Here is an 89,531-nt window from a genome sequence, read left to right as displayed (position 1 = left end):
CGATAAATTTGTTGGAACACTTGGAGCTTCGGTATCTGTTGCTTCTTTGGTAGTCACTCTTACTGTATTACTAAATCCGGAAGTATTTCCTGAAGCATCTTTGGCCTTTACTCTAAACTCATAAGTAGTATTTGCAGTCAACCCGGTAACATCATAAGAAGTACCGCTAACAGTGGTGATCTTAACAGCTCCCTGGTAAACATCATACCCCGTTACTCCAACATTATCTGTAGAAGCTCCCCATGATAAAGACAATGAGGTTTCCTCGATATTTGAAGCCGATAAATTTGTTGGAACACTTGGAGCTTCGGTATCTGTAACACTTTCTTTAGGGTACTTTCCAGAAATCGAAAATAATCCTAAAGAAGAATAATCAGAATAACCTGTAGATAGGTTTCCTTCTCCCACCCCATCTATTTCGATATAATATTTACCACTTTGTAAAGTAGTGTTTATAGATGCTTTTAAGCCTTGAGGGTCAGAGAATGTAACTTCTTCTCCATTACTATTTAATAACCTTGCTTTAATATTTAAATTTGGATGGTATGGATTTGGATCAAAAGAAAAATTTACCTCTCCTCCCGAGGTTTGAAAAGAGAATACATCTTTATCAGATGTTTTTTCAATGATTCCTTCGTTATCTGCTTTAGCCACATTTCCATTAGTATCAGATACTAATTCTGTAGCATTATTTATAGTGTTTCCATGATCATCTTTTTTATACCCGAAACCATTTCTAGAATTTGAAATAATTGCTAAATCATTCTCTGTATTATTGGCATTATTATATTCTCCTTTACTCCAATGACCTAATGTTTTATTAGCACTCCAACCCATAATCGGACTCCACTGTCCATGTCCCGAATAATATGTGGTTCCAGATTTTGTTCCATCGTGTCCTAATCCCAAAGTATGCCCTACTTCATGGGATCCTGTTTCTCCGGCTGTTCTTGTTCCCAGGTTAAACACCCAACATGGGTCGTCAGAATTCCAACTAAAAGAATTTAGATACGCTACTCCTCCTGATCCGGGAGCTGCATCATTTGTAGGCGTAAATATTGCCATCATTCTTTGGTTTTTTGGAGTAGCATCAAATACATCTCTTCTGGTAGTCACGTTTATATTAAAAGGATTAAAATCATCTACCATAATTCTCCATACTGCAAGAATTTTTTCATCGCTAAATCCTGCAGGTTGAGCATTAATAGTTCTACCCCCAGCCCAACGAGTTCCAGACACTACTTCTCCATCAAAATCAAGATAGATAACATGAGATGCTCCGGGAAGACTCTCTAATTGTATTTGTGCTTTTTGTGGGATAATTACACCAGAATCATCATTAACACTAGCTTTTTCTTGTTCGAAATCTACACATAGTATACTATGAATATTTTGATTACTCGCTAGTACTTCTCCATGATCATTGGTCGAGATCTTAAATGCTTTTTTCTGATCATAAAAGATCATCTCTCCCGATATTTTTTCGTCGTTTTTAGTAAAACTAAAAACAGGAGCTGTTGTAGCAGAAGATTTAGCATTATTAATCAAAACGTTACCGGTTACAAAATATCCATCTCCGGTATTCTTTTTAACATTAACCTTAAGGTTATATGATTCTTTATCAGATAGTTTAATAGTAAAACTGCTATTTCCTGACTTATTCGAAAATACTAATTCTGAGAAGCTGTTTACAGTTCCTATAACAACGTCTTTCTTATCTTGCGCAAAAGAAGAAAAAGAAAGAATCAATAAAAAGATTATTATATGCATCTTTTTAAATATGCCAGAAAACATCTTCTCATTAAAGTTTAAGTTTTGCATGATCATGAGGTTTAGGTAAGTGAATTTGTGTTTGTGTTAGTTTAAATAAAAGAAATCATCGCAAAAGTAACTTGTGTGCCTTCTAAAATTTAGCCCTAACTAGAATTCATTAGGATCTAATTAGAATTCGTTAGGTTATAGAAAATAATTGATCATAAAATTTACTATTCCTTTTGCAGATGGATATTCTGATGCGAAAAAAGGATTCAAAAATACTAATGCGGTAAGTTTTATGATACTCAAGAAATAAAATACATAAGAAGCCTAAACGAGTAAACAAATTTCAATACCTATTCTATTTGGTGATCACTTTACTATCATTTTGACATAAATATCCTATTTTTGAGTTCTTATTAAAAAACATACAATGCGACTATTTTTCTTTTTAGGGATTACATTACTTTGTTTTGGATGTCAAAATGAAAAACCCGCCAATATACAAGGAAAAGAAACCGTTCCTAAGCTTGATAGTCTTTCTAAAGAAAAAATTAAATTAAATCTTCTAAAGCTTTCTCCAGAAGCCGAAAGAAGTCTTGAAATTTTTGAAGATTTTCAAAACCTGAGAAGTTTTATAACTGTATTACGTAATGAAAATGCTTTCTACGTAAACAAACATGTCGATAGTATAGATTTACTTGTGAGTACATTTAAAGAAAATCTTTCTGAAGACTTAAACGTAAATACTATTAACTCTAGAATTAGTGTTCTATCTACCGAAACAGGTTTACTAAAACTACTTTCTGAAAAGAGGAATAAAGATGCCGATATGGTTATGGAAGCTAATACAAGATTAATTAAAGCCTATAATAGTTTGATCATACAATTAAATGAATTATCATTGGCAATCCCGGAAAATATTGAAAAAGAGCTTCTAAGAGAACTTGAAGGTCCAGGAACTAATTAAATATTAAACGTATGCAAAAATCAATCTTATCTATATTACTATTTGTTTGTAGTTTTTGTTTTGCACAACAAAATACTGAAATTAATACTGCTCTTGAGCAATGGCACAAAGCTGCGGCTGATGCTAATTTCGAGGCTTATTTTGGTCTTATGACCAAAGATGCTATTTTTATAGGGACTGACGCAACAGAAAATTGGAACAATACAGAGTTTAAGGCCTTTGCCAAACCCTATTTTGATAAAGGAAAAGCCTGGAGTTTTTCTACTCTCGAAAGAAATATTTTTGCGCAAAAGGAAAGTGATATTGCCTGGTTTGATGAGCTATTAGATACTCAGATGGGGATTTGTCGTGGTAGTGGTGTCCTTCAAAAAACAGCCAATGGCTGGAAAATAAAGCACTATGTATTATCTATTGCTATTCCTAACGAAAATGTAACCGAAATCACTAAACTCAAAGAAGGATTTGATACTGCCTTAATGCAAAAACTAAGAGCTACTAAAAATTAAATTAATGATTTTTTGAATGCTGACAGGGTAGAAAAGCAATGTTTAGCTCCGTTTTCAAGAAGTTTTGTCCTGTTCTTATCTCCTATTCCTACAAAATCAAGAGATAAATTTTGGGCCGTTTTTAAATCCCAAACACCATCGCCTATTGATACGATTCGATCAAAATTTTCTTTACCATAATACTCCTTTGATCTTTCTATAGCTTCCAAAACAAAACCTTCTCTCGATTCGTGTGTTTTTGAAGTCGCTAATAGTTTTTCGTCATACCAGATATCGCATTGATCTAATTTGATCATTGCAGGCATAGGTAATGCTCCTGTGGCAAAGCAAAAAGGAATGTCACTATCTTTAAAAAACCGAATTAATGATTTGGCACCATCGATTTCCTTTACAGGATCAAACATTCTCATTTGATTAACCAAATCGATTTCGAAATCATTTAATAATTCTTTGGGAAAGGTTTTCTTAAAATTACGCTCGTAGTTATATCTCAATGCATAACTATCGGTATGATGTTTATAGCCATCATAATCGGTATCGATATTAGAAATTCCTAGTGCTAATAACGAGTTTGTAACCGAAATCAAATACATTGGCACACTATCTGTAAGTGTTCCATCGATATCGAATATGAATAATGTATTCTTCAGATTATTATTCTATAATGTTAGAGCGTATATTTTACCGATAGAATAAAATTTCTTCCTGCACCAGCAATACCAGAAGAATAAGGACGATATCGCTGATCGGTAATATTTTCTATTGATAATATTCCTTTTATATTTTTTGTTACTTGATATTGTGTTCTAAGGTTGAATGTATACCAGGATGGAGCATATGGATTTCCATCTTGATCTTTGGCATACAAAAAGTCATTGTTTTGTTGAGAAGGAGCCAGGTCTTCATAACTAAACTCTCCATTATACACTGCAAAAGCGTCAATTTTAAATTTAGGCAACATATAACTTACCTGAGTAGTTCCGAATTGAGGAGAAACGTGTCTTGAAGGAGCAGTAGTACCATCATCAGATTCCTCTTCTCCTCCAACAAAAGTATACTTAGATGTTAGTTTAAAATTTTCAAGAAACTTATATTCTAATCCAGCTTCAAAACCGTATACCCTGGCATTTGCTGCATTTTGAATAGCTTGTACGTTACTTAGTTCCCCTCCAAACAAAATTTCTGTTTGCCCATTTAGATTATAGTCTCTTCGTATTAAGGCATCTTCAAGGTAAGTATAATACGTCGATAAATCTACAGATAAGTTTTTATCAAGATTTAGTCTCACTCCTATCTCACCATTATATGCATATTCAGATTTTATCTCTGGATTAGGCACTACAACAGAACCTGGTTCTGAATCAAAAATCTTACCTACATCATCAATATTAGGCGCTCTAAAGGCTGTAGAGAAATTCAGTTTCCATTGTATCCAATCATTAGGAAACCAACTTAATCCCGCAGTACCCGTCAAGGCCTCGGTATCGATATTTGCTTCTGTAAATGGAAAATCAAAAAACTTATCATCAAATTCTGAATATAGGATGATTCTATTATATCGTAATCCTCCTTGAAACCTTAGTTTTTCGCTTAACTTATGTTTTATACTAAGGTATGCTGCTATTGATTGCCAAGTAGATCCATCGGGATATCTAGAAGGTGCATCTTCAATAATATTAGTAGTAGTATTACGTTCAGATCCATCAGAATACACTTGATTTAGCACATATTCTAATCCATAATATAGCGTAGTCTTATCACTAAATTTTCTTTCAAAATCCCAGTTTAATGAATAAGCATCTACCTGTTCCTGAGTTCTTTCTAAAATATCACTGCCAAAATTACGATCGTTTCTACTTTCTTCAAAATATTGATACGCCGCAGTGATTTTCATTTTATCATATAGCTTGCTTTTTGATTTATGTGATACTTGTAAGTTGCCCATAAACCAGAGTTGCGGCCCATAAAACCACTCGGCCGATCTTAAATTTCCATCTCTTTTTCTAATCAATCGATCATAACGCGGATAATCAGATGTCTCTGTGTAGATAAGATTGGCATTAAAATCCCATTTTTCATTAGGCATAAAACGAATTTTCTGTAGTAAATTAATCTGATCATACCCTGTAAACACTTGTTTTTCAGGATCAGCATTTTGTATCACAACATCTTGTCCGTTTATGGTTTCTACATATTCATTTCTCAAATAATCATTGGGGCCATGACTTCCCATTTTTAAATCATCAAAATCTGTGTAGCTTACACTAGTTAAAAATGCCCACTTCTCTAATCCTATATTAAAATCAACATGTCCTGTTTTTTCATTACTGGCACTGGCATATCGAATAAGCGCATTACCACTAAGTGTATTCTTACTATTTACAGCAAACTTAGGTTGTGCCGTATAAAAATTCATTACTCCACCCACTGCATCACTTCCATACACAACAGAGCCTGGTCCTAGTATAACTTCGGTTCTATTAACAGTAAAAGGGTCAACCGATATTACATTTTGCACATTTCCTCCTCTAAAAATTGCAGTATTCATTCTTACTCCATCTACAGTGAGCAACAATCGATTGGTAGAAAATCCTCGAATAATGGGGCTTCCTCCTCCCAATTGGCTTTTTTGAATAAAGACCTGACCACTATTTTGTAAAAGATCGGCAGATGTTTGTGGCATAGACAACTCAATATCATTAGAAGAAATACTTACAATTTTTTGTGTAACTTCTTTTTGTTCCTGCTCCCATTTTGATACCGAAATTACGACTTCAGAAAGCTGGTTTTCATCTGGTTTTAAGTATATAGAACGGGATTTTGGTATTTTAGACTTTACCATACTTATCCCTAAATGCGAGATATGAGTAAAATATAGGATTTCGGCATCAGAAAATGCAGAAATATCAGCCACTCCATTAAAATCAGTTATCGCACTCTTAGATTTAATCTTATTGTAAACAGCTACATTAGGAATAGGCTGGTTATTTGCCGTACTGAATATTGTAATTTTTTGAGCATTACCAGACAATGCAAAAAATATAGTCAATAAAAGAAATATAAATAACCGCATTGTCTTAATTAAAAATTTCGTTTAAAACTGAAAGTGATTTTGGCTTCTTAAAACCGTGCAAATGTAGTTCAAAATATACTAATAGCATAGCTAGAATATCACTTCGTGTGTTCTTCGACAGTTTAATATCCATACTTGCCTCAAATGTTGTGCCTAAAAATTGTTTGAATAATTTTACCTGATCTCCGCTTACACAATATACATTACTACTGATAGATTGAAAAACACCATCCTGCATGTTAAAATAGTCTGATGCTTCATAAGAGGTATCTGGATAAAAGCCAAGATATTGGGTAAGCTTGGTTAAAAATGTAATATGAAAATTACCAATAGTGTCATGTGTATCCAACCACATTAAAGCAGTTTCAATATATTCGAACAGATCTATATTTGTTTCTTCTTCTTGTATAGAATTCTTAAGTACTTCAGAAATAAAAAACACCAGTGTACCCTTTACAAAATCTGTATGTAACGATTTATAAATCGTTTTGATTTTGGCTTCTTTTATTCTCTCTAAAGAGCCTTTATCCTTATGAAAAGCCTGTATTTCTAATATAGTAAGTGGTTGAAACAAGGATGCTTTGATTTTTCCTCGTTTAGATTTTAAAACTCCTTTTAGTAAATAAGAGCGTAATCCACTTGTTTTTGTAAACAATGAAACAATAAGATCTGCTTCACTATATCGTAAGGAATGTAATACTATTGCTGGTGAGTTGATTATCATTGTAAATCGAAAATAAATAAAAAAGCAATTTTATTCTTTATGCTTAGGTGGGTATTTAACCAATGATTTTTCAATAATTTTTTGAAAGAAATTGGTACGTACATCTGGAGAGGCATTAGGATAAAACCTTCTCTCAGCAATCGCCTGCCATACCAGTTCATCTTTTTTTACATCGACAAAATCAATAGTAAGTTCAAGAAAAGTTTCTGGTCCACCGATAGGAATAGATCCTCCTACACCGATACTAACACCACCGCTGCCACTACCAACCCCAACCCCAATACTATTACGTGATCGTGTTTTACTCATAATTGCTTTAAAGTTCATATAAATATCTGGAGTTTCAGATTTGGTAAACCCTTTACTTTTCATAACGGTTTCTGTTACCATCAATAATCGTTTTTGATCCAAATCATTAAGCCCAGAATTCATTTCAGGATAAAAAGCATAGGTCTTGTATATTGAAAAATCCTGTTGCTCATCAAAATCATAAATCGTATGTGTAGTTCCACATGAGATTAATAGTACTAAAAAAAAGAAAAGACCTGCACGCTTCATAAGAATCAATTTAACTATAAAAATACGTAACAAAATGATATTGCCCTTACACTTGATTCGCGGATATCATAATTTTAGGAAATGAAGAATGCATAATCGGGGTAATTCTCATTTAATCAACAACAAAGCCGTTTAGAGATATCTCTAAACGGCTTTTGTATATAAAATAAATCTTATTTATATCACGCCTTGCGCTAGCATAGCATCAGCTACTTTTACAAAACCGGCAATATTAGCTCCTTTTACATAGTCTACATATCCATTACCATCACTACCATATTCTAGACAAGCAGAATGGATATCTTCCATAATTTGTTTTAGCTTATTATCTACTTCTTCGCGAGTCCAGTTATAACGCAATGAGTTTTGAGTCATTTCTAATCCTGATGTTGCTACACCACCTGCATTAGAAGCTTTACCTGGAGCAAAGAAAATTTTAGCTTTATGAAAAGCTGTAATTGCTTCTGGTGTACTTGGCATATTAGCACCTTCACTAACACAAATACATCCATTGTCTATTAGAGTTTGTGCATCATCTCCATTTAATTCATTTTGAGTAGCACATGGTAAAGCTATATCACATTTTACTCCCCATGGGGTTTGTCCCTTATGAAACTCTGCAGAAGGATACTTATCTACATACTCATTGATACGTCCTCGTTTTACATTCTTAAGTTCCATTACAAAAGCTAGTTTTTCTGCATCAATCCCGTCTTTGTCATAAATATATCCAGAAGAATCTGATAACGTTACTACTTTTGCTCCCAGTTGTGTTGCTTTTTCTGCAGCATATTGTGCTACATTTCCAGAACCAGAAACTGTTACTATTTTTCCTTCAAAAGAACCTCCTTGGGTTTCGAGCATATTCTTTGCAAAATAAACTGTTCCATATCCAGTTGCTTCAGGACGAATTAGAGATCCTCCCCAGCTAAGTCCTTTTCCGGTAAGAACACCCGTAAATTCATTACGCAATTTGCGGTACATCCCAAACAGGAACCCTATTTCACGACCTCCTACTCCTATATCTCCTGCAGGAACATCTGTATGAGGCCCGATATGTCTAAAAAGCTCACTCATAAAACTATGACAAAAACGCATAATTTCATCATCAGATTTTCCTTTAGGATCAAAATCAGATCCTCCTTTACCACCTCCCATAGGAAGTGTAGTTAAACTATTTTTGAAAACTTGTTCAAAAGCCAAAAATTTCAGAATACTTATATTTACAGAAGGGTGAAAACGTAATCCCCCTTTATATGGTCCTATTGCAGAATTCATTTGAATACGATACCCTCTATTCACATGAATTTCTCCTTTATCATCTACCCAGGGTACACGAAACATAATCGCTCTCTCTGGCTCAACCATTCTTAACAGGATGTTTTTCCCGTTATAAATTTCTTTTGTAGCGATGTAAGGGATTACAGTTTCGGCAACTTCCTGTACCGCTTGTAAAAACTCAGGTTCGTGTGCGTTACGAGCCCTTACCTCTTCCATGAATGCATCTATCTTTGCTTGCATATGTTAATTGAATTAATAGATTCTTATCTATAGGTTGAAATATCACGCCAAATATATGATATTCTTAAAAAAACGAGTTTATTTTTTTAATTTAATAATTAGGTTATCCAATAGCTTGTTCGAGATCTGCAATAAGGTCATTAATATCTTCTATTCCAACACTTAATCTAATTAAAGAATCGACTACTCCTGTTTTCTCACGTTCTTCTTTTGGTATTGACGCATGTGTCATACTTGCCGGATGTCCTGCAAGACTTTCTACACCACCAAGAGATTCTGCTAAAGTGAAAAATTTTAGGTTCTCTACAATCTTAATTGCACTGTCATAATCGCTTCCTTTGGTAACAAAAGAAATCATACCTCCAAAACCATCCATCTGCGTTTTGGCAACTTCATGATTAGGATGATCTTCAAAACCAGGCCAGTATACTTTTTCTATTTTAGGGTGGTTCTTCAAATATTTTGCAATGGCTTCACCATTTTCGCAGTGTCGTTGCATACGTATGTGTAAGGTCTTGATCCCTCTTAAGACCAGAAAACTATCTTGTGGTCCACAAACAGCACCACTTGCATTTTGAATAAAGTAAAGTCGCTCTGCTAATTTTTCGTCTTTTACGATCAATGCTCCCATAACCACATCACTATGTCCTCCTAAATATTTGGTAGCACTATGCATTACAATATCGGCACCAAGATCCAAAGGTCTTTGTAAGTACGGAGTAGCAAAAGTGTTATCTACAGCCAATAAAAGATTATGCTTTTTTGATATTGCAGCTATGGCTTTAATATCAATTATATTCATCATAGGGTTAGTTGGTGTTTCGACCCATATTAATTTGGTGTTCTCGTTTACATAATCTTCTACTTTATCTGCATTTTCCATTCCTATAAAGTGAAACTTAATTCCAAAATCTTCAAAGATTTTAGTAAACAAACGATACGTTCCTCCATATAGATCATTGGTAGAAATCACCTCATCACCAGGTTTCAATAATTTGATCACTGCATCTATAGCAGCAAGTCCCGATCCAAAAGCAAGTCCAAATTTTCCGTTTTCGATACTGGCAAAAGAATCTTCTAATGCTTTTCTTGTTGGATTATGCGTTCTGCTATATTCAAAACCTTTATGTCCTCCCGGAGTGGTTTGAGCGTATGTAGATGTCTGATATATCGGAGGCATAACGGCACCATAAGCCGGATCGTGTTTTTGTCCTCCGTGAATAGTTTTAGTGTTAAATTTCATCTATTTATTAGTTTTTAACAAGAATAAATTAACTTGGTCGTTTTATGTTCAAAAACGGGACAAATGTATGATTTAATTCGTTCTAATCATATTTCGTCGAATACCTTTAGTAGATGATTAACACAAAAACTAACACAAAGTCAAAATTCATTCTTTTGCTCATTATTTTTTGGGGATTATATAGCTGTAACAATACAGAATCTTTCACTTTTGAAAAACAAAATTTTACCGTAGACACTCTTCTTGATTGCAAAAATGTTGATTGTGCTTCTTTAGAGATCAACTTACTAAAAATTGTTGATGATAATCCCATTGCCGCCACTATTAATAAAGAAATAGAAAATGCTGCTTGTTCTATTTTGAATATTGGTGAAAACGCATCAGAAGCAACTCTGAAAGAAGCAATCTCTCAATTTAATAGTTCGTATCAAAATATTAGTGAAGAATTCCCTGAAGAAATCATCCCTTATGAAGCTTCTATTGATTGTGAGCTTAGTTTTAGATGTCAAAGTTTACTTTCTGTCCTAATGGATTCTTATATATTTACAGGTGGTGCTCATGGAAATAGTACCGTTTCTTATCTCAACATTGATACAAAGACAGGAAAGCAATTTTCGAATAGAGCATTATTTAAGAATTATGATGAGTTTGAAGATTATGTAGAAATAATCTTTAGAACCCAACATAAAATCCCAGAAAGTGAATCGATTAATAGTACAGGTTTCTTTTTTGAAAATGATACTTTCAGTTTACCTTCGACCATAGGGTTTACAGATAAAGAGGTTGTCCTCTATTACAATCAATATGAAATCAACTCCTATGCAGAGGGACCCATAGAATTAAAACTGAACAAGGAAGAAGTTGCTTCGTTTTTTGTCGTAGAAATTTTATAAGATGTGCAATTCTGTTTTTAAGTGAAAACACTGTTTTGAAAATATCTTTTTTTTAATATCTAAAGACGATTATATAGCTTTTCTAAGTGCCAGGATATATCCTAAATGAATCCCTTCATGATAGTTATTGAAATTCATTGCATCTTCAACAGATTTTAATACAAATCCTGTACTAGTTTCGTAATCATTGTAATTTTTAAAGATATCATCATTTAGATCCTTTTCTGTTTTATCTAATGTTGTAAACAAAAGCTTCTTTATTTCTGATACCTCTTCTACGGTAGCTGGTCGTTCTGTCTTTGTTCCTTTTCTATACAGATCTACCATTTCGTCATCAATCATCATTGGTAATCCACTCAATTTATACACTAATAGTTGTTGGGTTACCACAACGTGTGCAATGTTCCAGATCAAGTTGTTTTTAAACCCTTCAGGCACTTCATTTAATTGGTCTAAAGAATAACTATCTAACATTTTTTCTAACATTTTTCGATTAACACGAGTAATTGTTATTGGATCTTGCATGGTATTTATCTATTTTATTTTTTGTTTTTCAAAAGGTCATACTTCGACTGTGCTTGGCACCAGTATAGAATTTGTCAAAGATCATATCGTTTAGTAACAACATGATCATTGTGATTCATTTCATAATTTTTAGCCAAAAATATGAGTTTTAATTGTGAAATGAATTTCCTTTGTGATGATTTTGACACTTAAAATAATTAACCGTGAAAAAAATATATCATTTGTCTACTTGCGATACTTGTAAACGTATTTTAAATGAATTAAATCCATCTTCAGATTTCATTTTGCAAGACATTAAAAACGAAGCTATTACCTCAGATCAAATTGAAGAGATGTATGGCTTAGCCGGGAGCTATGAGGCTTTGTTTAGTAAAAGAGCACGATTATACAAAGAACGGGATCTTAAGAATCAGAATTTATCTGAAGAAGATTATAAAAAATTGATTTTAGAGCATTATACCTTTTTAAAACGACCGGTAATTATTGTTGATGACAACATCTTTGTCGGGAACAGTAAAAAAGTGGTCGAACAGGCCAATATCGCCATTAATGGATAAAAGAACTGCTGCATTACTGGCTGCATTTGGCGCCAGCTTGATATATGGTATAAATCATACTGTGGCCAAAGGGGTTATGCCTACCTATATCAAACCATTTGGCTTTATTTTATTACGTGTAGTTGGTGCCGCACTATTATTTTGGCTTGCATCTATATGGGCTCCAAGACAAAAAATAGAGCGCAGTGACTGGCCAAGGGTAGTTGCTTGTACTGTGTTTGGAATGGCAATCAATATGCTTATGTTCTTTAAAGGATTGCAATTATCAACACCTATCAATAGTTCTGTAATGATCACCATTTCTCCTATTTTGGTGTTTATTTTATCTGCTTTTTTTATAAAAGAAAAAATTACCATTTTAAGAACTATTGGTATTTTTCTAGGTTTTTCGGGAGCGCTGGGTCTTATTCTTTTTGGTTCAGAAATACGTCAAGATGCCCCAAACATACCATTAGGAAATGCTTTATTCATTATCAATGCAGCTTCATACGCAGTTTATTTAATATTGGTAAAACCTTTAACAGCCAAGTATCATTCTATTACTTTAATGAAATGGTTTTTCCTATTAGGTGTTATTATTAATTTTCCGCTTACCATTTCAGAATTTAGTGAAGTAACATGGAGTTCATTGCCTTATGAGGTAATCTGGAAAATGATTTTTGTTGTGGTAGCAACTACATTTCTTACCTATTTGCTAAATATATTTGCTCTAAGACATTTAAGAGCTTCTACAATTGCTGCATTCATTTATTTACAACCCTTATTAGCAATTAGTTTTGCCATGCTAATGGGTGCAGATACGCTAAATACAGTTAAGATAATATCTGCGATATTGGTTTTTCTAGGTGTGTATCTGGTTACCAAACCTCCTAAAAAAGTAATCTCCTAAGCTTGTTCTAAATCTACCGGAGTTTTAGCAAATTTTCTTGTATCTTCTTTGGTAAGTACTTTAAAATCTTTTGGTCGTTCTACAGTATCCATTAGTTGATGTATTTCTTCTGGAAGTGCAATTAACTTTCGAGTATTTAAATCCATCCAGGCACCCATCATTTCGCATTGTGCAAAATTTCGCCCTTTATAATCATAGTATTTATGTCTAAATTCAAAAAACTTTCCATCTTCACTTAATCCTGAAACTTCTAAAGAAACTTTTACTGGTCTACCATAAAATACTTCTTTAAAGTAATAAATGTGCTCGTAAAATACGACAGGACCAATATTAAACTTTCCTAAAAGACGTTGATCAAAACCCTTCTCTGTTAAAAAAGACATTCGAGTGTGTGCTGCAAATTCTATATATGCTTTATTCGCCAGGTGACGATTTGCATCAATATCATTCCATCTAATTTCAAAATCTTTTAAGTACATATCGTTTTTTTTTGAGTGGTAAAAATACAAAATAACTTATTATGCACGCATAACAGAGTGTTATTAAATATGTATATTTGATAACACACATAAAACAAAAAGTATCCAGATCATATACTATTTTTCAGGATTTTAATGAAACAGGTTATGAAAATCTATATGGTCTTTTTACTTTAAAAAAACTCATCATGTATATTAAACGAAATATTGGTTGGGGGCTTATCCTTCGCTATGCCTGGAAAAATATTATTTTTTTCACTATATACACTACCCTTATTTTTTCATTGTATCATTTTTTAGATTGGAAATTTATTGATATTCCTTTTCAACCTCTTACTGTAATTGGTATAGCGGTAGCATTCTATATCGGTTTTAAAAACAGCCAAAGTTATGATCGGTTTTGGGAGGCTCGTAAGATTTGGGGCGGGATCGTAAACTATTCCCGAACCTGGGCCAACCAGGTATTATGCCTGGTACATGACGATCAAAGAACTAAGGAAATTTTGATTTACAGACATATAGCCTGGATCAATGCTTTAAGAATTCAGCTTAGACAACCAACTTCTTTTAGCTTAAAAGAGAACATAGCTGTTGAAAGCCTTTTTAAAAAACACGGAGAACAAAAACCTGCGTGTGATGCCTCAAAAATTTTTGTGTCTGATCAGGAATATCAGGATTTACTGAAACGGAAGAATCCCGCCACTCATTTAGTTAAAAATCAAGGACTTCATATTAAACAGCTTCTGGATCAAGGTAAAATCACAGAGTTTGATAAACAGCTTTTTCATAATATACTAGAAGAGCTATACAATCTTCAAGGTAAATGTGAACGCATAAAAAATACTCCTTTTCCGAGGCAATATGCCTATTTTAGCACATTGTTTACCTGGATATTTATTCTATTATTACCTTTTGGATTACTTAATGTTTTTGAAAATAAACTAAATGCAATGACTAATGGGATAGAGCAATGGTTTGTTTTTTTAATGATACCACTATCTATTTTAGTAAGTTGGGTTTTCTTTACTATGGAAAAAATTGGAAGCAATAGTGAAGACCCTTTTGAAGGAAGAATTAATGATGTACCTATGACTGCGTTATGTAAAACTATTGAAATTGACCTACGTGATATGCTTGATGAAAAAAATCTTCCAGAGAAAGAACAACCAAAGGATAACATATTATACTAATGCCATTACTTGAATCTAAGTATACCCCGCCTTTTTTATTCAGAAATGATTATATCTCTACTATATACCCTAATCTATTACGTAAAGTAACAGGAGTATCACAAAAAAGAGAACGTGTAGAACTTGATGACGGGGATTTTATCGATCTTGACTGGAGTTACAGTACAACACCAAACTCAAAAAAACTGACCGTTATTATTCATGGGTTAGAGGGCAATGGACAACGCCAATATATACTGGGATTAGCCAGACACCTAAATCATAATAATTGGGATTCTGTAGCGATAAATCTTAGAAACTGTAGTGGAGAAGTAAATCGTCTTTATAGATCCTATAATGCAGGATCCAGTGAGGATTTGGATCGTATTATTAGGCATATTCTTATGACTCATACCTATGCAAATATATCAATATGTGGATTTAGTTTAGGAGGTAATATTATGCTAAAATACCTGGGAGAAGGTCGTTCATTAGCTCCAGAGATAAAAACCGCTGCAGCTATTTCGGTTCCTTGTGATCTTTATGATTCGCTATCAGAAATAAATAAACCAAAAAATTACATCTATCAACAACGGTTTATTAATCACCTCAAAGCCAAACTATATGATCGACAAGTTCAATTTTCTAATCTCCTAAGTATATCAGATATTAAAGCCTGTACATCTCTTATGGATATTGATGAGCTATATACCAGTAAAGCTCATGGGTATGAAAATGCGATGGATTATTATTCTAAGTGTAGTTCTAAACAATTTCTGAAAAATATACAAATCCCTACATTAATCCTTAATGCCAAAAATGATTCTTTTCTTGGAGATCTTTGTTACCCTTTTGATGAAGCTAAACAAAATCCTAATTTATTTCTCGAAACCCCAGAATATGGTGGTCATGTAGGTTTTTATCTTCCTAATAAAGTATATTATAATGAATTGCGAACATTGGTTTTTTTTGATCAACCAAATTAACATGGATAAAAGAAAGACTTTTCTTGCAACATAGTTGCATTAAAGTAATCTTAATGTTTTGTACAGCAATTTTATTCTCTTCATCGAAAAACTTTTTTTTATCAAAAAGATTTGATCACCTTTGAACTTGATCTTTCGATTTTTGAAAGGAATTTAACTAACTTAAACACAACTCAACATGAAACCAAATCAAAAACCTTCCTCATCTTAGTATTAGCAAATTAAGATTTAAAAATTTATAATCTTAGTATATACTACTAGTTTTTCTCTACTTCAAAGAATGTCGAGAAAAGAATCAATCCTATAAAAAACTTTCTATTATTCTATAATAATATTATAGAGTAGTACCAATTAATTATCCTTATGGATCTATGAACTTATGATCCATTAAGTTTAGTAAATCAATTTTTTAACATAAACACAAACAAAAAAAATGAAAAAATCACTTATCATTTTAACCGCACTCATTTGCTATATTGGGCATTCCCAATATAATTCAAGCGCCCCCTGGATGGAGGATTTAAATCAAAGTAAGAGTTCTTCAGGAGTCAACACTCCCGTAAAATTTCAAAAGATTACTACTGCATTTAACTCCTATTGGGCAGATAAAAATCATAAGAAAAAAGGTAGTGGATACAAGCCTTTTAAGCGATGGCAGGAATATTGGAAGAATTCTTTATTACCAGATGGTACCGTACCAACTCCTGAGCACTTATGGAGAGCCTGGGAAGAAAAGAACAGTATGACTTCTTCTACAAATGCAGCCGCAAGCTGGGTTCCTATGGGGCCATTTAATCATGAAGTAACAGGTTCATGGTCTCCAGGACAAGGACGTGTAAATGTTGCTATTATAGATCCTAATAATCCTAATACATTTTATATTGGAGCTCCAGCAGGAGGAATATGGAAATCTACAGACAAAGGTGCAAACTGGACCTCTTTGTCAGACGATCTCCCACAAATTGGGGTTTCTGGTATAGCTATAGATCCTAATAATTCGAATATTATTTATATTTCTACCGGAGATGATGATGCCAATGATTCATACAGTATTGGGGTTCTTAAATCTACCGATGGAGGAAATACCTGGGCAAAAACAGGCCTGGAATTTTCAAATTCACAAACTACAAGTAATGATATTTATATCGATCCCAATAATTCGAATACATTATGGGTAGCAACTAGCCAGGGAGTTTATAAGACTACTAACGCAGGAGTTGCCTGGACTAAAACATTGAATGGAGACGTAAAGGATATTAAACTCAAACCAGGCGATTCTAATGTAATTTATGCAGCTACAAAAGATTCTTTTTATAAATCAACAAATGGAGGAACCAGCTTTACAAAAATGCAAAGCGGACTACCATCAAGTTCAGGAAGGTTTGTCATCGAAGTTACCCCTGCCAATCCTAACTATGTGTATGTTTTAAGTGCCAAAACCAGAAATGCTAATTATGCTTTTCAAGGTTTATACCGCTCAACTAATAGTGGAGATAGTTTTACAAAAACTCAAGAAACTACTAATATCTTTGAATCAAGTCAGGCTTGGTATGATTTAGCACTAACTGTTTCGGATACAAATGCCAATACTGTTTTTGTAGGATGTCTTAATGTATGGAAATCTACTGATGGGGGAAATAACTTCTCGGTAATCAATGGTTGGGCAAACCCTCAACAAGCCACATACACTCATGCAGATATTCACTTTTTACGTTATTATAACGGAAAATTAATGTGTGGTAGTGATGGAGGAGTATACTTATCAGAAAATAATGGTGGGAGCTTTACAGATTTAACCAAAGGACTACAGATAGGTCAGTTTTATAGAATATCGGTAGCAGCAAATAGTAGCTCTAATAATGTTGTAGGAGGACTTCAGGACAATGGAGGATATGCACGTAACGGAAACACTTGGAATAACTATTTTGGTGCCGATGGGATGGATTGTGCAGTAAGTGGTACAAATCCCAATACATATTATGGATTTATACAAGGTGGAGGATCTCTTTATAAAACTACCAATAGGGGAACAACACAAACTCATGTAACCCGAGGACCTGAAGCAGGAAATTGGGTTACTCCCCTTGTTTCTGATAAAGATGGGAATATTTACGCAGGATATTCCAGCTTTTATAAACTAAATAATAATTCTTTTCAAAAACTTACTACCTTCAATTTTGGTGGTAAGCTGGATCATATCGAAGTAGACCCGTCTAATACAAATAATATTTATGTTTCTCGTGAAAATAATTTGTATAAAAGTACTAACAAAGGAGTAAACTGGACAAAAATCCATACTTCTGCTACAAATATTACTTCTATAGAAGTACATAATGATAATACTAATATCATTTACATATCTACCAGTGGTTATTCTTCATCAGGAGCTTCTAATGGAGTTTTTAAATCTACTGATCAAGGGTCAAATTTTTCTAACATATCAGGTAATTTGCCAAGTGAGGCTAAAAATGTTGTCCGACACCAAAAAGGAACCGAAACTATTTATGTAGGTACTTATTTAGGAGTGTATTATAAGCAAGGAAATAACAATTGGGAAAATTATTCTCAAAATTTACCTAATGTCTCTGTACGAGACTTAGAAGTTAACTATAAAGATGAAGTATTATTAGCTGGTACTTACGGAAGAGGTGTTTGGAAAGTCCCTCTTGTAGGATCAACAGGTGGTGATACTCAAGCCCCTTCTGCTCCTTCAAATTTAACTGCATCCAATGTAACACAAAATACAATTGATCTTTCTTGGACTGCTTCTACGGATAATGTTGGAGTTACCGGGTATGATGTGTATCAAGGCAATACTGTTATTGGTACAGTAACCACTACTACATATCAAGCTACAGGGTTAACTGCAAATACAGCATATTCTTTTAAAATAAAAGCTAAAGATGCTGCTGGAAACCAATCCAATTTTAGTAATACCGTAACCGCTACGACTACAGATGGTGGTAATCCAACAAACTATTGTGCTTCTAATGGTCAAAGTGTAAATGATGAATACATCAGCAATGTAAAATTAGGAACCATCAATAAAACATCAACTGGAGCAAGTGGTGGATACAGTGATTTTACTGCAGAATCTACTAATCTATCTAAAGGAAATTCTAATACCATTACTATTACTCCTACATGGACAGGGCGTAAATATAATGAAGGATACTCTGTATGGATCGATTATAACCAGGATGGAGATTTTGCAGATACAGGAGAACAAGTATGGACTAATGCTGCTTCACAAACAACACCAGTAAGTGGTAACTTTACTGTACCTGCAACAGCGAAAGACGGAAACACCAGAATGAGAGTATCTATGAGATACAATACTATTCCTGGTTCTTGTGAATCCTTTGATTATGGTGAAGTAGAAGATTACACCGTAGCTATAGGTGGTGGATCAACAGGTGGTGATACTCAAGCCCCTTCTGCTCCAACTGGTTTAGCAGCTTCTAATGTGGCACAAACAACGCTTACCCTATCCTGGAATGCTGCTACCGATAATGTAGGAGTAACAGGATATGATGTATATCAAGGATCTACTAATCTTGGATCAGTAACTGCAACTACAAGAAACATTACTGGATTAACTGCTAGTACAACATACCAGTTTACGGTAAAAGCTAAAGATGCTGCCGGAAATGTTTCTGGTTCTAGTAATACAGTTAATGTGACTACAACAGGAGGAAGTTCTGACCCTTGTGCAGGTGTGGCTGAATATAATAGTTCAGTAAATTATCAGGTGGGTGATCGTGTAACGTATCAAGGGTATCTTTATGAGCGTACTAACTCTGGATGGAATAATCTTGGAGCATGTGGTGCATTCTTTGCCGCTCCACCTTTTAATACGCAATTAAATAATATCAACAGTAACGATATTACAACAACAGATTTGAAAAATTCTGAATTTGTGATCTCTCCTGTTCCTGCAAAAGGCTTTATTACGATTCAAATGAACAATGCTAAGGATTTAGACTATAGAATCATTAATCATATTGGTCAGATAGTAAAAAATGGTAAAGTGTCTGAAAGCAAGGTAGAATTAAATGGTTTACCAGATGGTATGTATTTCTTTTCGGTGATATCAAATGATAAAACACTAACTAAGAAGTTTATCATCAAGCAATAATATAAATTCAATATTTTTAAAAACCCCCGAAACAAAATGTTTCGGGGGTTTCTATTTACAGCGATTGCAAATTTATAAATTTACAATTCACCTAATATACAGCAGCTTTTAAAACTATGAATTCAAAATAAAAAATGTATAATCCTATACTTTTCTTTTCTAAGAAAAACATCACAATACTATTATTAATTTAAACCCTTTATACATTTCGTTTTGAAATAATAAAAGCTATATAAATTACCAAATAACAACAAGTTGAGACAACCAAAATGAATTAATATCAAATAAAAGAAAGATTTTTCTTGCAACACAGTTGCATTACAATAATCTTAATGTTTTATATAGTAATTTTCTTTCTCTTCATCGAAAAACTTTTTTTTATTGCGAATAATTTAAGAAATTCGAACGTTTTCTTTGAATTCTTCAAAAAAACAAAAATAACACTAACTCAAACTCAATAACAATGAAAAAAAGCTACAAAAGCCTTATTTCGTTGAGGGGCTTTAATGGGCTAGTTTCACCAAAATTAAATATAGGTATTGTATCTGCAATGCTATTTTTATCTGGTGGACTTTTCGCTCAGAATCCTTCACAAAAGGCAAAAATCGCTCAACAAAGTAATCTGGTAAAATTAAATCAACTACAGACCGATTTAGCAAGTCAAGCTACATTACAAAAGAAAGAAGCTATAGCAGCTGCCCAAAGAAACGGATGGCAAGTTAAAATGACAAATGCCGACGGAAGTTTTTCTGAACTACAAAAATTAGCAGAAGATGGTACTCCTATCTATTATACTACATTTAATGTAGATGCTGCAAAATCTACTCGAGCAAATCATTTAAACTCAGGAGGTTCTTTAGGCCTAAATCTAGATGGGCAAAATATGACTGCACATGTCTGGGATGGTGGACCGACAAGACCTACTCATCAGGAATTTGATGGTACAGGAGGAAATAACAGGGTCACTATTAGTGATGGTGTTACAACACTTAATGGTAATAGTTTTCATGCCCAGCATGTTACAGGAACAATAGTTGCGTCTGGAGTACAAGCCAATGCAAAAGGAATGGCACCTCAGTCAAAAGCTAAAACATATGATTGGAATAATGACGCTTCAGAAGCAACAACAGCTGCTGCAAATGGAATGTTATTATCTAATCATTCTTATGGTTTTAGAGCCAGTGCAGTTCCTGATCAATATTTTGGAGCCTATATAGATGAATCCAGAAAATGGGATGAAATCATGTTTAATGCTCCATTCTACCTTATGGTAGTTGCCGCAGGAAATGATGGGCTTGACAACAATTCTAACGCTCAACCACTTGATGGAAATTCTTCTTATGATAAATTAACAGGGCACTCTACTTCAAAAAATAATCTTGTAGTTGCTAATGGTCAAGATGCCAATGTAAATAATGATGGGACACTTAATAGCATGACCATCAATTCTCAAAGTAGTGAAGGTCCAACCGATGATTATAGAATTAAACCAGACATTACTGGTAATGGTACTGGTGTATATTCTACTTATGATAATAGTGATACTGCCTACAATAGTATCTCTGGTACTTCGATGGCAGCACCTAATGTAACAGGTACACTTTTATTATTACAACAATATTACAATAGCAATAATGGAAACTTTATGAAAGCTGCAACCTTAAAAGGGTTAGCACTTCATACTGCTGATGATGTTGGCCCTTCTGGCCCTGATGCCGTACATGGATGGGGATTATTGAATGCCAAAGTTGCTGCAGAAGCCATTACTAATAAAGGAACTGCTTCAAAAATAGAAGAACTAACACTTACAAGTGGTCAAACGTATACTATAACTGTTGACTCAGATGGTAGTAGCCCTTTAATGGCTTCTATTTCCTGGACAGATAGAGCAGGAACAGCTGTAACTGCAACAAATTCTAATACACCTGTATTAGTAAATGATTTAGATATTAGAGTTACAAAAGGCTCTACTACATCTAGCCCATACAAGCTTACCAGTATTACTACAAATAGCACAGGAGACAATAATGTGGATCCATTTGAAAGAGTGGACATAGCTAATGCTTCAGGAACCTATACTATTACGGTTACTCATAAAGGAACATTAACAGGAGGGAGTCAAAACTTTTCTCTTATTGTTACTGGGTTAACAGGAACTACTACGCCTTGTACTGCTTCAGTACCTACAGGAGTATCTTCTTCTGGTGTTGGAGCTACTACAGCAACCATTAACTGGACTGCTGTTCCTTCTGCAACATACGATGTAAGATATCGTCAAAATGGAGCTTCTTCATGGACAACAGTAGAAGCTAGCGGAACATCTTATGAAATTACTGGATTATCGGCTTCAACGCAATACGAAGCTCAGGTAAGAAGTAAATGTGCAGATGGAACTACTTCTAATTATAGTGCTTCTGTAAACTTTACAACTACAGATGTACAACTTAACTACTGTGACTCTAATGGTCAAAGTGTAGCCGATGAATACATCAGTAATGTGAAATTAGGAACTATCGATAAAACATCAACAGGAGCAAGTGGTGGATACAGTGATTTTACTGCTGAATCTACTAACCTTTCTAAAGGAAATGCCAATACCATTACCATTACTCCTACTTGGACCGGAACCAAATATAATGAAGGATACAGTGTATGGATCGATTATAATCAAGATGGAGATTTTGCCGATACAGGAGAACAAGTATGGACTAATGCTGCTTCACAAACAACACCAGTAAGTGGTAGCTTTACTGTACCTTCTAGTGCAAAAGACGGAAGTACAAGAATGAGAGTATCTATGAGATACAATACCATTCCTGGTCCTTGTGAATCATTTAATTATGGTGAAGTAGAAGACTACACAGTAGTGATCGGGGGATCAACCGGTGGCGATACTCAAGCTCCTTCTGCTCCAACTGGATTAGCAGCTTCTAATGTGGCACAAACAACCCTTACCCTGTCATGGAATGCTGCTACCGATAATGTTGGTGTAACTGGATATGATGTGTATCAAGGATCTACTAATCTTGGGTCGGTAACTGCAACTACAAGAAATATTACAGGATTAACCGCTAATACAGCATACCAGTTTACGGTAAAAGCTAAAGATGCGGCTGGAAACGAATCTGCAGCTAGTAACACGCTTAATGTAACTACTGCAGGAGCATCTGCTACCTATGATGTAAAACTACGTATTACGTTTGATAACTACCCTGAAGAAACAAGCTGGGAGATTAAAGATAGTAACAACCAGGTAGTACATTCCGGAGGAACATATCCTTCTCAACCTGATGGTTCTACTCTTAATATAACCAAAACTCTGGATGCAGGATGTTATACCTTAGTATTTAAAGATTCCTATGGTGATGGTATTTGCTGTAGCTATGGTAATGGTTCTTATGAACTAACCAATAGTGCATCTGGTGCAGTACTGGCTTCTGGGGGATCATTTACTTCTGAAGATACTAAAAACTTCTGTGTAGGTAATGCACAATTAAATAATATCAACAGTAACGACATTACAACAACAGATTTGAAAAATTCTGAATTTGTAATTTCTCCTGTTCCTGCTAAAGACTTTATCACGATTCGAATGAACAATGCTAAGGATTCAAACTATAGAATCATTAATCATATTGGTCAAATGGTAAGAAATGGTAAAGTATCTGAAAACAAGGTAGAATTAAGCGGTTTACCAGACGGAATGTATTTCTTTTCGGTGATATCAAATGATAAAACGCTAACCAAGAAGTTTATCATCAAGCAATAATATATAGATTTAATTTTTTTAAAGACCTCGAAACATTATGTTTCGGGGTCTTCTGTTTGCAACCATCATAAAATTTATCATATCAGTAGCTTTTAAGACTACGAATTCAAAATAAAGAACACTTAATTATACCCTTTTCTTTTACAAGAAAAATACCTTAATACTATGCATACACAGTAATTTAGCATAAAAAAACATGTTTTATTAAGATTAATCTATATATTCGCCCCTCAAAATAACTTCACACTCATTTTTACACATCATTTTTGATATTTAGGCTGTACTCTAAAGTATAATTTAGCAGAGAATTTTATCTGTTCACTAGTAATTATATTAAGGGAAATTGTCGGATTGATCCGTCTTGTACCGATATAATTCGAATGTGTTGGGGGACACAATAGAAGTATAATTACTGAACTCCCTCTCTGTAAAAGGAGAGGGTTTTTTATTTTAAAAAAAACCTATATCACAGACTGATTTTAGTATTTAATTATAATACTAAGCAAACTCAATTTCTTCATCAATAAAACCTAACTAACTCATTATAAATTATAAAAAAATCCAGAAACATGTTTTGAGTCATCTTAAACATATTTCTGGACATATAAAGATTGATTTGCAACCTCTTTTTAAGTAGTTTTCTAAATTATAAATCTACACATGAATCACACCTCTATCACATTTAACTTCTCAAAAACAAATACTTACAACATAAAATATATAGTAATTGTTGGGTATATCTGATTTATTAAAATTATATTTATAGTATATTAACCATACACAAACTCAAACTCTGTCATAATGAAAGATTATAACAAAAATGCTTTCCCTCAACTGGCATTTCGTTTAGCTTTTTTCCATCTATTGCTACAAGGAAAAAAGAAAAAGGGGAAACTATCAAGAAAACAACTAATTCTTAGATTTAACAGTTCTCTAATCATCAAAAATTATCAAGGGAATTTCTCTAGACTATCTTGCTATACATGTAGGTAACACATATTTGGGTATCAAAATTTTTTCTACCTCCTCCTAAGAATTAATTACACTTTTTTCTACACTCTCAACAAATGCTTATGAAGAATGCTTCATCATTCATTCTATATTTTTTATAGAAAATATTAAAAACTAACTCTTAAACACACAAACAATGAAAACAAACACTAATTCTTTAAAATCCTATATCTCATGGATATGCACTATTTTCTTTCTATGTAATATGCTTATGTTACATGCGCAAGAAAAATATTATCGTGTAATTTTTGATACCGATAAAGAACAATTAGAATCTCTACAAGCAAAAGGATTAGAGGTCGACCACTTTCATTATGAAAATGGAAAAGTTATTGCTGAAATTTCTCAAAGCGACCTTAAATTATTACGAAAAAATAACGTTAAATACAAAATCAAAATTCGTAATCTCTCGAAAAGAATTCCCAAAATAAATAAGCGAATAGATAGAAAAAATGCACGTAAGGCGAAAAATAGTATTCAGCAACAAGTACCCTCTCCTAGTAACTTTTCATTAGGAAGTATGGGAGGTTTTCATACGCATGATGAGGCTATAGCTGCATTAGATAAAATGCGGCAACTGTATCCTCAACTCATCACGGCCAAATCTTCTATAGGTACAACAGTACAAGGTAGGTCAATTTATATGGTTAAAATAAGTGACAATGCAGATACCGATGAAAACGAAGATGAAATGCTATATACATCTATACATCATGCCAGAGAACCAATAGGACTCTCACAGAATCTCTTTTATATGTGGTACCTATTAGAAAATTATAATTCTGATCCCGAAATCAAAATATTGGTAGACAATACCGAATTATATTTTATTCCTATTATTAATCCTGATGGATATATCCACAATCAGCAAACCAACCCTAACGGAGGAGGATATTGGAGAAAAAACAGACGAAACAATGGGGGATCATATGGTGTTGATTTAAATCGTAACTATGGTTATCAATGGGCAGCTCCTGGAGGGTCTTCTTCTACTCCCAGCAGTGACTCGTATCATGGTACTTCTAAATTTTCTGAACCTGAAACCCAGGCAATGAGAGATTTTACAAATCAACACAATTTTGTAGCTGCGCTTAATTATCACTCGTTTAGTAATCTGTTGATTCATCCATGGGGATATAAGGCGAACACATTTACTCCTGACCAAAGTACGTTTGTAAAAATATGTACATACATGACAGAAGAAAATTCATATACATATGGTACTCCTAATCAAACCGTAGGATATACAGCGGGAGGAAGTTCTGATGATTGGATGTATGGAGAACAAAGTTCTAAACCCAAGGTTTTTGCTATGACTCCCGAAGTAGGATCTTCTAACGATGGATTCTGGCCAGCTTCCAGTAGAATTATTCCTTTATGTAATGAGGTATACCCATTTAACATCAAGATCATGAGAATGGCAACCAAATATGCAAAAGTAACGCCAGATAACGCAAATCAAACAATTACAAATACATCAGGAACCGTAGGATATTCTATTAAACGTTTTAGCCTTAAACAAGCCAACTGGACAGTTAGTTTATCCTCAAATTCTTCACATATAAGTTCTTTAGGACAACCAAAACAATATGGTAGTATCGAACTTTTAGGGACCGCTAATGGAGCTATTGATTTTCAGTTAAAATCAACCACTCCAACAGGAACTCAAATTCCTATTACGCTTACTATAAATAATGGTACCTGGGAATACACTACAGATGTTACCATAACGTATAATGGTGATTCTACTTCTTGTACAGCAACAGTACCTACCGGAATATCTTCTTCGGCTGTGGGATCAAACACTGCTACTATAGGATGGACTGCTGTAGCCAGTGCAACCTATGACCTTCGTTACAGACAAACAGGAACAAACAACTGGACAACTTCTGCCGAAAACGGAACTTCTAAAGTAATTTCTGGATTAAACCCATCTACTACTTACGAAGTACAGGTAAGAAGTAAATGTGCCGATGGAACTACTTCTAATTATAGTGCTTCTGTAAACTTTACAACTACAGATGGTGGTAATCCAACAAACTATTGTGCCTCTAATGGTCAAAGTGTAGCCGATGAATACATCAGTAATGTGAAATTAGGAACCATCGATAAAACATCAACAGGAGCAAGTGGTGGATACAGCGATTTTACTGCTGAATCTACTAACCTTTCTAAAGGAAACCCTAACACCATTACCATTACTCCTACTTGGACCGGAACCAAATATAATGAAGGATACAGCGTATGGATCGATTACAATCAAGATGGAGATTTTGCCGATACAGGAGAACAAGTATGGACCAACGCAGCTTCACAAACAACACCAGTAAGTGGTAGCTTTACTGTACCTTCTAGTGCAAAAGACGGAAGTACAAGAATGAGAGTATCTATGAGATACAATACCATTCCTGGTCCTTGTGAATCATTTAATTATGGTGAAGTAGAAGACTACACAGTAGTGATCGGTGGATCAACAGGTGGCGATACTCAAGCCCCTTCTGCTCCGACTGGATTAGCAGCTTCTAATGTGGCACAAACAACACTTACCCTATCATGGAATGCTGCTACCGATAATGTAGGTGTAACAGGATATGATGTCTATCAAGGATCTACTAATCTTGGATCGGTAACTGCAACTACAAGAAATATTACAGGACTAACCGCTAATACAGCATACCAGTTTACGGTAAAAGCTAAAGATGCGGCTGGAAACGAATCTGCAGCTAGTAACACGCTTAATGTAACTACTGCAGGAGCACCTGCAACCTATGATGTAAAACTGCGTATTACGTTTGATAACTACCCTGAAGAAACCAGCTGGGAGATTAAAGATAGCAACAACCAGGTAGTACATTCTGGAGGAACATATCCTTATCAGCCTGATGGTTCTACTCTTAATATAACCAAAACGCTGGATGCAGGATGTTATACTTTAGTATTTAAAGATTCGTACGGTGATGGTATTTGCTGTAGTTATGGTAACGGTTCTTATGAACTAACCAATAGCGATTCTGGTGCAGTACTGGCTTCTGGGGGATCATTTACTTCTGAAGATACTAAAAACTTCTGTGTAGGTAATGCCACATTGCATAACTTTAATACAGATGTGAAAACAGATTTAGAAGGCTCCGACATTGTTATTCACCCAATTCCTGCAGAAGATTTTATCATCATCAAAATGAATAATTTTAATGGATCTACATACAGAATCGTTAATAAAGCAGGTCAAACTGTAAGACACGGTAAAATGTCTGCAAATAAAATAGAACTCAACAATTTACCATCTGGTATGTATTATGTATCGGTTAAATCAGACACTAAAACCATAACCAAAAAGCTTATTTTAAAATAAATCAAATGTAGTGTACAAAACCACCTTTGACAAGGTGGTTTTTTTTTACTATTTAAAATTACAACTTGCATGGTTAATTATATACCCCAAAAATGACATAAGGAAAATTTTATCTCAAAAAAGATTTGCACATATTAATAGAATCTGTATCTTAGATATATACTTCGTAAATACTCTTTTTCACCACGTCATAATTAGAGAGAAATAATAACATAAAGAACATGTTGCTTTTTTATGTTTTAAAGATGATTCTGTAGGTTATACAGAAAGATTAAAAAAATCAAACCCTGATTAAAATAATGAGTTGTTACTCCTGTTTTTCGGCTCGACTTTGTAAACGTTTCGTCAAAATTAGTAGTATTATGGAATAAGAAAGGACTTGTTTCCTTTCTTTTCCATATCAGAAAACAAATTGATTACAAGATTAAGTTTTTGTCTAAATCATACAGATATTACCTCATCTTCATCTAATAATTCTTCTTGTCGCAATCGAAGTAAGATCTGAGCGACGGCAACTGTATCTTTCTCACAATAAATGATGATACGATCAATATCCTGTTCTTCATAAAAAACTTGTCGCACCTGACTTCCGTCAATATCATCTTTTGGTGATGGAATGCCTAAAATATTGGTAAGTAACTTTAGAGATGTATAGTGTTTATAATCTCCAAATTTCCATAAATCCAAAGTATCTAAATGAGGTACTTCCCATGGTTTTTTACCAAATAAATTCAACTTCTGTGGCAATCCGATATTATGGATGATCATTCTACGGGCGATATAAGGAAAATCAAACTCTTTTCCATTATGGGCGCAAAGTAAGTGGTGTGGTCTTCCAAAATGGGTTTCGATTAGGTTTTTAAAATCTACCAGTAGTTGTTTTTCTTCTCCATAAAAGGATTTGGTTCTAAAGGACCTTGTTTCGCCTTTGAATGCAAAATACCCAACAGATATACATACTATTTTACCAAACTCTGCCCATATTCCTGCTCTTTCATAGAACTCTTCGGGAGAGAATTCTTCTTTACGTTGATATTTGGTTTTATCGGCCCATAGGTATTTCGTTTCTTCACTAAGGTTTTCAAAATGTTCATGCTCTGGAACAGTTTCTATATCCAGAAACAAGATATGTTCTAGATTGAGTTTATGAAGCATTCTTAAGCATTTTATAAGCTTCTTCAATAAAGACAAAGAAATCTTCTGTAAATGATTCTCCGGGCACAAACTGACCACGATTATGTCCTAATCGTACAATCATAATATTATCCTCTGGAATACAAATTACATATTGTCCTAAAATACCTCGCATAGCAAAAATTCTCTTATCCAGATGATCAGACAACCAAAAACCATATCCATACATTTGCCCGTCTTCAAATCTTGGTTTTGTTGCCAATTCTGTAAATTCTACTGGTAATATTTGTTCGCCTGCAAACATTCCTTTGTTTTTAAACAACATTCCAAAACGAGCAAAATCTCTGGCATTACTAGCGATACAGCAATATGCTTTTTCCATACCGCTCTCTTCACTATCGAGTTGCCATATGGCCTCATGTTCCATCCCCAAAGGCTTCCAAAAACTCTCACTTAAATAGGTTGCGAGCTTTTTACCGGTAGCTTTTTCAATAACCATACCCAATAATTGAGTATTACCGCTTAAGTATTCAAACTTTTGTCCTGGTTCCTCAACGATATCCAGTCCTAACATTACGTCCCTGATATTAGGGTCATAATAGGCTCTAGCCGTAATAGAAAACGGGCTGGTATAATGCTCGGTCCAGTTTAAGCCAGAGGACATAGAAGAAAGATCTCCTACGGTGGTTTTTGCTGCAAGACCTTGAGAAAACTCAGGAAGAAAATCTCCAACTGGTTGATCCAGGTTTTTAATATAACCCTCCATAATTGCTTTTCCCAGCATACCAGTCACCATACTTTTTGCCATAGAAAAAGAATTGGTTTTAGAATCGATCCCAAATCCTTCGGCATAGTTTTCATACCAAATACTATCATTCTTAATAATCATAAAAGCAACAGTCCCTAATTCTTTATTAATGGTATTAAGTCTATCTGTGCTTTGCGTCTTATTATATTCTGGATGAGTAGCCCAGGCGAAGGTAGCATTTCCTTTTTCTATAGTACGATTATCAAAATACGAATAATCATCAATATAAGCAGTAGTATGACCTGTCATATAAACCACCCGAACTCCTTTTAAGATATAATCGTAATCAAAAATATACAGTAGTGCTACACAGAGTACAATAATAATAAGTAAACTTTTAAAGAAAAATTTGAGTATCCGTTTTATCATTTCTATGTAAGTTTTGAGTTAATATGATAGTATTACAAACAAATAACTTGTTTAGCTAATGTATGAAAATTAATTACAGATAAATAAGCGGTTTCAAAATTTGATGACTCCTTATATTTATCATCACTGTTATGATAAAAAAACAATAATAAGATATCTCAGTTTCATTTTTTGAAACTAGAAAATTTTAATGTGAATAATTTAGTACCTGTTTATGAAATTAAAATAACGATTGTTGTTTTACGGGGTTTTCATGATCAAGCAACCATTTTTTTCTCCATAGTCCGCCTGCATATCCGGTAAGTGCTCCATCGCTACCAATAACCCGATGGCAAGGTACAATGATCCACAATGGATTTTTACCATTGGCACTTGCTGCAGCCCGTATCGTTTTTGGATCTCCAAGTCTCTTAGCAATATCAAGGTAGGATACAGTTTTCCCGAAAGGAATTTTGAGTAATTCGGCCCAAACTTTTTTCTGAAAATCAGTTCCCGAAGGATTTAAAGTAAGCTCAAAATCGGTACGTTGACCATCAAAATATTCTTTGAGTTGTAATACTACTTGTTGTAAATGTAAAGGAATAGTTTTTGAAGGAATATTAGTAGACTCTTTGGTAACAGAAACGCTTGCAATACCATCTTCGTTTCCTGATATAGTGGCGATTCCTAAAGGAGTTTCTACATATACCTCATCCATTATTCTTCTTTTTTATCTTCTAAAATCCCAAGTCGTCTTGCACGGTTTTCCCAATTTTTTCGAGCCAGGATTTGCATATCGGTTTCAGTATCACTTTCATCTACTATCTCCAAACCTAATAATGTTTCTATAACGTCTTCCATACTCACTAATCCACTTATAGAACCATACTCATCAACTACTAAAGCTAAATGATTTTTGGTTTGAATCAGTTCATTAAACAAATCAGGGATTGGTAAATTTCTTGTCGTAAAAAGTATAGGTCTTTTTATTTCTCCAATCTTTTTATGCCCATTTTGATTTGCCATTTCTTTAAAAATATCATCCTTTAATACCTGGCCGGTAATATTGTCTGTATTCTCTTTATAGACAGGTATTCTAGAAAAACGAAGGTTTTGATTTTCATTAAAAAACTCTTCAAGTGTTGTATCTTCTGAAGCAATTTTCATTACTGTTCTGGGAGTCATTACATCTTTAGTAAAGACCTCTTTAAAAGATAATAAGTTTTTGATAACCTTAGATTCTGATTCTTCAAAAACGCCTTCTTCGTGAGCAATATCTGCCATAGCAGAAAAATCTTCTCTACTCAAAACAGACCCATGATGGCCTTTGCCTCCTATTAATTTGGTAGTAAGGCGTAATATCCATAGGATACCTGTATATTTTAAAGGTGCTATTAAAATCACAAGTGCTTTGGATGTAAAATTTGCCAATTGTTTCCAGAAAGTTGCTCCAATTGTTTTGGGAATAATCTCTGATAATACCAGAATTAGCAGTGTCATAATTGTAGATACAATCCCTACCATATTAACACCCAGGATTTCAAATTTATACGGTAATTGCTCTGCCTGCACACCAACCAGAATCGCACCTACAGTATGGGCAATTGTATTTAATGTGAGAATTGCAATTAGAGGTTGGTCTACATCTTTTTTTAAGTTTTCTAATGTGGTAGCGTATGCTTTGCCTTCTTTTTTCTTGACATTGATAAAAGTTGGAGTTACACTAAGCAAAACAGCTTCTAGTATCGAACATAAAAACGAAAAGAAAATAGAAAGTACGGCGTAAATAATTAATAGAGTCATTGTATTTTAAGTATGGTACTAAAGTACGGAATTTGAAATGTTTTTTTAAATTAAAACTACTACATAAATATTGCTTTATACACCGAAATATTAACAGGAAGCTAAAAAAACACTTATGCAATATAGATTTTGATGTAGATCAGAGTGTCAAACGACTACCACCCTACATAACGTGGTGGTTCAATATCATTTAGATTAAGGTAAACAATGAGTTGCCCTCGGTGATGTGTAACATGATCTTGTAATAAGTTAAGAATTTGAAGTTTTGATTTTCGTCCTGCAAAAAAATCAACCTCAAATTTCAGATCATTTTCATCGGTTTCCTGGATGCGGGTATATACTTTATCAAATGCTTCTGTAAGTAAAGCTATGATTTCGGTTTTGGTCTCAGGAAGATTTTTCTTTAATTTTTCTCGATCAAATTCTTCTGAAGAGAAATATGTGGTTCCTAACCAGAGCATATTTCCACGAATGTGAAATAATTGTTCTCTAAAACTCATTTCCCTTTCGGTCGGTTTAAATCCAAATTTATCTTCTGGCATCTGTTTTGCTATTTCTAAAAGATAATCTTTAGAGTTTTTCCACTTTTCGAGAAAAGCATCTTTTGGGGTGTTTTGTTGGGCCATCGTGGTGCCAGAAATCAAAAAACCCAGTACTAAGAGTCGGTATATCATTCTGATTTATTAGTCTTTACTTCGGTCATATACACTTCTACAGCTTTAAGCTCTTCTTCTGTAAATGTTTTGATAATCGCAAAATTAGTTTTCATAACTGTAAAGGTCTCTGGATCTACAATAGGATCTGCTTCTTGTTTTAAAAATGAAATCAGATCTTTATTTTGATCTTTGTAAATCTTCATAATCTCAATAACTCCAGGGCCGATAGACTTTTTATCAATCTTATGGCAAGTATAACATTTTCCTTTCCCGTTAAATATCTTTTCCCCTAAATCATATGGAGAAAGTTTCTCTTTTTTGGTTCCTATGTTAATGTTAGAGTTTTCCTTTTTTTCAGATTGGCAGCTTGCACACAACAAAGCTATTGCCATAAAGAATAAAACTATTTTTTGCATATAAATAATGAATAGTGTTACTAATCTCTAATAAGAAATACATTGCTATTAGGCTTATTTCTTTATAACCAGAGACTACTTATATTTTTCTTTGATTTTTTCGATATCTTTTTTAAAACGTTCTAATAGATCTCTAGAGAAATTGGTAATCATTTTTTCTTCCTTTGGATCCATCCCTTCACTGGCGTCTGCAATTTTGGCTAATGCATACATCATAAATTCATATTCTTGATCAGGGCCATTATCAGAAAATACTTCGATAATCTTTTTATATAAGGTTTCGACATCATTTTGATTTTCGTTTTCATAATCAAAAGACCACTTTATTTCTTTTGCTTTGGGATGTCCTTTTAAAATATCTTCTAGTGTTTCGACCTCTTTTTTTTGTATCACCCCATCACTCATTGCAATTACATAAAGTAACTCTCCAAATGTCTGATATATCCTATCTCTGCTGACCATAAACTTATGATTTTATTAAATTCTATTGTTACACTTTAGCATCACATCAATATATAAACTTTCTTAATTAAAGGGTCTTTATATCGATTTATTGTCTTTTTATCATCACAGATTTTGGCTAGGTATACAAAATTAATTCAAAAGCTTAACCACATCTTTAGCAAAATAGCTTGCAATAATTTGTGCTCCTGCTCTTTTAAAAGCCATTATTTGTTCTAACATTACAGCATCATGATCTAACCATCCTTTTTCTGCTGCAGCTTTTAACATCGCATACTCACCGCTTACCTGGTATACAGCAACAGGTACATCTACAACATCTCTAATATCTCTTACCATATCAAGATAGCACAATCCAGGTTTTACCATTACTATATCTGCTCCTTCTTCGATATCCATAAGAGTTTCTTTGATTGCCTCGTCACGATTAGCAAAATCCATCTGGTATGTTTTTTTATCTCCAAATCCCGGAGCAGAATCCAAAGCATCTCTAAAAGGACCATAAAAAGCAGAAGCATACTTAGCACTATAGCTCATGATACCAGTGTTTTTATAGTTTTCTTTTTCGAGCAGTTCGCGCATACTTAAAATTCGCCCATCCATCATATCACTTGGTGCTACAAAATCGGCTCCTGCTTGCGCATGTGATAATGACATTTCTGCCAGAATTTTACAGGTTTCATCATTAATAATCTGCCCATCTTCTACAATACCATCATGGCCATACGAAGAATACGGATCTAGCGCTACATCTGTCATGACTAACATTTCAGGAACCGCTTCTTTAACTGTCTTTATAGCGCGTTGCATTAATCCATCAGAATTTAATGCTTCTGTCCCTTTATTGTCTTTAAGATGATCGGGTACTTTTACAAAAAGTAGTACCGATTTTAATCCCAAAGACCATAGCTCTTTAACTTCATTACCCAGTAAATCTAAGCTATACCTATAGTAATTAGGCATAGAAGGTATTTCTTCTTTTACATCTTTTCCTTCCACGATAAAAAGGGGAACCAAAAAATCATGAGGAGTTATTATGTTTTCTCTTACTAAAGAACGAATAGCATCATTTGTCCTTAGTCTTCTGTTTCTGCGAATTTGTTGCATTCTTAATTGTAAAAATTTAATCTGGTAAAGATACTCATATATCTATTACTAACCGATCATTAATAATTAGGTACCTAAAGGTAATTTTACTTAAAAATATATCAAATCATGTAACAAAATCTTAACAAAGATTACTAATATTGAAATGAATTCATTCTAAATTTTGTTCTTTATAATTATGCATAATAACTATAATATCTTAATAAAGACACTATAAAATAATTAAGTGGCAAAGTGATAAATTTGCAATACATAGAACAGGATAGAAAGAGTTTAATAATTTAACTGGCAAATTTGTAAATATGCTTACCATAAAGAATCTTAATAAAACGTATCCCAATGGGACACAAGCATTAAATAATGTTAATCTAACTTTAGAAAAAGGAATGTTTGGCCTGTTAGGACCCAATGGTGCAGGAAAATCGACATTAATGAGGACTATTGCAACATTACAACTAGCCGATTCGGGAACGATTGATTTTGATGGAATTGATGTTTTTAAACAACCGGGAGAATTAAGAAAAGTATTAGGATATTTGCCTCAGGATTTTGGCGTTTACCCAAAGGTTTCTGCAGAAATGATGCTTAATCATATTGCAAAGGTAAAAGGTATTACCAATAGCCAGGAACGCAAAGGTTATGTTGCAGATTTATTAAATAAAGTAAATCTATATAAGTTTAGAAACCGTAATCTGGGTGATTTTTCGGGAGGAATGAGACAGCGTTTCGGTATCGCTCAAGCACTTTTAGGAAATCCAAAATTAATTATTGTCGATGAGCCTACAGCAGGACTGGATCCCTTGGAGCGTAATCGTTTTCATAATCTATTAAGTGAGTTGGGTGAGAATGCGGTTGTTATTTTGAGTACACATATTGTAGACGATGTAACCAATCTATGTAAAAACATGGCAGTGTTTAATGAAGGTAAAATACTGGTGCAAGGTAATCCACAAACATTGTCTGATACTCTAAATGGAAAAGTATACAGAAAACACATCGCCAAATCTGAATTAGAGACTTTTGAAAACGAATTTACCGTGCTATCGAATTACCTAAGAGGAGGGCAATTTTATGTAAACATATATAGTGATGTAAATCCGGGAGAAGGATTTGAAGCGGTAAATAATGACTTAGAAGATTTCTACTTCTACTGTATTAACAGAAAAGAACAGGAGGCAACGATATGATAGAAATATTCTTATTCGAATTAAAGTATCGTTTAAAACGACCTGCCACCTGGATTTATGTTGCTCTTGGATTTACGATAGCCGTTTTAATGTCTGTTTTCGAAAAATCGGTAACTGCTCAATTTGTCAATAGCCCCAATACGATAGCAGAAATCATTGGGCCTATCTCGGTTATTTGTATTTTCTTTTATGCTGCGATTATGGGAGTTCCCATTTTTAGAGATAAAGATCATAAAACAGCACAAACATATTTTACGTTTCCGATTACTCAAAAATCATATGTATTAGGCCGGTTTTTGGGTAGCTATGCTATAGTTACCTTACTCAACCTCTTTATCGTAGTAGGAGTTATAATCGGCTTCGGTATTGGTATATTTTTAGATCGCCCAGACTATGGTACTTATACTAGCTTTAGTCTATCGTCTTATCTATTACCCTTTATATTTTTATTACAAATCAATGCATTTTTGATAGGATCGTTATTCTTTTGTCTAATGGCTTTTTTTAAGAAAATGCCTATTATCTATTTAGGTGGAATTTGCTTGTTTTTATTATATAGTATTTCTGGCGATTTTGTATCCAGCCTGGACAACCAATGGTTAACTCCGTATCTAGATCCTTTTGGAAACAGAGCTTTTACTTTTGTCAAAAAATACTGGTCAATTAATGAGTTGAATACAAATCAACTGCCAATATATGGTAGCTTTTTATTAAATAGAATGTTCTGGTTAGCCATAGGTTTACTATTCTTTCTTATTACCCTTTTTAGATTCGATTATAAGAAATTTTTACTTTCTGGTAAAAAAGGAAATAAAATAGAAAACGGTGAGTATACGCCTTCACTAATCACTTCTGTAACGCAAACTTTTACCAAAAAAACAGAGTGGAATAATTTATTATCCCTTAGTAAAATTGAATTTCTATCTATTTTCAAAAGTCCAATTTTTATCATACTGCTCATTATAGGAGTTATCTTTTCTATATTCAGTATTTACAATCTTAATGAAACTTATGGTACTCCCAATTTACCATTAACCCGATATGTGGTAACCTATATTAATGGAGTTATTTCTTTCTTTTCTATTATAATATTGGTCATCTATTCTGGAGAAGCTGTGCACAGGACAAGAAAAAATAAAACCTTTGTTTTTTATGATGCCTTACCCATTAGTGATTCCAGTCTATATTTTTCGAAAATAATATCGCTTATTGGGATAGCTTTTGTTCTTACAATTGCGAACATCATTATTGGTATTTTGTTCCAAACCTTTAATGGGTATTTTCAATATGACCTGGGCATGTATTTTATCTATAATTTTGCCTTGGTATTTCCTGGTTTTTTGATGACCATACTACTTTCTTTCTTTGTTCATGTACTGGTGAATAATAAGTTTTTGGGACATTTTATCGTTATCTTAATTTATTTTGGATTACCACTTCTGGTGGCACTTGCTTTTAAAAGTACGAATCCAATGTATATGTTTACTGGCACTACACCTGTTTTTCTAAGCGACCTTAATGGTTTTGGTCATTATCTTACAGGAATAACCTGGTTAAATACTTATTGGATTTTATGTACCGCTATTTTAATGATCGTAGGAAAAGTATTTTGGACTCGTGGTTTTTTTGCTACAGCCAAAGAACGATTATCATTGGCAAAACAAAGATTCACTCCCAAAACTATAGGGATATTTGCAGTTATCGTACTAGCCTTTATATCTGTTGCTGGTTATAGCTATTACAATCTTAAAGTAATTAATACTATGGTCGATGGGAATCACTCTGAAAAGATAGATGCCGATGCAGAAAAAAAATATGTAAAATATATTGGTCAGGCTCATCCGCAAGTAACTGACTTAAAAGCATATATCGATATTTTTCCAGAAGACCGTAATATAAAAGCCAAGGGAGACTTTAAAATCATAAACAATTATGATACTTCTATAGACACCTTATTACTCGAAGTACAATACCCTGGTGCGCACACCCGTCTGCAAAAAGTGATTTATAATGGCAATACTCTTACACCGGTAGTTACAGATTCTGTATACAGAATGTACTTTTATAAACTTCCTAAAGCAATGCTGCCTAATGAGAAAGCTGATCTTACTATAGAAGTAGTTTCAGAAACCAAAGGTTTTGCTAATCGTATGGAGACCGAAGTATTGTATAACGGCTCTTTTCTTAATCATGCTATATTCCCCAGGTTTCATTATGAACGAAGCCTGGTCGAAAATGGAGTGCGTATAAAACACGGGCTAGAAAAACTAGATTATCTATACCCTCCCCGAACAGACAGCCTGGCATTAAAGAAAAATCTGTTTAACGAGGATGCCAATTACATTAATTTTGAAGCTATACTTAGTACATCTGTAGATCAAACTGCTCTGGCTCCTGGTAAATTGGTAAAACAATGGCAAGAAAATAACAGAGCTTATTATCATTACGCCTTAGAATCAAAAACCGATCTGTTTTTTAATGTAGTATCCGCAAGATATGATGTAGAAAAATCTAGTTGGACTGCACCAAGTGGGAAAAAAGTGAATATTGAGATTTACCACTCTTCAAAACACAAACGCAACCTGGAGCATTTTGTCAAAGGAGTTAAGGTAGCTTTGGACTACTGCTCAACTAATTTTTATGAATATCCTAACTCGGTGATCAGGATTGTAGAATTTCCTGCACATTCGACTTTTGCACAATCTTTTGTAACGACCATCCCTTATTCTGAAGATTTTGGATTTGCTGCTAATTTTGATAAAGCCGAAGATTTTAACTATGCATTTAGAGTTACCACTCACGAGGTAGCACACCAGTGGTGGGGCCATCTTGTTGCGCCAAGTAAAACATCTGGTGCCAATATTATTTCTGAGACTTTGGCAGAATATTCCTCGCTTATGACCATGAAACATGAATATGGCGAAAACGGAATTAAAAACTTCCTTAAATATTCTTTAGATCGGTATTTACAAAGTAGAGCTTTTAGTTTTAAGCCAGAACGCTCCTTAATAAACGTAGAAACTGGGCCACATATCTGGTACGAAAAAGGATCTATGGTGATGTACGAACTTCAGGATCTTCTTGGCGAAGATAAAGTAAATGAAGCGCTTAAAGGTTTTCTTAATGAATACAAAGAGTATGAAAAAGGAGTATATCCTACTTCAGAAAATCTATATGATGCCATTTATAAAATAGCTCCGGATTCTTTAAAATATGCTGTAGAAGATGGGTTCACAAAAATAGTACTCTATGAAAATCGTGTTACGAGTGCTAAAACCAAAGCTCTGGATAATGGCACATATGAAACCACCTTTACAGTAGATTCAAAAAAAATCTACTATGACGATACCGGTAAAGAAGAACGTACCGATGACACTACGAACTACATCGAGGTCGGATTATTTGGCGAAGATAGTATTGACGAACAGGAAGTACCTCTTAAAACTCCCTATTATTTAGAGCGAAAATGGTTACAACCTGGCGAAAATACATTTACCATTGTTACCGATAAAAAACCGATAAAAGCTGGTATTGATCCTTATAATAAATTAATCGACAGAAATTCTGGAGATAACTTAAGGCCTATAGAAGAAGAGTAATCTTAATTCTATATGCCATTTAAAATCACGATCTGGAAGCGCTGTCTTGATCGTGATTTTTTTAGTAAAGACCACCTTACTACTTTATTTTTACATAAAAAAAATGATGCAGTATAAACTGCACCATTTTTGTGTTTACTCCAAGTCCTCCCTTTGACTTTACAATTTTGACGTTATAAATTTACGGTAAAACCGTAAATTATACAAATTAAATTTATCATTTTTTTAAGAAATACAGTATTATAATTAAAAGCTAACTAAGCTAACCCATATTATACAAGCTTTTAGAGTAGCACAACTAATGTTACCCTAAGGTATATTTCAATACTAAAAAAATCACAATCAAGATAATATTATCTTGATTGTGATTTTTTTAATTTGTAAATTCCTTTGTAACAAATGGTTCTTGTTTCAGTCTTCCTTTTGTTGGATGTATCAGGCAACTTTATACTCTGACATAGCGTCTTATATATAGGAACTTTATTGATCTAAATATCAAACTATGCACTATAATCAGGTAGTATCAGCTTTATTTTTATGCTTATCCATAGGTACTATGGCAACCGCTCAAACCATTACTTCTAAGGTAGTAGATAAAAAAACTAACGAGCCCATTCCATATGCAACTATACAATTATCAGAAAACCAAGGGGTGATTACCAATGAAGAAGGAAGGTTTAGTCTAAATCTAAATGGTGATCTTGCCAAAATTGATTCTATCTACATCTCTTCAATGGGGTATGAAAAAGTAGGTGTATCGGTAAAAAATGTAACCGACAGTATCATTTATATCCAGCCCAAAGCAATAGAGCTAAAAGGCGTTTTTATTTCAAATAAGAATCTAACCGTAGACGAAATTATTGATAATGTTAAAGAACGAGTAGATCAAAATTATAATTTCGGGTTATCCAAAAGACGGCTTTTTTTTAGAGAATCAGAGTTTAATACCGTAAAAAAGTTCGATGTCAAGTTTAAAAAATCTACGATCAAAGAACTTAATAAAAAGTTGATCGATAGTGTAACCTCTATTCTACCCAAAAGAGCAGAATATTATACCGAAATTTTATGTGACCTATATGGTAATTTTGATAAGAGGAAACTTCATATTATAAAAGCTGCAGAACTCTATGACAAAAATAATAGAGTATCTATGGAAGCTGTAGCTGAACGTATGGAAACTATATTTAAGAAAAATGTAAAGCCCAATTCTTACCTCAAAATAAAATCTGGTCTGTTTGGCACCAAAGTACAGGTAGATTCTCTTCTAGAAAGTAGAGAAGAAGCATCGGTTGTTAAAGATGAAATCGATAATCAAAAGAAAAAAGACGACAAGAGTGAATTTTTAAAACATCGAAAATCTGGATTAGAAAGTTTAATGTCGAGTCTTTTCTTTAACGAAGATGTGATGTCTAATTTTTTGAACAAATCAGGTAGATATAATTTCGAACTTGTCGATTATACTTATATCGATGACAATAGTGTGTATATTATTAATTTTTCGCCAAAATGGAGAGCAGATTTTAAAGGTACATTATATGTTAATACTGAAGATTTTGCTATCGTTAGAGCCGATTATGAAAATGTAAAAAATCTTAAGAGTTTTAAACTCCTGGGAGTTATGTTTCAGGATAATTTATATCGTAATAAAGTGATTTTTTCTAAAGGACAAAACAACAAATACGACTTAAAATACCTTGAAATGCGTAGAGGAAATCGCTTTGGTTTTGACCGCCCTCTAAAAGTGATAGAGAAAAATAAGCATGTAAAAGGAAGACGTAAGCAAAATGAGCTATCCCTGGCACTCGATGTGATCATGGCAAATGTAAATAAGTTCGAGATTGTTGTTTTTGACTCAAGCCCATTATCTGAAGCTGATTACAAGGCCAGCACCGAAAACAAAAGTATTAAGCCGCAATACTTATCCAGGTACAATCCAGAATTCTGGAAAGGATATAACATTATAGAACCAAATTCTGCCATAAAACAATTTACAGTTGCTCCTGATACCGATACAGAAGCAGGGCAAGAATAATATAATACTACATGTCATTCTAATCCTTTAGATTTGACCAGTTTAAATTCCAGACCTCACAGGTCTTGGAGACCTGTGAGGTCTGATCAAGACAAAATATCTATTCAATTTTACCATCTAATAAATTGATGACCCGAGAACCATATGCCATATTTTTTTCTGAGTGAGTTACCTGTATAATCGTCACCCCATCTTTATTCAATTGCGTAAAAATTTCCATAATTTCTTCTCCTTGTTTAGAGTTAAGATTCCCGGTAGGTTCATCGGCAAGGATCAGTTTTGGACTAGCAATAAGTGCTCTGGCAACACCTACCAATTGTTGTTGCCCTCCACTTAACTGTGATGGAAAAAGATCTTTCTTACCCACAATATTAAAACGATCCAACATATCAGCTACCAAAGATTTTCTTTCTGATGCATTGTGTTTTTTATATAATAATGGCATCTCAAGGTTTTCTTTTACCGTTAATTCATCGATCAAATGATACGCCTGAAATACAAATCCTATATATTGCTTATACAGATTCGCACGGTGTTTCTCTTTAAGTGAATGTACTTTTTCTTCCAGAAACGTATATTCTCCTTCATTAAAATCATCAAGCATCCCGATGATATTGAGCAAAGTAGATTTTCCTGAACCAGAAGGGCCCATAATTGAGATAAAATCTCCTTCATTCACCCAAAAATTAATGTCTTTTAATAAAAATACCTTTTGTCCTCCTGAGTGTACCCATTTTGATATATTTTTTAGTTGTAATAACATGTTTTATTTTTTTAGTTGTTTATGATATTTAAATCTGGATTAAAATAGATCTTGCTCTAGACCTCACAGGTCCCAGAGACCTGTGAGGTCTTAAACAATTCTATTCTGCTCTTAAATTATTTACAGGATTTGTTGATGCTGCTTTAATGGTTTGAAAACTTACTGTTACCAATGTAATTACAAATGCACTTATCGCCGCCACTATAAACACCCAGCTATCTATTGGGGTTCTATACGCAAAATCTTTAAGCCATTCATCTACCAAAAAGTATGCGATAGGTGAAGCAAGAATAATAGAAATAAGAACCAGTTTTGTAAATTCTGAAGAGAACAAAAAAGCTAATTCTGATACCTTGGCACCCAGTACTTTTCTAATACTTAATTCTTTGATACGTTGCTCTGCCGTAAAAGCAGCAAGACCAAACAGCCCAAGACATGCTATAAGTAATGCCATAACGGTAAATATACTAAGTATTACTCCCATTCTTTGTTCTGATACAAAGGTGTTTTCAAAATCCTGATCCATAAAACTATATTCAAACGGAACAGAAGGGTCTATTTGTGCAATATCATTTTTAACTCCATCAATCAATATTTGAAGTTCACCAGGGTTTTTAACCACCGCAGGATTAAGTTTCATCGAATAATAAGATAAGCCTGCACCATAATCCCAAACCTTATCATTTTGATGATGAATGATGACCAATGGTGCTATTTCTTGTTGTACACTATTAATATTAAAATCTTTAACTACGCCCATCACTTCAAACTCATCTTCGCTTCCTGAGGCTAAAGCTACAATTTTTCCTATAGGAGAATTTGTAGCATAAGTTTCGCGATTACCCCATCCTAGAGTCTTAACCGCTTTTTCATTTAATATTACTTTATACTTATCATTGGGCCTTGATGAATCAAAATTTCTTCCGGCAATAAATTCTACTCCCAATACATCAAGATAATCTTCTTCTGTTCTTACATTTCTAAGTTGAACCACTTCGTTATTACTTTCCAGTGTTTTATATCGATCTCCAGACCATATATTTGGTGGAAGCCCAAATGATTTCCCAACTTTTGAAAAAGCAGGATTTGATTCGAGTTTTGTCTTAAGTGCTTCAGTATCAAAACCAATTTGCTCGATATTATGAATCTGTAGGATATTATCTTTCTCAAACCCTAAGTCTAATGAAGAAGTATATGTCAATTGCTTTTGTACAAATAAGGTACAAATGACCAGGGCAATAGAAATAGTAAACTGAAAGACAACTAATCCATTTCTAATTCCTTTTCCTTTAAATTTCGTGTTTATTTTCCCTTTAAGAGTCTCTATTGGTTGAAACATCGAAAGGTAAAAAGCAGGGTAACTTCCAGAAATTAAACCTAATCCCAATACAAATAATAGTACAATAGCCAGAAATACTGGATTTCCTAAATATGAGATCAGTTCGAGCTGTACATCTGCTATGGTACTAAATATCCCCAAAGAAAGTTGCACGAATATTAAGGCAAAAACAGTACCTATCAAAACAAAAAGCGTAGATTCTATAACGAACTGTTTGATTAATGCTTTTCGTTTGGATCCCAAAACTTTTCTCACTCCTATTTCTTTTGCTCTCTTTGATGATCTTGCCGTCGAGAGATTCATGAAATTGATACTGGATAATATAAGCACTAATATGCCTATTGCCCCGAATATTTTAACAAACATTGGATTTCCGGTTGGTCCAAAGGAATGAATTGCAGGAGCTTCGGACAAGTATATTTCTCTAAGAGGTTGTAGGTATAATGTCCAGTCATGTCCTGCTGTAAACTCTTTAAATGTTTGATTAAAAATACGTTCTGTGGTCGGTGGCGCCCACTTTGGTGGGATAGCCTGAATTTTTTTGGTAAATGCTGCTATATCGGTTCCTTTTTTCACTAATCCATAGGTTGAAAATGCTGTCCAAATCCATTTCCAACCGTTTCTTTGCATCATTTCAGAATAACTTTTTAAGGAAACCAACATATCAAATTGAATATGTGATTTATAAGGAACATCGGCAAGTACTCCTTTTACCGTGTAGGTTTTCCATGAGTTATCATAGTCTTTTACTTCTACTGTTTTTCCGATTGGATTTTCTGTACCAAAATAACGTTCTGCCGTTTTTTTTGTCATCACCATGCTCATAGGTTCACTAAGTGCTGTATTAGAATCCCCTTGTAAAAATTTAAAAGAAAACACATCGAAAAAGTTTTCTTCGACAGCAAAGTATTGCTCTTCGCTATATAAACTTGCCTCTTTGTTATGATTAGATCTTACAATCTGTGTACCGGTCCTTAAAAGTCTTGTTACCTCTTCAAACTCTGGAGCATCTTCTCGTAATGCGATAGCTACATTAGGCCCTGTATTAGAGGATATTTCATTCCAATCATCCCAAATATTAGGCTGGTTAACTCTATAAATACGATCTGCCTTGTCATGAAAAGTATCATAGGTCATTTCGCTATGAATATATAATCCAATAATAAAACATGTTCCTATACCAATACTAAGTCCAAGTATATTAAGAATGGTAAATTGTTTTTGTCGAAGAGCATTTCTCCACGCTATTTTGATATAATTTTTGATCATCACTTTTGATTTATTCTGTTCTTAAACTTTTAACCGGGTTAGATACTGCCGCTTTTATAACCTGGAAACTTACGGTTGCAAAGGCTATACCCAAGGCTACTCCTCCTGTAATTACAAATAACCACCAACTCATATCTATATGATACGCAAACCCCTCTAACCATCTTTTTCCCAGATAATATGAGATGGGGCTTGCAAAAGCAATAGCTGCAACTACTAGTTTTAAAAAATCTTTAGAAAGTAAAGTCGTAATCCCAATTACAGATGCACCTAAAACTCTGCGTATACCTACTTCTTTTTTTCGTTGTTCTGTCGTAAAAGAAGCCAAGCCCAATAATCCTAAACACGCTATAAAAATGGCAATAAGAGTAAAACATATGATAACATCAGACATACGTTGTTCTTTCTCATAATTTCTTTGAAAATCCTGATCTAAAAATGAGTATTGAAATGGAGTATCAGGATTTACTTTCTCCCAAACACTTTTTACACTTGCTAATGCATTATCAAATTGACCTTCTTTGATATTAACAATAAAATAGCTAGGTTGAGTCCCATTACTAAACTTTCTTATTGCGTATGGTAAAATACTGTTATGAAAACTACGTGAATGAAAGTCTTTGATCACCCCTACAATATGTAATGATTGTGGCTGCTTATCAAACTCGTGATATACCTTTTTTCCTATTGCATTATCAACATCATATCCCAATTGTTTAATCGCAGTTTCATTTAATACTACTCCATCAAGATCAGCCTCTGGATTAGTAGATAAAAATCTACCTCTTATTAATTCATACCCCAGGGTTTTGATATAATCTTCATAGGCCTGGGCATAGTGAATTTCTATTTTATCATCTAAGGATTTACCTTCAGCATAAATAAACATATCCTGAACCAGATCAAAACCTGGATAAGTAGAAGCTGCAGAAACTGAAGCTACTTTTGGATCCTTCAACATTTCATCTTTAAACGCATTGTAATTACCAACTACTGAAGCACTTCGTAACGGCAATATGATCTGTTGGTCTTTTTTAAATCCCAGATCCTGATTTTTAATAAAATCTAATTGTTTTACTATTACAACCGCTACCAAGATTAAACAGACTGATATTGCAAATTGAAAAACGACCAATCCTTTACGAATAAATGTAGCAGAAAAACTATTAGCTAATTTTCCTTTTAATACCGTTGTTATCTTAAAAGACGATAAATAAAACGCTGGATATAGCCCCGAAAGAAGGCCTGTGAAAAGTGTAAGACCAATAACCCAAAACATAAGTTGTGAGTTTTCAAACGGCATCAGTTCTTTTTGAGAAAACTCATTAAAAATTGGTAAAAATAATACCACAATAACCATAGATAAGGCTAATGCCAACACAGACATCATCAAAGATTCTCCCAAATATTGAAATATAAGCGATTGTTTGTGTGCTCCCATTACCTTGCGAACCCCTACTTCTTTTGCTCTTTTTTCTGAACGTGCTGTAGAAAGATTCATAAAATTGATGCAAGCAATCAACAATAAAAATGCAGCTATAGAGCCAAAAATATACAAATATGTCATGTTGCCATTTGTAGAGAGTTCATTACCAATATCCGATTTTAGATAAATATCTTTTACTGGTTGCAGGAACAATTGTTTAGAAAGATTCATTTCTTTAAAATCAACTGCGGCATTGCGTTTCAAAAAAGCAGGTAGTTTTTCTTCAAAATTACCAGTATTCACTCCCTTTTTAAGCTTTATGTACGTATGAAAAATATTATTATACGCCCAGTTCGTTTGTTGACCTACCCACTCACCTATGTCTCCGTTTTGCATAGAGAGAAAGAAGTTGGCATTAATATGTGACTTATCGCCATTGTTTTTAAAAACCCCCTTAACTGTATAATTGTATTTTCCGTAAGGAATTTCAATATTGATTATCTTATTAATTGGGTTTGCATCACCATATAATTTATGAGCAATGGCTTCTGAAATGACTACAGTATTGGGTTGATTGAGTGCGGTTTCTAAATCTCCGTAAGAAAAATCATATGTAAATACTTTGAAAAAAGTAGAATCTACGTAGTATCCATTTGTTTCATAAAAACTAACATTAGCATTTTCATCTTTTAAGAGCATTTTATCTGTTGTCGGGAAATTAAGAATACGTGTTACCTGCTCAACTTCGGCAAAATCAGATGCTAAACCTTGTGCTAATGGCGCAGGGCCTGCAGCCCATTTCTCTCCTGCAGCCTCAAGAGCCACACGATATATCTGATTTACATCTTTATGATGCTTATCGTAACTGGTTTCGTTAAATACATATAGCATCAAAAGGAAGCATGTCGCCAATCCTACTGCTAACCCAAAGATGTTTATGAGTGAAAAAAACTTATTTTTGATTAAGTTTCTCCATGCTATTTTGATATAGTTTTTAATCATCACTTTTGATTTATTCTGTTCTTAAACTTTTAATAGGATTCATCGATGCTGCTCTGAAGCTTTTCCAACCAATAGTCATAAATGCAACTAATAGAGTTATACAACCTGCCAGGACAAATACCCACCACTGTATTTGTATACGGTAAGCAAAATCTTGAAGCCATGTATTCATGAGATAAAACCCAAGAGGAAATGCTATCAAAAAAGAAATACATACCAGTTTCATAAAATCAAATGAGAGCATAGTGATAATTTGAGGTATGGTAGATCCTAATACTTTACGAATTCCTATTTCCTTAAATCGTTGTTCTGCTGTAAATGTTACCAGGCCAAATAATCCCAGGCATGCCACAAAAATGGTGAGCAAAGCAAATATCCTAAGGATAGTTCCCATTTTTTGCTCTTTCAGATAGGTTTGATTATACAGCTCGTCTAGCAAAGCATAGTTAAAGGGTTCGTTTATTTTAAAACCGTTCCATATGTGTTCTGCAGTGGCAATTAACCCTTTCATATCAGAAGTTTTTGCTCTTACAATAAGCCCCGAACTAGGTTCATTAATCATGATTAGAGGATCTATAGTTTGATGTAATGATTTGAAATGAAAATCTTTTACCACCCCGATCACAGAATATTGTCTTGTACCTCCTTCATTATCTATAGACATTGTTATTGCCTGACCAATTGCATTATCGGTAAACCCCAAAATCCTGGCAGACGTTTCGTTAATAATTAAATTTGCGGTTTCTGGCCCTTCGCCTGTGGCGAAATTTCTTCCTGCAATCAATTCCATTCCCATCGTTGGGATATAGTCTTTATCGATATTATATACAATAGTTCTTCTAATCGCATCAGAGTCCTGACCTGGATAAATACTTGACATATGATTATAAGATGGCCCTGCGGGAATATGGCCAGACATTGTAACATTAGATACTCTCGGGTCTTTAAATAATTGTTCCTTAAAAACTTCTTCATTGTTCTTTAGCATCCATGAATCCCTTAATACCAGTATTTGATCTTTTTCATAACCTATATCCTTATTTTGAATAAAGGACATCTGTTGATCTACTACTATAGTTGCCAGGATAAGGCCTACCGATATCGCAAATTGAAAAATTACCAATCCACTTCTTAGTCCTTTACTGTTACCTGTATTGGTAAATTTGTTTTTAAGTGCAGCGATGGGGGCAAATGATGAAAGAAAAAAAGCAGGGTAGCCCCCGGCCAAAAAACTAATAATGATTCCTAATATTAATAAGTACATGAGTATCTGAGGACGAAGAATATAAGTTATATCTAATGCTTTTGCAGATAGGTCATTAAACAATGGTAATGAGATCATAACCAGAATTAAAGCCAAAACCATAGCTACCATAGTTGCAATAAAAGATTCTATCAAAAACTGTTTAATTAATTGACTTTTTGGTGACCCCAATACTTTTTTCACCCCTACTTCTTTAGCTCTTTTTGATGCTGCAGCTGTAGAAAGATTCATAAAATTGATACAAGCAATAATTAATATAAATATGGCTATTGCACCAAAAATATATACTGTTTTTATATCACCACCAGGCTCGAGGTTGGTTGCATCTGCAAAATCTGAGTGAAGGTGAATATCGGTCAAAGGTTGTAGAAATAATCCTATGTCATTTCCCTTTCCATGAAACTCTTCAAAAGTCATTCCCATAGATTTTTTTATCTGTGGCCCCATGTATTTATGCACAATCTTCGGTAGTTTTTCTTCTACATTTTTATAATCTATACGCTTATCAAGCATAAGATAACTATGGTAACCCGATTCTATCCATTTGTGTTCTTTTGCAGCCGCAAATCCTTGCATAGACCCAAAAGCATCAAAATGAAAGTGAGAATTTGCAGGTACATCGTTAATTACTCCTGTGACCTTATAGCGTTGATCCCATTCTTTAAACTCCAAAATTTTTCCCAGAGGGTTTTCATTTCCAAAATACTTTGATGCTAATTTTTGAGTAATAACAACGGTATTAGGTTCTTGTAGAGCTGTGGCAGGATCTCCTTTAATAAGTGGCAACGTAAATACCTGAAAAAAATTAGGATCTACATATGCAAACTTTTGATCTCTAAATGTGTTGTTTTTATAGGTAATTTGCGGTGTTCCGTTTGATTTAATACGAGTTGCCTGTAAAACCTCTGGAAACTCTTCTTGCAACGTATATGCAACGGGTCCTGGTGTAACAGCTTCTTTTATTAGTTCGCCATTCATCTTTCCTTTTAGCACTACCCGAACAATCTGATCAGCTTTTTTATAGTGGCGATCATAACTTAATTCGTCTACTACAAAAAGAAATATAACAAGTGCGGTAGCAATCCCTATAGCAAGACCCAGAATATTAATCGTAAACAAGCCTTTGTGTTTCAAAAGGGTTCTCCAGGCTACTTTGATATGGTTTTTTAACATAATGGTTGTTTCTTAATTGATTTAAAATCACATACTATTCATCTCTTAGCACATCCACAGGATTTCCGTTGGCTGCGATAAAACTTTGCCAACTTACCGTAAGCAATGTAATACCAAGTGCCATTATACCTGCAAGTACAAATATCCACCAGCTAAGATTTGTTTTTAATGCAAAATTTTCTAACCATGAATTCATAGTATACCAGGCTACAGGAATCGCAATTATAAATGCAATCCCAACCCATTTGATAAAATCAATGTTTAATAATTTTAGGATCTTAAAAATACTAGCTCCATTTACTTTTCTAATCCCTATTTCTTTTTTACGTTGTATGCAGGTATACGATGTTAATCCAAACAAGCCTAATGCCGCAATAAATATTGCCAGAAGCGTAAACATCCTGAAAGCAGCACCAAATTGTTTATCATCATTATATTGCGCTTCAAACTTTTTATCTAAAAATGTATAACCAAAAGTACGTTGTGGTAGTATTTGTTTCCATTTTTCTTCTATCTGGGCGATCGCTTTATTGTATCCCAAAGTAGAAGCAACAGTGTTATCAAATTTTACCAATAAATTATTACTGCTATTACCGTGTAAAATAACCAAAGGGTGTACTCCTTTTTTTAATCCAAAATGATGGTAATTTTCAATAACCCCAGAAATCACCCATTCTCTTCCAAAAAAGCTTACGGTTTTATTGATTGCATCATCTGGATTAAAAATTTCCATTTCGCGCATACAAGCTTCATTAATTATGATGGCATTACTTTCTCCTTTGGGGTTGTCTATAAAATTATTTCCCGCGAGAAATTGAATATCTAATACATCAAGATAATTACTGTCTGCCGTATAATTATAAAATACTTTTTTGCTCTCCTCTGTTCCATTGGGATATTTTATTCCTATAAATGATGATAAATTATCATAACCATCCCCGGGATATGTTTGAGCTCGTGCTGTACCATATACAAAAGGAAATTTTTGCAGTTCTGTTGCAAGAATTTTACATTTTCTTCTAGCTAGAGAATCTGTTATATTGTTTAAAAATTCGCCATGAAAAGAAATAGTTTGATTCAATTCTGCACCAATAGGTTGCTTTTGCATAAAATCTATTTGTTTTGTAATCACTATCGTACCGATAAGCAAAACGATAGTGGCTAGAAATTGTAAAACAATCAATCCTTTTCTAATATTTAATCCACTGGCAGAAGTACGTATTTTCCCTTTTAATGCTTTTGAAGGAGAATATCCGCTTAATAAAATAGCTGGATATAACCCTGCTAGAACTACACCGATTACAATGAAACCAATGATTGGCAATAATTGAGTAATAGTGGAAGTATGGATTACCAATTCTTTACCTGTAAAATTATTATACAGCGAAAGCATGCTTATAGTAAGTATAATTGCTATTATAATAGCAATGCCATTTAGAACAATCGATTCTGTTAATGATTGTAAAATAAGTTGTAGGCGTTGTGCACCAGCCACCTTTCGAACACCTACTTCTTTGGCTCGCTCTAATGACTTGGTTGTAGATAAATTAATATAATTAAGCCACGATAATAACAATACTATAAAAGCAATGGCTGTTAAGAATTTTATCCTGCTAATACTACCATTAGCTTCTGCTTCATAAGGTTTATTAGAATATAGGTGAATTTCTTCTAAAGGTTCTATATTATATCTTTCATCTTCATCATCTTCAAAATCACTAGCAATCACTTTACTTTTAAGAAGGGTCTTATCAGCATTTTTATCAACTTTTAAGTATGTAAAAAAATTACAATGCCCCCAGTTTAATTTTTTTTCTTCCTCTGATGCAAACCAATTTCCATAGGTATCAAAAGAAATTAGAAAATTGGTTTTCATATGAGTGTTTTCGGGAATATCTTTTAAAACCCCGGTTACTGTTAACACTACTTTTTTTCCTGCATAAAATCCTGATAATGTATTTTTTATAGGGTCTCGATCTCCAAATATTTTTTTAGCAAAAGATTCTGTAAGTACAATAGTATTAGGTTCTTTTAACGCATTTTGTTTATCTCCTTTTAAAAGCGGATAATTAAAGACCTCAAAATAGGTTTCATCTGCCAAAGATCCTCTGGATTCTTCAATGACTTTTCCGTCATATTTAAAAGTCACTTTATCAAAACGGTACAGACGTACTTGCTCTATCACTTCAGGGAATTCTTGTTTTAATGTAGGTCCGATAAGATTAGCAGTTTGTGCATCTGACGCTTCAAAAACATCGCCTTCTAGAGCATCCATATACACGCGATATACATTTTCTGACCCTTCAAAAGTATCATAGCTACGTTCATAATTCACATAAACCATGATCAAAATAAAAGAAGCAACCCCTATGGCTAATCCTAAAATATTAATAAAAGAATAGAGTTTATTCTTTAAAAGATATCTAATTGCTATTTTAAAATATAAAGTGTGCATGGTATAGTGATATTTAAGCCTAACAGGTTTTAAAAACCTGTGAGGTCTGTGATGTTTTTATTATTCTGTTCGTAAACTTTTTAAAGGCTTAATAAATACTGCTCCGATAGATTGGTAGCTTATGGTTAAAATAGCTACTACTATTGCCAGGGTTCCTGCTATCAAAAATATTCCCCAACCAATGTTAATACGATATGCAAAATCTTCTAGCCATCGACTCATCAGATACCAACCAATAGGAATGGCAATACTTATTGAAATTATAACCAGTTTTAAAAAATCTAATGTCAATAATTTATATATACTCTTAAATGGGGCTCCCAAAACCAGGCGGATGCTAATTTCCTTTTTACGTTGCTCTACCATAAAGGCAGAAAGAGCAAATAAACCAAGGCACGCTACAAGGATGGCAAACAAAGCAAAACTGACAAAGATCTTGCCTATACGTTGTACATCTTCGTGCATTTTAGAAAAATCCTGGTCTAGAAAACTATACCTAAAGGATTGGTTAGGAACATTTTGATCCCAAATCGTCGTAATTGATTTTAATACTTGATTTATATGGCTTGTTTTTAAACGTACAGAAATCATTCCTGGACTATTATTTATTGCCATTGCCAATGGCTCAATATCATTTTTTAAGGTTTCGAAATGAAAATCTTCTACTACGCCAATTATGGTCCAGGATTCTCTCCCATTAGTTATTTTCTTTCCTAAAGGATTCTCAAAACCAAAACTCTTGGCCATGATCTCATTAATGACCATAGCGTCTGTAGAATCTGAAGCTAATTCTCTCGAAAAATCTCGTCCTTTTTTTATGTGTATACCCAAGGTATTAATGTAGTCATGATCTACTTCCCATCTTTGTGCAGGAACAGCTATACCATCATTTTCTTTACCTTTTTCCTTAAAAGTATTTCCGTTTCTTTTGGTTCCTTCGATAGGTAAATAATCACTAACAGAAACTTGTTTTACTTCGGGTAATTTTAATAGTTGATCCTTAAAGTTTTGTGTCTTATTTTCTAAACTTTTTGTGCCTTGAATAACCAGAACTTGTTCTTTATCATAACCTAGTTTCTTGTTCAGAATATAATTCATCTGTTGGTATATGATTAATGTGCCGATGATAAGAACAATAGATGTTGTAAATTGAAAAACAACCAGGCTACTTCTTAGTTTACCACTTTTACTGCCGGTACTTAAACTTCCTTTCAATACATTCACTGGTCTAAAAGCAGAGAGGTAAAAAGCAGGGTACAATCCGGCCAAAATCCCAATGCATAATGCCGAAAACAGTAATACAGGTAAAAACCACCATTGTCCCCATGGTACAATCAAGGCTTTCGAGGCAATCGTATTAAAATATGGCAGTAACGCCCATGCCAATACTACCCCCAAAACAAATGAGATGATACTAAACAGGACTGACTCTGTGATGAACTGAGAAACTAAATTTTTCCTAAAAGCTCCCACAGTTTTTCGCAACCCTACTTCTTTGGCACGATTTGCAGATTTGGCTGTAGATAGGTTGATAAAGTTAACACATGCTAATAGCAAAATAAATACCGCAATGGCACCAAACAACCATACAAAACGGATATCACCATGTTTTAATCCATCACTAATATCTGTTGATTTTAAGTGTATATCGCTCACAGGTTGTAGTTTGAATTGATAGCTTTTTAGAAAATCAATTTTATCAAGCCTGTTAGATTCTCTAGCGGTAGGGATCATGTAATCTTCAACAATAGAGAACATTTTTTGTTCTAATTCTCGTATATTGGTATTATCATTCACCAAAACATAAGTGTGGTAATTCTGCGCACCCCAATTATGTTTTTCATAAGGATAAAAACCTCTCCCCACCATCGTCATCAGAAAGTTATACTTAAAATGAGTATTTTCTGGTGAATCTTTCATTACACCAGTTATTTTATAAGGTTTCTCTGTATTATTATCTAAAATCAGCGTTTTGCCAATAGCATCTCCGTTAGGGAAATATTTATCAGCTTTTGATTGAGAGATTACTATAGTTCCTGGTTGAGATAAAGCACTCTTAGTACTTCCTTGTACAAGTGGTATTTCTAAAATTTCTAATAACTCCTGATCGGCAAAAATAAATCCATTTTCAAAAATGTTTTCTGTTTCTCCTTCTATTCGAAGTTCTTTGTTTCCGGTACCAAAAAGTTCGCTTGTAAGAAATCTTCCTGATTTTTGTATTTCAGGAAAATCCTCTTTTATTGCTTTAGCAAAAGGTGCAGGATAATGAGTCCATTTAATCAGTTCACCCTTATGCATTACTTGTGTATATACCCTGTATATTTGTTTTTCATGAACATAATGCTTGTCATAGCTTAATTCATCTTTGATAAAAAGTGCAATCAATACACACGCCATTATTCCAACAGCAAAACCTCCTATTTTAATGAAAGTAAACATCTTATCTTTTAAGATACTCCTCCAGGCTATTTTTAAATGATTTTTTAGCATAACAGTTGTTTTTAAATGATGATTTATTCTGTTCGTAAGCTTTTTATAGGATTCTGTAATACAGCAGAAACTATTTTGCTGCTCACCGAAAAAAGCACTACAAATAAGGCTAGTAATCCTGCCATAATTAGATAGATGAATTTAACACCTTCATGATATGCAAAAACATGTATTATTTTATTTGCTATGAAGTAAACCGTAACAAGTCCTAATGTTGCAGCAATAGAGAATAATATCATGTACTCTCTAAGTAGTATTAGAAAAATACTTTTTGTATTGGCTCCCAGTACTTTTCGTATTGCTATCATTTTCTGTTGAGTTTTTAACGAAAAGGATACAAGACTATATAATCCAAGTATTGCCAACAGTATAGCTAATACCGAGAAAAAAATAAAAATATTGATTGTGCCTTTTAATGAGTTCAAATAACTACTATCAAGATTGTCATCTAAAAAGCTAAACTCAATAGGGCTTTCCGGAAAATTATTGTTAAAAAGCGTATTGACCAATGTCTGGGCTTCTGCCCTTTTATTTGAAGCTACTTTTATGGTTACATACGAACTCCCATAACCTTGATCCATAAAAAGGATCATTGGTGGAATTTTCTTAAATGCGGTATAATCGTTAAAATCTTTTACTACACCAATCACTTTTAAACGGCCATTATCGATTTTCTTACCCAGGGCATTATCCCAGCCAAACAATTCTAACGCAGTTTGGTTTATAATACATGCGCTTTGGATATCTGTAGCATAATCTTCAGAAAAACCTCTTCCTTCTATTAGCTTCATTTGATAGGTTTTCAAAAAATCGTAATCCACTCTGTGTGACCTAATCACAGCCTTTTCATTAGTTGTATTACCCTCCCAATCCATACTTTGTTGCCCACCACCACCAAATGGACCCGAATCTGATATAGAATAATTAAGAATATTGGGATCTTGTAATAATCGTTCTCCTATTGTTTTAAGTACCTCTCTGTCTTCTTTATTAGCAACGTCTATCAATGACACTAATAAATCTTCTTTTGCAAATCCAATATCTCGTTGCTCTATATATTTAAACTGCTCTATAATAAGTATTGAAGTAAATACCAGTGGTATCACTAATACTAACTGAAAAACAACCAGAGCTTTTCTTAAACCGGCACGGCGTTTAATAGACGAATTGCCTTGAAGAAAAGAAGAAATTTTTAAGGATGTAAGAAAGAAAACAGGATATAAACCAGCCAAAATACCTGCCAGAAGAGAACCAAGCATAGCATAGATAAAAAATGGCCAATCCTGGCTAAAAACAATAGATAAATTCTTTCCGACAATCTTATTAAACAGCGGAAGAAACAATAGCACCAAACCTATAGCGACGATAAAAGAAATAGATACCATAACTAATGACTCGGTAATAAACTGGTACCTTAAATGGCTCTTTGTACTACCCATAACCTTTTTGATTCCTATTTCTAATTCTCTCTTCATAACCTGGGCAGTAGAAGAATTTATATAATTTAACAAGCTGATTAAAGCAGTAAAAATTACAACTGCAAGAAAAAGATAGAGTGTAGTAATCTCACTTCTATTTCCTCCTCCTCCTCTTACCTTAGACGTTTTCATATAAATATCTCTAATAGGTCTAAGACTAAGTAGCTCTTGAATTCCATCTTCAAGCGTAAGGTGACTTGTTAAAAACCCTTTTATTTTTTCTGACACTTTGCCAATTTCTGCATTATTCCTTAGCTGAATATAAGTAGATGCGTTATTTACACCCCACCCCGCATCGAGTGTATTTCTTGTAATGGTTTCATATGAACTAAAAGAAAGTAGATAATCGATCTTTAAATGAGAATTATCGGGATAATCATCAAATACGCCAGTAACTACACAGTCATACTTTTTATCGATACGTATTGTTTTTCCTATAATATTACTTTCTGGAGAAAGTTTTTTGGCTAATGATGCTGAAAGTACTATACTCATAGGGTTTTCTAAAGAGGTGTTCTGATTACCTTTTATAAACTTTATGGTAAATAGTTTTAAAAAATCATTATCTGCGAACAATCCATTCTTTTCATGATACATTGCACCATTAATACCTAGATAATTTGCAGTAGTTCTTATACTGGTAGCAGTAGTAATTTCAGGAATAGAATTTTGCAATTCATCTGATAATATATAAGGTGTACTATCCCAAATATCGCTTTGAATACTACTTACATATGTTCTTTCTACCCTAAAAAGTCTATTATAATCTGTATGAAACGCATCATAACTACTCTCATAGTTTATATAAAAAAGCATAAAAATCACTGCCGATAAACCTATGGTAAGTCCACCAATATTTACCAACGAATAGACTTTGTTTCTTTTTAGGTTTCGCCAAGCGATTTTGATATAGTTTCTAAACATAACTGTTATTTTTTGATATTGATACCATCTTTAGTATTAGATGATGATTTATTCTGTACGCAAGCTTTTTATGGGATTGGCAATTGCTGCTTTAATGCTTTGATAACTCACCGTTAATATTGAAATCCCAACAGCTAGAAAAGCTGCCATGATTAATACCCACCCACTGATCTCTATTCGGTATGAAAAATCTTCTAGCCACTTACTCATAGCAAACCATCCTAACGGTAGAGATACCAGTATTGCTATACCAACAAGTTTAAGAAAATCAATAGTAAGTCTATAGGTAATCTGACTTACACTAGCTCCCATCACTTTTCTAACCCCTATCTCTTTCATTCGTTTTTCTGCATTAAATGCAGCCAGACCAAATAGCCCAAGGCAAGCAATTAGAATAGATAGAATGGTAAATATGATAAAGATTCGACCTAATCGTTGTTCTGCTTGATAGGTCGTATTGAAAGATTCATCCATGAAATAATAATCAAAAGGCTGACCTGGAGATATTCTGTTCCAGATCGTTTCAATTTGTGCTATAGTATTAGAGAAATCTCCTGCATTAAGTTTTACCGCCATTGATCCAGGACTATTATTCAGCGAAAGGCTCAACGCATTAATATCCCTTCTTAAAGATTCATAGTGAAAATCTTTAACAACCCCTACTACGGTTCTAAATATGACTTCACCTTCTTCATAATCTGATGATAATCGCATCCCAAGTGCTTCTTCTGGTGTAACTCCTAAAACAGCTACAGCCGATTCATTAAGAATCATGGCCGTAGAATCTGTACTAAATTGTCGATTAAAGTCTCGTCCTGCAATAATTTCTAAGTTTAGAGTTGATACATAATCAAAATCAACACTCCAATCATTCATATTGATTGCTTTTTCATGATCATCTTTTAGTCCCTCTCTATAAAATGTACTATTGCTTCGAAACGATGGTGTTGGTAAAAAACCGCTTACCGATGTATTTTTTACCTGGGCCAATTGCTGTACTTCTTCTTTAAAAGATGCTATCTGGTTTTCGGTAGCATACACATCATTTATAATTAAAACCTGATCTTTTGTAAATCCTAAATCCTTATTTTGAATAAATTTTAATTGTTGAAAAACAACCAGAGTACTTATAATCAAAAACACAGAAATAGCAAACTGAAAAACAACCAGAGAATTTCTTATTTTTCCTCCTCCTATACCATTTTCGGTTATGCCTTTTAATGCCTGGATAGGTTTAAATTTTGACATAAAGAATGCCGGATAACTCCCAGAAAAAAGGCTTAGTACTATTACTGAAGCTACCAAAATCAACCAGAAAAAAGGGTTGGTAAACGGTATAGAAATTTCTTTTCCTGCAAGTTCATTAAAAAAAGGAACCAAAATTGAAGCCATTGTAATGGCTAATACTAATGACATAAAAGAAATCACACCAGATTCTACCAAAAACTGCCGGATAAGCTCTGATTTATTAGAACCTAATGTTTTACGAACTCCTACTTCTTTTGCTCTCTTAAGAGAATGAGCAGTAGATAGGTTCATGAAATTAACACTTGCCAGAATAATCAAAAATAATGCGATAAAAGAAAGAATATAAACGTTTTGAATATCACCATTTGTACTTAATTCTGGATTCCGATTAGAATGTAGATGAATATCTGTTAGGGCTATAGTACTAAAATTAAGATAATTCCCTGAAGCCAAAAATTGTTCTTCTGTTATCCCCGGTGCATATTTTTGTACTCCGGGAATTACATAGTCTCTTAATGCAGATTCTAAAAAAGTATCGAAATCTTTGATATCTGCTCCCGGTCTCAACTTAATAAAAGTTGGATAATTATGATTTCCCCATTCGGTAGAGGCAGCATCTTCATTTCCGGCCATCGCAATAAAAATAGTATGGTTTCTAATAAAAGAGTTTTCTGGCATATCATCTATAACACCTACCACCGTGTATGTATCTCTATTATCTAATATCATATTTTGCCCTAAAGCTTCGTTTATCCCAAAGTGTTTTTCTGCTGCAGTTTTGGTTAAAATCAAAGTATTAGGTTCTTTTAGAGCTGTCCTGGTATTTCCTACCAACAAATCAAGGCCAAACATCTCGAAAAAAGTGGTATCTACATACGTAGCTCCTACCTCTTTTATATTTAACTCGGTATCACTTTTTCTGATAAACACACTCCCCCAATTCCTAAATCGTGTGGCCAGTTCTATCTGTGGGTAATCTCTTTTCATGGCTTCGGCCATAGGAGCTGATACTTCTGCGTATTCTTCAGCATTTCCTCCAAATTTTACATCAACATTTATCCTATAGATACGATCAGCATCTGCAAACATTTTATCAAAACTCAATTCATCGTAGATATACAACGAAATCAGTAGTCCTCCTACCATACCAATAGCAAGCCCAAATGTATTTAGGAAAGTAAAAAAAGGTTGTTTTTTTAGACTTCTCCAGGCTATTTTTAAATGATTTTTTAGCATAACTGTCGTTTTTTGATGATGATTTATTCTGTTCGCAAACTTTTTATTGGATTGGTTGTTGCGGCTTTAATAGCCTGATAGCTCACCGTTACAAGTGCTATTGCAAGAGCTAAAATCCCGGCTAAAACAAATGTCTGCCACGAGATGTTTACTCTGTAGTCAAAATCCTCTAACCAATTATTCATAAAATACCAAGAAATAGGTACCGCCAAAACGATAGAAACTAAAACTAGTTTTATGAAATCTAATGAAAGAAGTGTAGTGATACTTCTCACTGATGCTCCTAAAACTTTACGAATTCCGATCTCTTTAATTCTGTTTTCTGCCATATAACTGGCAAGACCAAATAAGCCTAAACAAGAAATAAAAATAGTGAGCAATGTAAACATACTTACTAGCTGACCTGTTCTTTTCTCACTATCAAATTTTCTAGCATATTCCTGATCGATAAATTGATATTCGAAGGGATACTCGGGGTTGTATTTCTTAAAAACGGCTTCTACATTGGCAAGATTTTCTGAGGTACTACCAGTTTTATTAAGTTTTATATGGATTACATTAAAACCTGCTTTAGCCCCTTCAATAACCATTGGCTGAATTCTTTGGAAAGGAGAATCTAATACAAAATCTTTTGCTACCCCTACAATATGCCATTCTATTCCATTATCCTTAACAATCTGACCAATAGGTTCATCAAAATTCATAAGTGCGACTGCGGATTCATTAATAATCGCTGCGGTAGAATCTGTTGGATATTTATATAAATCAAAATCACGTCCTGCAACAATTTCAATACCAAGCGTTTCTTTGATATTTTCATCTGCAGCAAACCTTTGAACAATGCGCTTATTTTCTTTATCTTTTCCTTTCCATTCAAAATTCCAGCTATTACTCCAGCCCTCTGTCACCGGTGAACTGGTTCTTGTGATAGAAGTAACAGCATCGGATGCAAGAAGCTCTTCTTTTATAAGAGAATAATTTTTTTCTGAATCACCTTGTATTACTGAGTAAATCAGGTTGTTTTTTGCATAGCCCATTTGTCTGTCTTGAACTTTTTTCAGCTGTTGTGAAACAATAATACTAGAGGTAATTAGTATAATGGCAGCAGAAAACTGAAGGATTACCAAAACTTTTCTTGGTGTAACGCCTGTATTTGACTTCATAAAAGTCCCTTTTAATACTGAAGAAGGCTTAAACCCAGAAAGAAACAATGCAGGATAGCTACCTGCCAAAAGACCCGTAAAACATATTACACCTAAAGTCGATCCCCAGAACCCAAGATTAGTCAAATCTAATGATAATGGCTTTTCTACCAATGTGCTAAAGGTTGGTAATGCAACCAAAACCAATATGAGAGCAAATACTGCTGCGATGAATGATATTAGAATAGATTCTCCCAAAAACTGACTTACAAGTGTCAATCTTCTTGCTCCAACAACTTTACGCACTCCTACTTCTTTTGCTCGTTTTTCACTGCGTGCTGTACTCAGGTTCATAAAATTGATACAGGCTATTATCAAAATAATAGCAGCTATGATACCAAACATTCGAATTATATCGATTCTACCTCCTATCTCTTCCCCATTTTCGAAATTTGAATACAACCACGAACGTGTAAATGGATATAAATAAGTGACCATTTCCGGAGAATCTTTATCATATTTTTTTCTCAAATTTTTTATCTTCTCTGAGAATAAGGTGTAATCCACCTCTTTTTTAAGCATTACATAAGTAGCTATAGAATTATTGCCCCAATATTTATCATCTGAGCCGCGTTGTTTTAAATAAGCCCAAGGCATTAAAAAATCAAATTCAAAAGCTGTATTTGAAGGTAAATCCTTTAAAATACCTGTAACCATAAAACTATCAGCATTATCTACCTTAACTGTTTTACCCACTGCTGGCTCATTACCAAATACTTTTTTGGCAAAAGATTCGGTAATAATGACAGAATTAACATCATCTAAAACGGTTTCTAAATTACCTTCTAATAGTGGAAAACTAAATATCTTTAGAAAATCAGGATCAACTATTTTACCTCTACCGTTTATTCTTTTATCACCTTTTGCAAATAAAAAATCAGAATCCCAATTTACTCTTGCAATATGTTCTACCTCTGGATAATCCTTTTGTATGGCAGATGCCATAATTTTGGGTGTAGAATTCCAAGTCCATATTTCACCATCTACAGGATATTGATTATACACCTGATAAGTACGGTCTTTATTATCATGAAATTGATCAATACCAATTTCAAAATTAATCCAGATTACAATGAGTGCGGTAACGGCCAAACCAATGGATAGTCCAACAATATTCAATACTGAAAAACTCTTATTTCTGAGTAAATTTCGCCAAGCGATTTTTAGATAGTTTTTTAACATGATTCTCGTTTTAGCTATACATTATTATTCTGTTCTTAAGCTTTTTATTGGGTTTGTCCTAGCTGCTTTAATGGCATGAAAACTAACTGTTAGTAATGCTATTGTTAAAGCCAGCAATCCTGCTATGGCAAAAACCCACCAATTTACTTCGACTCTATAAGCATATACATTAAGCCATTTATTCATTGCATACCAGGAAAAAGGTGTAGCAATAAGAATTGCAATACCTACTAATTTGATAAAATCTTTAGATAAAAGCGTTACTATACTTGTAACCTCGGCACCTAATACTTTTCGAACGCCTATTTCTTTAGTTCTTTGCATAGCACTGTAAATAGCTAAGCCTAATAAACCTAAACAAGCAATTAGAATAGCTAAAAATGAAAATATGGTGAATAGTTTCTTAAACTTAAAATCAGCTTCATATTGTGTATTAAAAGAGTCATCTAAAAAACTATATAAAAATGGACGATGAGGAACTAAAGCAGACCATTTTTCTTCAATATCTTTAATAGTTGCCTGAAGATTTTGAGATTTTATTTGTAATGAAAAATACCTACTACTACCAGGTTCTAATCGTAATGCTAAAGGGGCTATTTTTTGATGTAAGGATAAATAATTAAAATTCTTTACTACACCTATGATTGTACCTTCTTTGCCCCATTGTTCAAAACGTTTTCCTATAATCTCTAATGGATTTGCATATCCAAAACTTTTAGCCGCTGCTTCATTAATAATCATCGAAGAAATAGTATCGGTTGCAAAGTCTCTAGAATAAGCTCTACCGGCAACTACTTCGATATCATAATGAGGTATAAAATCAACATCAATTTCATATAAAAAAGGACTAAACGATTTCATCGGACCCTCTTTTGTTTCTATATCAGTTCCTGCTGCTGGGAAATGTCCTCCAGGGACTGTTCTTGAAGCTGAAACCGAGCTAATATCCGGATGATTTAAAAATTCATTTTTAATGGTTTCTATATTGCCCAATACTTGACCATCCCAATTAAAATCAATAACCAACTGTTGCTCTCTATCAAAACCCAGATTCTTATTTAGCATATAATCTAATTGAGAATATACTATTACGGTACTTGCTATTAAAGCAATAGAAAGACTAAATTGAAATACTACAAGCCCTTTTCTTAGGTTAACTCCCTGTTTTGAAGTTCTAAAAACCCCTTTAAGTACACTTGATGGTTTAAAATTAGACAGTATGAAAGCGGGGTAACTTCCTGCTAATATTCCTGTAACCAGCGCAGTTCCGAAATACAATGAAAGTGTAACACTATTAAAAATTTCTCTAACCAAAAATTGCTTTCCTGCTATAGTGTTCATCCATGGTAGACATATAATGACCAACACCAAACCTATTATTGCAGATAAAAAAACCATAAGTAATGACTCTCCTAAAAACTGATAAATCAAGCTTTTTTTATCTGCTCCTATTACTTTTCTTACTCCAACTTCTTTTGCTCTTTCTAACGAACGTGCTGTAGCAAGGTTCATAAAATTAATACAGGCAATTATAAGTATGAAAAATCCAATAATCACAAAAATGTAAATATTAGATAAATTACCTGTTATCCCTGGTTGCCGAACTGCGTCGGAATTTAAATATGTGTCTTTTAATGGTTCGAATGAAATATTATAGTAATATTCGGCTTCTTCTGAAGGTCTGTTTTTTTTCAAAAAACCAGGTATCTTAGCCTGAAATGCTGCTTGGTCAAAATTATCAGCTACTAAAAAATAGGTGTAAAAATCTACATATCCCCAGGCATCAAAAATATCTGGTCTTGTTTGATGAAATGAACTCATTGACATGAGTATATCAAAAGAAAAATGTGAATTAGAAGGTACATCTTTCATTATACCAGTAACCGTATAGGCGCCATCACTGGCTCTACCACCAAAACCTTTAATGCTTTTACCCATTGGATCCTCGTTGCCAAAGTATTTTTTTGCTACACTTTCGGTTAACACTATAGAATATGGTGCCTTCAAAGCTGTCTTTGGGTTTCCTGAAACTAAAGGCCAACTAAATACATCAAATACAGTTGGATCTACATAAAAACAATTGGCTTCTTGAAAAGAACGTTCGTTATAATTTAATAAAACATCTGACCTTCCTGAAAATTGAACTTTTTCAACAACTTCTGAAAAATCATTTTTTAAAGCTGCCCCTACTGGTGCATTTCCCCAGATCCATCTATCTTCTATATTATCTTTACCACTATGGTGAACAACTCTATATATCTTATCTGCATTTTCATGATAACTATCATAAGAAAGTTCGTTCCTTATAAACAACGTTATAAGCAAAAAGCAAGTCATTCCTATAGCGAGACCTCCTATATTTATAACAGAATATCCCTTGTTTTTTAATAGGTTTCTCCAAGCAATTTTTAAATAATTCTTTAACATAACTGTCATTTTTGATGTCAGGTTTTGATTGATCTGATGTTTAATTTATTTTATGAATCGTTGCTTCGCCTAAAATTATTCCTTTATGTATCGAAGGATTTCCATTATAAGCCACAGTTGCCTCTCCGTATGCTGTAACTTTTAAATGATCTGAGACTCTTACTCTAAAATTACTTTCGCCATATGCTGTGATCTTAGTATTTTCATTAATCATCCCTAAAGTGTTTACTTTTCCTTCTCCATACACTGTATATTTTTGATCGTTTACACTCCCCTCTTTAATTTCCAGGTAACTTTCTCCATAAATAGAAACACGTAATGAGTTTACTTTTAAGGAATTCATCGTCATTTTAGATTCTCCGTAGATTTTTAATCTAAAGTCATCTCTTTTTATTGGACTTTTACATTCAATTATTTCTTCTCCTCGTATTGAAAGTTCTCTGAGCTGGGTATATGTTATAACAGCCGTTACCATGGTTCCCTTATAGATAGGTTTCTTTCTCTCCCACCCATTTTCGTTTGTTTTTACTGTTTTGGTTGTTGTTTTAGCTCCATCCAAATACATACGAAGTGTATTTCCTGCTACCTCGATATTAATTTTTTCTTGTGGTAAACGTGCATTTTCGATCATAACACTTTCTTTTTCACCTTCAATAAAAGTTACCTGGATATGCGGACTTATAATTGCTTTATCAAAATGTTGTACAGCTATTGTTTCTGATTGGGCCTGGCATAGGTTGATACAAAAAAGTAATATTGCGATTGCTATGTGGTACAAATATTTTATCATGACTTTGATTTTAATGGTTTATTTAATGAGTATTACTCATTGACCTTAAAAGGTTTGTTTTGGCTTTCGGTTACAATTTGTCCATCAAACAGGTTAATAACTCTATGTGCATAATGCGAGTCTCTATCTGAGTGCGTTACCATAACAATGGTAGTTCCTTCCTTATTAAGTTCGGTAAGTAAGTTCATTACCTCAATACCATTTTTAGAATCAAGATTTCCTGTAGGCTCATCGGCAAGAATAAGCTTGGCATTGGTTACAACAGCTCTGGCTATAGCTACACGTTGTTGTTGCCCTCCTGATAATTGCTGTGGGAAATGCTTTTCGCGATGTGCAATCTTCATTCTTTCGAGCACTTCTTTTACTTTTTGTTCTCGTTCGCTTTTTTTCATGTTAAGATAAATCAGAGGAAGCTCTACGTTTTCAAAAACTGTAAGTTCATCAATCAAATTAAAGCTCTGAAATACAAATCCAAGGTTTCCTTTTCTAATTTTGGTACGTTGATTTTCTTTTAATCCACCTACTTCCTGGCCATTAAAGTGATAATATCCTTCATTAGGATTATCCAACATACCAATAATGTTGAGTAAAGTAGATTTTCCACAACCTGATGGCCCCATTATAGCTACAAATTCTCCTGCTTCAACTTTTAGATTTACATTATTTAATGCCAGAGTTTCGACTTCTTCGGTTCTAAAACTCTTTTTTATGTTCTCTATTTGTATCATTTTTTGATTGATTTTATTTTCTAAATGCTATTTATTTTAAAATTATTTTTTCGGCATCTCCAAAACTATCATAGTTCGAAGTAATTACTTTTTCTCCTGCTTCTAGCCCCTCGAGTAATTCATAATATCTCGAATTTTGTTTCCCTATACGTATAGCTCTTTTCCATGCTACTTCGCCCGAAGCATCTACAACAAAAATCCATTGCCCTCCTGTACTCTGGAAAAAACTTCCTCGAGGTAGTAGAAGTGCATCATTTGATGCTCCTAATTGTAGTTTTATATTATAGCTCTGTCCAGTTCGTATGGTTTCGGGTTTTTGATCTGCAAAAACCAGGTCTACTTTAAACTTCCCGTTACGTACCTCGGGATATACTTTACGAAGACGAAGTTGATATTCTTTACCATTACGATCTAACACAGCTGTTAAATCTCTTTTTACTCTGTCTATATAGTGTTCGTCTATTGTTGCTTCTATTTTATAATCTGTTAATACATTTATCTGCCCAATACGTTGTCCCTGTCTTATATTTTGACCAATTTCTGCATCCAAAAATCCTAATTGACCATCGGCAGGAGCTCTTACATTTAGATGATCCAGGCGTTCGTATACCATAGAAAGTGTTTTTTGCATACGCTCAAGATCGGTATCTAATCCCGATAAAGAAGTAGCTCGAAGAGATTTATCCTGTTCTGTTTGTAACTTAATTATCTCATATCTTTTTTTGGATAGTTCATAGTTTTCTTTTGAAATTAGATATTCTTCACGAGAAATCAATTCATCTTCAAACAATGCTTTACTTTGTTCATAATTTCGCTTTAATTTTTGTAATTCATATTTTGAGCTTACCAGATCTTTTTGACCTTCTACCTGCCTAGAATCAAAAGTTAACTTTGTAGAACGAAGATCATTTTGTTTCAATGCTAAATTACTTTCACTAGCCAAAATCTGTTCGTAAAGAGCGCTGTTTTCTAATTTTAATATAATATCTCCTTTTTTTACCATCGCTCCTTCTTCGATAAGTTTTTCGGTTACTCTACCTCCTTCATAAGCATCCATATAAATTGTACTTATTGGAGCTACTGCGCCATTAATGGTAATATAATCATCAAATTTCCCAAAAGAAACTTCTGTTATCGACAATTTTTCTTTTTCTGTTCTAAATGTAGCTGCCGAGTTTCCGAATACCATTTTCCAACCTACAAAAAACAATACTATACCTATAGCAATGTATCCATAATGTTTAGGTCTTAATCCTTTTTTCTTTTCAATTTTTATATCCATTTTATTGTGCTCTATTTATATTAAAAACAGGTAATCCGTTATAAAAATCTAATGTGCTTTCGTTTACTTTTAAACGTAATTGTACCTGTAGGTTTTCGTTTTGTGAATTGGCTAATAAGTTTTTAGACTGGTTAAGTTCTATAGCACTTATTAATCCTTTTTCATATCTCTTTTGTGCGATCTTAAAGCTTAGAACCTGTGCGTTCATTTTTTGCGAACTCTGTCGGTATTCTGTACGTAATGCATCTCCTTCCTGAACAAGCTGTTGTATTAATTTAAACAGTTCTTGTTTTTGAATGTCAAAATTATTGTCTGCTCTCATCATCTCTACCTTTTGTTGTTTTACGCGTGAACGATTTGACCATCCATTACTAATAGGAATATTAAGTGAAACTCCAACATACTTCGAGACATTGTCTTTAATCTGATTGTTAAAAGAAATTACTCTTCCTGTATTCTCGTTAACATTGGTTTCAAAATATCCTGTTTGATATCCTGCAAAAAAAGACAGAGAGGGATACAAGCCCCCTCTGGCTATGGCTAATTGCTTCTTGGCTGCTTTCGCTTTTAACTCTTGCGCTTTTATGATAGGAACAAAAGTTGTGGCTTTATTGTAAATAGAATCTCTATTTACTCGAAAAACATCCACATTATCATCGGCTTCTATAGGAGAAGATTGAATAGAAATAGTAGTGACATCTTCTAAGTTCATTTCTTGTATGAGCTTAAGTTTTGCTGCTGCTACATTATTTTCATTTTGGGTAACCAATAATTGATCGGCTAATAATGCAGATTCTGCTTCATACAAATCGGCTTTTGCTTTTTGACCAAGTTCTACTTGTCTTTTTACGAGTGTATAATTAGTATCAGATACTTCTTCTTGTTCTTTAGAAATGGTTAAAAGTCCTTCCATAAACTGAATATCATAAAAAGCAGACATCACTCTAAATGCCAGTAGGTATTTTTGATGTAATACTTCTTCATTTGCTGCTTTATGCAAAAATTTTGAAGCTTTGATCGTATTTATTTTTTGAAAACCTCTAAACAAATCAATTTCTGCATTTAACCTATAATTATTAGAGAAAAAATCAGTATTTACAATATTGTTATTATTGGGATCTACCGATCTTCCGTATCGAATGTTATAATCTGAAAATGCATTGATATTTGGCAACAAATTTCTTACTGATTGCCGATATGTTTCCTTGTTAGCATCCTGATTGTATTTAAAATCCTTGAGCTGTAAATTATGACCTACTGCATAGGCTACACAGTCATCTAATGACCATGATTCTTGAGAATACATCGTATTTGATATCAAGATCAAGAGAAGGAATAAGATTTTGTTTTTAAAATTTACCATTTATAAACTCTTAAATAACGTTTTGATGCCAAACCATAACCTAACGCCATGCCAAAAACATAAAACACTATTTATCAGTAATTTACAAAACAAAATATTAATATAGAATTTTGGAAATGTAAAATTTTTATACAAATAGTGTCAAATAATTTTACACCTCTATACGAGTACTGTCTCAAATTTGTAGTTTTACTATGTTAACTTAAATAATAAGTAATGCAGGATGGAAAAATTTTAATAATTGATGACAATAAGAGTGTCTTAAGCGCATTAGAAATTTTATTGCAGTTTGAGTACAAGCACATTAAAACGATTTCTAATCCGAATCAAATTTCTTCATTACAAAATTTAAGTGATTTTGATATTGTGGCATTAGACATGAATTTTTCTGCAGGTGTCAACACAGGAAATGAAGGTTTATTCTGGCTCAGAGAAATAAAGAAAAAAGCTCCTCATACTTCGGTAATTATGATGACCGCTTATGGTGCTGTCGATCTTGCTGTAAAGGCATTAAAAGAAGGAGCTTCTGATTTTGTATTAAAACCCTGGAATAATGAGAAGCTACTGGCAACAATAAAATCTGCTTTTTTGCTTCGTAAATCCAGAAAAGAAGTTCAAGAACTAAAACAGAAAGAAAACCACCTGAAACAAGTTATTAATCAAGATAGTAATTATATTATTGGTAATTCTAAAGCATTAACCGCTGTCTTGAATCTAGTTAGAAAAGTGGCAAAAACAGATGTTAATGTTTTGATCACAGGTGAAAATGGAACAGGAAAAGAATTAATAGCCCGAGAATTACACAGGATGTCTCCCCGAAAAAACGAAATTTTTATTGGAGTAGACATGGGTTCAATATCAGAAACATTATTTGAAAGTGAACTTTTTGGTCATACCAAAGGTGCTTTTACAGATGCCAAAGAAGATCGTGCAGGAAAGTTTGAAGCAGCAAATAACGGTTCTTTGTTTCTTGACGAAATCGGAAACTTATCGCTACAAACACAAGCCAAACTATTATCTGCAATACAAAACAGAACGGTTGTAAGAGTTGGTTCTAATAAACCCATTCCCGTAAACATACGCCTGGTTTGTGCCACCAATTGCAACCTTAATCAGATGGTAGATGAGGGTATTTTTCGTGAAGATTTATTATATAGGATAAATACGATTCATATTGAAGTACCTCCGTTAAGAGAACGAGATAATGATATCCTGATACTTGCAGACTTTTATTTAAAAAAATTCGCAACAAAATATGGTAAACCATCACTTAGAATAAATACTGCTGCCGAAGAAAAACTAATGGGATATCGCTGGCCAGGAAATGTAAGAGAGTTACAACATACCATAGAAAGAGCCGTAATTTTATGTGAAGGAAATGTATTGAAACCAACAGATTTTTTATTGAGTAATAATCCTGGAATTTCTTTAGATAAAGGCCCCGAAACTCTTGATGAAATGGAACAGCTTATGATTGCTAAAGCGCTTGATAAACATAATGGGAATTATAGTGCTGCTGCAAATCAACTTGGTATTTCGAGACAGACTTTATATAACAAAATAAAAAAATCAGAAAACTAATGGTTAGCCAGAATATCTACACACAACTAATCCTAAGAGTAGTAATGCTTTCCTTAACTGCACTGATATTAGCTTTTGTGTTTTTTAAAGAATTGTATGTCTTATCTTTTCTTGCTCTATTATTTTTTTCATTACAAACTATATTTTTAATCAAATATCTAAACTATAATAATAGAAAGATTGCTTATTTTTTTAATTCAATCAAGAATGAAGATTTCACACTTCGATTTCCTGAAAAAGGAGCCCCAAAATCGTTTAACGAATTAAATCAAAGTCTTAATAGTCTTAATGATGTAATTCGAAAAGTACACTTAAAAAACCAAACACAGGAACAGTATTACCAGGAAATACTAAAACAAGCAGAGATTGGTATTTTGACTTTTAATCATAAAGGGCATATTCTTTTTAACAATCCTAAGGTCGAAAAATTACTAAATTATACTCCCCTAAATCATATAAAACAACTCGTACAGGTTGATAAAAAATTGTATGACTTATTTAATAATATTAAACCATTCGAACGAAAACTTTTTCAACTCACCAACGAGCGAGAGACGATACAGCTATCTATTAAATCTTCGGAAATAGTATTAAATAATGAAGTTTTAAGATTAATAACTATACAAGATATTCATAACGAATTAGATGAAAAAGAAACAGATTCATGGATAAAACTCATTAGAGTTTTGACTCATGAAATTATGAATTCTGTTACTCCCATTACTTCAATATCAGAATCTATTTTGGGATATTATAAAGATAAAAGTGGGATCATACCGGTTACAGAAATTGATGAAAATAAAATCCATAATACTGCAAAAGGATTAGAAGTAATCAAAAATCAAGGAAATGATTTAATGAGTTTTGTACAATCGTATCGTAGTTTTCTAAATGTACCTGTACCCGATAAGAAAATAATTAAAGTAGAAAAATTATTAGAAAAGGTAAAAGTTTTGATGAGCCAGGAGATTGATTTTAATGTCATTTCTTTTGACATTCTAAATACCACAGAAGATCTCGAAATTTATGCAGACGAAAAGCTAATTACCCAGATATTGCTGAACCTTTGTAAAAATGCAATTCAAGCTTTAAAAGATACCGAAAAAGCAACTCTTATATTTATTGTTGGAATTACTTCTGAAGGGAAAAAATATATAACAGTTAAAGATAATGGCCCGGGCATACACCCAGATATCATGAGCCAGATATTTATCCCTTTTTATACCACAAAAAATGAAGGTACAGGTATAGGTTTAAGTCTTTCTAAACAAATTATGCATATGCACGGAGGTAGCCTAACAGTTCATTCTATACCTAATAGGGAGACTTCTTTTTCATTACTTTTTGAGTAATATTATTTATTTTACCGTATCAAGTTTTAGTGTTTTAAGTAAAGCATCAAAGTAGTAATCTTCCTGATCTGGTATGATTACTACTTTATACGCTGTATTTTTTATAATATAATGTGAGGAGGTATCGGGGTCTAATATTTTAGAATGACGATTAACGATCTTTTGAATAAAGTCATTAATAAAAAGTACTTCATCGTAACTTATCTCTCTGCGATATGTAGGTTTATCACTTTTATAAACTAGATAATCATTCCTAAAACTAAGAGATTTTTTATCCCCGGTATGGCTGTTAAACTCAAAAGTAAAATCTTTGGATGCAAATATTTTATTAATATTTTCTACCGTTGGCTCTACACTACGAGCACAACTCACAATGAAAATAACAACAAAAACCATCTTTATTCTATGCATCATCTATAAAAAGAAACAAGATAAAAGATATATTATTATCTCCCTATCTTATTTTGAAGCAAATCGTTTTATAGAACTTTCAAAATCAATATCCTCTAGATTACTAATCAACAATCCAATTCCTCCGGATTTTGATGCAACGATATATTCTGTTTGGAATTTTCTATCTTTTTTATAAGCTTTTAAATATTTAAGTTTAACTACTTTTGAAGTTGGAGTAAAGAAAAAACGACCGTGAATTCTTTTATATTTTACTTCCTGAATATTAGATTCGTCTTGCAATTGATCATTAAGTGCAGCAACAACCCTAGCAGCTCTATGCTCATCAAATTGATAAAAATCACAAGTATAGATAAATACATAGTTTTCTACGTTATTTTGATCTACAAATAGTTCGAAGTCTACTTTTTTATCTTCTATTTTTTTTAATTCATGTAAAGCAACCTTTTTAAATTTTGGTTTATTTTTTAATGAATCTAATCTGCTTTTAAATTCTTCGGGAGATGTTTTAGAATAGGCACTGGTAAGCACAATAGTATTATTTCTAAATTCGATTGTGTTTTTCGAAAACTTAGAAAACTTAGATTCTTTGGGTAAAAATTCGCATCCTACGACAAGGATTACGATTAGCAATAGTAGAATTTTTTTCATAAGGCATTTGTGTTAATTAATATAACATTTTATAGATAAGCCCTAAATGATTGTCTTGCAAGTTAATAAAAAAAAATCACATAATTGTCATTCAGCCGAATTTTTAAACACTTTAACCGGTTTTTTCTTTCTATTTTAAGTTTTAAGTAAGTATTATATGGCATTATAGACCGAGATAAAAAAGCCAATTATCACATTTTTTATATTTAGATTAGGGATAAAATTTACTGTATTAAAACTAATGTCTTCTTCTCATTGATTAAGAAAAAACGCTTTTTCTACAGTAATTTCAAGTTGTTTCGGGGGATTATACCCAATCTATTGGGTTTGTTAGTACTTCTACCAATCGCGCTTCTTCACTACCCGTTTCTGGGTGGTAATCATATCGCCACTGTACATGAGGAGGAAGACTCATCAAAATACTTTCTATTCTTCCATTGGTTTTTAACCCAAATAGAGTTCCTTTATCATGTACCAGATTAAATTCTACGTAACGTCCGCGTCTAATCTCCTGCCAATCTCTATGTGTTTTGGTATACGGCAGCTTTTTTCTTTTTTCTACAATTGGAGTATATGCCTCTAAAAAGCTATTTCCTATTTCGGTTACAAAATCATACCAATTTTGCATTGACATCGCATCATTGGCCTTACAATAATCAAAAAATAAACCTCCAACCCCTCGACCTTCTCCACGATGTGCATTATAGAAATACTCATCACATTTCTTTTTATATACAGCATAAAAATCTGGATCATGTTTATCACAAGAATCTTTACATACCTGGTGAAAATGTCTTGCATCTTCATCAAACAAATAGTATGGTGTTAAATCCTGTCCTCCTCCAAACCAGCTATCTACAATGGTTCCGTTTTTGTCATACATTTCAAAATAACGCCAATTAGCATGTACTGTTGGTACCATTGGACTTTTGGGGTGTAGTACTAATGATAAACCACAGGCAAAAAAATCAACATCATCTACGTTAAAATAGCTTTGCATGGCTTTGGGGAGTGCTCCATGAACTCCAGAAATATTTACACCTCCTTTTTCGAATACATTTCCATTTTCGATCACACGTGTTCTTCCTCCTCCACCTTCAGGGCGTTCCCAAAGATCTTCCTGAAATTTAGCTTTACCATCTATTTCTTCTAATTTTGAAGTTATAGTATCTTGTAAATCTTGTATGTATTGATAAAACGTATCTTTCATTATAATTATATAAATATTCTAACCAGATCTTAGAAATTCGGCGTAAAAGTAACCTTACTATTATGCTTCAATTTTAGAAACTTTCTCTGGTGTACTTTTTAGTTTAATTAATTCTTTTTCTTTCAAAATTCTCACCGTTTCTGTAGAAGCAGCTACCACAGATATAGGCAATGTGATAATAAATCCTACAACGGGTATAAAGAGCATCAATACAAATACAACACCATTGCCAATTGCGGTTCCTCTATTTTTTCTTACAAACTGGATACTTTCTTTGTAATTAAAATGACGTTCCATCGTATAATCCATATTACCAAAACCTACATAATAGGCTTGTATTAAAAAGATTAATATTGTTCCTACAATACCAATAACCGGAATAAAACTTAAAATAATCAACGGAATCATAAATAATAATTCTCTAAATAGATTTCGTACATTAATACGGATCCCTCTGGATAATTGTTGACTAAACGATGTATTACGGTGCGAATGATTTGTTTCTCCCAGAAGATGTGTTTCTACTTTTTCTGAAACCGGACTCATAAATGGAGCAGATAATGCCATTACAATATGTTTATATAGTATTAATCCTATCACCAGGATTAATACCCCACCAATATATGTACTAATGGTTGCAAATGTTTCTGATCCCCATTCCCAAACCCAAATCCGAGCAATTAAAGCTCCCAGATTACCTGAAAAGAAATATACTAATGCTACAAAAGATAATCCTGTGATTACGCTTATCAAAATAGGAATAACAAAAAATTTCCATAATCCCAGTTTTGAAATAAGTTTAAACGTTCCGAAATAAGCTTTGATCCCGTTAATGATATTTTTAAACATTGGTCATTGTATTTTGATTGATTTACTCTTTTATATAAGTAGTCTTTTTATCATTTTTGTTTCAATTCTGGAAAAATTTCAAGATCCAGTATCGACTTCCAAAAGATAAACCAATTTATCTTTATGATCCAGTATTTCTTTACTATCTGTTACTTTCTTAGCTTTTTTAGTGTTTTCCTTTAAAAAAATGACTATTTCTTCTTCAGAAGAAGCAGTTAACTCCAAAAAATATGTTCTACCAATTTCGTTGTTATGCAAATCCATGGCGGTATCAAGAGGTTTATTTGGAGCCAGTTTTTCATGTAAATCAGTTATTTTTTGCGCCCAGCTTACAGATTTTTCTTTGTTTTTGGTTATTCTAAAGGTAGTTCGACAAATCAATATATTCCATAATGCATGTCGAAAAGCATTAGCTTTTCCGTTTTTATGATGTGCTTTTCCATAATGCAAATCACAAATGATCATGGTTGTTCTTGTAGCTTTTAATGTTGGATAGACTAGCAAAGGATTCTGAAGCATTATCCTTGTTAGCTTAAGGATTTGCCTAAAACTCAATCGTTTTAACAGGCTCCTAATACCCATTCTTATGCTTGGTATTCTTTTACCGCATCTACAAATGCCTGGGCATTCTCTACAGGGATATTAGGTAAAATCCCATGTCCTAAATTAGCGATATAACGATCTTTACCAAAAGCATCTACCATTTGTTTAACCATTTTTTTAATTTCTGCAGGTGGGGATAATAATCTCGAAGGATCAAAATTACCTTGTAGTGTTATATTTCCTCCGGTAAGATAACGAGCATTACGTGCAGAACAAGTCCAGTCTACTCCAAGAGCTGCAGCTCCCGATTGCGCCATTTCTTGTAATGCAAACCAGCATCCTTTTCCGAAAACGATCACTTCGGTTTCTGCTTTTAATGCATCTACAATTTGTTGAATATATTTCCATGAGAATTCCTGGTAATCTACTGGTGATAACATTCCTCCCCAGCTATCAAATACCTGAACCGCGTTAACTCCTGTTGCTACCTTCGCTTTAAGATATGCAATAGTAGTATCGGTAATCTTTTGCAATAATTGGTGCGCTGCCTCTGGTTGCGTAAAACATAATTCTTTGGCCTTATCAAAGTTTTTAGATCCTTGCCCTTGTACTGCATAGCATAAAATTGTCCATGGTGAACCTGCAAAACCAATTAAAGGAACACGATTATCCAAACGTTCTTTGGTTAGTTTTATCGCGTCCATTACATATCCTAATTCTTCGTAGACATCGGGAACAATTACCTGTTCTACATCTGCCAAAGATCGAATTGGATTAGGAAGCCAGGGGCCAATCCCGTCTTTCATTTCGACCTCGATATTCATAGCCTGCGGGATTACCAAAATATCACTAAACAAGATTGCTGCATCGGGACCAATGATATCTATAGGCTGTACGGTGATCTCTGCAGCCAATTCTGGTGTTCTACAACGTGTAAAAAAATCATATTTTGCTTTTAGTGCACGAAATTCTGGTAAATATCGTCCTGCCTGGCGCATCATCCAAACTGGTGGGCGTTCTACGGTTTCTCCTTTTAGTGCTCTAAGAAATAAATCGTTTTTAAGTTGTGTCATAGCTATTGTGAATTTTCGACTTTGCAAAAATTACTTTATTATTTATTTTTAGTAAAATGTTTTACGGCTTGAACAATTACGTTCTCTACCGTAGGTTTGTTTGCAACAATGATATTATCTGTATGCTTTTTGGCTTCAGAAGCAGTCGTATTTCCTATACAAAACGAAATACTTTTTCCTATTTTATTTTCTGAAGTATAGCTTTGAATTCCGGATGGACTAAAAAACAATATTCCATCAAATGAACGAGTAAATTTATTCGATTTTAACTGTGTTTTATATACAATCTGCTCTTTTACCTCAACATTATTTTGTTTTAAAAGATCTGGTAACTCATCTCTTCTTAAGTTTCCGCAAAAAAACAAAAACGAGTCATTTTTGTACTTTTTTATAATGATTTTGGCCAAATCTGATGCATTTTGAGCAGTTTCTACCACATTTAAGCCATTTTCTTCCAAAAGCTTTTTAGTATTATCTCCTACGCAAAAACAATTTGAAATGATCATTCCTACACTTTTAATTGCTTTTACAGCATTCTTGCTTGTAAAAATTGCATTCTGGATTGTATGTTTAACTGTAATTTCTAAAAGCTCAATAGTAATGGCTTCATATTCAACAAATCCAAGACCAGTATTTAACAACAACTCTTTTTGAGCTGCAGAAAGCTTTTTGGTTGACAGTATTGTTGGTGAAGTATTCAATCTATCCTATTTCTGCTTTTATCTCTTTCATCAATTCATGTCCTCCGTTATTCAATATTTCCTGGGCGCATATCTTTCCCAGGTGATCCACATCTTCAATTTTTACTTCTTTATTCACTTCAATCTTATCGCTTCCGTCAAGACTAAACAAAGCTCCTGTAAAGTAGATAATATTCTCTTTAATTTGTGCAAGTGCTCCTATTGGTGCGGTACAACCTCCTTCTAATTCTCGCAAAAATTCGCGTTCGATATGTACACATATTTCAGATGGGCTATCATTTAAATTTGACAATGCCTTTCTGCAATACTCATCTTCTTCTTTTGCAACAACTAACATTGCTCCTTGTGCTGGTGCAGGAATCATCCAATCCAGATCAATATAATTATCGGGTTTTAGATCAATGCGTTCTAATCCAGCGGCCGCAAATATGGCACCATTCCAACTATTATTGTTAAGCTTTTGCATACGCGTATTTACATTACCACGCAGATCAACTACTGTATGTGTTGGGTATTTATGTAACCATTGTGCTTTTCTTCGTAGACTTCCGGTAGCAATTGTTCCTTCATTTTCTAAAAAACCCAAACCCTTGTGGACCAGGATATCTTGTACATTTGCACGTTTTAAAACTGCAGCTTCTACAATTCCTTTTGGTAAAATCGTCGGGACATCCTTCATTGAATGTACTGCAATATCAATATCGCCTTGTAACATGGCTATATCTAATGTTTTGGTAAAAATCCCGGTAATTCCTAATTCGTACAATGGTTTATCCAATATGATATCTCCGGTTGATTTAACAGGGATCAAGTGTGTTTTATACCCTAGTTCTTCTAAACTTTTTTGTACGGTATTTGCTTGCCAAAGTGCTAATTCACTATCTCTGGTGCCTATGCGAATCGTTTTTGCCAAAGTTATTTGTTTTGTAATTGAAATACTTTCTGAATCAACTCTATGCTTTCATCTGCCGAAGTGTTATCATCTTTAAGATGATTGGCAAAATGATTCGTGATTTTCTGAATGATTCGGCTACTAATAATATCTGCCTGTTCTTCATCAAAATCTGCATATTTTTTTCGTTGTAGATTAATTTCTGCATCTTTTAATGTAGATAATTTATTTTTAAGCGCCTTAATAGTAGGAGCAAATTTTCTAGTTTCTAACCAACTATCAAATTCTGTTTTTACTTCTTCTATAATAACTTCGGCTTGCGGGATGTATTGTTTTCTTCTTTGTAATGTATCATCTGTCATTTTTGACAAATGATCAAGGTGTACCAAAGTTACGTTAGGTAACTCAACTACATCATCTGATACATTTTTTGGAATAGACAAATCTAAAATCAACAATGGCTTTTGCGAATGAATGAGTTGTTTAGAAATGGTAGGATTCTGCGCTCCCGTAGCCACAATAAGAACATCTGTATTTGTTATCTCTGACTGAATATTAGCATAATCCTTTACAACAAGGTTAAATTTTCCTGCTATTTTTTCTGCTTTATCCTTTGTTCGGTTAATCAATGTGATATGGTCATTCTTGGTATGTTTTACCAAATTCTCACAGGTATTTCTACCTATTTTACCTGTCCCGAAAAGCACTATTTTCTTGTCTGAAATGTTTTCTACATTCTTAAGAATATATTGAACTGAGGCAAAAGAAACTGAGGTTGCTCCTGATGAAATCTCAGTCTCATTCTTGATGCGTTTGCTTGCCTGAATTACGGCATTGACAAGTCTTTCAAGAAAAGGATTAGTAACTTCTGCTTTTTTAGAAGCTTTAAAACTTTTTTTTAGCTGACTTATAATTTCAAAATCTCCTAATATCTGACTATCCAGACCTGTACCAACTTTAAATAAATGTGATACTGCTTTACTATTTTTATGTACATATGCTACTTTTTCGAACTCTTCTACGGTTCCATGAGTATGTTCGCAAAGTAACTTGATTAATTGAAATGGATGTTGAGCAAAACCATGTAATTCTGTTCGATTACAGGTAGAAGTAACAAGCAAGGCCTCAATGCCTTCTTTTTTTGCTTGTCGTAGTATTCCTTCTTTGGCTTCTTCGTTTACACTAAAATGACCTCTGATCTCTGCATCAGCCTTTTTATAACTAAGTCCAATAGTGTAAAAATTTGTTCCTTTCGCTCTTGAGTGAGACTCCATGCAGTCAATTCTATTATATTCCATAACAAAAGTATTTTAGATATGTCAGAAAAAATAACGCCAGAAGAATTTTAAGTGTCGAAAAACGTTGTTTAAGATATTTTTTGCAAAAAAATGAGTAAAAACCCTTATTTTTGTGTAGGTGCCAGAGATTCTTATATCGACAGTTTAGACTCATTCTAAATAAATAAAATTTTGTAATTATGGAAATTGAACTAAAAAATAACGCTCCAGGGATTCTAGAAGAAACTCAAATCGAAGATGGTTTTCATATCCTAAAATTTCAAAATGAAACCAGTGAAAATCAACGAGTTGTAAGAGATATCGATAGTAGTCTTATTCAGTTTCATTTCTGTATTAAGGGGGGAATTAAATTCAACTTTAATAACGGAAGCTATGCCATAAATCTTTCTGAAGAAAATTCGCTTCTTCTCTATAATCCACAACGCGATCTTCCTATGAATCTCGAAATGGAAAAAGATTCCTGGTTGATCACTATCCTTATTTCTATTAAAAAATTCCACTCTTTATTTTCTAAAGAAGCAGATTATATTCCTTTTCTTGGGGAAGGAAACCGTGATAAAAAATATTATACCGATGCCAAAATTTCTCCTTCAATGGCTGTGGTATTAAATCAAATTATGAACTATAATTTACATCAGTCGATTAAGTTATTATATTTTAAAGGAAAAGCATATGAATTATTAAGTCTCTATTTTAATAGACCGGGAGATGCAGACGTAGAGCAGTGTCCATTTTTGGTAGATGAAGAAAATGTATTAAAAATCCGGAAAGCTAAAGAAATTATTATCACTCGTATGGCAGAACCTCCTACACTTCAGGAGTTATCTAATGAGATTGGACTACCTCTTAAAAAACTTAAAGACGGATTTAAACAAATTTATGGTGAACCGGTATATACATTCTTGTTTGATTACAAAATGGAGGTAGCCCGACAACTATTAGCCTCGGGAAGCCATAATGTAAATGAAGTAGGTTTAAAAGTTGGATATAGTACTGCTAGCCATTTTATAGCTGCATTTAAAAAGAAATTTGGCACTACTCCAAAAAAATATGTGATGAGCTTAAACTAAAACTCATTTAGTCGAATGATTCTCCTCTAGGAATACCAACTCCTTTTTGTAAGGATACTATTGAATCATACATTCCCTGATCATCATCAGAAGCATCTGCTAAAACAGATACAAAATCAAACTGCTCTAACAACTCCAGAATAAAGGGTAGTTTATCTTTTTCGACATCTACAATTATACGTTTCATCTTTGCTTTTTTTAATCACCTAAAAATACTAAAATAAAACTATCCAACTTTCGGTTTGCCAGAATTTAACGTATTTTAAGTTCTGTTTAGTTTTTAATAGGATTATACACTAATTCTACAATACCACTATCAAAAAGTCTTATCACTTTTAGTATCATTCCTCTTTATAGTTTGTATTTTTGTGTATGCAAAAAGAAAATTATGAGTAAAGGAGTTCTCCTTGTTAATCTTGGATCACCAGATAGTACTGATCCAAAGGATGTAAAAAAATACCTTGGTGAATTTTTGATGGATCCCAGAGTAATTGATGTTCCGTTATGGGCGCGAACATTACTGGTAAAAGGGATTATCTTAAATACCCGACCAAAAAAATCGGCAGAAGCTTATAAAAAAATCTGGTGGGACGAAGGTTCTCCGCTAATCGTACTATCAGAAAGATTACAGAAAAAAGTAGCAGATCGTACTTCGATCCCTATTGGTTTAGCCATGCGTTATGGCTCGATGAATATCAAAAAAGGATTGCAGGAATTACATGACAAAGGTGTAAATGAAGTCATGATTATCCCGCTTTACCCTCAATTTGCTATGGCAACTACAGAAACCATTTTAGTACTTGCCGAAAAATTGCAAAAAGAGTACTTCCCTAATATGAAGCTTATCGATGTTCCTGCTTTTTATAATAAACCAGAATATATTAATGTCCTTTCAAAAAGTATAACCGAAAAACTAGAAGGTATTGAATATGAACACCTTTTATTTAGTTACCATGGAGTACCCGAGAGACATATTCGAAAAAGTGACATTAGCAATGGAAATTGTAAAATGGATGGCAAATGTTGCTTTAAAAAAGGATCAGAACAACATAAGTTTTGCTATCGTCATCAATGTGAAATGACAACTGTACAAGTAGCAAAAAAACTTGGGCTTAAAAATGGAACTTACTCTACCTCTTATCAATCCCGCTTAGGCTTTGATCCTTGGTTAAAGCCTTATACCGATCGTACTATAGAACGTATGGGAAAAGAAGGAATAAAAAAAATGGCTATCGTAACTCCGGCATTTGTATCAGATTGCCTGGAAACCTTAGAAGAAATAGCCATGGAAGGAGAAGAAATTTTTCACGAAGTTGGTGGTAAAGAATTCACAACTATTCCTTGTCTTAATGATCGTGATGATTGGGCAGATCTACTTGCAAATTGGGTAAACGAATGGGTCGCTGTTAAAACCCAAACAGCATAATGGCAAAAATAACTTCTGAAGCTCTCGGGATAGAGCCTGTTGGGAAATTGCTAATAAAGCAAGCAGTCCCGGCATCTATAGGAATATTAGTGATGTCACTTAATATCTTAATAGATTCGATCTTTGTTGGTAACTGGATCGGTTCTATTGCTATTGCAGCTATTAATGTGGTACTACCTGTATCCTTTTTTATTGCTGCATTAGGAATGTCTATAGGTGTAGGAGGTTCTAGTATAATTTCTAGAGCATTAGGTGCTAATAATAAAGAAAAAGCACTCAAAACCTTCGGAAACCAGATTACTCTTTCTCTGCTTTTTATGGTTTCTTTGGTGGTCTTAGGTTTGGTCTTTGTCGATGATATTATTCCAAAATTTGGTGGCAAAGGAGATATTTTTGAGCCAGCAAAAATTTACTACACTATTATTTTATATGGTGTACCCATCCTTGGTTTTGCCATGATGGGTAATACAGTGATCAGAGCAGAAGGAAAGCCCAAATTTGCTATGACGGCTATGATCATCCCAACAGTCAGTAATCTGTTTATGGATTATCTTTTTATTAACGTAATGGATATGGGAATGCACGGTGCTGCATGGGCAACAACAGGCTCGTATCTTGCCTGTTTTTTATATATATTTTGGTTTTTCAGTTCTAAAAACTCTGAATTAAAAATTAGTTTTCGTCATCTTGGCCTGCAGAAAGAGATCGTTTCAGAAATTGCTTCACTTGGTGGAGTAACTCTAGCCAGGCAAGCCGTGGTAAGTATTACTTATTTATTAATGAATAATATTTTATTCGATCTCGGGCAAGAAGGTCTGGTAGCAGTATATGCTATCATTGGTCGGATGTTAATGTTTGCCTTATTCCCTGTATTTGGAGTTACACAAGGATTCTTACCCATTGCAGGGTATAATTACGGCGCAAAACGTTATCCTCGTGTTCGAGAATCTATTAATACCGCTATCAAATATGCTGCAATTTTGGCTACCTTAGTTTTTATAGGATTAATGATTTTTCCGGCAGAAATAACAACTTTATTTCTGAGTAACAATCCTAATCTGGCTCCTAAAGAATTAGCTCTAAATCAATATGTATTATCTCATACTGCAGAACCTATGCGCTGGGTATTTGCAGCGACTCCTATTATTGCACTTCAGCTTATTGGAGCTGCCTATTTTCAAGCTGTAGGAAAAGCAATTCCTGCTTTATTACTTACCTTATCAAGACAAGGTTTCTTTTTTATTCCTCTTATTTTAATTCTTCCTAAATTTTATGGAGAATTAGGAGTTTGGATTTCTTTCCCGATTGCAGATATCCTGGCAACTCTGGTTACCGGGTATTTTCTGAACCGGGAAGTGAGAACTAAACTTATTACAGAAAGTAGTTAGTTATTTTTACTTTTTAGTTGTAGCCGCTTTGCTAATAATTTTCCATACTCCGTCAATCTTTTTCAGAAGAAAAACATCTATATATCGTACATCTTTACCTTCTATCAAAATTTCTGCTTTTGCCATAGCAATATCATTTTCTCTATCTACAGATAGTATTTTACCTGTTCTACCATTAAATTTTCCTTGCTCTCTTTTTTCAAACCATGAAGCATATTCTTGAATAGGTACAATCCATAGTTTTTTCTCCTTGTGAGTAAGGAACAAATTCGCTTCATCATAAAAAGCTTCTTTAATTGTTTCGGGTTTATTATATGAAGTTCCTTCTAGGTATTTATTAATCGAAGAGCGTATATTATCATCTTCTGATTGCGCAATGGTGATGTTACAGCTAATTAAAAATAGGGTTATCCAAAAATAGGTTTTCATGTGTTTTTGTTTATTTATATTAAGGTTATTGATTATTTTTTATTCTTAAGATTTTCCCATTAGGTTCATCGGTTAGCAGATAGAGTTTTCCTTCTGGGCTTTGTGCTATTTTTCTAGATCGTATTCTATCGTCGGTAAATAATTCTTCGGCACTTTTTATGGTTTTATTTTCAATTCTAAATCTCCACAAACTTCCTCTACTCAATCCAGGAACGAGCAAATCATTTTTCCATTCGGGAAATTCATCTCCTGTATAAAATAGGAGTCCAGTAGGCGCAACAGTGTGCTGCCAATACCAAATGGGATCTGTAAATACAGCTCCTTCAATTTTAGGAGGATAATAGTCTTTACTTCTATAACCTCCTGTAGTTATAATCGGCCATCCATAATTAGCTCCAGATTTTAGCATATTAACCTCATCTCCCTGTCGGGTACCATGCTCACTAAACCATATCTCCCCTGTTTCTGGATGTGTTGTTATCCCCTGTGCAGCTCTAATCCCAATGGCATAAACTCCAGGAACCGCAATTGCACCAAAATCAGGATTATCATCGGGTATACTTCCATCGGGGTTTATTCGATAGATTTTCCCTCGTTTATCGGTTATATCTTGAGCAATAGGCATTTCGGGTTCATCAATTTCTTTATACAATCGTTCTCCTATAGTGATATATAATTTACCATCGGGCCCAAAAGTCATCCCTCCCCCGTAATGAAAATATTCTCTTGTAAAAGGTCCGGCTTCGAGCAATGTTTTTATACTAGTTAAAGAATCTTTTTTTAGTACTGCACGCACTACTTTTGTGGTACTTCCTTCTCCTTTCCTTTTTGCTGCATAGGATAGATATACGTATTTATTGTTGCCGAAATCAGGATCCAGTAATACTTCAAAAATACCAGAATTATCTCCTCCTGTAATGACTCTAATACTATCAGTAAGGTCGCGTGGAAACCCTTTAATCATTCTTTTTTCTTTTGAAATAAGGTTCACTTTAACCAAGTCTCCATCTTTTTCAGATACCAGAACTTCATCTTCTGATAAAAAAGCAATACTCCAGGGATGCTTAAGGCTATCTATTACGATTTCTTTTGTTGGACGTGTTTTTGTTTGTAAAACTTCTGAAGGTTTTTCAATTTTAGTGCATACTGTCACCATCAAAAACAGTACGAATATTGATGTATTCATGAATATCATTTTGAATTTTTCTGAACGCAAAATCCAAAAGACTTTATCAAAACTCTTTAAAAAACACGATCTTTAAAACGAAAAATCAATTAAGCAGCACTATATTGAGTTCTATATTGTGAAGGGGTAAGCTTAGTTTCGGCCTTAAAAGCAAGATTAAAAGATGTAACATTACCAAAACCGCAATCATAAGCTACAGTAGCAATTTTTTCTAATGCATACTCAGAATCTACCAGCAATTTTTTGGCTTTTGTTATTCGAAAATGATTTACAAACTCAGAGAAATTCTTTTGCTCATTCTCGTTGATCACCTGAGATAGTTCTCTAGAAGAAACCGATAATTTTTCTGCTATAGTTTTTAACGAAATACTACTATCCAAATAAGTTTTCTCATTTTCAAATAGTTCCTTTACACGATGAAGCAATTCTTTAGAAGTTTCCCGATCAATTTTAGAATTGCTATATTTTTCTAAGGCAAAAACATGTCTTTTTAAAAGCAGATAAGAAAACATATATATTAAAAATGAAAAAGAAATAGCACCTAAAATATAAAAAGGGATCAACCTCAGAAAAATACCGAGATACAGTACCCAGGTCAAACTAACTCCAACCACAATGTTTCTATACCATTTTAAAAGTTGAGGATTTACGTCGTTTGTGATTCTTAAAATAGTTTTCCAGCAAATAGATAGATAGATTCCAAAATGAAGGAGGACCAAAGAATATGCAACATATGATAGTATATCTCCATTATTAGGAATAAAAGGACTACATAAAACAAATAATCCAAAAGGTATTAAATGAATATAATGTTGGTTCGAAAATGTTTGTTGTTTCTCAAAAAGAGTTTTTCCATAAAACCAAAGAAAAGGGCCTACTGCCAATATTGTCGAAATAGCCAAATTCCTTAATCTGGGGTCAACATCTATGTAATTATGAAAAACGGATTTCCCTATCCGTATCGTTAATCCTAACAATACCAAAGCCAAAAATACATTTGCTTTTCTATTTCCTTTTTTAAGCGTAAACAGATAAAAACATAAGAAAAGTGCCTGAATAACTCCCAGACAACTCAAGACAAGTATAAAACCTTCTATAACCATGCTTCAAAATTAGAAATGATCTTAATAGCTAAGGTTAAAATTACGTGAAAATCTTTTGGAATAATTTTTAATTCCTGACTTTAGTATCCCATCAAATCTATTTTGTCTATAATTTCTCTGAAAATGCAAAGCTTTTAAATTAAATCTCAGCTAACTATGTATTCACAATTCGGTAGAGTTATTCTCATACTCTTTTTTGCTTTCTCAAGTATTTTCACATCCAACTCTCAAACGTATAATCAGGAACTCTATGATGCTCTAGAATATAGACTTATCGGACCATTTCGAGGCGGGCGAAGTGCTGCCGTAACCGGAGTTCCAGGAAAGCCTAATTTATTTTATTTTGGGGCCACTGGTGGAGGAATATGGAAAACTACAGACGGTGGACGTACCTGGAAAAACATCTCTGATGGTTTCTTTGGAGGATCAATTGGTGCTATTGCCGTATCTAAAAGTGATCCTAATGTAATCTATGTAGGTGGTGGAGAAAAAACATTGCGCGGAAATGTATCTTCGGGTTATGGTATCTGGAAAAGTGTTGATGCTGGTAAAACGTGGATACAAGCTGGTCTTCCTAAAAGCAGACATATCCCGAGAATAACTATTCACCCTACTAATCCTGATATTGTATATGCTGCAGTATTGGGTAATATATATAAACCTACTCAAGATCGTGGTGTATATAAAAGTATTGATGGAGGAACAACATGGAATAAAGTACTGTTTGCAAATCAGGATGCCGGAGCGGTAGATCTAACTTTAGATCCTAATAACCCCCGAATTTTGTATGCTTCGACATGGAATGCAAGAAGAACACCTTATAGCCTTAGTTCTGGAGGAAAAGGTTCTGCTCTTTGGAAAAGTACAGATAGTGGACAAACATGGAATGAGATTTCGCAACACAAAGGATTCGCCAAAGATACTTTAGGAATAATGGGAGTAACTGTTTCTCCTGTAAATAGTGAACGGGTGTGGGCTATTGTAGAAAACAAAGAAAAAGGTGGGGTATATCGCAGCGATGATGGAGGAGACACCTGGAGCCAATTAAACAGCAGCAGAAGCTTGCGTCAACGTGCATGGTATTATAGTCGTATTTATGCAGATCCTCAAGATATAGATGTTGTCTATGTCGTTAATGTATCTTATCATAAAAGTAAAGACGGGGGTAAAAATTTTAGCAGTTATCGCGCTCCACATGGGGATCATCACGATCTATGGATTGCTCCAGAAAATCCAAAACGTATGGTCATTGGCGATGATGGTGGTGCACAAGTTACATACGATGGTGGCGAAACCTGGAGTACGTACCACAATCAGCCCACTTCACAGTTTTACAGAGTGACTACAGATAATAGTTTTCCTTATAGAATCTATGCAGCACAGCAAGATAATTCTACTATACGTATCAATCATAGAAGCACGGGATGGAGTATTTCTGAAAATGATTGGGAAAGTACTGCTGGAGGAGAATCTGCTCATATTGCTGTCGATCCCAAAGATAATGATATTGTTTACGGAGGAAGTTATGATGGCTTTCTTACCCGGGTAAATCATAAAACAGAAACCGTACGCTCTATTAGTGTATGGCCAGATAACCCTATGGGGCATGGTGCAGAGGACATGAAATATCGTTTTCAATGGAATTTCCCAATACTATTCTCTAAACATAATCCAAACAAATTATATACATTCTCTAATCATGTTCATGTCACCGAAAATGAAGGACAAAGTTGGAAGGTGATTAGTCCGGATTTAACTAGAAATGACCCTGATAAACAAAAATCTTCTGGAGGCCCTATTACACAAGATAACACATCTGTAGAATATTATTGTACCATTTTCGCAGCGGCAGAAAGTCCTGTCAAAGAAGGTTTACTTTGGGTCGGAAGTGATGACGGACTTGTACATGTAAGCCAGGATGGAGGAAAATCCTGGAACAATGTAACACCCAAAGGCATACCAGAATGGATGATGATTAATAGTATCGAACCTAGTGCTTTTGCAGAAGGTACATGTTATATCGCCGGTACGAAATATAAATCAGGAGATTTTGCTCCTTATCTATATAAGACTACCGATTATGGCAAATCATGGACAAAAATTACAAACGGAATCAAAAACGAACATTTTACACGGGTGCTTCGTGAGGATCCCAATCAAAAAGGATTATTATATGCAGGTACAGAAACAGGTATGTATATCTCTTTTAATGATGGAGCAAACTGGGAATCTTTTCAATTAAATTTACCTATTGTACCTATTACAGATCTAACCATTAAGGATAATAATTTGATTGTTGCTACGCAAGGAAGAAGTCTTTGGATAATTGATGATTTAACAGTCTTACATCAGTTAAACAATACTATGAAAACTCAAAATCATATTCTATATAAACCTAAGAATTCGTATCGTATGGGTGGAGGAAGTGTTAAAGATTCTAAGACAGCAGGAACTAATCATCCCGCTGGTGTTATGACGTATTTCTATCTCAAAAATTATGATGCAGCAAAAGACACGGTTTCTTTAACCTATTTTAATACCAAAAATGATACTATAAAATCATTTAGTACCAAAGCAAAAAAGAAAAAAGATCAATTAAAAATAGAGGAAAAAGGAGCTCAATTATTTACCTGGAATATGAGAGGTGATGGAGCAGAAAAATTAGATGGTATGATTCTTTGGTGGGCAAATCTTAATGGTCCAAAAGCTGTCCCTGGCAACTATAATATAAGTCTTGCAATAAATGGAAAAGAAGTCTCTAAACAACCTTTTACCATTGTGGCCGATCCCAGAACAGAAGCATCACCACAACAAATGCAATCGCAATTTGATTTTATTACCAGTATAAATAAAACAGTAGACAAGGCGCATAAATCTATAAAGAAAATCAGAAAAATTAATGCTCAGCTCAAAGCATTTTCGACACAGTATAAAGACAATTCGGCGACTAAAGACTTGGTTAAAAAAGCTTCAGACTTGCAAAAACAATTTGGCGAGATCGAAAAAGTATTATACCAAACCAAAAACAAAAGTAACCAGGATCCTTTAAACTTTCCTATTAAACTTACCAATAAACTAGGGCACCTAAATTCTCTGGTAGGTATGGGAGATTTTGGTCCTACAGAACAAGATATTGCTGTAAAAAATGAACTTACTAAAAAGATCAATGATCAATTAGCTAATTTTGACAAATTAATTACCGAAGAAATTAAACGTTTTAATACAGAGTTCAATACCTTGCAGCTTAATTATCTTTTTGTAGAAAAGTAAACCTTTTTGTCATCCCGAACTGGTTTAGGAGGTAATTTAAAATTAACCCAATGCTCGAATATTATAATTATATAAAATCCTTGCACCTGATCTTTGTGATCACATGGTTTGCCGGGCTATTTTATATTCCCCGGTTATTTATCTATCAAATAGAAGCTTCTCAAAAGCCTCTACCCGATCGAGACATATTAGGTAAACAACTTAAATTAATGGCTAAACGCCTTTGGTTTATTATCACCTGGCCTTCTGCTATATTAGCCACTGTATTCGCAATTTGGTTACTTATTTTAATGCCAGCTTGGCTACAACAACCTTGGATGCATGTTAAACTTGGGTTTGTAGTGTTACTTATTATGTATCACCTCAAGTGCCATCATATCTATAAAC

Annotated in this window: 64 protein-coding genes (1 of these 64 running past the window's edge); 20 read left to right on the top strand and 44 right to left on the bottom strand. The window is 33.7% G+C overall.

Translation table 11 applies throughout. The features are described from left to right. Positions 1-1,821: fibronectin type III domain-containing protein (locus ATO12_RS26400; protein ID WP_240486155.1), on the bottom strand; the 1,821-nt coding region annotated here is incomplete at its 3' end. Positions 1,822-2,188: 367 nt separating this feature from the next. Here ATO12_RS26400 and ATO12_RS19365 point away from each other — a divergent pair. Then, the gene (locus ATO12_RS19365) at positions 2,189-2,725 is read left to right on the top strand and encodes a hypothetical protein (RefSeq protein WP_034245182.1); all 537 of its coding nucleotides are present in this window, start codon (positions 2,189-2,191) and stop codon (positions 2,723-2,725) included. A gap of 11 nt (positions 2,726-2,736) precedes the next feature. Continuing rightward, positions 2,737-3,231: a nuclear transport factor 2 family protein gene (locus ATO12_RS19360; protein WP_034245180.1), complete on the top strand. Its 495-nt coding sequence runs from the start codon at positions 2,737-2,739 to the stop codon at positions 3,229-3,231. Here the strand turns inward: ATO12_RS19360 and ATO12_RS19355 are convergent. From ATO12_RS19355 to ATO12_RS19330, 6 genes are all read right to left on the bottom strand, one after another. Further along, positions 3,228-3,863 carry an HAD family hydrolase gene (locus ATO12_RS19355; protein ID WP_262482603.1) on the bottom strand — a complete coding sequence of 212 codons (636 nt, stop codon included), beginning with the start codon at positions 3,861-3,863 and terminating at the stop codon, positions 3,228-3,230. The two genes, ATO12_RS19360 and ATO12_RS19355, sit on opposite strands and share 4 nt — an antisense overlap. 35 nt (positions 3,864-3,898) lie before the next feature. Then, positions 3,899-6,280, bottom strand: coding sequence for a TonB-dependent receptor (locus tag ATO12_RS19350; RefSeq protein WP_316932935.1), 2,382 nt, complete (start codon positions 6,278-6,280; stop codon positions 3,899-3,901). Between the two features lie 28 nt (positions 6,281-6,308). Continuing rightward, positions 6,309-7,028, bottom strand: coding sequence for a DNA repair protein RecO (recO, locus tag ATO12_RS19345; RefSeq protein WP_034245168.1), 720 nt, complete (start codon positions 7,026-7,028; stop codon positions 6,309-6,311). A 30-nt stretch (positions 7,029-7,058) separates the two neighbouring features. Then, a complete protein-coding gene (locus ATO12_RS19340; RefSeq protein ID WP_034245165.1) occupies positions 7,059-7,586 on the bottom strand; it encodes a DUF4136 domain-containing protein in 528 nt (175 codons plus the stop codon). Positions 7,587-7,763: 177 nt separating this feature from the next. Continuing rightward, positions 7,764-9,107, bottom strand: a complete 1,344-nt coding sequence (gene gdhA, locus ATO12_RS19335) for an NADP-specific glutamate dehydrogenase (RefSeq protein ID WP_034245162.1) — start codon at positions 9,105-9,107, stop codon at positions 7,764-7,766. A 103-nt stretch (positions 9,108-9,210) separates the two neighbouring features. Then, positions 9,211-10,350 carry a cystathionine gamma-synthase gene (locus tag ATO12_RS19330; RefSeq protein ID WP_034245160.1) on the bottom strand — a complete coding sequence of 380 codons (1,140 nt, stop codon included), beginning with the start codon at positions 10,348-10,350 and terminating at the stop codon, positions 9,211-9,213. Positions 10,351-10,505: 155 nt separating this feature from the next. Between ATO12_RS19330 and ATO12_RS19325 the strand changes: the two genes are divergently transcribed. Continuing rightward, on the top strand, positions 10,506-11,243 hold the full coding sequence (locus ATO12_RS19325) for a DUF3298 and DUF4163 domain-containing protein (protein WP_165583417.1): 738 nt from the start codon (positions 10,506-10,508) through the stop codon (positions 11,241-11,243). A 69-nt stretch (positions 11,244-11,312) separates the two neighbouring features. Here the strand turns inward: ATO12_RS19325 and ATO12_RS19320 are convergent, their stop codons facing one another. Then, positions 11,313-11,768, bottom strand: a complete 456-nt coding sequence (locus ATO12_RS19320) for a DinB family protein (protein WP_034245154.1) — start codon at positions 11,766-11,768, stop codon at positions 11,313-11,315. A 203-nt stretch (positions 11,769-11,971) separates the two neighbouring features. On the opposite strand from ATO12_RS19320, the gene ATO12_RS19315 reads away from it, so the two are divergent. Together ATO12_RS19315 and ATO12_RS19310 are read left to right on the top strand one after the other, a co-directional pair. After that, on the top strand, positions 11,972-12,325 hold the full coding sequence (locus ATO12_RS19315) for an arsenate reductase family protein (protein WP_034245152.1): 354 nt from the start codon (positions 11,972-11,974) through the stop codon (positions 12,323-12,325). Further along, the gene (locus ATO12_RS19310) at positions 12,318-13,214 is read left to right on the top strand and encodes a DMT family transporter (RefSeq protein WP_034245150.1); all 897 of its coding nucleotides are present in this window, start codon (positions 12,318-12,320) and stop codon (positions 13,212-13,214) included. The genes ATO12_RS19315 and ATO12_RS19310 overlap by 8 nt, the downstream gene beginning before the upstream one ends. On the opposite strand, the gene ATO12_RS19305 is transcribed toward ATO12_RS19310, so the two are convergent. Next, positions 13,211-13,693, bottom strand: coding sequence for an acyl-CoA thioesterase (locus ATO12_RS19305; protein ID WP_034245147.1), 483 nt, complete (start codon positions 13,691-13,693; stop codon positions 13,211-13,213). The two genes, ATO12_RS19310 and ATO12_RS19305, sit on opposite strands and share 4 nt — an antisense overlap. A 77-nt stretch (positions 13,694-13,770) precedes the next feature. Here ATO12_RS19305 and ATO12_RS19300 point away from each other — a divergent pair, with 77 nt between their 5' ends. The 5 genes from ATO12_RS19300 to ATO12_RS25095 all read left to right on the top strand — a co-directional run bounded on the left by ATO12_RS19300 (position 13,771) and on the right by ATO12_RS25095 (position 28,118). Continuing rightward, positions 13,771-14,883 (top strand): bestrophin family protein, encoded by a 1,113-nt coding sequence (locus ATO12_RS19300; RefSeq protein WP_240486154.1) that lies wholly within the window; start codon positions 13,771-13,773, stop codon positions 14,881-14,883. Next, complete coding sequence (locus ATO12_RS19295; protein ID WP_034245145.1) at positions 14,883-15,848, top strand: YheT family hydrolase; 966 nt, start codon at positions 14,883-14,885, stop codon at positions 15,846-15,848. The genes ATO12_RS19300 and ATO12_RS19295 overlap by 1 nt, the downstream gene beginning before the upstream one ends. Before the next feature lie 433 nt (positions 15,849-16,281). Then, the gene (locus tag ATO12_RS25100) at positions 16,282-19,986 is read left to right on the top strand and encodes a GEVED domain-containing protein (RefSeq protein WP_131248865.1); all 3,705 of its coding nucleotides are present in this window, start codon (positions 16,282-16,284) and stop codon (positions 19,984-19,986) included. A gap of 463 nt (positions 19,987-20,449) precedes the next feature. Then, entirely contained in the window at positions 20,450-23,755 is a 3,306-nt protein-coding gene (locus tag ATO12_RS19285) for a GEVED domain-containing protein (RefSeq protein WP_081802114.1), read from the top strand. Between the two features lie 1,147 nt (positions 23,756-24,902). Further along, positions 24,903-28,118, top strand: a complete 3,216-nt coding sequence (locus ATO12_RS25095; RefSeq protein ID WP_081802113.1) for a M14 family zinc carboxypeptidase — start codon at positions 24,903-24,905, stop codon at positions 28,116-28,118. A 441-nt stretch (positions 28,119-28,559) separates the two neighbouring features. Here the strand turns inward: ATO12_RS25095 and ATO12_RS19275 are convergent, their stop codons facing one another. From ATO12_RS19275 to hemB, 8 genes are all read right to left on the bottom strand, one after another. Beyond that, entirely contained in the window at positions 28,560-29,273 is a 714-nt protein-coding gene (locus ATO12_RS19275) for a 3'-5' exonuclease (protein ID WP_034245142.1), read from the bottom strand. Next, the gene (locus tag ATO12_RS19270) at positions 29,263-30,429 is read right to left on the bottom strand and encodes a serine hydrolase domain-containing protein (RefSeq protein ID WP_034245139.1); all 1,167 of its coding nucleotides are present in this window, start codon (positions 30,427-30,429) and stop codon (positions 29,263-29,265) included. Before ATO12_RS19270 ends, ATO12_RS19275 begins: the two co-directional genes overlap by 11 nt. Positions 30,430-30,649: 220 nt before the next feature. Further along, complete coding sequence (locus ATO12_RS19265) at positions 30,650-31,126, bottom strand: methylated-DNA--[protein]-cysteine S-methyltransferase (RefSeq protein ID WP_034245136.1); 477 nt, start codon at positions 31,124-31,126, stop codon at positions 30,650-30,652. Beyond that, on the bottom strand, positions 31,126-32,211 hold the full coding sequence (locus ATO12_RS19260; RefSeq protein ID WP_034245134.1) for a CNNM domain-containing protein: 1,086 nt from the start codon (positions 32,209-32,211) through the stop codon (positions 31,126-31,128). Before ATO12_RS19260 ends, ATO12_RS19265 begins: the two co-directional genes overlap by 1 nt. Before the next feature lie 155 nt (positions 32,212-32,366). Then, positions 32,367-32,885: a DinB family protein gene (locus tag ATO12_RS19255; RefSeq protein ID WP_034245132.1), complete on the bottom strand. Its 519-nt coding sequence runs from the start codon at positions 32,883-32,885 to the stop codon at positions 32,367-32,369. Then, the gene (locus ATO12_RS19250; protein WP_034245129.1) at positions 32,882-33,283 is read right to left on the bottom strand and encodes a c-type cytochrome; all 402 of its coding nucleotides are present in this window, start codon (positions 33,281-33,283) and stop codon (positions 32,882-32,884) included. The genes ATO12_RS19255 and ATO12_RS19250 overlap by 4 nt, the downstream gene beginning before the upstream one ends. 75 nt (positions 33,284-33,358) lie before the next feature. Beyond that, positions 33,359-33,745 (bottom strand): tellurite resistance TerB family protein, encoded by a 387-nt coding sequence (locus ATO12_RS19245; RefSeq protein ID WP_034245128.1) that lies wholly within the window; start codon positions 33,743-33,745, stop codon positions 33,359-33,361. A gap of 132 nt (positions 33,746-33,877) precedes the next feature. Further along, entirely contained in the window at positions 33,878-34,852 is a 975-nt protein-coding gene (hemB, locus tag ATO12_RS19240) for a porphobilinogen synthase (RefSeq protein ID WP_034245127.1), read from the bottom strand. A 302-nt stretch (positions 34,853-35,154) separates the two neighbouring features. Here hemB and ATO12_RS19235 point away from each other — a divergent pair, with 302 nt between their 5' ends. From ATO12_RS19235 to ATO12_RS19225, 3 genes are all read left to right on the top strand, one after another. Further along, positions 35,155-36,039 (top strand): ABC transporter ATP-binding protein, encoded by an 885-nt coding sequence (locus ATO12_RS19235; RefSeq protein WP_034245125.1) that lies wholly within the window; start codon positions 35,155-35,157, stop codon positions 36,037-36,039. Further along, a complete protein-coding gene (locus ATO12_RS19230) occupies positions 36,036-39,638 on the top strand; it encodes a M1 family aminopeptidase (protein WP_034245123.1) in 3,603 nt (1,200 codons plus the stop codon). Before ATO12_RS19235 ends, ATO12_RS19230 begins: the two co-directional genes overlap by 4 nt. A 502-nt stretch (positions 39,639-40,140) precedes the next feature. Further along, positions 40,141-41,670 carry a carboxypeptidase-like regulatory domain-containing protein gene (locus ATO12_RS19225; protein WP_034245120.1) on the top strand — a complete coding sequence of 510 codons (1,530 nt, stop codon included), beginning with the start codon at positions 40,141-40,143 and terminating at the stop codon, positions 41,668-41,670. A gap of 100 nt (positions 41,671-41,770) precedes the next feature. Here the strand turns inward: ATO12_RS19225 and ATO12_RS19220 are convergent, their stop codons facing one another. The 14 genes from ATO12_RS19220 to ATO12_RS19155 form a co-directional block, all read right to left on the bottom strand. Then, positions 41,771-42,433, bottom strand: coding sequence for an ABC transporter ATP-binding protein (locus ATO12_RS19220; RefSeq protein WP_034245117.1), 663 nt, complete (start codon positions 42,431-42,433; stop codon positions 41,771-41,773). A 100-nt stretch (positions 42,434-42,533) separates the two neighbouring features. Beyond that, positions 42,534-45,041, bottom strand: coding sequence for an ABC transporter permease (locus ATO12_RS19215; protein ID WP_034245115.1), 2,508 nt, complete (start codon positions 45,039-45,041; stop codon positions 42,534-42,536). 10 nt (positions 45,042-45,051) lie between these two features. After that, positions 45,052-47,469 carry an ABC transporter permease gene (locus tag ATO12_RS19210; RefSeq protein ID WP_034245112.1) on the bottom strand — a complete coding sequence of 806 codons (2,418 nt, stop codon included), beginning with the start codon at positions 47,467-47,469 and terminating at the stop codon, positions 45,052-45,054. Between the two features lie 10 nt (positions 47,470-47,479). After that, positions 47,480-49,906, bottom strand: a complete 2,427-nt coding sequence (locus tag ATO12_RS19205) for an ABC transporter permease (RefSeq protein WP_034245109.1) — start codon at positions 49,904-49,906, stop codon at positions 47,480-47,482. 34 nt (positions 49,907-49,940) lie between these two features. Continuing rightward, positions 49,941-52,361, bottom strand: a complete 2,421-nt coding sequence (locus ATO12_RS19200) for an ABC transporter permease (RefSeq protein WP_034245106.1) — start codon at positions 52,359-52,361, stop codon at positions 49,941-49,943. Between the two features lie 60 nt (positions 52,362-52,421). Beyond that, on the bottom strand, positions 52,422-54,851 hold the full coding sequence (locus tag ATO12_RS19195) for an ABC transporter permease (protein ID WP_034245103.1): 2,430 nt from the start codon (positions 54,849-54,851) through the stop codon (positions 52,422-52,424). A gap of 23 nt (positions 54,852-54,874) precedes the next feature. Then, the gene (locus tag ATO12_RS19190) at positions 54,875-57,253 is read right to left on the bottom strand and encodes an ABC transporter permease (protein ID WP_034245101.1); all 2,379 of its coding nucleotides are present in this window, start codon (positions 57,251-57,253) and stop codon (positions 54,875-54,877) included. 48 nt (positions 57,254-57,301) lie between these two features. After that, positions 57,302-59,737 carry an ABC transporter permease gene (locus tag ATO12_RS19185; RefSeq protein WP_034245098.1) on the bottom strand — a complete coding sequence of 812 codons (2,436 nt, stop codon included), beginning with the start codon at positions 59,735-59,737 and terminating at the stop codon, positions 57,302-57,304. A 23-nt stretch (positions 59,738-59,760) separates the two neighbouring features. Further along, positions 59,761-62,121 carry an ABC transporter permease gene (locus ATO12_RS19180; RefSeq protein WP_034245095.1) on the bottom strand — a complete coding sequence of 787 codons (2,361 nt, stop codon included), beginning with the start codon at positions 62,119-62,121 and terminating at the stop codon, positions 59,761-59,763. Between the two features lie 24 nt (positions 62,122-62,145). Next, on the bottom strand, positions 62,146-64,548 hold the full coding sequence (locus ATO12_RS19175) for an ABC transporter permease (RefSeq protein ID WP_034245265.1): 2,403 nt from the start codon (positions 64,546-64,548) through the stop codon (positions 62,146-62,148). Positions 64,549-64,588: 40 nt separating this feature from the next. Beyond that, entirely contained in the window at positions 64,589-65,338 is a 750-nt protein-coding gene (locus ATO12_RS19170; RefSeq protein ID WP_034245093.1) for a head GIN domain-containing protein, read from the bottom strand. 32 nt (positions 65,339-65,370) lie between these two features. Continuing rightward, complete coding sequence (locus ATO12_RS19165) at positions 65,371-66,066, bottom strand: ABC transporter ATP-binding protein (protein ID WP_034245091.1); 696 nt, start codon at positions 66,064-66,066, stop codon at positions 65,371-65,373. 31 nt (positions 66,067-66,097) lie between these two features. Then, on the bottom strand, positions 66,098-67,348 hold the full coding sequence (locus tag ATO12_RS19160) for an efflux RND transporter periplasmic adaptor subunit (RefSeq protein WP_034245088.1): 1,251 nt from the start codon (positions 67,346-67,348) through the stop codon (positions 66,098-66,100). 1 nt (position 67,349) lies between these two features. Continuing rightward, complete coding sequence (locus ATO12_RS19155) at positions 67,350-68,654, bottom strand: TolC family protein (protein ID WP_051575958.1); 1,305 nt, start codon at positions 68,652-68,654, stop codon at positions 67,350-67,352. A gap of 273 nt (positions 68,655-68,927) precedes the next feature. On the opposite strand from ATO12_RS19155, the gene ATO12_RS19150 reads away from it, so the two are divergent. Together ATO12_RS19150 and ATO12_RS19145 are read left to right on the top strand one after the other, a co-directional pair. Then, positions 68,928-70,292 carry a sigma-54-dependent transcriptional regulator gene (locus ATO12_RS19150; RefSeq protein ID WP_034245083.1) on the top strand — a complete coding sequence of 455 codons (1,365 nt, stop codon included), beginning with the start codon at positions 68,928-68,930 and terminating at the stop codon, positions 70,290-70,292. Then, positions 70,292-71,644 carry a sensor histidine kinase gene (locus ATO12_RS19145; protein ID WP_034245080.1) on the top strand — a complete coding sequence of 451 codons (1,353 nt, stop codon included), beginning with the start codon at positions 70,292-70,294 and terminating at the stop codon, positions 71,642-71,644. The genes ATO12_RS19150 and ATO12_RS19145 overlap by 1 nt, the downstream gene beginning before the upstream one ends. Positions 71,645-71,650: 6 nt before the next feature. Here the strand turns inward: ATO12_RS19145 and ATO12_RS19140 are convergent, their stop codons facing one another. The 9 genes from ATO12_RS19140 to hemA all read right to left on the bottom strand — a co-directional run bounded on the left by ATO12_RS19140 (position 71,651) and on the right by hemA (position 79,248). Continuing rightward, entirely contained in the window at positions 71,651-72,058 is a 408-nt protein-coding gene (locus ATO12_RS19140; RefSeq protein ID WP_131248864.1) for a hypothetical protein, read from the bottom strand. Positions 72,059-72,103: 45 nt separating this feature from the next. Next, positions 72,104-72,706, bottom strand: coding sequence for a hypothetical protein (locus ATO12_RS19135; RefSeq protein WP_034245076.1), 603 nt, complete (start codon positions 72,704-72,706; stop codon positions 72,104-72,106). A gap of 307 nt (positions 72,707-73,013) precedes the next feature. Then, positions 73,014-73,916 carry an oxygen-dependent coproporphyrinogen oxidase gene (hemF, locus tag ATO12_RS19130; protein ID WP_034245074.1) on the bottom strand — a complete coding sequence of 301 codons (903 nt, stop codon included), beginning with the start codon at positions 73,914-73,916 and terminating at the stop codon, positions 73,014-73,016. Positions 73,917-73,976: 60 nt separating this feature from the next. Further along, positions 73,977-74,765: an EI24 domain-containing protein gene (locus tag ATO12_RS19125; protein WP_034245070.1), complete on the bottom strand. Its 789-nt coding sequence runs from the start codon at positions 74,763-74,765 to the stop codon at positions 73,977-73,979. Between the two features lie 78 nt (positions 74,766-74,843). Further along, positions 74,844-75,347, bottom strand: coding sequence for a DUF6973 domain-containing protein (locus ATO12_RS19120; protein ID WP_034245067.1), 504 nt, complete (start codon positions 75,345-75,347; stop codon positions 74,844-74,846). A gap of 2 nt (positions 75,348-75,349) precedes the next feature. Then, positions 75,350-76,381, bottom strand: a complete 1,032-nt coding sequence (gene hemE / locus ATO12_RS19115) for a uroporphyrinogen decarboxylase (protein ID WP_034245063.1) — start codon at positions 76,379-76,381, stop codon at positions 75,350-75,352. Between the two features lie 38 nt (positions 76,382-76,419). After that, positions 76,420-77,082: a uroporphyrinogen-III synthase gene (locus ATO12_RS19110; RefSeq protein ID WP_034245061.1), complete on the bottom strand. Its 663-nt coding sequence runs from the start codon at positions 77,080-77,082 to the stop codon at positions 76,420-76,422. Position 77,083: 1 nt separating this feature from the next. Further along, the gene (gene hemC / locus ATO12_RS19105; RefSeq protein ID WP_034245059.1) at positions 77,084-77,995 is read right to left on the bottom strand and encodes a hydroxymethylbilane synthase; all 912 of its coding nucleotides are present in this window, start codon (positions 77,993-77,995) and stop codon (positions 77,084-77,086) included. 2 nt (positions 77,996-77,997) lie between these two features. Beyond that, on the bottom strand, positions 77,998-79,248 hold the full coding sequence (hemA, locus tag ATO12_RS19100) for a glutamyl-tRNA reductase (RefSeq protein WP_034245057.1): 1,251 nt from the start codon (positions 79,246-79,248) through the stop codon (positions 77,998-78,000). Positions 79,249-79,451: 203 nt separating this feature from the next. On the opposite strand from hemA, the gene ATO12_RS19095 reads away from it, so the two are divergent. After that, positions 79,452-80,342, top strand: coding sequence for an AraC family transcriptional regulator (locus tag ATO12_RS19095; protein ID WP_034245054.1), 891 nt, complete (start codon positions 79,452-79,454; stop codon positions 80,340-80,342). A 7-nt stretch (positions 80,343-80,349) separates the two neighbouring features. Here ATO12_RS19095 and ATO12_RS19090 read toward each other — a convergent pair whose 3' ends face one another. Next, complete coding sequence (locus ATO12_RS19090) at positions 80,350-80,529, bottom strand: hypothetical protein (RefSeq protein WP_034245051.1); 180 nt, start codon at positions 80,527-80,529, stop codon at positions 80,350-80,352. 201 nt (positions 80,530-80,730) lie between these two features. Between ATO12_RS19090 and hemH the strand changes: the two genes are divergently transcribed. Together hemH and ATO12_RS19080 are read left to right on the top strand one after the other, a co-directional pair. Then, positions 80,731-81,768: a ferrochelatase gene (hemH, locus tag ATO12_RS19085; RefSeq protein ID WP_034245048.1), complete on the top strand. Its 1,038-nt coding sequence runs from the start codon at positions 80,731-80,733 to the stop codon at positions 81,766-81,768. Continuing rightward, the gene (locus tag ATO12_RS19080) at positions 81,768-83,156 is read left to right on the top strand and encodes an MATE family efflux transporter (protein WP_034245046.1); all 1,389 of its coding nucleotides are present in this window, start codon (positions 81,768-81,770) and stop codon (positions 83,154-83,156) included. The genes hemH and ATO12_RS19080 overlap by 1 nt, the downstream gene beginning before the upstream one ends. Positions 83,157-83,162: 6 nt before the next feature. On the opposite strand, the gene ATO12_RS19075 is transcribed toward ATO12_RS19080, so the two are convergent. The 3 genes from ATO12_RS19075 to ATO12_RS19065 all read right to left on the bottom strand — a co-directional run bounded on the left by ATO12_RS19075 (position 83,163) and on the right by ATO12_RS19065 (position 85,874). Continuing rightward, entirely contained in the window at positions 83,163-83,585 is a 423-nt protein-coding gene (locus tag ATO12_RS19075) for a nuclear transport factor 2 family protein (RefSeq protein ID WP_051575955.1), read from the bottom strand. A gap of 25 nt (positions 83,586-83,610) precedes the next feature. Beyond that, positions 83,611-84,771, bottom strand: a complete 1,161-nt coding sequence (locus ATO12_RS19070; protein ID WP_051575954.1) for a PQQ-dependent sugar dehydrogenase — start codon at positions 84,769-84,771, stop codon at positions 83,611-83,613. Positions 84,772-84,860: 89 nt separating this feature from the next. After that, the gene (locus tag ATO12_RS19065; RefSeq protein WP_034245043.1) at positions 84,861-85,874 is read right to left on the bottom strand and encodes a helix-turn-helix domain-containing protein; all 1,014 of its coding nucleotides are present in this window, start codon (positions 85,872-85,874) and stop codon (positions 84,861-84,863) included. A gap of 156 nt (positions 85,875-86,030) precedes the next feature. On the opposite strand from ATO12_RS19065, the gene ATO12_RS19060 reads away from it, so the two are divergent. Then, a complete protein-coding gene (locus tag ATO12_RS19060; protein WP_034245036.1) occupies positions 86,031-89,144 on the top strand; it encodes a VPS10 domain-containing protein in 3,114 nt (1,037 codons plus the stop codon). Between the two features lie 50 nt (positions 89,145-89,194). Beyond that, positions 89,195-89,531, top strand: the 5' portion of a protein-coding gene (locus ATO12_RS19055) for a CopD family protein (protein WP_034245033.1). 215 nt of this gene lie beyond the right edge of the window; 337 of the gene's 552 nt are visible here — the first part of the coding sequence; it begins with the start codon at positions 89,195-89,197; its stop codon lies beyond the right edge, outside the window.

The sequence above is a fragment of the Aquimarina atlantica genome, assembly GCF_000626715.1.
In the GTDB taxonomy this organism is placed as follows: domain Bacteria; phylum Bacteroidota; class Bacteroidia; order Flavobacteriales; family Flavobacteriaceae; genus Aquimarina; species Aquimarina atlantica.
The sequence above is the reverse complement of the archived record's forward strand: the minus strand, read 5'-3'. Positions and strand labels throughout refer to the sequence as shown.

Bases quoted from the DNA above. Each gene is read 5' to 3' on its own strand.
- ATO12_RS19195 (WP_034245103.1), bottom strand. From the start codon at position 54,851: ATGCTAAAAAATCATTTAAAAATAGCCTGGAGGAGTATCTTAAAAGAT.
- ATO12_RS19365 (WP_034245182.1), top strand. From the start codon at position 2,189: ATGCGACTATTTTTCTTTTTAGGGATTACATTACTTTGTTTTGGATGT.
- ATO12_RS19120 (WP_034245067.1), bottom strand. From the start codon at position 75,347: ATGGGTATTAGGAGCCTGTTAAAACGATTGAGTTTTAGGCAAATCCTT.
- ATO12_RS19285 (WP_081802114.1), top strand. From the start codon at position 20,450: ATGAAAAAAAGCTACAAAAGCCTTATTTCGTTGAGGGGCTTTAATGGG.
- ATO12_RS19245 (WP_034245128.1), bottom strand. From the start codon at position 33,745: ATGGTCAGCAGAGATAGGATATATCAGACATTTGGAGAGTTACTTTAT.
- recO (WP_034245168.1), bottom strand. From the start codon at position 7,028: ATGATAATCAACTCACCAGCAATAGTATTACATTCCTTACGATATAGT.
- ATO12_RS19320 (WP_034245154.1), bottom strand. From the start codon at position 11,768: ATGCAAGATCCAATAACAATTACTCGTGTTAATCGAAAAATGTTAGAA.
- ATO12_RS19360 (WP_034245180.1), top strand. From the start codon at position 2,737: ATGCAAAAATCAATCTTATCTATATTACTATTTGTTTGTAGTTTTTGT.
- ATO12_RS19250 (WP_034245129.1), bottom strand. From the start codon at position 33,283: ATGCAAAAAATAGTTTTATTCTTTATGGCAATAGCTTTGTTGTGTGCA.
- ATO12_RS19060 (WP_034245036.1), top strand. From the start codon at position 86,031: ATGTATTCACAATTCGGTAGAGTTATTCTCATACTCTTTTTTGCTTTC.
- ATO12_RS19225 (WP_034245120.1), top strand. From the start codon at position 40,141: ATGCACTATAATCAGGTAGTATCAGCTTTATTTTTATGCTTATCCATA.
- ATO12_RS19095 (WP_034245054.1), top strand. From the start codon at position 79,452: ATGGAAATTGAACTAAAAAATAACGCTCCAGGGATTCTAGAAGAAACT.
- ATO12_RS19295 (WP_034245145.1), top strand. From the start codon at position 14,883: ATGCCATTACTTGAATCTAAGTATACCCCGCCTTTTTTATTCAGAAAT.
- ATO12_RS19185 (WP_034245098.1), bottom strand. From the start codon at position 59,737: ATGCTAAAAAATCATTTAAAAATAGCCTGGAGAAGTCTAAAAAAACAA.
- ATO12_RS19080 (WP_034245046.1), top strand. From the start codon at position 81,768: ATGGCAAAAATAACTTCTGAAGCTCTCGGGATAGAGCCTGTTGGGAAA.
- ATO12_RS25100 (WP_131248865.1), top strand. From the start codon at position 16,282: ATGAAAAAATCACTTATCATTTTAACCGCACTCATTTGCTATATTGGG.
- ATO12_RS19220 (WP_034245117.1), bottom strand. From the start codon at position 42,433: ATGTTATTACAACTAAAAAATATATCAAAATGGGTACACTCAGGAGGA.
- ATO12_RS19210 (WP_034245112.1), bottom strand. From the start codon at position 47,469: ATGATTAAAAACTATATCAAAATAGCATGGAGAAACTTAATCAAAAAT.
- ATO12_RS19230 (WP_034245123.1), top strand. From the start codon at position 36,036: ATGATAGAAATATTCTTATTCGAATTAAAGTATCGTTTAAAACGACCT.
- ATO12_RS19255 (WP_034245132.1), bottom strand. From the start codon at position 32,885: ATGATATACCGACTCTTAGTACTGGGTTTTTTGATTTCTGGCACCACG.
- ATO12_RS19140 (WP_131248864.1), bottom strand. From the start codon at position 72,058: ATGATGCATAGAATAAAGATGGTTTTTGTTGTTATTTTCATTGTGAGT.
- ATO12_RS19150 (WP_034245083.1), top strand. From the start codon at position 68,928: ATGCAGGATGGAAAAATTTTAATAATTGATGACAATAAGAGTGTCTTA.
- ATO12_RS19065 (WP_034245043.1), bottom strand. From the start codon at position 85,874: ATGGTTATAGAAGGTTTTATACTTGTCTTGAGTTGTCTGGGAGTTATT.
- hemA (WP_034245057.1), bottom strand. From the start codon at position 79,248: ATGGAGTCTCACTCAAGAGCGAAAGGAACAAATTTTTACACTATTGGA.
- ATO12_RS19215 (WP_034245115.1), bottom strand. From the start codon at position 45,041: ATGATCAAAAATTATATCAAAATAGCGTGGAGAAATGCTCTTCGACAA.
- ATO12_RS19305 (WP_034245147.1), bottom strand. From the start codon at position 13,693: ATGTACTTAAAAGATTTTGAAATTAGATGGAATGATATTGATGCAAAT.
- ATO12_RS19330 (WP_034245160.1), bottom strand. From the start codon at position 10,350: ATGAAATTTAACACTAAAACTATTCACGGAGGACAAAAACACGATCCG.
- ATO12_RS19275 (WP_034245142.1), bottom strand. From the start codon at position 29,273: ATGCTTCATAAACTCAATCTAGAACATATCTTGTTTCTGGATATAGAA.
- ATO12_RS19075 (WP_051575955.1), bottom strand. From the start codon at position 83,585: ATGAAAACCTATTTTTGGATAACCCTATTTTTAATTAGCTGTAACATC.
- ATO12_RS19160 (WP_034245088.1), bottom strand. From the start codon at position 67,348: ATGGATATAAAAATTGAAAAGAAAAAAGGATTAAGACCTAAACATTAT.
- ATO12_RS19090 (WP_034245051.1), bottom strand. From the start codon at position 80,529: ATGAAACGTATAATTGTAGATGTCGAAAAAGATAAACTACCCTTTATT.
- ATO12_RS19165 (WP_034245091.1), bottom strand. From the start codon at position 66,066: ATGATACAAATAGAGAACATAAAAAAGAGTTTTAGAACCGAAGAAGTC.
- ATO12_RS19270 (WP_034245139.1), bottom strand. From the start codon at position 30,429: ATGATAAAACGGATACTCAAATTTTTCTTTAAAAGTTTACTTATTATT.
- ATO12_RS19265 (WP_034245136.1), bottom strand. From the start codon at position 31,126: ATGGATGAGGTATATGTAGAAACTCCTTTAGGAATCGCCACTATATCA.
- hemF (WP_034245074.1), bottom strand. From the start codon at position 73,916: ATGAAAGATACGTTTTATCAATACATACAAGATTTACAAGATACTATA.
- ATO12_RS19180 (WP_034245095.1), bottom strand. From the start codon at position 62,121: ATGTTAAAAAACTATCTAAAAATCGCTTGGCGAAATTTACTCAGAAAT.
- ATO12_RS19125 (WP_034245070.1), bottom strand. From the start codon at position 74,765: ATGTTTAAAAATATCATTAACGGGATCAAAGCTTATTTCGGAACGTTT.
- ATO12_RS19205 (WP_034245109.1), bottom strand. From the start codon at position 49,906: ATGTTAAAAAACCATATCAAAGTAGCCTGGAGAACCCTTTTGAAACAC.
- ATO12_RS19145 (WP_034245080.1), top strand. From the start codon at position 70,292: ATGGTTAGCCAGAATATCTACACACAACTAATCCTAAGAGTAGTAATG.
- ATO12_RS19340 (WP_034245165.1), bottom strand. From the start codon at position 7,586: ATGAAGCGTGCAGGTCTTTTCTTTTTTTTAGTACTATTAATCTCATGT.
- ATO12_RS19070 (WP_051575954.1), bottom strand. From the start codon at position 84,771: ATGAATACATCAATATTCGTACTGTTTTTGATGGTGACAGTATGCACT.
- ATO12_RS19135 (WP_034245076.1), bottom strand. From the start codon at position 72,706: ATGAAAAAAATTCTACTATTGCTAATCGTAATCCTTGTCGTAGGATGC.
- ATO12_RS19170 (WP_034245093.1), bottom strand. From the start codon at position 65,338: ATGATAAAATATTTGTACCACATAGCAATCGCAATATTACTTTTTTGT.
- ATO12_RS19260 (WP_034245134.1), bottom strand. From the start codon at position 32,211: ATGACTCTATTAATTATTTACGCCGTACTTTCTATTTTCTTTTCGTTT.
- ATO12_RS19200 (WP_034245106.1), bottom strand. From the start codon at position 52,361: ATGCACACTTTATATTTTAAAATAGCAATTAGATATCTTTTAAAGAAT.
- hemE (WP_034245063.1), bottom strand. From the start codon at position 76,381: ATGACACAACTTAAAAACGATTTATTTCTTAGAGCACTAAAAGGAGAA.
- ATO12_RS19175 (WP_034245265.1), bottom strand. From the start codon at position 64,548: ATGTTAAAGAATTATTTAAAAATTGCTTGGAGAAACCTATTAAAAAAC.
- ATO12_RS19235 (WP_034245125.1), top strand. From the start codon at position 35,155: ATGCTTACCATAAAGAATCTTAATAAAACGTATCCCAATGGGACACAA.
- ATO12_RS25095 (WP_081802113.1), top strand. From the start codon at position 24,903: ATGAAAACAAACACTAATTCTTTAAAATCCTATATCTCATGGATATGC.
- hemH (WP_034245048.1), top strand. From the start codon at position 80,731: ATGAGTAAAGGAGTTCTCCTTGTTAATCTTGGATCACCAGATAGTACT.
- ATO12_RS19155 (WP_051575958.1), bottom strand. From the start codon at position 68,654: ATGTATTCTCAAGAATCATGGTCATTAGATGACTGTGTAGCCTATGCA.
- hemB (WP_034245127.1), bottom strand. From the start codon at position 34,852: ATGCAACAAATTCGCAGAAACAGAAGACTAAGGACAAATGATGCTATT.
- gdhA (WP_034245162.1), bottom strand. From the start codon at position 9,107: ATGCAAGCAAAGATAGATGCATTCATGGAAGAGGTAAGGGCTCGTAAC.
- ATO12_RS19310 (WP_034245150.1), top strand. From the start codon at position 12,318: ATGGATAAAAGAACTGCTGCATTACTGGCTGCATTTGGCGCCAGCTTG.
- ATO12_RS19190 (WP_034245101.1), bottom strand. From the start codon at position 57,253: ATGTTTAGAAACTATATCAAAATCGCTTGGCGAAACCTAAAAAGAAAC.